The organism is Nocardia sp. NPDC001965 (assembly GCF_053594175.1).
The window spans coordinates 20,404-134,638 of record NZ_JBSFDZ010000009.1; the positions used below are offsets into that span (position 1 = coordinate 20,404).

Sequence of the window (114,235 nt, forward strand, 5' to 3'; positions counted from 1 at the left end):
CCCGGCGCGTCGCCCGCGCCCGCTCCCTCCGGTACGGGACAATTCCCATTTGGGACAGGAGTGAACAATGGTGCCCCGGAAGGTCCGGCGGCCGTCGCTCCCGCACCCGGTACAACCGAAACCGACTCGTTCTCCGTGAACTGATCGCCGAGAGGGATCGATGATGCCAGATCACGTGCCCGGCGCCACGGGAATGGGGGAATGTTGAAGTCCTACAAAAAACTCGATCGATGGTACGGTCCGCTGGAGCCCGAGGGGGCGCGCGACACGGACATATCGGCACCGGCGCCCGAATCCGGCGGCGAGGACGTGCCGGGGCCCGACGACGGCCCTGCCAGGTACCCCGACTACATCGCGGAGGCCGGAAGCGCTTCCGCGCGACCCCACCCCGCCCCCGCCGAACTGTCCGGCCGTCGCACCGAATTCACCGGCGGCTGGTCGGACTGGGTCGATGCGCCCGACGAGGACCGGGACGCGGATCTGGTGCGATTCCCCTGGACCGATTCCGATCCCGAACCGACCGAGCCCGCGCGGATCGGCCGGACTCCGGCCCGGCTCCGTGACGCCGGGCCCGACGATCGGATCGCCCGGCGTCGCCGTACCGCCGGTGTCCTGCTCGCCGCCGTGGTGCTGCTCGGTATCGCCACGGCCGTGGTCCTGTATCTCCTGGCGCCGGGTACGCCCGGGGCCGGGCCGGTGCCCGACGAAGGCGCGGGTCTGCGATTCACCGCGGGCAGCACCGGTGCCGACCCCGCCGCCGCGGCCTGTCCGGCGGAACAGACCGCGGAGGTGGTGCGCGGCGCGGGCCCGGGCGGTACGAACTCCGGACCCGAAGCCATCCTGCGGTTCCAATACGCCTACTACGTCCAGCGTTCCGGTGCCCAAGCCCGCGCGGCGGTCGCGCCCGATGCGCCGGTATCGGCCGCCGAGGTCATCCAGGCGGGTATCGACAGCGTCGCGCCCGGCACCTCGCACTGTGTACGCATCACGACCGTCGCCGACGGCCGGTACACGGTCGAGGTCACCGAGTTCCGGTCCGGTGGCGAACCTGCCACCTACAGCAGGCAAACGGTCACCACCGCGGTGGTCGACGGCCGCACCCTCATCACGGGTATTTCGGCCGGATAGAGGAGAGTGCAGCGATGGGAGAGGATTGGAGCCGCTGGCTCGACACCGCGCCGGATTCGGCGGCGGACGAGACCGACGGAGACCGGAAGGCACGGGTGGTGCGGTTGCCGGCCGGCGCTCGGACCCGTGCTGCCGGCGCGCCCCGGCCGATCCTGGTGGTGGGCGGTTGCGGAGGAGCCGGAACCACCACCACCGCGCTGGGACTGGCGGGCGAACTCGGCCTGTCCGGCGCCGCGACGGTCGCGGTGGACGCCACCCCGGCCGGGGGCGATCTCGCGCTACGCGGTGCCGACGAGCATCTGCACCCCATCAGCATGCAGCAGTGGCTGTACGGCCGCGGCGACGACGAACCGGCGCCCTTGAAGGAATGTATGTCCCGGGCGACCTCCGGTATCGGTCTGCTGTGGCGCGACGCCGCGCCGCTCCGCCGCCGCGCCAGCTATCTCACCGTCGCCCGAGCGGTGGACCAGGCCGGGTACACCGGTGTCTACGACGGTGGGAACCCGATCGCGAGTCGGCAGTTGCGGCCGTTGCTCGACGACGCGGACGTCGCACTGGTCCTGACCATCCCGGCCCGGGTGGACGCGGCCAATCGGTTGCGGGTGACCCTCGAATGGCTGGACGACGAATACGGGGACGCGTCCGAGCCGATGGGCGGCGGGATCGTGGGCGACACCACCATCGTGGTCTCCCATCAACAGCGCGGTGCCGATTCGCGCGTGGCCGACCATTTGCGGGAACACCTGTCCGGCTGGGTCCGCGATATCGTCGAAGTGCCCTACGACCCGCATCTGGCGCGCGGCGAACTGGTTCGCCATATCGAACTCGCCGACGAGACGCGGCAGACCTATGAGCATCTGCTCGCCGGGATGGCATCATGATGCGGTCCCTTCGCCTTCGCTCCGGGCTCCGCGGACTGCATGTGGTCGCTGTTCGCTCCGGGCTCCGCGGACTGCATGTGGTCGCTGTTCGCTCCGGGCTCCGCGGACCGCACGTAGCCGCTGTTCGCTCCGGGCTCCGTGGACCGTATGCGGCCGCGCCGGCTTCGGGCGTCGCGGGCGGGATGCGGCGTTTCGACTCCGGGCTCCGTGGATTACCTGCCACATCTCGGGGGGAGGCAAAATGTCTGTTGCTATGAATCTTCCTCGCCGACCCGACCATAACGCCGTTGCCGGAGTGGTACCGCCGCCGGAATCACGCCGTGCCGCGGTATGGGACCGTCCTGTTCCCGGCGCCGGCCGTGCGCCGCTGGTGTGGCTGCTGGGTGTCCACGGCGGCGCCGGCGCGAGCTCGCTCGCTCATGTACTTGCGCCCGCCGCGGATTCGGGCCGGCGCTGGCCCGGCGTCTTCGACCGTGAATCACCGTTCGTCGTACTGGTGGCGCGGGAGACCATCGCGGGGCTGACCCACGCACACGATCTACTGCGCCAGCACCATTCCGGATTCGCCGGGCCCAGCCAGGTTCTCGGACTGATCACCGTGGCCGCGCGCCCGGGCCGGATGGCCCCGGAGATCCGGCGGTACCGCGAAGTGGTCGCCTCGCTGGCCGGACAGGTGTGGCAGGTGCCGTGGTACGAGGAATGGACGCTGGTCGAACCGGAGAAATTACCGGTGTGGACGCCCGGGGTCGCGACCTCCGTGCAGCGTCGCCGCCGGATCGACCCACTCGACGAGGTCCCCCTGGATATCAGGGAACTCGGTTCGGAGATCGTCGCGGCCGCTCGGGCCGCGCTGGAAGAATCGGAGGCCGCCCCCACTCGGGGCCGATCGAGATTCGTAGAGGAGTGATGCCGTGATCGCCGCCGTCGAGCATGTACCCCATTTCGTGCTCCCCGCGCTCGCGCGGACCGAATGTTGCACCTCAGCTATCAAGAAAGGCACCCGATGAGCACCGTACTTCTCGCGGTTCACCAGGTCTACGACACCGTTGTTGTGGCCCAGGTGGGCAATCCGACCCCCGAGGCGCCGCCCGGGTCGGAGAAGATCCTGCAGCTGGTGCGGTACCTCACCTGGTTCGTACTGCTGTCCGGAATCTGCGGCATCATCTACGCGGGCGGCAAGTTCGCGTGGGAGAAATGGACCGGCGGGGGGCTGGAGTCCCCGAAGATGGTGGCCGGAGCGATGATCGGCGGCGTGGTCGCGACCAGCGCCGGCACCATCATGAACGCTGTCATCGGAACGTGAGGTTGTGATGGATCTGGTCGGGGCGGCCGGTGTTCTGGCGTACAAGCAGATGCCGGCCGAGGTGTTGGAACCGTTGATGCAGTTGCTGAACTGGTTGCTGTGGTTCGTGCTCATGGGATGTCTGGCGTGGATGATCGTCTCGGCCGGAAAACTGTGGCTGACCTTCAAGGGCGATCTGGCGATGAACGACGCCTCACACGGCGTGCTCATGAGTCTGCTCGGCGCGATCGTGGCCAGTGGCGCCTCCGGTATCGCCCTGGCTTTCCTGCCCGGATGATCCGGGGCGAGGCGAGGAGAACGACCTGCGCATGAATTCGACCGTGATTCCGGCTGTGCGCCGGACCGGCCGGCCGTCTGCCCGCTGGGCTGCCCGACTGCTGTCCGCGGCACTGCTGACCGGCGCCGCGGGCTGTGGTGGCGGGGAGGCCGCGGCACCGCCCGATCTGTCCGCGCCGCCGACGAATGTGCGCTGGCTGCCGTTCCAGGGCGTATCGTTACCTCGTACCGATCAGGGCCCGACAGCGGAAACCGACGGCGCCGCAACGGGTTTCGAGCACAGCCCGACCGGTGCCGGGGTTGCCGCGGTGGTGCACGCCGTGCGCCTGTCGATCGCCGATGACGGACAGTGGTCGAATATCGCTGCCCGGGAAGTGGTTCCGGGGCCGGCAAAGGACGAATGGGCGGTGAACCGAGTGCAGCTGTCCATCAGCGGTCCGGCGGATCCGGTCTACGCGCCGCGCGTGCTGGGGTACCGGATCACCGAGTACAGCGATCAGCGCGCGACGGTGGATGTGTACACCGAGTATTCGGACAGTTCGAAGGCGGTGAACCACACGACCGTGCAGTGGTTCGCGCAGGATTGGAGGTTACTGCTGCCGGATCCGCAATCGACGACGCGACCGATCGACCCTGTGACCGAATTACCCAGTGACACCGTGAATTTGGAGGCGCCGAAATGAGCGGGAAGGAGACCTACCAGCGTGACCGCGTCTCCTTCGGCGTCATCGCCTCCGCGGCAGTGCTGGCGCTGATCGTGGTGGTCGGCGTCGTCATGTGGACGGGCCGGGACGACGAGCCCGAATCGGGTCCGGTGGCGGCCCCGGCGACCACCGGCGAGGGATTCGCCGATCCGGAGGTGGATGTGTTCAACCGGCGCATCGATATCCCCAACAACCCGGCGGGGCAGGTCCTGCCGCAGGATCCGTCCCCGCAGCGCAAACCGACGGATCCCGACTGGCTCACCGCGGCACCGAAGGGCACCACCGAACCCCGGGGCTGGCAGCGGGTGTACGGAGCCTCGGTACCGTTCTCGACCTCCGACGGTCCGCTGCGGATCGAGGACGACCTGGCTGTGGGTTATTCGCATACCCCGCAGGGGGCCGCGCTGGCGGCGGCACAGATCACGTACCGCCTCAATGCCCGGCCGGCCGACCGCGACCTCTACGTCCGGCAGGTGCGGGTTTCGGCGCAGCAGATCGCGGCCTACGACCTGGCCCTGGAGGCCGATCGGCTGCCCGAACAGCAGCCCGAGTCGGTGACGCGGTACCTGGTCGCATCCGACGCGTTCAAGATCGATGATTACGCGGACGATATGGCGATCGTGCGGGTGGCGCTCCGTGCTCCGGCGCTCGACGCGAAGCCGGTGTGGGTGACGTTGCGGCTGATCATGGTGTGGGACGCGGGGGACTGGCGGCTCAAGCCGACCACCTCGCCGAATACACAGACCGAGTATGTCGAATCGCTCGAGGGGTGGACTCGATGGTGATTCCGATGTTGGGACGAAATGTGGAAGCTCAGGTAGTGCGCGCAGACAGTCCGTCCGAGCGCGGGGAGCGAACCCCCGCGGTCTCGCACCGGGTGTCGTTGGCCAGACGGCTCCTCACGATCCTCGCGGTGATCTTCACCGTGAGCATGGCGACGCCGGTGGTGGCCTACGGTCAGTCCTACGGGTTCGACGAGACCTGTAACCAGATACACGACGCCCTGGACGAACTCGGGATTCCGGGTATCTCGCTGGGTGACGCCGCCTCGGCGGTGTGCAAGGCCGGCAATGCCGCCTCGCATCCGGGTGAGGCCGCCACCGCGGTGAAGGACAAGGCCTGGGATTCGACCTTCGGCAAAGTGGTCGATTCGCTGATGAACGGTCTCGGTGAGGCCATAATCCTGGCCTTGACCTTCTGGATGAAGGTGCCCAACGAGGTGGCCAGCGATTCCGGTTCGCTGTTCACCAAGATCAACGACTACACGTATCAGATACAGATACTGCTGCTGATGGCCTCCATAATCATCACCGGACTCAGATTGGCCGAGGCCAGACGTGGTGGGGCCATGCAGGAAGCGGCGGAATCGTTCCGCATGTTCACCCGGGTGGTGTTCAGTTCGTGGATGCTGGGCGCGGTGATCGTGGCCGGAACCGTGGCCTCGGACCGATTCGCCGAATGGATCATCCAGGACTCCACCGACGGCAATGCCCGCAACATGGCCGAGCTCATGGTGAAAACCAGCAAGCTGCAGGCTTTCTCGCCCGGGCTGGTGCTCATCATCGCGATCGTCGGATTGCTCGGTGCGCTCGCGCAGATCGTGCTCGCCATCGTCCGGCAGGGACTGCTGGTGATCGCGGCCGGCGTTCTGCCGCTGGCGGCAGCGGCATCCGGTATGAGTATCGGAAAGCAGTCGTATCAGAAGCTCGTGGGCTGGATCATCGCCTTCATGCTCTGGAAACCGGTGGCGGCCATTGTGTACATGATCGCGTTCACCACCGCCGGGCATGTGGACGAGATGACACCGGCCGGTGGACTGCCCGAGGCCGAGGAAGCCCAGCGCATGCTGGTGGCGATTGTCCTGTTGTGCAGTGTCGCTTTCGTCCTGCCGGCGCTGATGCGCCTGGTCACCCCGGCGGTCGCCATCGTCGGTAGCGGCGGATCGGGTCTCACCGCGACCGGTGGAACCCTCATCGCGGCAGCCGGACTGGGTGCCATGGGCACCAAGGCGGTCGGCGCGAAGGGTGCCGCGGCACCCGGGCGCGCCGGTTATGTGGGCGGCGCGGCCGGTCCGCCGCCGCCCGGTGGCGGTCGCGGTGGTGGTGCACCCCGGCCCATGCCCCCGCCGCGCGGTGGCGGCGGTGGCGGCGCGCCGTCCGGCGGACAGGGACCTCGATCGAGCGGCGCCACGGGCGGTGTACCGTCCGGTGCGTCCCGTGTGGTCAACAGAATGGGCGCAACCCGCGCCGCGACCTCCGGGATGACCCGCGCGGACCAGGCCATGGGCGATGTTGCGGGTGACGGCTGGACCAACCGTTCCCCCGACCTCGGTAGGAGCACCATCCCGCGATGACCAGCACCGAAACCTACGAACGCCGCTCCTACGGCCTATGGCAGAAGCCCCGTAGCGCCGGTCTTTTCGGGCTGCGGTGGGAAGAGACCGTACTCGGGTTCGTCGTGGTGATCACCGCGCTGCTCACCGCCATGATCGGCGGTTTCCAGTGGGGCGCCGTCGTGGGCGGGGTCGGTGTGGTGATCATGGCGCCCCTGGTGATGCGACGCGGCGGGCGATCGGGCTACGAGACGGGATTGATGATGTTCCACTGGATGCGTTCGCGTAGCCGCGGTGAGCACGTGTACCGCGGTGGCCGGTTCTCCCGGGTGCCGGGTGGTTTCACCCGGCTGCCGGGATTGCTCGCTCCCTCCAAACTCTACGAGGGGATCGATGCCGGCGGTTACAGCTTCGGCATGATCCACCTTCCGCAGTTCGCGCAGTACACCGTGGTGCTGCGGGCGTGGCCCCAGGGCCACGAGGCGGTGGATCAACCGGTGATCGACCGCTGGGTGTCGGCGTGGGGTACCTTCCTGGCCTCGGTCGGCCAGACCAGCGATATCGTCGCCGTCGTCCCGGTGATCGATACCGTCCCGGAGACCGGGAACAGGCTGCTCACCGAGGTTTCCACGATCACCCGGCCCGAAGCGCCGGACCTGGCGCAGCAGGTGATGTACGAACTGGCCACCGAATTGCCGCAGGAACGGGTGCAATTGCTGCCCCGGGTAGCGATCACGTTCAAGGCCACCACGGCCGAGCGCCGGAAGAATCCGGCCGAGGAAGCGGTAGAAATCGGTCGCCGGCTCCCGGGGATCTGCGCGGCGCTGGCCGAAGCGGGGGTCCGCGCTCAGCCGATGTCGGCCGACGAGGTGATCTCGTTCATCCGGCGCAGCTACGACCCGGCCTCGCAGGCCGACCTCGAGGTGGCGGCCGGCGAACCCGAAGGCCACGGCCTGGACTGGGCCGACGCCGGTCCGGTATCGCACGACGAGAAATGGGACCACCTCGTGCACGACGGTGGCCGGTCGGTCACCTGGGAAATGGACACCGCGCCGGAGGGTGCGGTGGACGAGCGGGTGCTGCAGCGGCTGTTGGCGCCCAACCCGGAGGTCCCGCGTAAGCGGATCGCCATTGTGTACCGACCGCATTCGGCAGCCGACGCGGCCGAGATCGTCGACGACGATTTCAAGAACGCCTTGGTCGCCCAGCAGAGCGAACGCGGCGTCGTATCGGCGTCGGCCACGCTGCGGGTCGGCGCGACCCAGCAGGCCCGGGAGGAACAAGCGCGCGGCCACGGTGTCACCCGTTTCGGCGCGCTGGTCACCATCACCGAACCGCACCGTGGCGATCTGCCGCGGATCGAGGCGATCACCCGCGACCTGTCCACGCAGGCCCGGCTCAAGATCCGCCGCTGCTACCGCTACCAGGCGGCGGCCTTCGCGGCGTCGCTCGGCTGCGGGGTGATCCTGCCCGAGCACGCGACCATTCCCAAGGCATTGGCGGGGTGAACTACTGATGGCACGCGAGCACGAGCCCCCCGTACGGGAGCGCAACAGAACCCGGGTCGCCCCCGGCGATCGGGCGCATTCGGGCCGGGACGACGACCGGCGCGTCCGGGGCGACCGGGGTGACCGGGGCGACCGGGGTGACCGGGGCGACCGGGACGGGCACCGCACGTCCGGTGGTACCGAACGGGGCGATACCGAGCGCTCGCGTGCCGATGGCCGGTCCCGTCCCGCTCGGGCCGGGGATCCGAGTCGCCGGGACCGAACGCGCCGCGACCGGGTCGACACCACCGCCGACCGGGCGATGGGTACACCGGAATTCGACAAGGCTGCGCGCCGGGCGAAGGTGCGTGCCGAAAAGCGTCGGCAATCGGGTCCGCAGCTCCTGGACGCCGCCACCCGCTCCCGGTTGGAAGAAGTCAGCCGGGAAGGCGCCGGAATCCGCGCGGCCTGGGCCACCTTCCGGGTCCGTACCGACGATATCCGTCGCCGTAACTACGCCGCCCGCGCCGAACAGGAATACCAGGACGGATTCGACCGGCAGACCGCCCAGCTGACCGAACGTGGATTCGCCGGAGCCGGCGGCGGCCGGATGAACGTGGTGGGCCGGCCGGTCGAATATCGGGCCACCACCGCGCAGGTCGCGGGTCTGTGGCCGTGGTCGGTCGGCGCCGGCGCGCCGTTGATCGGTACCCCGCTCGGCTCTCATCTGCACACCGGCTCGCCGGTGTGCTTCGATCCGATGAACTGGTTCATGCGCGGTAGTTTCATCACCGCACCCAGTCTTTTCGTGCTGGGGCTCAACGGTTTCGGTAAATCGTCGCTGGTGCGCCGGATCGTGCTCGGCGGCGTGGCGCAGAACATCACCCCGCTGGTACTCGCCGACGTGAAACCCGATTACCGGCGTCTGGTGGAACTCGTCGGTGGTCAGGTGATCGACCTGGGTTACGGGCACGGCAAACTGAATCCGCTCGCCGGTGGGGTACTCGGCGATATCGTGCCGCGTCTGGAGGAACATCCGGAGTTGCAGCGTCAAGTGCTGCAGGATCTGCGGGCCCGCCAGGTCACGCTGATCGCCGGTCTGGTGGAACTGGTGCGCGGGGCCAGGGTGCGCGATTACGAGGAGACGCTGATCTCCACGGCGTTGCGCATCCTCTACCGACCGGGCAGCGGGTACACCCCGGATCAGCCGCCCATCATGGAGAACCTGCTGGAGGTCATCGTCGCCGGCGGTGAGGAGATGATGCTCGACGCCGGCGCCGACAGTCCCACCGAGTACCACGAGGCGATCCGGGGGCTGCGGCGTTCGCTGCGCGCCCTCACCCAGGGCCCGTTCGGCGCGGTGTTCAACGGGCAGACATCGGTGCCGATCGACACCGATTCGGTGGCAGTGTGCATCGATGTCTCGCATATCCCCAACGGGGACAAGAAACTCAAGGCCGCCGTCATGCTGGCCTGCTGGGCAGACGGTTTCGCCGCGGTCGAGGCAGCGCATACCCTCACCGACGCGGGAATGGCGCCGCAGCGGTACTTCCAGGTGGTGATGGACGAGCTGTGGCAGGTGCTGGGCCTGGGTGACTTCATGGTCGACCGGGTCGACGAACTGACCCGGCTGCAGCGCGGTATCGCGACCGCGCTGATCATGATCAGCCATACGATCAAGGATCTGCAGTCGCTGGGCTCGGAAGCCGCCATCGCCAAGGCTCTCGGTTTCCTGGAGCGGGCGCGTGCCAAGATCTTCGGCGCCCTACCCGCCGAGGAGATCAAACGGCTGGACAGTACGGTCCCGTTCACCGCGGCCGAAGAGGAGATGGTGACCAGCTGGTCGGCACCGCAGGCGCTGACCGGGGAGGCGCTCAGACCCGGCCAGGTACGACCTTCCCCGCCGGGTACCGGAAAGTTCCTGTTGAAGATCGGTGAGGACCGCCGGCCGGGTATTCCGTTCCATATGGAGTTCACTCCCGCCGAGAAACTCAGCGGGATCCACGACACCAACCAGCGCTTCGAGGAATTCACCTCCTACCCGGGCCGCTACGCCGCCGAGCAGGCCGCCGCCCCGGACAGTTCACACCCGGTAGGCGGGAGCGATTCATGATGCCGCATCGGTCCTATCGCCGGGTCTCGCCGGAGGTCCGGGCCGCTGCGGTGGAACAGGTCCAAGCTCTGACCGGCAAGTTGCGCAGCGAATCGGAGGCGTGCCGGTTGGTCGCCGAACAGATCGGTGTGCACACCAATTCGGTGCGCAACTGGGTGCGGGCCGCGGACGGACCGAGCCTGGAACGAATGGACGCGGCCGCGCTGCGTCGCAAGGTCACCCTGCTGCAGCAGCAACTGGCCGCCGCGGCCGAGGTGAACCGCGCCCTGGCCGACACTCTCAACGACACCCGGCGCGATACGTGACCCCCGCGGGAGCCAGGTGAACGCGAAATCGGTGCTGTGGACCTGCCTCGGCCTGGTGCTCGGCCTGATGACGGTCATCCTCGTCATCGTGATGCCGGCCGTGGACGACCCCTGCGAGGGCGGTTCGGTGCTGGATCCCGGCCAGACCACCCTGCCACCGCTCGGCGGCTATCCCCCCGGCGATCCGCGGGCCGCGGGGGAGAGTGCGATACCGGAAGGTTCCACGGCCAACCCCACCCTGACCGCGACGCCGTCGCTCGCGGCGGGTGCTGCTCCGCTGGGCCGCAGCTGGCCGATGGCTGCCGGGACGTATTCGGTCTCCGATGTGTTCGGGTCCCGGGGCGGCGGGCACAAGGGCGTCGATCTGGCCGCGCCCGACGGGACACCGATTTTCTCGGTGGCCGACGGAATCGTGGTGGCGGCCGGCCCGGCCTCGGGGTTCGGCAACTGGATCGTCGTCGACTCGATCGATACGGGCAACGGTCGCGCCTACTCCGCGGTGTACGGGCATATGTGGGACAGCGGGGTACTGGTGCGGGTCGGCGAAGTCGTCCGGGCCGGGCAGCATATCGGCGCCGTCGGCTCGGCCGGCGAATCCAGCGGCCCGCACCTGCATTTCGAGGTCGTGCCGGGTGGCCGCTTCACCGGCGGGCGGCAGATCGACCCGATGCCTTGGCTCGACGGTGCGCCGACGCCCGATCTGGGCGGTGCCCGCGCGTATTCGACCGATCCGGAATGTGTCCGCGGTTTCGGTACCCAGGGCGGAGCACTGGCCGGCGGGAAAGTGCCGCCGGAACTGGAGATGTGGTATCGCCGGGCAGGGTCGCTGTGTCCCGAGGTCACACCGTCGTTGCTGGCTGCCCAGGGCCGGCAGGAGTCCGGGTTCCGGCGTGGTCTCACCTCGCCCGCGGGCGCGCAGGGACTCGCGCAGTTCCTGCCCGGTACGGCCGCGAGTACCAATCCCGACGACGGTCAGCCCTATGTCATCGATGCCGACGGAAACGGGGTGGCCAGCGTATGGGACGACGGCGATGCGATCGTGGGACAGGGCAGATATATGTGCGCGATCGCGCACAAGATCAACGGCTGGATCGGTGAGGGCCGGGTCCAGGGCGATGTGGTCGCGCTGACCCTCGCGGCCTACAACGCGGGTGAGGGTGCGGTACTGGCATCGGGCGGGATGCCGAATCAGGTTGCCGCGCACTACTCCGAGACCCAGCCCTATGTCACCAACATCCTGGCCATGGAAGCGGAATACCGGGACCCCGGGGCGACCGGGCGGTTCACCCCCGACAGCGCGGGATCAGCCGGTGACCAGGTGGTCCAGGCCGCGCACGAATGGCTCGGAACCCCGTACGTATGGGGCGGTGGCGGGCCGCAGGGGCCCAGCAGCGGCGGGCTCGACGGCCCCGGCCTGACCTCGGCGGCGGTGTTCGCGGCCTCCTCCGGCGCCGTATCGCTGCCGCGCACCGCCGAGCAGCAGTGGGAGGCCGGGACCGAGGTACCGATCGCCCGGATCCAGCCGGGTGACCTGGTGTTCAGCGAATTCGGTCCGCGCGGACCCGCGCGGGTCGGGATCTACAGCGGGAACGGGCAGATGATCCACGCGGCGCCGGCGCTGACCGTGGACTCGCCCGGTGGCGTGGCCGAAACCGCGGTACCCGGTGACGCCCGGGTGAGGAGGGTGCTGTGAACACGCGCGGATCGGCGCCGTTTACGAGGTTCGGGCGGTTAGCCTGGAACGAGAAGACGAGTGCTGGTGCGGGACTGGTGGTGATGCTGATGCTGACCATCACGGTACTGAGCGGATGCGGTGGCAGCGGCGACGAGGTGAGTCCGGGTGGCACGGCGGCCACGTCGACCACACGACAGCTCGAAGCTGTGCCCGCCCCGGATCCGGTGACACCCGACGGGGTCGCGGTGGCGGCGCTGCGCGAGATCTATCGGTGGGAGCCCGGCACCGAGGTTCCGGGCGCCTCGCTGGTGCGGGCGCGGAAATGGCTGGGCCCCAGTCTGGTGCGGGTGCTGGATGCGTCGACGGCGACGGCCGGCGCCCCGGCCGTATCGCTGCAGTGGGGCGACTGGGCTGCCGCGGGCGCGCGGGTGGAGGCGTTCACCTTCGCTTCCGGGGATCGTCCGCCGGCGGGGCCCGATCCCGGCGTTCAGCAGTTCAAGATCGGAATCGAGCAGACCGTCGTCTACCCGGACGGCCGCGAGGAACCCCTGGCGCCGTCCACTGTCATCGCGACCGTCGTACGCACGCCCGAGGGCTGGCGTCTCGACGGCTACCGGTGACCCGGCAGGCATCATTCAGGAGGCAGGAATGGCGAAGAAGAAACCGCTGAAGGACCCGGCCGCGGTCGGGCCCGATCTGACCCTGATCGCGATCTACGTCGGCGGTGCCGTCCTCGGAACCATCTGGGTGGCACTGCATCTGGGCAATATGCTGTCGCTGCAGAAGCAGGACATGCCGATCAATCCGATCGATATCATCGCGGGAATGGTCAAAGGTGAGCTCCACTGGCCCACCGGTACCACGGTGATCCTGCTGCTCGTGCTGCTCGCACTGGCCCTTTTCGTACTGTACCGGCGGCGGTCGACCGCCAAACGCCTGGTGGGCCGGCTCGCCGTGGACGACAAGGCCGATGTGATGGGCAACGGCGGGGCCATCGCCGCGCTCACCGAGGCCGGTGTCCGGGAGAAGGCCCAGAACATGGGCGTCAAGCTCGGTTACAACGACGCCCCCGGGGTACCGATCGGGGTCGCGATCGCCGACGGCACGATGCTGTACGGCTCCTACGAGGACCTGCATCTCGATATCTGGGGGCCGCGGCAGGGCAAATCGACCTCGCGGGTCATCCCGGCGATCCTCACCGCCATCGGCCCGGTGCTGGCCACCTCGAACAAACGCGATGTGGTGGACGCGACCCGTGATGTGCGGGAGGCCAAGGGCAGTCGTACCTTCGTTTTCGATCCGCAGGGCGTGGCTGCCGAAGACCCCACCTGGTACTGGAATCCGCTGGCCTGGGTGGACGCGAACAGCGACGGGTGCGAGATGCGGGCCGCGCGGCTGGCCGGTCATTTCGCCGACAGCGACAGCGGTTCCGATTCCCGCAACGACGCGTTCTTCGATCCCGAGGCCGAAGATCTGCTGGCCGGTCTCTTCCTGGCGGCCGCGATAGCGCACAAGCCCATCACCCAGATCTGGGAGTGGGTGACCGAACCGCAGAACATCGAGCCCATCAACTTCCTACGCGAGGCAGGCCACGATTTCTCCGCGTCCGGTCTGGCTGCCCAGTACAACGCCGATCCACGGACCCGCAGCGGAATCTTCGGCACCGCCAAGAAGATGGTGCGCTGCCTGAAACTGCGCAACGTGCACAAATGGGTCACGCCGCACAACGCGGAAAAGCAGGAGCTGCCCCGGGTTCAGTTCGACGAATTGGAGTTCATCGAGCGGAACGGCACGCTCTACAGTCTGTCGCTGGAGGGCCGGGGTTCGGCGGCGCCGCTGGTGAGCGCGCTCACCGAGGCCGTGATCGATGTGGCCATGCGCAAGGCGTCGCGTTCGGCTTACGGGCGGTTGCCGATTCCGCTGCTGGCGGTGCTGGACGAGGCGGCGAATGTGGTCCGGTGGAAGGATCTGCCCAAGCAGTACAGCCATTTCGGCTCCCGGGGCATCGTCGTCATGACGGTGCTGCAGTCGTGGGCGCAGGGCGCCCGGTGCTGGGGCGACGACGGGATGAACGCACTGTGGTCGGCTGCCAATATCAAAGTACTGGGCAGCGGTGTCGACGATACGAACTTCCTGCGGGAGCGATCGGAGGCCATCGGCGAGCATTCCGCCATCTCGGCCTCGGTATCGGAATCCAAGGGCGGTAAGAGCTATTCGCGTTCGCTCGGATCCTCCAAGACCTTCACCGTGCAGGCGCTGGCGACGCTGCCGCGCGGTCGGGCCATCGTGTTCTCCTCCGGCGCCCCACCGGTGCTGGTGCGTACGGTGCCCTGGTGGGAGGGCGAATACTCGTCCGCGGTGAAGAAATCCATCGAACAGCACGATCCTCAGCGCAAAACTCTGGTCACCGATCTGATCGGGTCCCCGGCGCTGATCAAACAGCCACCTACAGAGCCGGACCACGGTCCGGCAGGAGCGCCTACGGTGCTGGACAAGAAACCGGCAGGCGCACCCACGGAACCGGATCACGGTCCGGGCGGAACACCCCCGGGCCCGGAGAACGGGCCGGGAGAGAGGCAGGAGGTTCGACCGCGGTGACCGAGACTTCCCGAGAGCAGCAGATACCTACCTACAAGAACGTGGTGGAGTTCGTCGAGAACTACCTCAGCGTCGTCTATCGCCGGCAGGTCAGCGATCTGAGCGATACCGTGTGGTGCCCGGAGTGGTGGAAGCATACGGAAGCGATCGCGCGGCTGGACGCCATGTGGCGGGCCTGGGAGCATCTCCGTCAGGACGGCGCCACCGGGATGAGCGTATGGTTCCTCGACCACGCCGATCAGCACATGGCGGTCCTGCTCGATCCGAAGGGCCCGTTCAAGTACTGCAGTGTGCGCAACGGGCACAAGGACATGCTCGTGCCCCTACCGCTGACGGCCCCGCCACAGGGGATGTTCAGCGATCCCGCCGAGAGCCCCGAACCGATCGAGGATCTCCGGTCGGCCGGAAGCGAAGTACGGGGCTGACACCTGCACCACGCCGAAAACGGAGAATGCCCGTCCATGCGGACGGGCATTCTCTTCGTTCGCGGCCGGACCCGGCGGCTAACGACTGCGTTCGAGTCCCCGGGCCAGCTGTTCCTGTTCCCGGGCGCGTTGCACCACGGGTGCCTGATCCGGCCTGGTACGTACCGCTTCGCTCGGTGGGGTCGCCTGCCCCACCTCGACCAGCATCCGGGCCGCCGCCAGTTCCGGTGCGACACCGATCTTCGCGAGGTGTGCGGCCAGGGCCGCCCGCCGCTCCACCGAGTCGTAACGCACCGCGTCGGCGGCGCTGCTCGCCTGGTCGGATTTCTCGGCGAACGAGCTGATCGAGAAGCGGTCCTTCTCCAGCTGGACGCCCCGATAACCGGGATTGTCCCGATGCGGTACCGAGCTACCCGGTGGCCCGACCTCCGCCACCGACCGTGAAATGGTCTGGGCCAGGGCGAGGTTGCGCGGATCCTTGGACTTGGCGTCCCGCGCCTCGCGGATCTGCAGCTCCCGGGCCTCTTTCGCGCGGGCCTCGGTCATCTTGACCCGCATCTCGGCCTCGCGCTGACCGCGTTCCCGGGCCTTGAGTGCGACCAATGTCGCGATCTGCAACATCGTTTTCATCATGGCCGCGGTTTCCCGGCCGATGTCGTCCAGTTCCTCGGACATGGCTGCTCCCCGATACTGCGGTGTGCACTATTGGATGTTGTGGTGCCCCGGCGTAGCGGGCCGAACCGGCGGATCGGAATCCGCCGGTTCGGCCCGCGAACCGCCCGGCGAAGGTTTGCCCGGCGCGACGCGAACACCGGAAGAACCCGCGAACGGCGCCCCGGCCCGGAACTGCGGCCGATGAGCACGACTTGGTCACGCGCACTCCCTTTTTCGAGATTACCCGAGAAATGGGGGCACAGTCTTCGCAACGTTGCGCCGACCAGCATATATCGCCGGAAACCGAGGTGAGCGGAACGCGCCGGACGGCCGGGTGCCGGGGGTCAGTCGATCCGGACGGAGTTCAGCGTCACCGGCTGGGTGGGTTTGCCGTCGCCGGGACCATTGGATTCGTCCTGGCCCGCGGCGGCGATCTTGTCCAGAGTCGCCAGCCCGCCCTCGTCCACGGTGCCGAAGATCGTGTAGTTCGGCGGCAGCATCGAATCGCCGTACACGATGAAGAACTGGCTGCCGTTGGTGCCGGCCCCGGCGTTGGCCATGGCCAGCACACCGCGCCCGTAGCTGATCGGCTGCTGGAGGGCGGGATCGTTCGGTGCGTACTGATCGGTGGGGTACTCGTTGTCGAATTCGTAGCCCGGACCACCGCTGCCGGTGCCGGTCGGATCACCGCACTGCAGCACCTTCAGACCTTCACCCTGGGTGAGCCGGTGGCAGTTGGTGCCGTCGAAATACCCCTGGCCGGCCAGGCTGGCGAAGCTGTTGACCGTGCACGGCGACTCCGCGTTGTTCAGGGTCAGCCCCATCGGGCCCTGATTGCTGTCGACGCTGATGCTCAGCGAGGAGTTGCCGTCACCGGTCTGGATACCCTCGGCCCGCGGTTTCTGCACCGGTTTCGACGCGGGCTGGGCGCTGTCGCGGTAGTTGCAGTTCACACTGGCCGGTTTGGCGGCGGCCGGGGGCGGTGGCGCGGCGCCCGGCGTACTGGACAGCGAGGCGTCCGGCGTCTGTGCGGCGCTGCTCTGCGCTGATGTATCGGTGTTGTCGCCGCCGCGGGTCAGAAAGTACACCCCGGTCACCGCGGCGATCACCACGACGACTCCGAGCGCCGATCCGGCGATGGTGAGTTGCTTACGCTTGCGCGCGCGTTCGGCCCGGTTGGCGAGCTGTCGTTCCAGCTTGCGTTTCGCCGCCGCTCGGCGTTGTTCGTTGCTGGGCACTACCACGTTCCTCCCGTGCGGCGGCCGGACCCGGCAGGCCCGGCCGGTCGCGGCTGGTCTGTTGCTTCCGGGACTAGAGTCTGCCATCTCCGGCGCCCGGCGCCCGGATATCGCCCGGACCGGCCGCCCCGGGGCGGGATGCGGTGTAACCGGTTGGACTCGACCGGGCCGGGTGGGGGAAACTGGTTCACCGTGACCAAGACCAGCAGCTTCTCCGCCCCGAAGGGGGTCCCGGATTACGTTCCGCCCGGTTCGGCCGAGTTCGTCGCGGTACGCGACGGCCTGCTCCGCGCCGCCCGACTCGCCGGGTACGGGCATATCGAGCTGCCGGTCTTCGAGGACACCGAACTGTTCGCGCGTGGTGTCGGCGAATCCACCGATGTGGTGAGCAAGGAGATGTTCACCTTCTCCGATCGCAGCGAACGCAGCGTCACCCTCCGCCCGGAGGGCACCGCCGGGGTGATGCGCGCGGTGATCGAACACGGGCTGGACCGCGGCCAGCTTCCGGTGAAGCTGAGCTACGCCGGACCCTTCTTCCGCTACGAGCGGCCGCAGAAGGGCCGGTATCGGCAGCTGCAGCAGGTCGGGGTGGAGGCCATCGGCGTGGACGATCCCGCCCTGGACGCCGAGGTCATCGCGGTCGCCGACGCGGGTTTCCGAAATCTGGGTCTGACCGGGTTCCGGCTGGAGATCACCTCGCTCGGCGACGAGACCTGCCGCCCGCAGTACCGCGAGCGGTTGCAGGAATTCCTCTTCGGGCTCGACCTGGACGCGGAGACCCGGCGCCGGGCCGAGATCAACCCGCTGCGGGTGCTCGACGACAAGCGGCCCGAGGTACGGGAGATGACCGCGGCGGCGCCGCTGATGATCGATCACCTGTCCGAATCCGCGAAGACCCACTTCGACCAGGTCCTCGCGCACCTCGACGCGCTCGGGGTGCCGTATGTGCTGAATCCGCGGATGGTGCGCGGTCTGGACTACTACACCAAGACGACCTTCGAGTTCGTACACGACGGACTGGGCGCGCAGTCCGGTATCGGCGGCGGCGGCCGGTACGACGGCCTCATGGCCGAACTCGGCGGTCAGGCCCTGTCCGGAATCGGGTTCGGCCTGGGGGTGGACCGGACGGTTCTGGCGCTCGCGGCCGAGGGGGTCACGGCGGGCGATCCGGCCCGCTGCGAGGTGTTCGGCGTACCGCTGGGTGAGGCCGCCAAACAGCGCATGGTGGTGCTGGCCGGTGAGCTGCGCGCGGCAGGTGTCCGGGTGGATCTGGTCTACGGCGACCGTGGGGTGAAGGGCGGTATGAAGGCCGCCGATCGGTCGGGCGCGCGGTACACGCTGATCCTGGGCGACCGCGATCTGGCGGAGGGGACCGTCGGACTGAAGGATATGCAGACCGGCGACCAGCGCCAGGTCCCGCTGGACGAGATCGTCGCCACGCTGACGGCCTAGTTGTGCCGGATCCCCCCGCCCACGCGGTGGGCGGGGATCGCCGTCGGGGGTCGTTCGCGATGCCCGCCTCGGCGAACCCCGGCGCCTGCGCGCCCGAGGTGGTAACAGGTCCGCCGGTCGGCAACGGGCCGGATTTCGCGGGAGCGGCCGAGCCGTCCGGTCCGGTCGCCCCGCGGAACACGCACCGGACCGGCGGGGCATAGTGACCGGCGGGGCATAGTACTGTCCGGTGCGACCCATTCTCCGGACCGAAGAGCGCCTGCCGTGACCGATGCACCCACGCCCGACGCCGGACAACGCATCGGGCTGGATCTGGTGGCGCCCGAGGTGTACGCGCCGGTCCTGCGGCGGCTGGCACTCGTCGCCCTCGCTCTCGCCCTCGCAATCGGTGCGGTCACCGGCGTGGTGTTCGGTCCGTTCCCGGGTCTGGTCGCCGTCCTGGTGGTGGCCCTACCGGCCGTGGGGTACGTCGCGGTGGCCCGGCGGCGCCGACTCTGGCTGTGCGGTTCCACGATCAGTGCCCAGACCTTGACGCGGACCCGGGCACTGGATGTTCCGGCGGTCACCGGGGTGGAACTTCTCGTATATCCCGGGCGGTTGAGCAGGCTGGTTCTCCGCCTCACCGCCGGACCGGACCGGCAGCTGGTCCCGCTCGCGATGTACACCGATGCCGGGAGCGGCCGGGAGTTGCATCTGCTGGGGCTGCGGCGGCTGGCCGACGCACTCGTGCGCAGCGAGCTCCCGGCGGCTCTCGCGGTCGCCGATCTGCTGGTACACCAACTTCGCGCCGAAGCGCGCGACGCGGCGCTTTCCGAACGTCCCCTCTACCGGGCGGTGACCCTGACCCGGGCCAAGGACTACGTCACACCGATAGTCCTGACCGACGCGGAGATCGCGACCCTGTACTGACCCGGGTTCCGGCGGCGGATTTACGTTCTCCGATCCGCCGTCCGGGTCAGCCCACGGTCCAGGTCTCCGGTCCGGTGAGCAGATTCTGCAGCGAATCGCCGGTCACCGGGAACCGTTCCCGCGCCGCGGCGGTCTGGGCACGGACACCGTCGTCGTAGGTGGGCCGATCCACCGCTCGGAAGACCCCGGTGACCACATGGTCGAGGTCCTGATCGGAGAGGCGGGAGAGCGCGTAGGCGTATTCCGGGTCGTCGGTATGCGCGTCGTGGACGATGATCTCGCCCTCGGGCACATTCGCCGCAGGAACGACCGCCAGCCCGAACCCGCGCCGTACCACCGCGAATTCGTTCTCGGCGCCGAACCGTAGCGGGGCGCCGTCGCGCAATCGGATGAGCCGGGATTCGCTGTCACCGCGGCGCAGCACATCGAAGGACCCGTCGTTGAAGATGGGGCAGTCCTGCAGTATCTCCACGAACGAGGTGCCCCGGTGTTCGGCGGCCGCACGCAGCACCTCGTTCAAACCGGTACGGTCGGAATCCAGCGCCCGCGCGGCGAAGGTGGCCTCGGCCCCGAGGGCCACCGACAAGGTGTTGAACGGGTGGTCCACCGAACCCATCGGCGTCGATTTGGTCACCTTGCCCGGTTCGGAGGTGGGGGAGTACTGGCCCTTGGTCAGCCCGTAGATCCGGTTGTTGAACAGCAGGATCGTCATATTGACGTTGCGGCGCAGGGCGTGGATCAGATGGTTGCCGCCGATGGAGAGGGCGTCGCCGTCGCCGGTGACCACCCACACCGACAGATCCGGCCGGGTCACCGCCAGGCCGGTGGCGATCGCCGGGGCGCGGCCGTGGATGGAATGGATACCGTAGGCGTCGAGGTAGTAGGGGAACCGGCTCGAACAGCCGATTCCGGAGACGAACATCAGATTCTCCCGGCGCAGGCCGAGATCGGCCAGGAAACCCCGCACGGTGGCGAGGATGACGTAATCACCGCAGCCGGGGCACCAGCGTACTTCCTGGTCCGAGGTGTAGTCCTTGGCCTTCTGCGGACCGTCCGCGGTCGGTACCCCGGACAGGCCGGAGACCGGGGTGATCCCCAGCTCGGTGCCGGTCAGCGATGTTTCGACGATGGTCATACTGCGCCCCCGTTCGTACGATACGTAGCCCGGGCCCGCGCGGCGCGGGCCTTGTCGCGTTCGAGGCCGGCCAGGGTGCCGTCCAGTGCCGCGTCGATGACATCGACGAGTTCCTGGGCGGAGAACGCCGTACCGGCGACCTTGGTCCACGGCTGGACATCCACCAGGTACTTCGCCCGCAACAGCATCGCCAGCTGGCCGCCGTTCATCTCCGGCGCGACCACGGTCGGATAGCGCCGCAGCACCTCACCCAGATCGGGCGGCAGCGGATTCAGATGCCGCAGATGCACCTGCGCCACCCGCCCGCCCCGGCGCCGGACCCGTCGGCAGGCCTCACCGATCGGACCGTAGGAACTACCCCAGCCGACCATCAGCACCTCGGCCGCGCCGCCGGGATCGTCCACCTCGGCGGACGGTACCGGGATTCCGTCGATCTTGGCCTGCCGCAACCGCACCATCAGATCGTGGTTGGCCGGATCATAGGAGATATCGCCGCTACCGTCGGCCTTCTCCAGACCACCGATCCGATGGGCGCGGCCCGCGGTGCCCGGCACCGCGAGCGAGCGCGCCAGCGTTTCCGGATCGCGGGCATACGGCCGGAAATCGTCCTCGTCGGCGGTATCGAAACCCGGGTCGATCGGTTCGAGTTCGTTCACCGCCGGGATGGACCACGGCTCGGATCCGTTGGCGATCGAACCGTCGGAGAGCAGCAGCACCGGCGTCCGGTAGGTGAGGGCGATCCGCGCGGCCTCGACCGCGACGGCGAAGCAGTCGGCGGGAGAACGCGGCGCCAGGACGGCCACCGGGGATTCGCCGTTGCGCCCGAAGAGCGCCTGCAACAGATCGGCCTGCTCGGTTTTGGTGGGTAGCCCGGTTGACGGGCCACCGCGTTGCACATCCACGATCACCAGCGGCAGTTCGGTCATCACGGCCAAACCGACCGTCTCGCTCTTCAACGCCAGACCGGGGCCCGAGGTGCTGGTGACCCCCAGCGCGCCGCCGAGGGACGCTCCCAGCGCCGCGCCGATCCCGGCGATCTCGTCCTCGGCCTGGAAGGTGGTCACCCCGAAATTCTTGTGTTTGCTGAGTTCGTGCAGGATATCGGAGGCCGGGGTGATCGGATAGGTACCCAGGAACAGCGGCAGACCCGCGAGTGAACCGGCGGTGATCAGGCCGTACGCCAGTGCCGTGTTACCGGTGATCTGCCGGTAGGTGCCGGCGGGGAGAACGGCCGGGGCGATGCGGTAGGTGGTGGCGAACGCCTCGGCGGTCTCGCCGTAGTTCCAACCGGCACGGAAGGCGAGGATATTGGCCTCGGCAATATCCGGTTTCGCGGCGAACTTCTCCCGCAGGAATTTCTCGGTGCCGCCGATGGGCCGCCCGTACATCCAGGACAGCAGCCCCAGCGCGAACATGTTCTTGGCGCGTTGCCCGTCCTTCTTGCCGACCCCGGTCGATTCGGTGGCGGCCAGCGTGAGCGAGGTCATCGGCACCTGATGCACCACGAAGTCGGCGAGGCTGTCGTCGGCCAGCGGATCGGCAGCGTAGCCGACCTTGGCGAGATTGCGCTTGGTGAATTCGTCGGTGTTGACGATGACGGTGCCCCCGCGCGGCAACTCGCCCAGATCGGCCTTCAACGCGGCCGGGTTCATCGCGACCAGGACATCCGGCCGATCGCCGGCGGTGAGAATATCGTGATCGGCGATCTGGATCTGGAACGACGAGACACCCGGCAGCGTCCCCTGTGGTGCCCGGATCTCGGCGGGGAAATCGGGCTGAGTGGCGAGATCGTTGCCGAAGGCCGCCGCCTCATGGGTGAACCGGTCGCCGGTGAGTTGCATACCGTCGCCGGAATCGCCCGCGAAGCGGATGACGACGCGATCCAATTCCGCTGTGCCGGAGCTTTTTCCGGCGTCCGCGGTCTCGGGGCGGCCGATGCTGTCGTGGTGCGAAACCATATGCGTGCTTCACTTCCTCGTCGAAATGAGCTGCCGGTCGCCAACCTACCCCGGTGCGGGGTCGCCGCGCCGGAAAAGCGCGGGCCGGGTCGGCGGCGGGAGCGGAACGAGGCGCGGGTGCGTCTGTGTGTCCGGTACCTACCAGCGTAGGCGTACCTCCGCGTTCGCTGCGGCCGTGCGCTCTTTGCGTACCTCCGCGTTCGCTGCGGCGGTGCGCGTCGTGCGGACGTCCGCGTTCGCTGCGGCGGTGCACGTTGTGTGCGCCCGCGGCTTCGCTGGGGCGCCCTTTTTGTTCGCTCGGCGGCTCGGCTTCGGGCAGTTCGAAGCGGCGAAGTGGGGGCGAAGTGGGGTCAGGCGAACAGCTCGAGCTGGGGAGGGGTTCGGGGTTCGGTGGCGGGTGGAGTCCGGGGCTCGTCCGCGCGTTCCGGGAGCAGGCCGTGCCGTTCCAGCAGTGGATCGATACGTTCGCGCAACCAGCCCGCGTACTCGGGGGCGACGACCGCGCCGCGCCGGTACAGCTGCCGGTACCGGCGCAGCAGCGCCGGATGATGTTCGGCCAGCCAGCCCAGGAACCATCCCCTCGTGCTCCCGCGCAGGTGCAGCGGCAGGGCGACCGCCGACACCGCGCCCGCCCCGGCCAGCTCACCGAAGAGTTCGTCGAGCTGGGTTCGGCCGTCGGTGAGGTACGGGATCACCGGCGCCACCATGATGTTCACCGCGAATCCGGCGTCACTGCAGGCACGTACCAGATCGAGCCGGGCACGCGGGGACGGTGTGCCGGGTTCCAGGCCGTGGTGCAGTTCGGGTTCCAGCAGGGCCAGCGATATTCCGATGTGCACCGGCACCTCACGCGCGGCGAGCGTGAGCAGTGGCAGGTCCCGGTGCAGCAGGGTGCCCTTGGTGAGAATGGAGAACGGCGTCCCGGAATCGGTGAGGGCGCCGATGATTCCGGGCATCAGCCGGTATCGGCCCTCGGCTCGCTGATAGGGATCGGTGTTGGTGCCCAGTGCCACTTTCTCCCGGTGCCAGGACCGGCGGGTGAGTTCTCGGCGCAGCACCGCGGCGATATTGGTCTTCACCACGATCTGGGTGTCGAAATCGGTTCCGGCGTCGAGATCCAGGTATTCGTGCGATCCGCGCGCGAAGCAGTACCGGCAGCCGTGCGAGCATCCGCGCATGGGATTGACCGTCCACCGGAACGGCAGGTTCGATTCGTCGGGGACCTTGTTCAGGGCACTCTTGCAGAGCACCTCGTGGAAAGTGATCCCGTCGAACTCGGGAGTCTGTACGGTGCGGGCGAACCCGGCCCGGTCGAGGCCGGGCAGCGCGCCGTCGTCGGCGTCCAGGGTTTGGTTCTGCCACCGCACCGGACCAGTCGAACACGCGTTCTAAGTGCTGTCAAGCAGTCGGCGTGAAATCGGGCAGGGGGGCGTGCGGATCGGCGAAGAACGCCACCAGATCTCGCACGGTGACGTCGATCGGGCGCGGCTGATACCCGAGTTCGCGCGTGGCCTTGCCGTGGTCCACCAGTGGCGCCGAGATCAGCGCGCCGAGCGCGGCCTTCGAGACGATATCGGTGCCGAGCCGCTTACCGATCGGTTCCATCACGGGAATGAGACCCGAGACGAGCTTCGGCGAGATGGAGAATCGCGGCCCCTTCTTCCCGCCGTGCCGAGCGGCAGTCCGGCAGAGCTCCAGCATGGAGATCATCTCGCCGCCGATCAGATAATTCTCCCCGGTCCGGCCGTGTTCCCCGGCCAGGAGCAGGCCGCGCGCGACATCGCGGACATCCACGAGGTCGAAGCCGCCGTCGATCATGGCCGGAATACGGCCGCGCGCCGCATCGCGCAGCGAGCGATTGATCCGGGACAGCGGGGTCCCGTGGTCCGCCGGACCGAAAACGCCGGTGGGATTGCAGATCACCGCGTCCAGGCCGGCTTCGACGACAGTGCGCAACTCGATCTCGCCCTGCCATTTGGAACGGTCGTAGACCGGCAGGCTCGCCTCGGTGGAGCGCAGGGTCGTCTCGTCGATACTGCCCCCGCAGCTGTACTGGTCGAAGGCGTGGATCGAGCTGGCGTGCACGAACCGGCGGGCGCCGACGGCGTGTGCGGCCTCGGCGACCACCCGGACTCCCTCGGTGTTCACCCGCCAGGCCAGGTCGTGTTTGTCGGCGAGGGTGATCACCGCGACCAGGTGGTAGACGATCTCGGCCCCGTCGAGGGCCGACCGCATGGATTCGGGGTCCAGCACGTCGGCGCTCACCCAGGTGATGTTCGCCGCGCCGGGCTGCCGCGGCGCCACCCGGTCGATGGCGACGATGTCGTCGCCGCGCTCGGCGAGCAGCGGGAGCAGATTCGTACCCAGGTAGCCGGCTGCGCCGGTCACTGCGACCTTCATGGAGACGAGAATATAGAACTCGTTCTAATTTGCAACATGTTCTAGTTTTGCCGCCTCGTTGTCTCTCGTGTGCGGCCGGTCGAGTGGGCTATATTCGGGCGGCAACCATTTGGTGCCGCAAGGGGTGTGCGTCGTTGCGGCATACAAGACGTTCCACGCGGTGGCCACGATGAAGTTCACGAAGAATGAGGGGGGAGCTCGATGAGTGATGTCTCGGTAGCAACCGAAGCCCTGCGCGCGTTCGGAATCACGAATTCCGGGATCGGAACCGAGATCGCGGCGGCGGGCAATATCGACGCCGTGGCCAATGTCGCCGCACTGACACCGGTTTTCGGTTTGATCGGTGCCGACTACCTGGCCATGTTCGCTGCCGCTCAGGTGCTGCAGGCACGCGATATCAACGATCTCTCGGACAAGTATCGAAAGCTGTCGGACGCGGCCTTCACTTCCGCGCTCGGCTACGACGTGACCGACGACGGCACGGCCGGTGTGCTCGGCGCTGCCGGAGGTGCGTTGTGAAGCCGCTCGACACCACGGCGTCGGCGGGCGTGATCGCGCCCGAACTCCACGCGGTGCCGACCGCACCCGCGCGCGTTCCGGAGACCGCGGCGCCGTCGGTGCAGCCGGACCCGGGCGCCGCCATCCAGGATGTACCGCTGGCCCAGCTCCCCGCGGGTGAGCAGCCGGTGGAAGCGCCGGAGTTCGTCCTGTCCCAGCGGATCTCCGATGACGGTCCCGCGGCGACGGGAATGCCCGGCGCGGGTCTGCCGGGACTGTCCGGGCTCAGCGGAGACGCGGCCGATGCGCAGGACATTCTGTCCGGTGTGGCCGACGAAGCATCCGATCAGGCGAACCAGTTGCTCGGCGCCGTCCATCAGGCCGCGGCGCCGGTGCTGGATACCGCCGAGGGTGTGCTCGGTCAGGCGTCGAACACCGCGGCCGGTGGCGCTGCCGCGGGTGGGGGTGCCCCTGCCGCGTCGGCGGCCGGCACTCCGGCGGCCGCCGCACCGGCGCTTCCCTCCGACCCGGTCGCGGCACTGCTCGGCGGCGCCGCCCTGCCCGCCCTGCCAGGTATCGATGTGTTGTTCCAGCCGATCCGCGATCTGCTGAGCAGTTTCGGTACCGGAGTCATCGGCGCCCTGGACCCCACCGCGATCCTGAGTCAGTCCTCGGCGATCATCGAGACCGCCATGAGCGTGGGCAAGAGCAGCCTGACCGCCATGGGGCAGGCCTGGGAGAGCGACGCCTCCCAGACCGCCCAGACCGCCGGGCAGGAGGCGAACAACTCCGGCTTGCAGACGAGTCAGCGCGGTATCGATATCGCCGCCCTCACCCAGGCCGCCGCATCGGTGGTCCAGCAGGGAAACGCGCAGCTCAGCACCATCGCCGGCTCGTTCATCGGCCAGGCCGTGGCGCTCGCCCCGGTGGTGATGACCCCGCCCGCGCAGACGGCGCTCATCGCCTCGGCCACCGAACATCTGGGTCAGGCCGTGATCGTCGCCAACGCCACCCGCGGTGATCTCGCCGGCAAGACCGCCGAACTGGGCGGCATGGTGCAGAACCTGGTGGGTGTCGACGGCCAGCAGGCCGCCGAGGCCGCCCAGAACGTCGCCCAGAGCGTCGGTGAGCCGCTCATGCAGCAGGCGCAGAGTATGGCCTCCGATACCTCGGATCTCGAATCGGTCCTGGGCTCTTCGACGGACGACCCGGCCGCCACCACCCTGGCCGGGCTCGACGTAGGCAGTCCGAGCACCACACCGGGCGGCCCCGGTCTCGGCACCGGCGGCCCCGGACCGTCCACAGCATCGCCGGGCTTGCCGGGGACACCCGGCTCGCCGTCGGTACCCGGTGCCCCCGGCGCCGCACAGCCGCCGCTGGCCAATCTGCTCCGCCCGGGCGCGCTGCCCGCCGGTATGCCCGCAGCCACCACGCCCGCGTCGAGTTCCTTCATGGGTGGGTCGCCGGCCGGTGCCGCCGGACAGCGCAACAACGACGAGGAACACTCCCGCACGGTCGATCCCTACCGCAGCGCCACCGGTAACGACGATCTCACGGGGCCGCTCGGGGAATCCGCGCCCGAGGTCATCGGTGCGGTGGACCCCGACGAGGACGCCGGCTACGACAACCAGTTCTGAGCCGCCGGCACCGGTGGGTCAGCGGAACCCCACCGGATTGCTCAAGTCGGCCGCAGAATAGGTGTCGCACGCCGATACCTCGCCGGTGCGATACCCGGTGAGGAACCATTTCTGCCGCTGTTCGGAGGCGCCGTGTGTCCACGCCTCCGGGTTCACCCGGCCGCGTGCGGCCTCCTGGATCCGGTCGTCGCCGACCGCGGAGGCGGCGGACAGCGCGTCCTGGATATCGATATCGGTCAGTGGTACCAGAAGTGGTGTATCCGAACCGGGCGCCGGGGTCTTGTCGGCATAGTGGGCCCAGAGGCCCCCGTAGCAATCCGCCTGGAGTTCGGTACGCACGGCACCGGATTCCGGGCCCCGGGGATCCTGCTGGGCCCGCCCGATATCGCCGAGCAGATTCTGGATATGGTGGCCGACCTCGTGCGCCACCACGTACTCCTGCGCCAGCGGCCCGCCGCTCGCGCCGAACCGGTCCACCAGGTCCTGGAAGAACCCGATATCGAAATAGGCGGTCCGATCGGTGGGGCAGTAGAAGGGCCCCACCTCGCTGCTCGCGTAGCCACAGCCGGTGGAGATACCGCCGGTGAACAAGCGGAGCCCGGGTGCTTCGTAGGCGGTACCGGTCTGTTCGGGCAGTTCCGTCGACCAGACCGAATCCAGGCTCTGCGCGGTGAGCACGACCCGGCAGTCCACATATCTGTTGGCGTCCGCGCCGGTGCGGCAGTGCTCGGGCGTCCCCGCTGTTTCGCCCGTGCGCTGTTCCAGATCCTCGGCTCCGGTGAACTGACCGAGTACCGAACCGGGGTCGCCGCCGAGCAGCAGGGCGAGCACCAGGACGATCAATCCTCCGGCGCCACCGCCCAGGGCGAGTTTGCCGCCCCGGCCGGGGCCGCCGCCCGACGAGGCACGGCCGGGGTCGATCTGTGCTCCCTCGTTGAAGGTCATGACTGATCCCGTCTGTGAACGTGTTCGCCGCAACATGCTCGGGTGCTCGCAATATATCCGTTTACGTCCGCTCGGCGCGGCGCACTACGATGGCAACCGCATCCGGAGGCCGTCCCGGTGTACTCCGACCGTCGAAAGGAATACCGTGCTGCGCACCCACTTGGCCGGTTCATTGCGAAGTGAACAGGCGGGTCAGACCGTTACCCTCTCCGGTTGGGTGGCCCGGCGGCGCGACCACGGTGGCGTGATCTTCATCGATCTGCGCGACGCTTCCGGTGTGGCGCAGGCGGTGTTCCGTGAAGGCCCGGCAGCCGAGCAGTCGCACCGGCTGCGGGCGGAATATTGTGTGCGGATCGTCGGCGTGGTCGAACAGCGGCCCGCGGGCAACGAGAACCCGGAACTGCCGACCGGTGCGATCGAGGTCGATGTCAAGGAACTCGAGGTGCTCAACGAGAGCGCCCCGCTGCCCTTCCAACTCGACGAACAACCCGGTGAGGAAGCCCGGCTCCGGTACCGCTACCTGGACCTGCGGCGCGAGGGCCCCGCGCATGCCATCCGGCTGCGGTCCAAGGTCAACGCCGCGGCGCGCTCGGTGCTCGCCCGGCACGAGTTCGTCGAGGTCGAGACCCCGACCCTGACCCGCTCGACCCCCGAGGGTGCCCGCGACTTCCTGGTACCGGCCCGGTTGCAGCCCGGTAGCTTCTACGCCCTGCCGCAGAGCCCGCAGCTGTTCAAGCAGCTGCTCATGGTGGGCGGAATCGAGCGATACTTCCAGATCGCGCGCTGCTATCGCGACGAGGACTTCCGCGCCGACCGCCAGCCCGAGTTCACCCAGCTCGACCTGGAGATGAGCTTCGTCCGCCAAGAGGATGTCATCCTGCTGGCCGAGGATGTTCTGGTGGCGCTGTGGGAGCTCATCGGGTATCGGATTCCGACACCGATCCCGCATATGACCTATGCCGAGGCGATGCGGCGGTTCGGCAGCGACAAACCCGATCTCCGCTTCGGGGTGGAGATCACCGAATGCACCGAGTACTTCGCGAACACACCGTTCCGGGTGTTCCAGGCGCCGTACGTGGGCGCGGTCGTGATGCCGGGCGGCGCGGGCCAGCCGCGGCGCCAACTCGATGCCTGGCAGGACTGGGCCAAACAGCGAGGTGCCAAGGGCCTGGCCTATGTGCTGGTCGGTGCGGACGGCACGCTCACCGGTCCGGTGGCCAAGAACCTCACCGAGGACGAGCGCGCGGGCCTGGCCGCACATGTCGGCGCCGTGCCGGGTGACTGCGTGTTCTTCGCCGCGGGCCCGGCCAAAGCGCAGCGCGCACTGCTGGGTGCGGCACGTTCGGAGATCGCGCACCGGGTCGGACTCATCGACGAGAACGCGTGGTCGTTCGTGTGGATCGTGGACGCCCCGCTGTTCGAACCGGCCGCCGACGCGACCGCCAGCGGCGATGTGGCGCTCGGGCATTCGGCATGGACGGCCGTGCACCACGCTTTCACCTCGCCGAAACCGGAATCGCTGGACAGCTTCGACACCGATCCCGGCGCCGCGCTCGCCTACGCCTACGACATCGTCTGCAACGGCAACGAGATCGGTGGCGGCAGTATCCGTATCCATCGCAAGGACGTGCAGGAACGCGTGTTCAAGGTGATGGGCATCAGCGAAGACGAGGCGCAGGAGAAGTTCGGCTTCCTGCTCGACGCGTTCGCCTTCGGTGCGCCGCCGCACGGCGGTATCGCCTTCGGCTGGGACCGGATCGTGGCACTGCTGGCCGGGCTCGACTCGATCCGGGAAGTGATCGCGTTCCCGAAGACCGGTGGCGGTGTCGACCCGCTCACCGACGCGCCGGCCCCGATCACCGCCCAGCAGCGCAAAGAAGCGGGTCTGGATGCGGTACCGCGGCCCGCGGGCAAGGCGCCGGAGAGCAACGGCGTGGCAGCCGCCCCGGCGGCGAGTGGCGGCTCCGCCTGACGGACGCGGTGGCTCGTGGGCCGCGCACGTCCGCGACCTGTAACCGGGAGTACGTCCGGTCCCGCTATACCGGCGAGACCGGACCCCCGGTGAGCGTGCGATACGCGTAGGTCACCGCGAGCACCGCCACCGGGCCGGCCATCAGCAGGCCGAACCCGCACGCCAGCAGGCCCAACGCCGTCACCACCATCACGGTCAGTACCAGGAGCACTACCCGGACCGGATCACGCAGCACCAGCAGAAAGCTGGATTTGATGGCCTCTACCGGGCTCTGTCCCTGTTCGATCGCGAAATGCAGCGAGAACATACAGCCGATCCCCACCGCGATGCCGGGTAGCAGGCACAGCGCCGACGCGAGGGTGGTGGCCAGAAAAGCCAGCAGCGCGGTCAGGAACGCGTTCGCCATGCTGCCCAGGTAGAAGTAGGAGCCGAAACCAGGACGGTAGCCGTCGGTCTCGTAGAGGGCGCCGCGGACCATGGCGGCCTGCAACAGCCACAATCCGGTCATCACCGCGGCGAAGACGACGAGCAGCCCGAGCATCGAGTTCGGTTCCACGACCCGGACGACCAGATAGAAGACCAGGTAGATGATCAGGCCGAGCGAGGTGACCGCGACCCACGGGCCGGGGTTGCGTTTGAACTTCTCCAAGCCGTAACTGAGCGCGTGCCCGATATCGAGATTGCCGGGAATGCCGGTGCCGTACGCCTGGTATCCGTAGACCTGCGCGTTCGGGTCCGGCCCCGTGCCGGGCGGGCCGTACACCGGTTGTCCGGGGGACACGCCGGTTTCCCCGGTGCCGTGCGGCGCGGCGGCCCCGTCACCGGGCGCGGCGGTCCCGGTCGGGTCGGGGTGGTGCGGCGCGGCGGAGGTCTCCACCACGGTCGGCTGCTGGGCTGCTCCCGGTTTGCCCGCCGGTGGCGGCACTCCGGGCAGCGGGGTGTCGCTGCTCACCGCGGCGCTACCGGATTCGGTCGCCGAGACCGGGCGTCGGGGATCGGGTACCGGGGGATGTCCCCCTGTGGCGGCCGGATCGCCGGGAGAGGCCGGGGCGGAACGCGGTGTGTCGGTCACGCTGGCATACCTTTCGACGCAGCTGGTTTCCGGTGTGGCGCACAGCAGTTCAGATCGAGAAAACCCGACCCGCACAGCGGTGTCAAGCAGGGCGGTCGCGCGGCGAGCGGCGGGCCGGGGGTGGCTGGGCGACCCAGCGGACACGCCGAACGACACGGAAAGGTTGTTCAACCGCTCGCTAGAAGTGACCGAATGCGAGTAACTTGAGATGCGATGACTGCACTACTGGCCGAACGAGCCACCGAAGTCGTATCCGCAGCACAGCAGTTGCTCACAAAGCGAATGGGTGCTCCGGTGAAGCTGAGCGATCCTACCGAACTCAGCGGTAGCGGACGGACGACCGTCCTACGCGTCCGGGTCGCCGAGAACGCCTTCTCCCTACCCCGCACCCTGATCATCAAGCAGGTGCGCGGGTCGGTCTCGGACCCGAAGAACGTCACCGTCACCCCGGGCGTCGCCAGTGTCGATTCGGCCTTCCTCCGGGAAGCGGTCTCCTATCAGTTCACCACCGCGCTCCGCCGCGGCGAACGCCCCGGCGCGTATCTGATCGCGCACTCCCTGCCCGACCGGTTGCTGGTCCTCAGTGATCTGGGCGAGAACACCAAGCTCACCGATGTGCTGCGCTCCGGTGTCGAACCGGCCACCCGCAATGCCATGATGGCGTTCGCGCAGGCGCTCGGCCGGATGCATGCCGCCACCGTGGGCCGCGAACCCGATTTCGTGGCGCTGCTGCGCCGAGTCGACGTCGTGCACCGGGTCGACGGGATCGCCCAGCAGGCCGAATCCGCCGTCGCGGAGATGCCGGCCCTGCTGCGACGCGAATTGGGAATGGAGGTTCCCGACGAGGTGAGCGAACAGGTCGCGCACGGCGCGCGTCTGTTCACCGGTGGCCGGTTCCGTGCCTTCAGCCCGTCGGACCTGTGCCCGGACAATGTGATCCTGAACGAAGAGGGTGCCCGCATCCTCGACTACGAATGGGGCGGATTTCGGGACGCCACTCTCGATATCGCCTATGCACTGGTCTCCTTCCCCGGATGCCTCTGCGATATCGAACTCTCCCGCGAACGTGCTCTGCAGATGGTGGAGGCCTGGCGCGCCGAAGTGGTCGGTGTCTGGCCGGCCCTCGCCGACGACGCATTGCTCGCGGACAAGATCCTCGAAGCCCGGCTGATCTGGGTATGGCTCAGCACCTACTGGTTCCTGCCCGCCGACCACGCGCGCATTGCCTCGGCCCGGGAACACGGTCTGTCGGTTCCGCGCTCGGACGCGCTGCTCAACCGCTGGGCGGGGCTGGCCGAAGACGCGCGCTGCCTGGGCAACGACGCTGTCGGTGACTTCGCCGAGGCGGTCTGCGCCGTCCTCGACGAACACTTCAGCTGAGGGGTGACGCGGCGGGCGCGCCGCGGGTAGCGCCGGACGGCCGGTGTGCGCGCCGGACGGGTGTCGGCGGTGGGCGGTACGGTCGCTGTCATGAGTGAGGGTCTGTTCGATATGCCCGGTGCGGGGGCGGGCGCACCGGATATCGCCTTCGCGGGCGGGGCCGCACGGAACGGCGGGGCCCACGCGCCACTGGCGGTACGGATGCGGCCCGCTTCGCTCGACGAGGTCGTCGGACAGCAGCATCTGCTCGGGCCCGGGTCGCCGCTGCGGCGGCTGGTCGAGGGGTCGGGTGCGGCGTCGGTACTGCTCTACGGTCCGCCGGGTACCGGGAAGACGACGCTCGCCTCGCTGATCTCGCAGGCCACCGGGCGGCGCTTCGAGGCGCTGTCCGCGCTGTCCGCGGGGGTCAAGGAGGTGCGCGCGGTCATCGATATCTCGCGGCGGCGGTTGACGGCGGGCGAGCAGACCGTGCTGTTCATCGACGAGGTGCACCGCTTCTCCAAGACGCAGCAGGACGCGTTGCTGGCCGCGGTCGAGAATCGCATTGTGCTGCTGGTCGGCGCGACCACGGAGAACCCGTCGTTCTCCGTGGTCGCGCCGCTGTTGTCCCGGTCGCTGGTTCTGCAGTTGCATTCGCTCGGTCCGGACGATATCCGGGCGGTCCTGGAGCGGGCCGTCGCCGATCCGCGTGGGTTGGACGGGCAGTACACGGTCACCGAGGAAGCGCTCGACCATATCGTCCGGATCGCCGGCGGTGACGCGCGGCGCGCGCTCACCGCGCTGGAGGCTTCGGCGGAATCCTCGCTGGACGGGATGGTGGGCTTGGACCTGGTGGCGGCCAGTATCGACAAGGCCGCCGTCCGTTACGACCGGGCCGGGGACCAGCACTACGACGTGATCAGTGCTTTCATCAAATCCATCCGCGGATCCGATGTCGACGCGGCACTGCACTACCTGGCGCGGATGCTGACCGCGGGGGAGGACCCGCGGTTCATCGCCCGCCGCCTGATGATCCATGCCAGCGAGGACGTCGGAATGGCCGATCCGACCGCCTTGCAGACCGCCACCGCCGCGGCGCAGGTGGTGCAGCTGGTCGGATTGCCGGAGGGCAGGCTGGCGCTGGCCCAGGCCACCATCCATCTGGCCACCGCGCCGAAGTCGGGCGCGGTGGTCGCGGCCATCGGTGCGGCCATGGCCGATGTATCCGCCGGCAAGGCGGGGACGGTGCCCGCGCATCTGCGGGACGGGCACTATTCGGGGGCGGAGCGGCTCGGCAACGCCCAGGGCTACCGCTACCCGCACGACGCCCCGGACGGGGTGCTCGCCCAGCAGTACCCCCCGGACGAACTCGTGGGGGTGGACTACTATCACCCCACCGACCACGGCCACGAACGGGCGGTCGGGCCCCGGGTGGGCGCATTGCGCAGGATCGTCCGCGGTCTGCGGCCCGGAAACCCGGCTCGGTGATAATTCGGGTGCAGGGCACCGGTAGGCTGGGTATTCGTGCAGACCCACGAGATCAGACGGCGGTTCCTGGACCATTTCGTAAGTGCCGGGCATACAGAGGTGTCCAGTGCATCGCTGATTCTCGACGACCCGAACCTGCTGTTCGTGAACGCGGGCATGGTGCAGTTCAAGCCGTATTTCCTCGGTCAGCAGACCCCGCCGTTCCCGCGCGCGACCAGCGTGCAGAAATGCGTGCGCACCGGTGATATCGAGGAAGTCGGCGTCACCACGCGGCACAATACGTTCTTCCAGATGGCGGGCAATTTCTCGTTCGGCGACTACTTCAAGGAAGGCGCCATCCGCTTCGCCTGGGAGCTGATCACCAACTCGCAGGAGGACGGCGGATACGGATTCGATCCGGAGCGGATCTGGGTCACCGCCTATCAGGACGATCCCGAGGCCGCCGAGATCTGGCGCCGGGTGGCCGGTATCCCGGAGGAGCGGATCCAGTTCCGCGACGGTAAGGACAACTACTGGGATATGGGGGTCCCCGGTCCCGGTGGGCCGTGTTCGGAGATCTACTACGACCGCGGCCCCGAATACGGTCGTGACGGCGGTCCCGTCGCCGACGAGGACCGGTACCTGGAGATCTGGAACCTGGTCTTCATGCAGGACATCCGTGGCGAGGACAGCCCGAAGCTGGGCTTTCCGCCGGTCGGTGTGCTGCCGAAGAAGAATATCGACACCGGGATGGGTGTCGAGCGCATCGCCCTGCTGCTCCAGGGCGTCGACAACGTCTACGAGACCGATCTGCTGCGTCCCATCATCGACAAGGCCGAGGAACTCACCGGCCGCTCCTACGGTGTCGAGCACGCCGACGATGTGCGTTTCCGGGTGATCGCCGACCACGCGCGCACCTCGGCCATGCTGATCGCCGACGGGGTCAATCCCGGTAACGACGGCCGCGGCTACGTGCTGCGCCGGTTGCTGCGGCGAATCGTGCGCTCGGCCCGGTTGCTGGGTGCCGAACAGCCGGTGATGAGCGAGTTCATGCGGGTGGTGAGCGATCTCATGGCTCCCTCCTACCCCGAGCTGGCCACCGACTACTCGCGTATAGAGACCGTCGCGGTCGGTGAGGAGACGGCCTTCCGTAAGACGCTGAGCACCGGGTCGAAGCTGTTCGACGAGACCGCCGAACAGGTCAAGGCCTCGACCGGTGGTACCGGCACCATCTCCGGTGCCGACGCCTTCACGCTGCACGACACCTACGGGTTCCCGATCGATCTCACCCTGGAGATGGCCGCGGAGGCCGGGTTGTCGGTGGACGAGGACGGGTTCCGCACGCTGATGGCCGAACAGCGCCGGCGGGCCAAGGAGGATGCGCACGCGCGCAAACACGCGCACGCCGATCTTTCCGTCTACAAGGAACTGGTCGATCGCGGCGATACCGAGTTCACCGGCTTCGACGAGCTGACCTCCGAGGCGCATGTCCTGGCGCTGATCTCCGACGGGGTCCGGGTGCCGACGGCACCGGCGGGCACCCATATCGAGGTGATCCTGGATCGCAGCCCGCTCTACGCGGAATCCGGTGGACAGATCGCCGACCGCGGCACCATCACCGCGGCGGGCACCAAACTCGTCGTCAACGATGTACAGAAGATCGCGAAGAAGCTGTGGGTGCACCGCTGCACCGTCGAGCAGGGGCAGATCACCGAGGGTGATGTGGTGCTGGCCCAGGTCGATCCGGCCTGGCGGCGCGGCGCCACGCAGGGGCATTCCGGTACCCATATGGTGCACGCGGCGCTGCGGCAGGTGTTGGGCCCGAACGCGGTCCAGGCCGGTTCGCTGAACAAACCGGGCTACCTGCGTTTCGACTTCAACTGGCAGGGTCAGCTCACCGAGCAGCAGAAGGCCGATATCGAAGCGGTGTCCAACGACGGTGTGGGCGCGGACTTCCCGGTGAACACCTTCGTCACCGATCTGCCCAAGGCCAAGGAGATGGGCGCCCTGGCGCTGTTCGGGGAGAACTACGGCGACCGGGTTCGCGTGGTCGAGATGGGCGGCCCGTTCTCCATGGAGCTCTGCGGTGGCACCCATGTGGGGCACTCCTCGCAGATCGGCCCCATCACCCTGCTCGGCGAGTCGTCGGTGGGTTCGGGCGTGCGGCGGGTGGAGGCGTTCGTCGGCCTGGACTCCTACCGGCACCTGGCCAAGGAGCGGGCGCTGCTCGCCGGGGTCGCCTCGATGCTGAAGGTGCCGTCCGACGAGGTGCCGGGCCGGGTCGAGCAGTTGGTGGACCGGCTGCGGGTCGCCGAGAAGGAACTCGAGCGGACCAAGATCGCCGCTGTGCTGTCGTCGGCCGGCGCTTTCGCCGATACCGCCGAGCGGCTGGGTGAGGTGCTGCTCGTCGCTGCCGCCGCGCCCGAGGGCGTCTCGGCCGGTGATCTGCGCACTCTGGCCACCGATATCCGCGGGCGTCTCGGCACCACTCCCGCCATTGTGGTGTTGCTCGGAAATAACGAGGGCAAAGTACCCTTCGTGGTGACTGTGAACAAGCCCGCCCAGGCGCTGGGCTTCGCCGCCGGTGATCTGGTGGGTGTCTTCGGACCGCGGATCGCGGGCCGCGGTGGTGGTAAGCCGGAGATGGCCCAGGGTGCGGGCTCGGATCCGTCGGGAATCGAGGCGGGCCTGGCGGCAGTGCGCGAGCACATCGGCACATCCGCCGGCTGATGGCGGTGGGCGCGCAGGACGACCCTCCCGTCGACCGCCCCGATCCGCTCTCGGATCCGGGGCGGGGCCGTCGGCTGGGAATCGACGTGGGCAGCGTCCGGATCGGGGTCGCGGCCAGTGATCCCGACGGGATACTGGCGACACCTGTGGAAACTGTGCCGCGCGACACCGGTGTCCGCCGGGCCGGGCGGCGCCCGGCCGGGGCCGTACGTGATACCCGCCCCGGACCCGGCACCGGCGCCGATATCGCGCGAATCGTGGCAATCGCCCATGAGTACGAGGCAGTGGAGATCATCGTCGGTCTGCCGCGCACTCTGCGGGGCGAGAAAGGGAGCTCGGCGCGGATGGCAACGGAGTTCGCCGGAAGGTTGCGCGACTCGCTGCCCGAAGTGCCGATCCGGCTTTCCGACGAACGTTTGACTACGGTGTCTGCTGCACGCTCTCTGCGGGACAGCGGTGTTCGAGCGCGTGGACAGCGGCAGGTGATCGACCAGGCGGCTGCTGTGTCGATCCTGCAGAGCTGGTTGGACGAACGGAGTTCTGTGATGAGGTCGGCCGAGGACGCGGCACGTACCGCGTTGTCCGGAGACGATGAATGACGGATCGATGGGCGCAGGCGGAGGCGCGATTCCGGCAGCGCGAGGTCGAAGAGCGGCGGTACCGCCGTGACGACAAGGCCTGGGAACGATCCCGCCGGGCATCCGCCACGCCGGTCACCGACGAGCCGGACCGGTACGACGACGAGCCCGAGGACGGCTGGGATCCTTTCGAGGACGACGACACCGCCGTCATCCCCCGCTATGTCGATGACGACGAATACGACGACGATTTCGACGACGAGCCCGAGCCCGAACCCGAGCCGCGGCCCCGATCCCGCCGCCGCACCGGTACGCGGACCGCGCCGGCCCGTGGTGGCCGGGCTGCGGCCCGGAAAGCCGCTCGCAAACAGGAGGGTGGCCGGCGTCGGCTGATCTGGGCCGCCGCCGCGGTGTTGCTCGTGCTGGTCGTCGGCGCTGGAGTGTACAAGCTGGTCAACCGCTACACCCCGGCCGAGGATTTCGCCGGTCCGGCCGGCGCGCCGGTAGTGGTCCAGGTGAAGTCGGGCGATACCGCGAGCGAGGTCGCCGAGACGATGGCGGATGCGGGAATCGTCGCCAGTTCCGCCGCCTTCTACGAAGCTGCCGTGCAGAACGAGGGGATGAGTGCGCTCCAGCCCGGTTTCTACGCGATCCCGGTGCACAGTCCGGCTGCCGACGCGGTCGCCGCGCTGGTGGCGCCCGGATCGCGGGTCGGCAATGTGGTCGTCTCCGAGGGGCGGCAACTGCACGATCAACACGATGTGAACACCGGCGCACGTAAGGAGGGGATCTACACCAAGATCGCCGCCGCGAGTTGTGTGGGCGCCGAACCCGAACGCCGTTGCGTCACCTACGAACAACTGGAGCAGGCCGGGGCGACCACCGATCTGGCCGCGCTCGGCGTCCCCGAATGGGCGGTGGAATCGGTTCGCACGGTGCCCGATCGTGCCCGCCAGCTCGAGGGACTGATCGCGGCCGGCAGTTGGGATTTCGACCCGAGCGGATCCGCGCTGGACATCCTGCACCAGCTGGTCAGCGAGAGTGCCCGCAGCTACGAGGCCACCGGCCTGCTGGAATCGGGGCGGGTCAACGGGCTCAGTCCGTACGAAACGCTGATCGGCGCCTCCCTGGTGGAACGTGAAGCGCTGCCCCAGGATATGAGCAAGGTCGCCCGGGTGATCGTGAACCGGCTGGGGATCGATCAGCCGCTGCAATTCGACTCCACGGTCAACTACGCCCTCGACAAGACCGAGGTCGCGACCACCGATGCCGATCGCAACCAGACCACAGCATGGAACACCTACGCGATGCCCGGGCTGCCCGCGACTCCGATCTCCTCGCCGTCGATCGCGGCCCTGGAGGCGATGGAGGAACCCGCGCCCGGTACCTGGCTGTACTTCGTGACGGTCGACAAACAGGGCACAACCCTGTTCACCGAGAGCTATTCCGAGCATTTGCAGAACATCGAATTGGCGCTGGAGAGCGGAATCCTGGACAGTGGGCGCTGATCCGGCGGGGCCGCGCCGCGCCGCCGTGCTCGGCAGCCCCATCACCCATTCGAAGTCACCGCAGCTGCATCTGGCGGCCTATCGCGCGCTCGGGTTGGACTGGAACTACGAGCGAATCGAGTGCACCGCCGCGGAACTGCCCGGACTGGTGGACGGGCTCGGCCCGGAATGGGCCGGGCTGTCGGTGACCATGCCGGGTAAGGAGGCCGCACTCGCGTACGCGCAGAGCCGTACCGAACGCGCCGTACTCGTCGGTTCGGCCAACACTCTGGTCCGCACGGCGGCCGGCTGGCATGCCGACTGCACCGATGTGGACGGGGTGCTGGGCGCGTTGCGCGGCGGTGGCGTCAGGCAATTGACCGAAGCAGTGGTGCTCGGTGCGGGCGGCACCGCGCGACCCGCCCTGCTGGCCCTGACCGAACTCGGTGCGCAGGCGGTCACAATCGTCGCCCGTGATGCGGGCCGGGCGGCGAATGCGCGGGAACTCGCCGAGCAGCTCGGTGTGCGGGCCCGGGTGATCGGATTCGACGCGCTGGAACTGTCCGCGGTCTGTGGCAGCGCGGGCGCCGTGGTCAGCACCGTCCCGTATCCGGCGGCCGCGGCGGTCGCCGCGTCGGTGGCCGCCGCGCCCGTGGTACTCGACGCGCTGTACAACCCGTGGCCCACACCACTGGCCGAAGCGGTAGCGGCCGCCGGGCACACGGTGATCGGCGGTCTGCAGATGTTGCTCGAACAGGCCTACGGTCAGGTCGAACAGTTCACCGGTCGGCCCGCGCCCCGGGAGGCGATGGCCGCTGCGCTCGCCGACTCGGGGTGAACGGGTGCCCGGATCCCGGTGAATATCTGTAACGGGTTCTAGTTCGGTGCGCGGGGAGCTATGGTGATCGGCATGACTGCGTGGTTGTTGCGGGCACTGGCGCTCGGTGGACTGGCCGTCGCGCTACGGGTACTCCTGGGGTTCGCGATGGGATACATCCCGACGTACGGAGTGTGGTTGCGGCTGCTGTGCCTGGTGGTACTGATCGGTGCGGCGGTGGCCTGGGGCCTGCGCGACGGCCGGGCCGACCGTCACGAGCATCCGAATCCCGAGCACGGTGCGGATCTGACGATCCACTGGCTGCAGACCGCGGTGGTCGCCGGTATCGGCTGCGGCCTGGTGTCCTGGCTGCTGGATTTCCTGCCCGAGTTCGATCTCGGCGACGGCGGGCTGCTGTTCGAGGCCACGGCCGCGTCGGCGTTCATCGTGCTGCTGATATTCGTTCCCGGGCTCATCGGGGTGGCTGTCGGCCGGTGGCTGGGCACCCGCGACAACGAGCGTGTCGCCGGTGGTGTTCCGCCCGCCCTGGGTTCACCGGCCTGACTGCCCGCCGTATCCGGCAGGTGGCCGGAATCGAAGTAGAACGGCCGGAAACCCTGCCGCACAACAGTTTCGAGGGCCACGATCCCGGCGATCGCGGCCCTCGAACTGTCACATCACGACGGGTCCTGCCGTTTCACAGCAGGATCGCGCCGCTTCCGCTCGATCCGGCGCCCGCGACCGCCGAGTACGCGGCGGCCAGCAGGGCCGGGTCGGGGCCCTCCAACCGGCCCGGTTTGCCGAGTCCGTCGAGCACGACGAAACGCAGTACACCCGACCGGGTCTTCTTATCGGTCTGCATACTCTCCAGCAACTGCGGCAGCGCGTCGGGATCGTAGGTGGTGGGCAGGCCGACGCTTTCCAGAATGCTGCGATGCCGGTCGGCGGTGGCATCGTCGAGCCGGCCGGCCAGCCGGCCCAGTTCGGCCGCGAAGACCAGACCCACCGATACCGCCGCGCCGTGCCGCCAGCGGTAGCGCTCCCGGCGTTCGATCGCATGGCCCAGCGTATGGCCGTAGTTGAGGATCTCGCGCAGCGCGGACTCCTTGAGATCGGCCGCGACCACCTCCGCCTTGACCGCCACCGCCCGGCGGATCAGCTCCGGCAACACCTCGCCGGTCGGATCCAGGGCGGCCTGCGGGTCGCGTTCGACGAGGTCGAGGATCGCCGGGTCGGCGATGAAACCGGCCTTGATGATCTCCGCCATCCCCGCGACGATCTCGTTGCGCGGCACGGTCTCCAGGGTCACCAGATCGACCAGTACGGCGGTGGGTTCGTGGAAACAGCCGACGAGGTTCTTACCGGCCTCGGTGTTGATCCCGGTCTTACCGCCGACCGCGGCATCCACCATGGCCAACAATGTGGTGGGGACGTGCACGATCTTCACGCCGCGCATCCAGGTCGCGGCGACGAAACCGGCGAGGTCGGTGGCCGCCCCACCACCGAGGCTGACCACTACGTCGTTGCGGGTCAGCCCGATCCGGCCGAGCACCTCCCAGCAGAAACCGGCGACCGCCAGCTCCTTGCCCGCTTCGGCATCCGGGATCTCGATACGGTGCGCGTCGAGGCCCGCCTCGGCCAGCGCGGTGCGTACGACCTCGGCGGTCTCGACCAGCGAAGGCTGATGGAACAGGGCGACGGTCCGTACCCCGCCCGAACCGGTGACCACCTCGACCAGGTCTCCGAGCAAACCGCGGCCGATGATCACCGGATAGGGCTGGGCGGTGCGGACCTCGATACGCGTCGGTTCTGTCACGTGTGCTGCTCCGATCCTGTTTGTGGCTGCTCGGCCTGGTCTCGTTGCTGTCGGCGGGCCCGGGCCCGCCTGGCGCGCGCCCGCCGGGACCGGCCGGGGGTACGCAGGCCGTTCTCGGTGGACTGGGCGGCGGGGGGCTGGGTACCGCAGTCCCCTGTTCCGGTGGGGTTCGGTTCGCCGGCGCCCTCACCTCCGGGTGTGCCGGTGGGCGTCGCGCGTTGTGCCGCGGCCCGGCGGGCGCGGGCCCGGGCCCGCCGTCGGGCCCGGGATCTGCTGGTGCGTTGACCGGTCGTGCCCTGGGGGCCCTCGGCGTCCGGGGTATCGGTGGTGGTCCGGACCGATTCGAGCGACAGTTTGCCGAGAATCGAGCGGACCACGCGGCCGGGGCTGCGACCGTCGGTACGCACGCGCACCGAGGTCACTTCACGGTAGAGGGGCCGCCGGGTGCGCATGAGTTCGCGGTATTTGGCGCCCGGGTCGGCACCGCCCAGCAGCGGCCGGTTGGTGCTCGCCCCCGTACGGCGCAAGCCCTCGGCGATGCTGATCTCCAGATACACCACGGTCTGGTCGCGCAGCCGGGCGCGCGTACGTTCGGAGAGCACGGCGCCGCCACCGAGGGAGACGACACCATCGCGGGTATCGAGTGCCGCTCCGACCACATCTTCCTCGATCCGGCGGAATTCGGCTTCCCCGTCGGTGGCGAAGATCTCCGGGATACTGCGACCGGCGGCCTCCTCGATACCGGCATCGGTGTCGTAGAGCTCGACGCCCAGTTCCCGGGCGAGCTTGCGGCCGATCGTGGTTTTACCCGCCCCCGGCGGGCCGATCAGCACCACCAGTGGGCCGTGCGGATCGGTCTGGTCGGTCATTACGCCGGGTCGGCGACGGTATCGCCCGGGTTCAGATGCGGCCGCCCGCTGATCCGTTTCACGTAGCCGTCGAGATTGCCCACGGTCTCGCCGAGCGAATCGCCGCCGAACTTCTCCAGCGCGGCCTGTGCCACGACCAGTGCGACCATCGATTCGGCGACTACCCCGGCGGCCGGGACGGCGCACACATCGGAGCGCTGGTGGATCGCGACGGCTTCCTCGCCGGTGGACATATCGACCGTGGCCAGGGCACGCGGAACGGTGGAGATGGGTTTCATCGCCGCCCGCACCCGGAGCGCCTCCCCGTTGGTCATCCCGCCTTCGAGACCGCCGGCGCGGTTGGTGGACCGCAGCACACCGTCGCTGCCGGGGCGCATCTCGTCGTGGGCCTGGCTGCCGCGCCGCCGCGCGGTCTCGAAGCCGTCGCCGACCTCGACGCCCTTGATGGCCTGGATCCCCATGAGTGCCGCCGCGAGCCGGGAATCCAGCCGGTTCTCTCCGCTGGTGAACGAGCCCAGCCCGATCGGGAGACCGGTGACGACCACCTCGACCACACCGCCCAGAGTGTCGCCGTCCTTCTTCGCCGCCTCGATCTCGGCGATCATGGCCGCCTCCGCGTCGGCGTCGAACGCCCGGACCGGGCTGTTGTCGATCGCCGCCAGATCGCCCCCGCCGGGCACCACTCCGGTGGTGTTCGCGGCCGTACCGATGGACACCACGTGGGAGACGACCTCCACTCCGAGTGCCTGGCGCAGGAAGGCGCGCGCCACGGTGCCGGCCGCTACCCGGGCCGCGGTCTCGCGGGCGCTGGCACGCTCGAGCACCGGGCGGGCATCGTCGAAACCGTATTTGAGCATGCCCGAGTAGTCGGCGTGACCGGGACGGGGGCGGGTGAGCGGGGCATTGCGGGCCAGATCGGCCAGTTCGTTCTCGTCCACCGGATCGGCGGACATCACGGTGGTCCACTTGGGCCATTCGGAATTCGCGATCTCGATGGCGACGGGTCCACCCATGGTGCGGCCGTGGCGGACACCGCCGACCACGGTGACCTTGTCGGCCTCGAACTTCATCCGGGCGCCGCGACCGTAGCCCAGCCGTCGGCGCGCCAGCTGTGCGGAGATCTCCTCCGAGGTCACCTCGACACCGGCGACCATCCCCTCGAGGATGGCGACGAGAGCGGGTCCGTGGGATTCTCCAGCAGTTATCCAGCGCAGCACGCCGACTATCTTCCCATGTCGGCGCGACGGCCGGGGGAGGCGGTCGGCGGTGCTCATCGGCCCGGGACGCGCCCTGCTCCCGGGATTGCCACGGGGTCACCACGGCATGAGCCCCAGAAGTGTCGCGGCACACATCGACGGACCGTGTGCGATCGCCGGCTGGGGATGTTCCCGAGCGGGTGCTCGGGGGCCGGCCGTATACCGGGCGTGGCCGTATATCCGGCGGCCGGCGCCGTGCCCGAGGAGTGTGCCCGCCCCGGCGGCAGCCGTCAGCACCGGTGCCACGAGCGCCGAACACGCCCAGGCCTGACCGCCACCCAGGCCGGCGGCCGCACCCAACCCGACCGCCAGCTTCACATCGCCGGCGCCCAATGCCGCCGGGCGTATCAGGTGGATCAGGAGATACGGCGCCGTGAGCAGCGCCGCGCCCCGGCCGGCGGCGAGGAAGTTCTCGGCCAGTGCGGCGTACCCGAGGACGGTGACGGCTCCGGAAACTGTCAGCGAGTCGGGTAGCCGCCGGGAACGGATATCGCTGATACTCAGCGCCGCGCACCAGGCGGCGAGGGCGAGGTAACCGATGATCGTCACGTCTCCACGATCGCGAGTGGCCGGTCGGTGCGGGGGCGTAGCAGGCGATATGTGGACAACCCGGCGTACCGCGCCGAATGTGAATACCTGCTGCTCCGGATCTCCGGCGGTGCCCGCCGGTCGGACAGTCCGTGTGCCGGGGCCGGGTCGGCGGTACTTTTGTCCCATGTCTGCTGATGCCGGCCGTGGCCCGCTGGTCCGGCCCGATTTCGCTGCCCGGCGCGGTGCGCTGCGCAATCTGCTGGTGGAGAACGAGATCGACGGCCTACTGGTCACCGATCTGGTAAATATCCGCTATCTCACCGGATTCACCGGCTCCAACGCCGCGTTGCTGGTGCATTCGTGGGATACCGCCGGCGCCGAGGACCGCACCGTGATCGCGACCGACGGCCGCTACGACACCCAGGTCGCCGAGCAGGTGCCCGATCTGCGGGCCGAGATCGCGCGGGCGGTCGCCCGCCGGGTGGTGGAACTGGCCGGGGAGTGGCAGTTCGGCAGGCTGGGTTACGAGAGCCATATCGTCACCGTCGACCAGCACCGGGCGCTGCTCGAACTCGGCTCGGGCCTGGAGTTCGTGGCCACACCGGGGCTGGTCGAGCAGTTGCGCATGGTCAAGGACGAGTACGAGGTCGATCGGTTGCGCAGTGCGTGCGCGGTCGGGGACGGGGCGCTGGCCGCGCTGCTGGAGACCGGAGCGCTGCGGCCGGGCCGCACCGAGCGCGAAGTGGCACGGGATCTGGAATGGGCCATGTTCGAGCGCGGCGCCGCCGGGGTCGCGTTCGAGACCATCGTCGCCGCCGGAGCGAATTCGGCCGTTCCGCATCATCGGCCCACCGAGGCCCTGCTGGCCGCCGGTGATTTCGTCAAGATCGACTTCGGTGCCGTGGTGGACGGCTACCACTCGGATATGACCCGGACCTTCGTTCTGGGTGCGCCCGCCCAGTGGCAGCGTGAGGTGTACGACCTGGTGTACGCCGCGCAGCGGGCCGGTCGTGAAGCATTGCGGCCCGGGGTGCCCTGTGCCGATGTGGACGCCGCCGCCCGCGAGGTCATCGCCGCCGCCGGTCACGGCCCGCTGTTCGTGCACGGTCTGGGGCACGGGGTGGGGCTGCGCATCCACGAAGCGCCCGGAATCGCCAAAACGGGCACGGGTACACTCCTGTCTGGCGTGGCGGTGACCGTCGAACCAGGTGTGTACTTTCCCGGCCGCGGCGGGGTCCGGATCGAGGACACGCTCGTGGTGCGCGAAGGGGGCCCGGAACTGCTCACCAACACCAGCAAAGACCTGATCGTCGTCGGATGACGACGGTCGCCCGAGAACCGAGGAGACCCGAACACCGTGGCGGACACCAGCGACTTCAAGAACGGCCTCGTGCTGAAGATCGACGGTAATCTCCAGCAGATCGTCGAGTTCCAGCACGTGAAGCCGGGTAAGGGTCCCGCGTTCGTGCGGACGAAGCTGAAGAACGTGCTGTCGGGCAAGATCGTCGACAAGACCTTCAACGCCGGCGTGAAGGTGGAGACCGCGACCGTCGACCGCCGGGATATGACCTACCTCTACCACGACGGATCCGATTACGTCTTCATGGACGGCGAGACCTTCGACCAGATCGCCATCGCCGAGAGCGTCATCGGGGAGCAGGCCCGGTTCCTGCTGGAGAACATGACGGTGCAGGTCGCCACCCACGAGGGTGCGCCGCTGTATGTGGAACTGCCGGTCACCGCCGAGCTCGTGGTCACCCACACCGATATCGGCCTGCAGGGCGACCGCTCCACCGGCGGCACCAAGCCCGCCACCGTCGAGACAGGTGCCGAGGTCCAGGTCCCGCTGTTCATCAACACCGGCGACAAACTCCGCATCGATACTCGCGACGGCGGCTACCTGGGCCGCGTCAACTCCTGACGTGGCGGACCAGCCCGCGGACAAGAAATCCGCCTACAAGAAGCTCGGCGCTCGCCACAAGGCGCGCCGCCGGGCGGTGGACCTGCTCTTCGAAGCCGAGGCCCGCGATATCGATCCCGCCGATCTGGCCGACGAGCGGATCGAGCTCGCCGCCCGCGACCAGGCCGTGGCCCCGGTGCACGCCTATACCCGCACCTTGGTGGACGGGATCGCCGAGGAACTCGACCGGGTCGACGGAACCATCGAGTCCTATCTGCAGGATTGGACCCTGCCCCGGCTGCCCGCGGTGGATCGCGCCATTCTGCGGGTCGCAGTATGGGAGCTGTTGTACGCCGCCGATGTCCCGCCGATCGTCGCGGTGGACGAGGCGGTGGAGCTGGCCAAGGAACTGTCCACCGACGATTCCCCGGGATTCGTGAACGGGGTGCTCGGGCAGGTCGTCCAGGTGGCTCCGCAGATCCGCGCGGCCGCGGCGGCCGCCGGCCGGTCGGCCGATCCGGAACCGGAGGCCTGAGGTGCGCAAGTATCTGGTGCTGGCCGTCCGCACCCCGGCCTACGACCCGGCCGTCGCCGAACCGCATCGCCGCTTTCTCGCCGACTTGCGCGCGCGGGACATGCTGCAGGAATCCGGTCCGTTCACCGACGGTAGCGGTGGTGCCTATCTGGTGCTGGCCGATTCGCTGGCGACCGCCGAGGCGGTGGTGTACAGCGATCCGCTGCACACGACCGGTTCCTCGGCGATCACGATCCACGAGTGGGAGATCACCGGCTGAGCCGGTCTCGTATCTCCGGGTCGGCGGCTGTCCGCATTCGGCGAATGAGAGGACGATAGGCTATCTATCGCAATGTCCCCTGATATCGAGGAGCGCGGACGATGACCGAAAACGCGGGCGTCGCCCTGCCTGCCGGCGGGTGCACCGCCGCGGAAGCCTGGGAGATCTTCGACCGGTTACCGGCCGCGCGGGTGGACGAGGTGACCACCGGGCGCTGGCGTGGTGAGGAACTGCCCACCGGCCATCCGATGGACGGTTCGCTCTCCGAATCCGGCTGGTACGGCAAACAGTTCGACGCACCGGATCAGGTGCATCCGCTGCTGTTCACCGATGAACACGGCACGGTTTTCGCCGTGGATCCCCGCCGGGTCCCGCTGTCGCTGGCCGGCCGGATTCCGGCGCGCTGGCTGCGACCGGTCCGCAGTAATCTGCGCGCCCTCGCCCCGCTGCTGCGCACCCGAAAGGCGACGGCACGGCTGCGCGATATCGAATACCGGGGCGTGGTGAGCGCTGCCATGGTCTACGACCATCTGCCGATCATCGATCATTTCCGTCGCCTCGACGACGACACCCTGCTCGGCGTCATGGATATGCGCGGGCTGGCCGAGCCGTATTTCTTCGTGCTGAAGCGCTGATCACCCCGCGGTGCCGTCCGGTCGCAGGATTATCCGGCCGAGTGGCCGCCGGGATTCCACCAGCCGATGCGCCTCGGCGGCCCGGTCGAGTGGCAGGATCGTCTCCACCGGCGGCGCCAGTGTCGGCACCCGGTCGAGGATCGCGCCCTGGGCCCGGCCGACCCGTTCGTGCCAGGCGGGGCCGGAGCATCCGGTCAGCGTGAGTCCGCGGGGGAGCAGGTCGGCCGCGGTGACCCGGGCCGGTTCGCCGGAGAGCCAGCCGTAGCTGAGCATCCGGCCCGATCCCGGGGTCAGCGTGTCGAGCAGTGCGAGCGCCGAGGTTCCGCCGAGTGAATCGAAGACGATATCGATCGCCGGGCCGGTGCGCAGTTCGCCGGGCCATTGTTCGCTGCGGTGGTCGAGCACCTCGTCGGCACCCAGTTCTTTTGCGTGCCGGGCCTTGTCGGGGCCGCCCGCGGTGGCGATCACCCGGGCCGCCCCGAATTCCCGGGCCAGCTGGACCAGGTAGCTGCCGACTCCGGTGGCACCGGCTTCGACCAGGACCGTTTCGGTACCGGTCAGCGCGGCGGTTTCCAACAGGGCCAGCGCCACCGATCCGCTCATCATCACCGCCGCCGCGTCCGCGGTGGAGACGTCCGCCGGTATGAGTGTCGTCGAATCGGCCTTCGCGCAGACCAGATCGGCATACGAACCGGTGCCCCCGGTGGCGCCGACGACCCGGCGGCCGACGTAGGCCGGGTCGACATCGGTGCCCACGGCGATCACCACACCGGCGGCTTGGAAGCCGAAGATCACCGGTGGCTGTGCCGCCAGGGGGAAAGCGCCGGAGCGCAGCTGGGTTTCGGGGTATAGGACGGGCACCGCCTCGGCGCTGATCAGTACTTCGTCCGGCCCCGGGCTGGGTGCGGGGGTCTCCCGGGGTACCAGTACCTCGGGTCCGCCGGTGCCCGTTATTACGATTGCCTGCATCGGTACTCCATAAGTTGACTGTTGGTCCATTTGCTTGTTCAAGATATGGACCGGCGGTCAAGTTGTCAACGAAAGTGGTGTGATGGTTCCGAAAGAACGTGCGGACGCCGCCCGCAACCGGCGCGCCATTCTGGACGCGACCGCCGCACTGCTCGCCGAACACGGTGCCGGGGCCGTCACCATGGACCGGGTCGCGGCGGCGGCCGGAGTGGGTAAGGGGACGATCTTCCACCGCTTCGGCAACCGTGCCGGTCTGCTGCACGAAATGGTGGCCGAGAGCGCGGTCACGCTGATGGCGGAGGTGACCGACGGCCCGCCGCCGCTCGGTCCCGGTGCGCCCGCCGGTGACCGGCTGATCGCCTTCTTCGGTGCGATGACCGTGCTGGTGATCGACAATCTGGCGCTGATGGAGGTCTACCGATCGGTCCCGCCGCATCCGCGCACTGAGGAGTTCCACCTCTTCTGGCGTGACCACATCACCGCACTGCTGCGGGAAGCGCGCCCCGATCTGGACGCGGAGGCTGTCGGCCGGCTGCTGCTGGACGGCCTGGCCGGTCAGACCGTGCCGGATATGGTCCGCGCGGGGGAGACCGAACGGCTGCTGGCGGCCGTCGAACAGCAGGTGCGTTCGGTGCTGCGCGCGCCGTAGTCGACTTCAGCGCACATTGCGCGGCCGGAACTGGATGCTGATACGCGGTCCCGTCGCCCGGCGGGTTTTCGGAACCGCGTGCTCCCAGGTGCGCTGGCACGACCCGCCCATGACCAACAGATCCCCGTGACCCGGATGGAAGCGCAGGCTCGGCCCGCCCGTCCGGGGCCGCAGCAGCAGCGGGCGGGGTGCGCCCAGGGTGAGGATGGCGACCATGGTGTCGCGAACGGCTCCGTCGCCGATGGTGTCGCCGTGCCAGGCCACGCTGTCGCGGCCGTCGCGGTAGTAGCAGAAGCCGGCGGTGCGGAACGGTTCGCCCAGTTCCGGGCCGTAGTACTCACTGAGGGCTGCGCGTGCCTCGGCGAGGGTGGGGTCGGGGAGTGGATCGGCTTCACCGTAGAAGCAGAGCAGTCGCGGCACATCGACGATCCGGTCGTACATCGGCCGCCGTTCGGCCTGCCACGGCACGGTTGCGGCCAGCCGGTCGAAGAGATCGTCGGCGCCGCGCAGCCAGCCCGGACGCAGGTCGACCCAGGCACCGTATTCGAGGTGCGTGCGGCCGATGCCGGTCAGCGGGGCGAGTTCCGCTTCACCGAATCCGTCGAACAGCGATCCCTGCAGTTCCATGGCGTCAGCCTACCCGTATTCGAACGTATGTTCCCATCGGGTGTCGATGGTCGCGGTGGCGGCCGCTCAGGAGAAGAGTTCGGCTCTGCCGTAGACGAGCGCGTAGCCGATCAGTGCGAGACCCAGCACGGCGAAGAGGGTTCGCACGGTGACAGGACCGAAGCGGGCCAGACCGTGTACCACGCGCCGGTAGATCCGCTGTGCCCGCGCTGTACGCCGCAGCGCGAGCGCCAGCACCAGCAGCGGCGGAAGCAGCGCCAGCGCACAGTAGGCGATCACGATGATCGGCCAGCCCGCCGGGGGTGGCCGATATGAGGACAGCATGGCCAACGCGGTCAGGTAGGGGACGGCGGTCGGAGCTTGGGCGAAACCGATCGCCATTCCGGCCAGTGCGAGCATCGCCGGCCGCCGACGCAGCGTGATCGTCCACTCCGGTGGAGTGGCCGTGCCCGTCGTGCGCACGCAGGCCAGGCCGAGGAGTATCACGCCCGCCGCGAGTTCGCCCCAGAAGCGCAGGGCGGGGGTCAGCCGGAAGTCCAGTAGATCGGTCAGCCGGTTCAGCCCCAGCACCGTGGCCAGGCCGAAGGACGCAGTGAGGAAGAAGACCCCGCCGAGGAAGGCCAGCCCGCCCGGTAGCGGGGATACTCGCGCGAGCCGGCTGTCGATGATGACCGCGGTCGTGACTCCTATCAGCAGGACGTCCAGCGAGTCGAGGAAAGCCAGCCCTGTCATCGCCAGCAGCAGAGTCATCATGTCCCGACCGAACATACGGCACCGTTCCTGTCGCGCGGCCGGTCCGGCTCCGGTGGTAGTGGAGGCCGCGTCCGGTCGCCGGGTCGTGCGTGGAACCGGTGGCACTCCACCTGCCGGGGCCGGTGATGGTGCCCGGCGCCGGGGGTGATGTCACAGCGTTCCGGCTCGCACGACGACCGGCCAGCTGACCGCCCGGACGGTCGCCGGATCGCCCCACAGCGCGGACAGATCTGCCGCGAACGAGTGCAGGACTTCGGTCGCGCCGGCCTGCTCGGCGCGACGGACCGCCGACCAGGTGGCGATATAGCCCAGCAGTTCGGTCAGGTTCCAGTCCTTCCGGATATGCATCGGCGGCGCCGGATATTCCTCGAACGGGAAGTCGATATCGGCGTATCCGGTATCGACGAGATTGCGTTCCGGCGGCCAGTAAGGCCCGATTTCGTCGCGGTAGAACTGGTCGAACCGTTGTCCGGCCGCGGATTCGAGCTGCATCACGCCATAACTGATCAATGCGATCACCGCGCCGTCGGTCCCGATCCGGCGGGCCTCGGCGTAGAAGGCCGCCCGGTCGAACCAGTGCGCGGCCTGGGCGGCGGTGATCAGCGTCGCGCTGTGATCGGGTAGCGGTATCTTCTCGGCCGGGGCCCGCAGGTAGCGAACTCCCTCCCGGGGGAGCGCGTGTGCGAGTTGATCGGCGCTCGGATCGAGCCCGATCGTGGTGTCGAAATACGCGGCGAGCCGAGTGGTCAGCTGCCCGCTACCGCAACCCACATCGACGGCGAGATCGGTGGACGGGGCCAGTGCCGCCAGGAACATCGCCAGCCGGGCCGGGTATTCGGGACGGAACCGCGCGTACTCCTGTCCGCCGCGATCGAACCAGTTGTCCACGGCTGCAGATATACCGGCCGACGGTATATCCGGCGCGTCGGTGGGTCGGGTCGCGTCCCGGATCCTGGTCGCGAAATCCTTGCCTCCCAATGCGGTCGCGGTATCGGCGAGAGTGCGCCGGATCGGATGTCCGACCTCGCGTTCCAGTTCCGCTATCGCGGCGAAGGTGGCTGTCCAGTGCGGTTCGAGCCGGCCTACGAGTGCGCTACCCGCCGGGGTCAGGCGTAGGCCGGTCTTGCGACCGTCCGCGAGTCGCTCACGCGCGATCAGGCCGTCGGCCTCCATCTGCCGGACGGCCTGACTGATCGCGCCCTGGGTGACATGGGTCAGTGCCGTGATATCGGTGACCGTCGCGGCTCCCGAGCTCATCGCCCGTAGCACCGGCGTGTACCGCGGCCGGTACGACATCTCCAGGGATTCGTACACCGCGCCCGCGCCGCGGTCGACCAGCTCGCTCACATAGCGGAGGAGTTCGCCGAGTCCGGGTTCCGGTCGGAGGTTCATGAGCGCAATTTACATTAGTGCTAATGGAGATTGCCGGCGTGAGTGCGGGACGGCCGGTGTCATGGTTGGTCGGTGGCCGGAATCGCGCGTTCCACGGCCACCCGGACCAGCTCGTCGGCCTGTTCCTGGGTGAAGACGCCGGGCAGGGTGAGCCGTTCGAGGGTGAGCCAGTTCAGTGCGAGGAACAGCAGGATGACGGTGTTCTCGTCACCCGGCATCCCGTGGTCCAGATGGTTGCGGATGTTGAAGTCCAGGTCTGCGCGGACTCGTTCGGTGAGCAGGGCTTGCAGTTCGGGGCGCCGGGTGGCTTCCAGTCGGAGTTCGAGGAGCGCGAGGTAGCCGGTGTGGAAGCGGGTGACACGGCCGACGACCTCGGTCATCAGTTCGGTGACGGTCTCCCTGGTGCGTGATCCGTGCAGTTTCGCCATGGCCGATTCGTCCGGGATGAGTCGTTCGTAATAGCGATGGCCCACCTGTACGAGGAGGTCGTCGCGGTTGGCGAAGTAGTTCGAGGCGGTTCCGGCGGGCACCGCTGCCTCCTTGTCCACGGCGCGGAAGGTCAGTCCGCGGGCCCCGTCGCGGGCCAGGACCTCGATCGATGCATCCAGCAATGCCTGTCGGCGTTCGGGGTTCGTGCGGACCACTTGACACCACTCCATCTGTAGTACTACGGTTCAAACCACTTCGTGCAGAGTACTACATATGGGGCGGTAAGGATGCGAAGGTTCACCTTTCCGTTTCGCCGGAGGGCTGTGTCCGCCGGATTCACGAAAGGCATATCGGTATGCGAAAGCAGCACGGCACTTACCCGATCCGCAACCATCAGCGGCGATTCGTCGCGCGCCCGGTGCCGCCGCACACGGCTGCCGGTACCGAGCGCGCATGGTCCGGCCGTGGCAGGCGCGGAGCCCGGTAGCGCCCACCGGAAAGGGACCGGTGCCGCCCCCGGCCCGAGCGCGGCACCGTCGTGATGGCAGGACGGTGCCGGGATGAACCAGTTTGCGACAGAGAGGGAAAGAGCTCGGATATGCGTGATGTGAAGATCTGGAGTGAAGAGTCCGGCGTCGGGACGGACGCGCCGATCCTGTTGATCATGGGTTCCATGTCGCAGGGCATCCTGTGGCCCGACGAGTTCGTCGACCGTCTCGTGGCCGGTGGTCGCCGGGTGATCCGGTACGACCACCGTGACACGGGGCTGTCGGACACGGTGGACTTCGCCGCCGATCCCTACACCTGGGCCGATATCAAAAACGACGTCTACCGCGTGATGGATGCCCACGGCCTGGACAGCGCGCATCTGGTCTGTCATTCGGCGGGTGGGCTGCTCGGCCAGTTCATCGCGGTCGAGCGGCCGGAGCGGGTGCGGACACTGACCTCGATCGGGTCCTCGCCGCTCGGCGGTGGCGAAGGTCAGGTCCTCATGCGGGCGTTGCTGGGGCAGCCGCAACCCGAGGGGAGTCTGCCCGAGCCGTCGCCGGAGTTCGTGGGCTTCTATCGAGCCCTTCTGGCTGCCGCGCCGCCGGTGGACCGGACCGGCCGGATCGAGGGCATGGTCGCCGAGCAGCGGGTATTGCACGGCACCGGCCTGCCGTTCGACGAGGGTGCGGCTCGTCGGCTGCAGGAGCGGATCCACGACCGGGCGGGCGATCTGGCGGCGGTGGCGAACCACCGGCTGGCGGCGGCGGCCGATCCGGACTTCGAGCCGGTGGGTGAGTTGCACCGGGTGCAGGCGCCCACGCTGGTCGTCGAGGGCAGCCACGAGCCGGTCAAACCCGGCCATTCGGCGATCATCGCCGAGCGGATTCCAGGGGCGCGACTGATGGTCGTGGCCGGTATGGGTCATACACTCCCGCCGGAGGTACACGGGGAACTGGCCGATGCCGTCCTTGCGCATACCGCCGGGTGAGCGGTGCCGGGAGTATGGACGGTTGAAGTCGTCGCCGCGGCGGTATCCGCGCTGTGCGCGACGACTTCCGTACCGACCGGATCGGCAGTGCCCTGCGCGGCGCGAACCCCACGGTGCTGCGCCGGCCGGATGCCGGGTTCGCGGTGATCGGCGATGTCCAGTTCCTGCCGGGCTATTCGGTACTGCTCGCGGACGATCCCGGCGTGCGGCGTCTGTCCGATCTGCCCCGACAGCGTCGGACGGCATTCCTGGCCGATATGGATCGGCTGGGTGAGGCCGTCGAACGGGCCTGCGTGCGAATGGATCCGGCGTTCCGACGCGTGAACCTGGAGATCCTCGGCAACACCGACGATTTCCTGCACGCGCATATCTGGCCCCGGTTCGATCGGGAGCCGGATGGTCTGGTGCGCGGGCCGGTCTGGTTGTACCCGCGGGACAGATGGACCGATCCGCTGTACCGGCTCGGTCCGCGTCATGATCCGGTTCGCAACGGCATCGGCGCCGAACTGGATCGTCTCGGTGCCGGGCGCCCGGGTGGAGGTCCGCCCTGACATCGGGGAGACCGCCGTGGCCGGGCGGCTCGGGTTCCGGATCATTCGAACCGGCAGCGCTGCAACAGTTCGCGTGCGATCTCGACGGCGGCGCGATGGCATTCGTCGTCGGACAGCGGGAGGTCGCCCATCATCGCGGTACTCCAGCTGATCGCCAGTAGTGCCTGCCGGGCATGGAAGACGTCGAGCGGGTCGCGTGCCGGTTCGGTCATCAGGTCCGCGATCAGGCGGAACTGGTAGCGCAAGCTCACCCCGAAACCGAGTTCCCGGAAGGCCGGCTGGTTCTCGTGCATGAACCGCACCATGTCGCGGCCGGTGCTGTGCAGGAGTTCGCCGTAGCGGTCGAGGATCTCCGCCGCGCGGGCGCGGCCCGGCGGTGTGGTCTCGGCCCAGGCGACGAGGTCGTCGACACCGCTGCGGACATCGTCGGAGAGGCTGGCGACGATATCTTCCTTGGTCCGGAAGTGGTAGTACAGGGCGGCTTTGGTGACTTCGAGCCGGTCGGCGATCTGACGTAGTGAAGTCTTGTCGTAGCCCTGTTCGGCGAACAGTTCCATCGCCACCGCTCGGATGCGGTCGCGGGTATCGCTGCGCCGGGTGCCCACAATGGCTCCTTCTGATTGACGGTTCGCAGGGGAGAGCCTAACGTCTGCGATGGAACCGGTTACTAGCCGGTCGACAAGCAAGTTTTCGGGGAGGTGTCACCGATGACCGAACCCACTGCTCAGGTGCCGACCGCGGGTGTGGCGATGACCGCGATCGGGGTCGCGCTCGTCCGGGTGCGGGAAAGCCGACGGCCGGACCGGCTCTACGACGATCCGCTGGCCGCGGCGTTCGTCGCCGCGGCCCGGCCGGCCTTCGACCCGGACCGCTGGTCGCGCCTGGAAGCCCTGGCCGATCAGTTCTATGAAGGGCGATCTCTCGCGGTCAAGGTCGTGGACGAGAGTTTCGTGGCGGCGGTGGCGGCCGGATGCGGGCAGATCGTCCTGCTCGGTGCCGGGCTGGACACCCGGGCCTTCCGGCTCGGGCTACCGCCCGGCACAGTCTTCTTCGAGGTGGATCTGCCCGAACTGTTCGAATTCAAGGAGCCGGTGCTGACCGCGAACGGTGCGCGGGCGGACTGTGCGCGGCGGGTGGTCGCGGCCGACCTTCGCGGCGACTGGGCGCAGGAGCTGGTGGGCCGGGGGTTCGATCCCGGAATTCCCACGCTGTGGGCGGACGAGGGAGTGCTCGATTATCTTCCCAGGGCAGACGCGCACGCGGTGATCGCGGCGGTGACGGAACTGTCGGCTCCGGGCAGCCGATTCGGGATCGGCCGGTTCCGGGTCGACGCCGCGGCACCGCGCTATCGGGAGTTGCGTGAACTGGTGTCCGGGGACACCGACGCCGCGCGCCCGGTGAACGGACTCGGTCCGGACGCGGAATCGTGGTTCGCCGAACACGGTTGGCGAACCAGCTTCCGCCCCTGGAACGACCTCGTCGCTCCCTACGGGCGGCCCGGTATGGGGAATGACCCGGGTACGGGCACGGTGCTGGCCGTCCGCGAACGACCGATCACCCCGTGACCGCGCCGACAGGTCCGGAGATACAGGTGGTCCGTGGCGGCGCTCACATCCGAACCCTGGTCCTCACCTGGTGAAAAGGCCCTTTCGGCGGCTGATAGGCTGCTCGGCGTAAGACATCCTTTAACGGACCGTCCAGTGAGGCGGGGAAGGAGGTCGGTATGGCCGTGCCCGAAGAACGGACGCCCGGCGCTGCCGAGGCAACGCCACAGCCCGAGCGGCACACGCCGGAATGGGTGGCGACAGGCCGCGAATTGCTCTCCGCCTCCGATGTCGGCCGCACCGTCGCGCGGATCGCGCACCAGATCATCGAACGCACCGCTCTCGATTCGGGCGATCCCGAAACGCCCCGGGTGGTTCTGATCGGGATCCCGACCCGCGGCACCACCCTCGCGCATCGGCTCACCGACAAGATCGAGGAGTTCTCCGGGGTCCGGCCCGCGCTCGGTTCGCTCGACATCACGCTCTACCGCGACGATCTGCGCAGCAAACCGCACCGCCCGCTGGAGCGCACCTCGGTGCCGGAGGGCGGGGTGGAGGACGCGCTGGTGGTACTGGTCGACGACGTACTCTTCTCCGGCCGCACCGTGCGCTCCGCTCTCGACGCGCTGCGGGATCTGGGCCGCCCGCGTGCCGTCCAGCTCGCGGTGCTCGTCGACCGAGGCCACCGCGAACTTCCGATCCGCGCCGATTTCGTCGGTAAGAATGTGCCCACCGCGCGTGCCGAGGACGTTTCGGTGCTGCTCACCGAACACGACGGCCGCGACGGTGTTTTCCTGCATCAGGGGGAGGGACAGTGAGACATCTGCTGACCGTGACCGATCTGGATCACGAGACCGCCACCGGACTGCTCGACGAGGCCGAACGCTTCGAACAGGCACTCCTCGGTCGCGAGGTACACAAACTGCCCACCCTGCGCGGCCGCACCGTGATGACGGTGTTCTTCGAGAACTCCACCCGTACCCGGGTCTCCTTCGAGGTCGCGGGTAAATGGATGAGCGCCGATGTGATCAATGTGAGCGCGAGCAGTTCCTCGGTGGCCAAGGGGGAGTCGCTGCGCGATACCGCGCTCACGTTGCACGCCGCCGGCGCCGACGCGCTCATCGTGCGCCATCCCGCTTCCGGTGCGGCCCACCAGATCACCCGCTGGTTCGAGGACTGGTCGCGACAGTCGGGCAGTGCGGTACCCGCCGTGATCAACGCCGGTGACGGTACCCATCAGCATCCCACCCAAGCCTTGCTGGACGCGCTGACCCTCCGGCAGCGGCTCGGCGATATCGCCGGGAAACGGGTCGTGATCGTCGGGGACATCCTGCACAGCCGGGTGGCCCGGTCCAATGCCTTCCTCCTGTCCACACTCGGCGCGGAGGTGGTGCTGGTGGCGCCGCGCACGCTGCTGCCGGTGGGTGTCGAGGACTGGCCGGTACGGGTCTCGGTGGATCTGGATTCCGAACTACCCGGTGCCGACGCGGTGCTCATGCTGCGGGTCCAGGCGGAGCGGATGAACGGTGGATTCTTCCCGTCGGCCCGCGAGTACTCGATCCGCTACGGCCTCTCGGAGCGGCGGGTGGCGCTGCTCGACGAACACGCGGTGGTACTGCACCCGGGTCCGATGCTGCGGGGTATGGAGATCGCGTCTTCGGTGGCCGACTCGCCTCGCGCCGCCGTATTGCAACAGGTGACGAACGGAGTCCATATGCGGATGGCGGTGCTGTTCCGCCTACTGGTCGGAGTACAGGAGGCCGCGGCGTGAGCGAGTCGGCAGCGGAGCGTAACCACGGAGGGCCCTCGCGCACGCCCGGAGAGCACAGCGTGAGCGGGTCGGGCCCGGAGTCGGCGCTGCTGCTGATCACCGGAGTGCGTCCCTACGGGGAAGGCGATCCGGTGGATGTGCTGATCGCCGATGGCGTGATCCGGCAGATCGGGACCGGCCTGGCGGCCGGCGACGCCGAAATCGTCGACGGCACCGGGCAGGTGCTGCTGCCCGGATTCGTGGATCTGCACACCCATCTGCGTGAACCCGGTCGCGAGGACACCGAGACCATCGAATCCGGTTCCGCCGCGGCCGCGCTCGGCGGTTACACCGCGGTGTTCGCCATGGCCAACACCGCGCCGGTCGCCGATACCCATGTGGTCACCGATCATGTGTGGCGGCGCGGCCAGGAAGTCGGTCTGGTCGATGTGTACCCGGTGGGTGCGGTGACCGTGGGACTGGCCGGTGCGCAACTGGCCGAGATGGGCACCATGGCCACCGGCGCCGGCGCGGTCCGCATGTTCTCCGACGACGGTCACTGCGTGTACGACCCGCTGATCATGCGCCGTGCGCTGGAGTACGCCTGCTCGCTCGGTGTGCTCATCGCGCAGCATGCCGAGGAGCCCCGGCTGACCTCCGGTGCGGTGGCGCACGAAGGCCCGACCGCGGCCCGGCTGGGTCTGGCGGGCTGGCCGCGGGCCGCGGAGGAATCCATCGTGGCCCGTGACGCGCTGCTCGCCCGGGACGCGGGCGCACGGGTCCATATCTGCCACGCTTCCACAGCCGGCACTGTGGAATTGGTGAAATGGGCGAAAGCGCAAGGTATTTCGATCACGGCCGAGGTCACACCGCATCATCTGCTGCTGACCGACGCCCGCCTCGAAACCTATGACGCGGTGAACAAGGTGAATCCGCCGCTACGCGAGAGCTCCGATACCGAGGCGCTGCGGCAGGCGCTGGCCGAGGGCGTCGTGGACTGTGTCGCCACCGATCACGCGCCCCACGCCGAACAGGACAAATGCTGTGAATTCGCGGCGGCCCGGCCCGGGATGCTGGGTCTGGAGACGGCGCTGTCCATCGTGGTGGAAACCATGGTGCGGCCCGGGCTGCTGGACTGGCGCGGCGTGGCGCGGGTGATGAGCGAACGGCCCGCCGAGATCGTCGGGCTCGACGAGCACGGCCGCCCGATCGCCGTGGGCGAACCGGCCAACCTGGTGTTGGTCGATCCGGACGCCACCTGGACGGTAGAGGGCGGCGAGCTCGCGAGTATCGCGAGCAATACCCCCTACCAGGCGATGACACTGCCGGGGCGGGTCACCACCACCCTGCTGCGCGGCCGGATCACCGCCCGCGCCGGGGTGGCGGCCGCCCCCGCCGGTCGACGAGTGGGAGAGCGCTGATGGAACGAGCACTGTGGGTGATCGGCTGCGTCGTACTGTGGGCGCTGTTCGTCTACCTGATGTACCGGGGCTGGCGTAATCGTGCGGCCCGGCAGGCCGATCGCGTCGGCGATCTGCCTCCGGTACCGGCGGAGACCGGGGCGCGGGTACTGGATCCGACCACCGGCCTCTACCTCGGCAGCACCATCGCGCCGAGCTGGCAGGATCGGATCGCAGTCGGTGATCTGGGTTTCCGCGCGACCGCGGAGCTCACCCGCTTCGAAAAGGGAATTCTGCTGGAACGGCAGGGCGCGTCCGCGATCTGGATCCCGGCGGAGTCCATCTCCGCGATCCGCACCGAACGCGGACACGCGGGCAAGGTCATGAGCGAGGGCGGAGTACTGGTGATCCGCTGGACGCTGCCGACCGGAACCGAGATCGACACCGGGTTCCGCGGCGATGACAAAACGGTGTATCCGGCCTGGGCGCGGGCAACGACGGGAGACGACGAGAAATGACCAAAACAACGACCGCAGCCCTGGTTCTGGAAGACGGACGGGTGTTCCGCGGTACCGCGTACGGAGCGGTGGGCCAGACCCTGGGCGAAGCGGTGTTCTGCACCGCCATGACCGGATATCAGGAGACGCTCACCGATCCCAGTTACCACCGGCAGATCGTGGTGGCGACCGCCCCACAGATCGGCAATACCGGCTGGAACGACGAAGACGACGAATCGCAGCGGATCTGGGTCGCCGGGTACGCGGTCCGCGATCCCGCGCGCCGCGCCTCGAACTGGCGGGCCACCGGCACCCTGCCAGGGCAGCTGGAACAGCAGAACATCGTCGGGATCGCCGGTATCGACACCCGGGCGGTCGTCCGGCATCTGCGCAGCCGCGGCTCGATGAAGGCCGGGATCTTCTCCGGTCCGGCGCTCGCCGCGACCGAGGAACTGCTCGGCCGGGTGACCGGCCAGCAGCCCATGCTGGGCGCCGATCTCGCCGGTGAGGTGAGCACCGAGCAGGTGTACACGATCGAACCCGCGGGGACCCCGCGATTCACGGTCGTCGCCGTCGATCTCGGAATCAAATCCAATACTCCGCGGATGTTCGCCGAACGCGGGATGCGGGTGCACGTGGTGCCCTCGTCGGCGAGCCTGGACCAGATCCTGGAACTGAAGCCCGACGGCGCCTTCCTGTCCAACGGCCCGGGCGACCCGGCCACCGCCGACGGTGCCGTGGCGCTGACGCAGGGTCTGCTCGACAAAGGCCTCCCGCTGTTCGGTATCTGCTTCGGCAACCAGATCCTGGGCCGGGCCCTCGGCCGCGGAACGTACAAGATGAAATTCGGGCACCGGGGAATCAATATCCCGGTCGTCGAACACGACACGGGCCGTATCTCCATCACCGCGCAGAACCACGGGTTCGCGCTGGAGGGCGAGCGCGGCGAGCAGTTCGACACCCCGTTCGGCAAAGCCGAAGTCAGCCATGTCTGCGCCAACGACGGCGTCGTGGAGGGGGTGCGCCTGATCGACGGCCGCGCCTTCTCCGTGCAATACCACCCGGAAGCGGCCGCCGGTCCCCATGACGCCGCGTACTTGTTCGACCGGTTCGCCGGTCTTATGAAGGGAGCCTGATGCCACGCCGTACCGACCTCGAACATATTCTGGTCATCGGTTCGGGCCCGATCGTCATCGGTCAGGCGTGCGAGTTCGACTACTCGGGCACTCAGGCCTGCCGTGTACTGCGGTCGGAGGGTCTGCGGGTCTCGCTGGTCAACTCGAATCCGGCGACCATCATGACCGACCCGGAATTCGCCGATTCCACCTACGTGGAGCCGATCACCCCGGAGTTCGTCGAAAAGGTCATCGAGAAGGAGCGCCCCGACGCCCTGCTGGCCACGCTCGGCGGGCAGACCGCGCTCAACACCGCCGTCGCGCTGCACGAGCGCGGCGTACTGGAGAAGTACGGGGTCGAGCTGATCGGCGCCGATTTCGAGGCCATCCAACGCGGTGAGGACCGGCAGAAGTTCAAGGACATCGTGGCGAAGGTCGGTGGCGAGAGCGCCCGCTCCCGCGTCTGTCACACGATGGACGAAGTCCGCGACACCGTGCGCGAACTGGGTTTCCCGGTCGTGGTGCGGCCCTCGTTCACCATGGGCGGGCTCGGCTCCGGAATGGCCTACGACGATACGGATCTGGACCGGATCGCCGGTGGCGGTCTGGCCGCCTCACCCACCGCGAACGTCCTGATCGAGGAATCCATCCTGGGCTGGAAGGAATACGAGCTCGAGCTGATGCGCGACGGCCGCGACAATGTCGTGATCGTCTGCTCGATCGAGAACGTGGACCCGATGGGCGTGCACACCGGCGACTCCATGACCGTCGCGCCCGCACTCACCCTCACCGACCGCGAATACCAGAAGATGCGCGATCTCGGTATCGCCATCCTGCGCGAGGTCGGGGTCGACACCGGCGGCTGCAATATCCAGTTCGCGGTGGACCCCGCCGACGGCCGGCTCATCGTGATCGAAATGAACCCGCGCGTCTCGCGTTCCTCGGCACTGGCGTCCAAGGCCACCGGTTTCCCGATCGCCAAGATCGCGGCCAAACTGGCCATCGGCTACACGCTCGACGAGATCGTCAACGACATCACCAAGGAAACTCCCGCCTGCTTCGAACCCACCCTCGACTATGTGGTGGTGAAGGCGCCGCGGTTCGCGTTCGAGAAGTTCCCGGGCGCCGATCCCACGCTGACCACCACCATGAAATCGGTGGGCGAGGCCATGTCGCTGGGGCGTAATTTCGCCGAAGCCCTCGGCAAGGTACTGCGGTCGCTGGAAACCAAGGCCGCCGGCTTCTGGACCGCGGCGGACGGGAAATGGGCGCCGGCCTCCACTGATCAGGCCGATATCGATGCCGCGATCGCCGAGATCCTCACGGATCTGCGTACCCCCACCGAGGGACGTATCTACCAGGTGGAGCGGGCCCTGCGGTTCGGCGCGAGTATCGAAGACGTCGCCCAGGCATCCGGGATCGACCCGTGGTTCGTCGCCGAGGTGGCCGGGCTGGTGGAACTGCGCGCCGAACTGCTGGAAACCCCCGTTCTGGACGAATCGCTGCTGCGCCGGGCCAAGTACTACGGGCTCTCCGATCGCCAGATCGCCGCGCTGCGGCCGGAACTGGCCGGGGAGAGCGGTGTGCGGGCCCTGCGGCATCGGCTCGGCGTGCGGCCGGTGTTCAAAACCGTCGATACCTGCGCGGCCGAGTTCGAGGCCAAGACCCCGTACCACTACTCGGCCTACGAACTCGACCCCGCGGCCGAATCCGAGGTCGCGCCCCAGCCCGATCGCGACAAGGTGATCATCCTCGGCTCCGGGCCCAACCGCATCGGCCAGGGCATCGAGTTCGACTACTCGTGTGTGCACGCCGCGCAGACGCTGTCGGCCGCCGGCTACGAGACGGTCATGGTCAACTGCAACCCGGAGACGGTGTCCACCGACTACGACACCGCCGACCGCCTCTACTTCGAACCCCTCACCTTCGAGGACGTGCTCGAGGTCTACCACGCCGAATCCGAATCCGGCACGGTCGCCGGAGTGATCGTGCAACTCGGCGGCCAGACCCCGCTGGGGCTGGCGGAACGGCTCACCGCCGCCGGTGTCCCGGTGGTCGGTACCAGCGCCGCCGCCATCGACCTCGCCGAAGACCGTGGCGAATTCGGTGACGTGCTGGTCGCCGCCGGGCTGCCCGCCCCCAAGTACGGCACCGCCACCACTTTCGAACATGCCCGCAAGATCGCGGCCGATATCGGTTACCCGGTGCTGGTGCGCCCGTCCTATGTGCTCGGCGGCCGCGGCATGGAGATCGTCTACGACGAACAATCCCTCGAGGGCTACATCTCCCGCGCCACCGAACTCAGCCCCGAACATCCGGTACTGGTGGACCGGTTCCTGGAAGACGCCATCGAAATCGATGTCGACGCGCTCTGCGACGGCGACGAGGTGTTCCTCGGCGGTGTCATGGAACATATCGAGGAAGCCGGTATCCACTCCGGCGACTCGGCCTGCGCGCTGCCGCCGATCACCCTGGGCCGCAGCGATATCGAGGCGGTACGCCGCTCCACCATCGCCCTGGCCAAGGGGATCGGTGTCAAGGGCCTGCTGAACGTGCAGTACGCGCTCAAGGACGATGTCCTCTACGTCCTCGAGGCCAACCCGCGCGCCAGCCGCACCGTGCCGTTCGTCTCCAAGGCCACCGCCGTACCACTGGCCAAGGCGGCGGCCCGGATCATGCTCGGCACCACCATCGCCGAACTGCGGGCCGAGGGCATGCTCCCCGAGGGAGACGGCGGGCACGTTCCGCTGGACGCGCCGGTGGCAGTCAAGGAAGCGGTACTGCAGTTCCATCGTTTCCGCAGCCCCGACGGCAGTCAGGTGGACTCGCTCCTCTCACCGGAGATGAAATCGACCGGCGAGGTCATGGGAATCGACGCCGACTTCGGTACCGCGTTCGCCAAGAGCCAATCCGCGGCTTACGGGTCGCTGCCCACCGAGGGCACGGTGTTCGTCTCCATCGCCAACCGTGACAAGCGCGCCATGGTGTTCCCGGTGAAACGCCTGCACGACCTCGGTTTCCGCATCCTGGCCACGGCCGGAACCGCGGAAATGCTGCGCCGCAACGGAATCCCCTGCGAGCAGGTGCGCAAACATTCCGACCCGGTCTCCCCGTCCGGTGGCAGCACACCCCCCGAACCGTCCATCGTGGACCAGATCCGCGACGGCGAAGTCGATATGGTCTTCAACACCCCCTACGGCAATGCGGGACCGCGCGTGGACGGCTACGAGATTCGCAGCGCGGCGGTCGGGCAGAACATTCCCTGCATCACGACGGTCCAGGGCGCCGCGGCAGCCGTACAGGGCATCGAAGCCAGTATCAACGGCGGTCTCGGCGTGCGTTCCCTGCAGGAACTGCACTCGGCGCTGCGCGGCTGAGGGCGCCCGATATGACGACCACCTTCGGCGAGCGGCTGGCCGCAGCCAAGAGCACCCATGGGCCGATCTGTGTAGGGATCGACCCACACCCCGCCCTGCTCGACGCCTGGGGCCTGTCCGCCGACGCGGACGGGCTCGAGGCGTTCGCCGAAACATGCGTCGAAGCCTTCGACGGCACGGTGGCGGTGGTCAAACCGCAGGTCGCCTTCTTCGAGGCCTACGGGTCGGCGGGGATCGCGGTACTCGAACGCACCGTCGAGGTCCTGCGTGCCTCGGGCACGCTGGTCCTGGCCGATGCCAAACGCGGCGATATCGGTTCCACCATGGACGCCTACGCCCGCACCTGGCTGGGTGACGGCCCCCTGGCCGCGGACGCGGTCACCGTCTCGCCCTACCTGGGCTTCGGCGCCCTCCGCCCCGCCCTGGAACTGGCCCACACCAACCAGCGCGGCGTCTTCGTCCTGGCCGCCACGTCCAACCCGGAAGCCGCCCAGATCCAGCAGGCGACGCTCGGCGGGCGCACCATCGCACAGAGCATCGTCGACGACGCGGCCCAACTCAACCCCGCGGGACGCCCGGGCTCGGTAGGTGTGGTGGTCGGCGCCACACTCTCCGAGACACCGGACCTCACCATGCTCAACGGCCCGATCCTGCTGCCCGGCGTCGGAGCACAAGGCGGTACTGCGGACAAGGTCCGAGGCCTGCTCCCGGAACCGCTGTGGCGGGCGGCGGTACCGAACGTCTCCCGCGACGTGCTGCGAGCCGGGCCCTCGGTCACGGCCCTGCGCGACCGGCTGGCGGAGTTCCAGGAGGAGTTCGTTTTTCTTCGCTGACCTGTGTTTTTGGCGCCGCCTGCGGCGGCGCGGGGGTTGAGGCCCCCTGAGTCTCGCCGTTCAGGCCTCGAGACTCGCGCCTTCGGCGCATGCGACGTGCGGTCGGCCGTCCGGGGAATGCGGCCGTCGAGCACCTCCGGCCAAGGGTGAGACAGGCCTCGACCCTTCGAGGTGTCTTGTAGAACTCGACGCAGGCGGGTTGCGTCGGCGATCGATGTTCTGGTCGGCATGCGGACCCACGGGCACGACGGGTCGCAGGGGGCTTCCTGTCCGGGGCGGTCGCACAACACCGGACCGGGGGCGCGTGTTGTCTGTGTGGCCCGGTCCTCGCCCGTACCTGTCGGCGTTCGACGGGGGGCCTCGGGGGCCTCGACTCGCGGCGCCGCAAAACAAACACAGCACCTTCGCGACTGGGCGTGCATCTCCACTTCGCGGCCCGGCGAGTGCCGGGGTTCTCGGTTGCCCGGGTGTGTGCCTCGGAGTCCTACCGGGCTTCGTGGGCGTCCTTCGGTTCCTACCGGCTGCTCGGGTGCGTGCCGGTGTTGTTCTGCTATGTGGGCGAATCCCAGGTGCGCCCCGGCGGCTGGGTGCTGCCCGCAGACTTCTCGGTCGCTCCGTTTGCGCGTGCCACGTTGCCGCGACTGTCCGACCGACACCGACTGCCCTTTCCGCCCTCCTCGTCCGATGACATATCCCGTCCGAGTCTCCGGGAACCGGCCCGCCCCTCCGGCGGCCACCGGCTCGACAGTCCGCCGACCCGAAGTCGTCCTCCGATCTCGGACCAGTCGCCGACCCCGGCCTGTACGCTGTAAATATTCGGACGATACGGTCGCTTCTGTGGCGTCGTCGGGCCTCACGGGGAACCCGGATTCGGTCCGCCTGCCCCCTCCCCGCGCCTTCAGCGGGTGCTCGGGCGAAAATTTCCCAGAAAATTCCTGGTAGGGCGGCTGGGAGGTAGCCAGCGGGTTGTGGAGGAGTGTGGTTATCGCGCCGCAACTCGGTCGCGAGCTCGAAAACCCGCTGATGGCAGGGTGTTTCGTGAACCGGGGAGTGGGACCTGCGGTTACGGCAAGCAAGGATGCGGGTGGTTCGGCACAAGGGTGACAGGGGGTCCGATTCATGCCCTGACCTGGGGGGTGGGTTCGCAATCCGGGGGCGTCGTGGGTACGGTCGCTGAGACTGCCGGGTAGTTCGGCAGGTTTTGATGCAGGAATGATGAGACGGAGGAACCGTGGCCCTTCCCCAGCTGACTGATGAGCAGCGCGCCGCTGCTCTGGAGAAGGCGGCTGCCGCTCGCCGTGAGCGGGCAGAGCTCAAGGATCGCCTCAAGCGCGGCGGCACCGATCTGAAAGAGGTCCTCGGCCAGGCCGAGACCAATGAGATCATCGGCAAGATGAAGGTGCGTGCCCTGCTGGAAGCCCTGCCGAAGGTCGGCAAGGTCAAGGCCGAGGAGATCATGAACGAGCTCGAGATCGCGCCGACCCGACGGCTGCGTGGTCTCGGTGACCGGCAGCGCAAAGCGCTGCTCGCCAAATTCGATCTCGGCGCCTGACAACCTCGGTGATCGAGAACATGACGAAGGGTCGGCTGGTTGTACTGGTCGGCCCCTCGGCCGTGGGCAAGTCCACCGTGGTGCGATGTGTCCGCGAACGGCTGCCGGAACTGGTTTTCAGCGTCTCGGCGACGACACGGGACCCGCGTCCCGGTGAAGTCGACGGTCGCGACTACCGGTTCGTCAGCCGGGCCGAGTTCGACGCGATGATCGAAGCCGGGGATCTGCTCGAGTGGGCGGATATCCACGGCGGGCTGCAGCGGTCGGGTACGCCGGCTGCGCCGGTGCGCGCCGCGTTGTCGGAGGGGCTCCCGGTGCTCATCGAGGTCGACCTCGAAGGAGCACGGTCGATCCGGCAGGCGATGCCGGAGGCCGTGCTGGTATTTCTCGCGCCGCCCAGCTGGGACGAGCTGGTGGACCGGCTGCGCAGTCGCGGTACCGAATCGCCGGAGGTCATCGAACGCCGGCTGGAGACCGCACGGGTGGAATTGGCCGCACGTGACGAGTTCGACACCGTGATCGTGAACGACACCGTGACCAGCGCCTGTGCGCAGTTGGTATCGTTGTTCGTCAGCACGAATTCCAATTCGTAGCCCGCTGCGCGGCCCGAGAGTCGTCGCGCAGCCGAGCCCAGACCCCGCAGGAGCTTCCTCAGTGAGCAGTTCGGACACCGTTACGCCCGCCTACGACACCCCGATCGGCCTCACCAACCCGCCGATCGACGAGCTGCTCGACCGCACCTCGTCCAAGTACAGCCTGGTGATCTACGCGGCCAAACGCGCCCGTCAGATCAACGACTACTACAACCAGCTGGGCGACGGCATCCTCGAATACGTCGGCCCGCTGGTGGAGCCGCTGCCGCAGGAGAAGCCGCTGTCGGTGGCGATGCGCGAGATCCACAGCGATCTGCTCGAGCACACCGAAGGCGAATGACCCGCTAGCCGGGTGGACGGCCGATAGGGCAGGAGGCGCGCTATGGCGCGGGTAGTTGTCGGGGTGGGCGGCGGAATCGCCGCGTACAAGGCGTGCGCTCTGGTGCGGCGGTTCACCGAGACCGGCCATACCGTCCGGGTGATTCCCACCGACGCGGCACTGCAGTTCGTGGGCAAGGCGACCTTCGAGGCGCTGTCCGGCCATCCGGTGCACACCGGAGTCTTCTCCGATGTGCCGGAGGTGCCGCACGTGCGGCTGGGTCAGGAAGCGGAGCTCGTCGTCATCGCGCCCGCCACCGCGGACCTCATGGCGCGGGCGGCGCACGGCCGCGCCGACGATCTACTCACCGCGACCCTGCTCACGGCCCGATGTCCCGTGTTGTTCGCGCCCGCCATGCACACCGAGATGTGGGAGCACGCGGCGACCGTCGCGAATGTGGCGGCGCTGCGCGCGCACGGCGCGACCGTGATGGAGCCCGCGTCGGGCCGGCTCACCGGCACCGATACCGGTCCGGGGCGGCTGCCCGAACCCGAGGAGATCTTCGGTCTCGCGTCGCTGCTGCTCGAACGCACCGACGCGGTTCCGCGCGATCTGGTGGGCAGACGTGTCGTGATCACCGCGGGTGGCACCCGCGAGCCGCTGGATCCGGTCCGGTTCCTCGGTAACCGCAGTTCCGGGAAACAGGGGTACGCGCTCGCCCGAGTCGCCGCTCAGCGCGGTGCGCAGGTCACGCTCATCGCCGGGAACACCATCGAGATGGCGCCGCCCGCCGCGGTGGAGCTGGTCCACATCACCACCGCCGAGCAGTTGAAAACTGCGGTGGACAAGCACGCGGTCGGTGCGGACGCCGTCATCATGGCCGCCGCGGTGGCCGATTTCCGGCCCGCCTCGGTAGCCGCCGCCAAGATCAAGAAGGGTAAGGACGAACCCGACACCATCGCCCTGGCCAAGAACGAGGACATCCTCGCCGGTCTGGTCCAGGAGCGCCGGGAGGGTCGGCTGCCCGGAACGGCCATCGTCGGATTCGCCGCCGAAACCGGCGACGCGGACGGCGACGTGATCACTCACGCGCGGGCCAAACTGGCCCGTAAGGGCTGTGATCTGCTGGTGGTGAACGCGGTGGGTGACGGTAAGGCGTTCGAGGTCGACACCAACGACGGCTGGCTGCTGCGCGCGGACGGCAGTGAACAGGCGCTCGACCACGGATCCAAAGCGCTGCTGGCCAGTCGCGTCCTGGACGCGCTGGGGCCCCTGCTGAGTCGAGGCGCCGGGCTGTGCCCGCCGACCGTCGTATCCCGGTAGTCCTGCACTGCTTGCCGGAGTTCCGGAACGAGCGGTCCCCGCGCGGGGCGCGAACGCGATACTATCCAGCTCGCTCGGGGGTGGTGTGCCGCTGCGCGGGCACGCCCCGACCGGAAACTTGTACGGTCGGGTGTCCGAAACCCCGATCCGGCCGCCCGTTCTAATAGTCTGAGAGTCCAGGGTCGCGATCGCAGCCGCGCGCTACGGTCCCTCCCGGACACGAGTAACCGTTGAGGAAGAGGGAAACTGTGCGCACGTCCGGTAGCCGGCTATTCACCAGTGAGTCCGTGACCGAGGGTCATCCGGACAAGATCTGTGACGCCATCAGCGATTCCATCCTCGACTCACTGCTCGCCCAGGACCCCCGCAGCCGGGTCGCCGTGGAAACCATGGTGACCACCGGGCAGGTGCACGTCGCGGGTGAGGTCACCACCGAGGCCTATGCGGATATCCCGCATATCGTCCGGGAGAAGATCCTCGAGATCGGATACGACTCCTCGGCAAAGGGATTCGACGGCAACTCCTGCGGAGTCAATATCGCGATCGGTGCGCAGTCGCCCGATATCGCGCAGGGTGTAGACACCTCGCACGAAGCAAGGGTCGGCGGCTCCGACGACGAGATCGAACAGCAGGGCGCCGGCGATCAGGGCCTGATGTTCGGTTACGCCAATACCGACACCCCCGAACTGATGCCGCTGCCGATCGCGCTGGCCCATCGCCTGTCGCGCAAACTCACCGAGGTCCGCAAGACCGGTGTGCTGCCCTATCTGCGCCCCGACGGTAAAACCCAGGTCACCATCGAATACGAGGGTGACAAGGCGGTCCGGCTGGACACCGTGGTTCTGTCGACCCAGCATGCGGCCGATATCGATCTGGACAATCTGCTGGCCCCCGATATCCGGGAGAAGGTCGTCGACGCGGTCCTGGCCGAGATCGCGATCCCCGATCTGGATATCTCCGATATCCGGCTGCTGGTGAACCCGACCGGCAAGTTCGTGCTCGGCGGTCCGATGGGCGATGCCGGTCTGACCGGTCGCAAGATCATCGTCGACACCTACGGCGGCATGGCCCGCCACGGCGGCGGCGCCTTCTCCGGTAAAGACCCCTCGAAGGTCGACCGTTCGGCCGCCTACGCCATGCGCTGGGTCGCCAAGAACGTGGTCGCCGCCGGTCTGGCCGACCGGGTCGAGGTGCAGGTGGCCTACGCGATCGGTAAATCGGCGCCGGTCGGCCTGTTCGTGGAGACCTTCGGCACCGAGAAGGCCGATCCGGCCAAGATCTCGGCCGCCATCACCGAGGTGTTCGACCTGCGGCCGGGCGCGATCATTCGCGATCTGGATCTGCTGCGGCCGATCTACGCCCCGACCGCCGCGTACGGGCATTTCGGCCGCACCGATATCGATCTGCCCTGGGAGCGCACCGACCGCGCGGACAAACTGCGCGCCGCCGCCGGACTGTAAGTTCCACGTCCCGCGTGGATCGACCACCGGCCGACACCCCCGCCGACCCCGGGTCCGCGGGGGTGTCGGCCGAGTCGGGGTCGCCACGCCGCCGGACCGCCCGCGTGCAGAAGTCCGCATCGGCGGAGCCGGAGGCGATCGAGCACCCGGTGGCCCGGGTGCTCCCGCTGCTCACCCCGGCGCATCTGGACCGCGATTTCGACTACCTGGTGCCACCGGAGCTCGACGAGATCGCCCGGCCGGGCGTCCGGGTTCGCGTCCGGTTCGCCGGACGCCTGGTGGACGGCTACCTGCTGTCCCGGCACGCACAATCCGATCATCCGGGCAAACTCGTGCGGCTGGAACGGGTGGTATCGGCCGAGCGGGTCCTCACTCCGGAGATTCTGCGGCTGGCCACGACCGTGGCATCCCGGTGTGCCGGAACTCGTGCCGATGTGCTGCGGCTGGCCGTTCCACCCCGGCATGCCCGGGTGGAGAACGGAGGCCCGGCGAAGAAGAGCGCCGGACCGGAGCGGGACAGCACGCCCGTTTCCCCGGATGATCAGCCGGTTTCGGAACCATCCGGGCCGCTCGGCGAATCCGGGCACCACGACGACCGGGCAGCGATGCCCACTGTCGCCGGGCCCGCGCTGCCCGCCGGCTCGGCAGGGCCGCCCGCCTGCGCTGTCCGCTCGAGCGCGGATACGCCGGGGCGAACGGAATTCGACGTGGATCGCTCGGTGGGCTCGGGGGCCGGGGATACCCGGGACGGTGCCGGCACCGAGAACGATCCGGTCGAGCCGGGTACCGGCGAGATGGATACCGGACCGGCAGCCGGTGATCGTGCCGGTTCACGGCGGGCAGCCGCGGCCGTCGAAATTCCGCCGATTCCGGTGCCTGGGCGAGGGGCGGAAGGTCCGTCGGCGGACGAGCATGCGGGGCAGCGCGGCGAACCGGAGCATCCGGGGCTACCCGGCGCTGTCGATGCGTCGGCCTGGCGCCGGTACCGGCACGGAGACGCTTTCCTCACCGCGCTCGCGAATCACCGGGGTCCGCGGGCGGCCTGGCAGGCGCTGCCGGGTGAGGACTGGGCCCGGCGCCTGGCCGAGCTCGCCGCGGTGGTGGCGGCGAGTGGTCGCAGTGCCGTACTGATGGTCCCCGACCAACGCGATCTGGACCGGGTACTGCGCGAATGTGTTCAGTTGGTGGGTGATTCGGCCGTCGGCCTTTCGGCCGGACTCGGTCCGGCGGCGCGATACCGGCGCTGGCTGGCGGTCCTCCGCGGTACCGCACGAGTGGTGGTGGGCACCCGCAGCGCGGTGTTCGCGCCCGCGGTGGATCTCGGGCTCATCGCGATCTGGGACGACGGCGACGATACCTACGCCGAACCCCGCGCCCCGTATCCGCATGCGCGTGAAGTCGCCATGCTCCGGGCCCACGAGACCGGTGCGGCCTTCGTGGCAGCCGGATTCGCCCGGACCGCCGAGACCCAGGCGGTGGTGGAATCCGGTTGGGCGCACGATCTCCTCGCCGATCGGGCGACCCTGCGGGCGGCCGCTCCGCGGATCAGTGCCCCCGGCGATACCGATGCCGCGCTGGAGCGCGACCCGATGGCGCGGGCGATCCGCGTCCCTGCCGCGGCTTTCGCTGCCGCCCGGCAGGCGCTCGCGGCCGGAGCGGCCGTGCTGGTACAAGTGCCCCGGCGCGGTTACGTACCGGCCCTGGCCTGCACGAAATGTCGTACGCCCGCGCGTTGCCGGCGATGCGTGGGTCCGTTGTCGTTGCCGGATCATCCGGGCACCGATACCGGGGCCGCGCACAGCCCGGTCTGCCGCTGGTGCGGTCGTACCGAGGCAGCGTTCCGCTGTCCGGTCTGCGGCGGGCGGGCGCTGCGCGCCGTGGTGATCGGTGCCACGCGGACCGCCGAGGAACTGGGCAGGGCCTTTCCCGGCGTGCCGATCCGCGGGTCCAGCGGTGCGGGCCTGCTGGATACGGTGCCGCCGGGTCCCCAGGTGGTGGTGGCCACCGTCGGGGCCGAACCGCTGCTCGCCGGCGGCTACGGGGTGGGTCTGTTGCTGGACGGCTGGGCGCTGCTCGGTCGCGCGGATCTACGCGCTGCCGAAGACACGCTGCGGCGCTGGCTGAGCGCCGCGGCTCTGGTGCGCCCGGACGGTCAGGTGCTGGTGATGGCCGATCCCGCGGTGCCGACCGTACAGGCACTGCTGCGCTGGGATCCGGCGGGCCACGCGGCCGCCGAACTGGCGCAGCGGGCCGAGGTCGGGTTTCCCCCGGCGGTGCGGATGGCGGCGGTCGACGGTACCCCCGACGGGATCTCCGCCCTGCTCGCCGCCGCCGAACTCCCCGCTGAGGTGGAGGTACTGGGCCCGGTGCCGCTACCGCCCGGTGCCCGGCCGCCGTCGGGAGCCCGTAGTGGCGGCGACGATCCGGGCCCGGAGGTCGAACGGATACTGTTGCGCGCGCCCCGGAACCGTGGCGTGGAACTGGCGCGGGCGCTCTCCACAGCGCAGTCCGTGCGAAGCAGTCAGCGGGCGGATTCGCCGCCTCGCGTGCAGATAGATCCGCTGAATATCGGCTGATCCACGGAGGCGGTGATCTGCCGGAACAGCACCCTGGATGCGCCCGCGCTCCATCCCGCAGATTCGACGTGCCCGGCCGGTCTCCGCGGTCCACCGAGGATGTCGCATCGGTTCAAGAGGCATCGCCCGTCACCCACGGGGCGTCGTCGTTGCCGGCGGCGAGCAACAGTGGCCAGAATCCGGTCCGGTCGTGCTCGGTCAGCAACCGCCGCCAGAGGTGGTGGTCGGCCGGGCCGTCACTGAGCCGGAACGCCGGCATTCCGGCGCCCCGGGCCGATACCACCGACCGGCCGGGAGGAAGGGCGGCGGGTAGCGTCCGGCTCGTTCCGTCCCCATCGGGCAGTAACGGGTGCAGGTCCCAGGGCCAGTGAACAGGGCGGGGGAAACCCTGCCATCGGTGTGTACCTCGGCCATCGATCGTGTCTCGGGCGCTGGTAGGCCCTGTGCCGATCGCGACCGGCGACCCGCGGGCAGACGATATCCGGGGCGCGCGGGCGTCACGAGATCAGCGCACTCTTTGCCGGTGTGGCAACCGGTGCTCACTATTCGGCCGGTCGCCACCGAGAACTGTCGCGTCCCGGAATTGTTCGAGCCGGACCTTGCATTGGATAGATTGTCGATATATCGTCGATGCTATACAAACCGATCGAGTAGCTCAGGAGGCTGCAATGGAGAACATCGAGAACACAGAATTTCGAATGGGTCGCGGGCATCGTGGCCGCGGACCCCGACCGGGCGGATTCGGCCCCGGCGGGCCGCAGTTCCGGCGCGGGGGCCCGCCCGGATTCGGTCCCGGATTCGGCGGCGACTTCGGACCCGGATTCGGCCCTGGTTTCGGGCCCGGCTTCGGGCCGGGATTCGGCCGTGGCCGGGGGCGCGGTGGCCGTGGCCGGCGCGGTGACGTACGAGCGGCGATCCTGTTGCTGCTCACCGATCGCCCCATGCACGGTTACGAGCTGATCCAGCAGATCCGGGAACGCAGCGACGACCTCTGGCGCCCCAGCCCGGGATCGATCTACCCGGCGCTGTCCCAGCTGGAGGACGAAGGCCTCATCACCATCGACAAGGTCGCCGGCCGCAAAACCGCGCAACTGACCGAGACAGGCACCGCCCATGTCGCCGAACACCGTGCGGAACTCGGCGATCCATGGGCAGATGTCAAGCAGGGAGTCGGCGAGCACACCAATGACCTGCGTGCCGTGATCCCTCCGCTGATGGGCGCGGTAGCGCAGGTGGCCGCCGCAGGCACCCCGGAGCAGGCGGCCAAAGCGGCCGAGGTGCTCACCGATGCGCGGAAAGCGTTGTACCGCATCCTCGCCGGAGATGAGGAAACCGGAAAGTAACGGGGTGATCAAGACCTCGGGCACCGGTTTTCCGGGAAGCCCGCAAGGTAGAAGATTAGGTAGTGGAACAGTATCGATGGTCGACGGGGCGGGGCGGTGCACGACGCGGCAGGTTCATCCTGCGGGCGGTGACCGTGGCCGTCGCACTGGCTGGGTCGGTGTTGCTCGCGAGCGTCGAGAGCACCGCCCAGCCGCCGGGCTACCTGCCCCCAGAGGTCCCCACGGACCCCGGTCCACCGCAGGCCGACCACTTGGGCGCGGTGCTCTATATGAAATCCCATCCGAACGCGGTCCCGCGCGGTGCCAACGATTTCGGATGTGTCCCGGACGCCGCTCATCCGCAACCGGTGATCCTGGCGCACGGCACCGACGCGAGCGCCTACACGGACTGGTCGGTCATCGGACCGCAGCTCGTGGACCAGGGATTCTGCGTATTCGCGCTGAACTACGGCGGTAAACCCGGCGCCGGGACCTACGGCACCGAGGACATCGCCCTCAGCGGCTACCAGATCGCTCAGTTCGTTGACGACGTCCGCACCGCAACCGGCGCCCAGAAGGTCGATCTCGTCGGATTCTCCCAGGGCGCCAATGTGACCCGCTATTACATCGACAAGCTCGGCGGCGCGCCGAAAGTCGACCACTGGGTCGGTCTCGCCTCACCCACCTACGGCGGCGTCATGTACGGGCTGATACCGCTGGCCCAGCAGATCCCGGGCGCACTGGACCTGGCCGCACAGGCGACCTCGGTCGCGGCGGTCCAGCAGGCACAAGGGTCACCCTTCATGCGGGAACTCAACGCGGGCGGCGATACCGTGCCCGGCGTTCGGTACACCACGGTCGGCAGCCGGGTCGACGAAGTGATCCAGCCCTTCGGAAATATCGCCCTGCGCGGACCGGGAGCCGAGAACATCGTCCTGCAGGACCGCTGCCCGGTCGACCTCACCGGGCACTTCCACATGGTCTACGACCCGTACGTCTATCAACTGCTGCTCCAGATCCTCGACCCCGGACACGCACCCGAACCGGTCTGCGTACCCGTCCCACTCGGCACCGGAATCCCACAGGTGATCATCGGCGGCAATATCTGAGGGGGAGGGAACTCGTCGGCTTGCACGGCAGTCGACGCCGAGTCCTGGGGAGGGCTGTGTTCCCGGGCCGGCGGCTGTCACATGGCTACGTTCTCGCCGCCCCTTCGTGTGCTCCGGTGCCGGGTTGTGGAGCCGGTGCGGGTGAGGCTTTGAACGCGGCCGCGGCGGCCTACCTAGAATGAGAACTTTCCGCCTGTCACCTGTCTTCGGGAGCTACCGTGACCGTCCAGTCCGTCCGCCTCTTCGGCGATCCCATCCTGCGAGCCCGCGCGGCGGAGGTCACCGAGTTCGGGCCCGAAGTGCGGCAGCTGGTGACCGATCTGACCGACACCATGTACGACGACGGCGGGGTCGGGATGGCGGCTCCGCAGATAGGTGTCGGCCTGCGGGTCTTCGTCTACGACACGCGCGACGCCCGCGGGCATCTGATCAACCCGAGCTGGACGGCGCTGGACGAGGAAGAACAGGTCGGCCCCGAGGGCTGCCTGTCGATTCCGGGGGTGAATCACGACACGCGCCGAGCGCTGCGGGTGCGGGCCACCGGCGTGGATGTGGACGGTCGTCCGGTCGAATTCGAGGCCGAGGGACTGCTGGCGCGGTGCGTGCAACACGAAACCGATCATCTGGACGGCACGCTGTTCATCGACCGGCTCGATCCACCCGACCGGAAGCAGGCCATGCGCACCATCCGCGAATCCGATTGGTTCATCGCCGGGTTGACGGTCCGGCCCAGCCGCGCGCTCGCCGAGCGGGACCACTGATGCGGATCGTCTTCGCCGGCACCCCGGAACCGGCGGTCCCGTCGCTGCGCCGGTTGCTCGATTCCCGGCACGAGGTGGTCGCGGTGGTGACCCGCCCCGACGCCGTCGCGGGGCGCGGCCGCAAGCTGAAGCGCTCACCGGTCGGTCAGCTCGCCGACGAACACGGCATCCCGGTCCTCACGCCCGGAAAACCTCGCGAGCCGGAATTCGTCGAAGCGCTCACCGAGCTGGCGCCCGACTGCTGCCCGGTGGTGGCCTACGGTGCGCTGCTGCCTCCCGAAGTCCTCGAGATCCCGAAGCACGGCTGGATCAACCTGCATTTCTCGCTGCTACCCGCCTGGCGCGGGGCGGCTCCGGTCCAGGCCGCGATCGCCGCCGGTGACGAGATCACCGGCGCGTCGACCTTCCTGATCGAAACCGGCCTGGATACCGGGCCCGTCTACGGAGTGGTGACCGAGCGGATCGCAGTCACCGATACCGCCGCGGATCTGCTGGGCCGGCTGGCGGACAGCGGCGCGGCACTGCTGGAACAGACGCTCGACGGTATCGAGGACGCGACTCTGCAGGCGGTTCCGCAACCGGCGGACGGCGTCTCCTACGCGCCGAAGATCACCGTCGAGGCGGCACAGGTGCGCTGGGATCAGCCCGCGCTGGCCGTGGGCCGCGCGATCCGGGCGGTCACCCCGTTCCCCGGGGCCTGGACAGTTGTGGCCGGTACCCGGCTGAAACTCGGGCCGGTGGAACTGGTCGAGGAGGCGATACCGGAACGGCAGATCGAGATCCGCAAGACCGGTGTCTTCATCGGGACCGCGACGACGGCGGTGCGGCTGGACCAGGTGCAACCGCCGGGTAAACGGATGATGTCCGCACTCGATTGGGCACGTGGTGCCCGCCTGGAGCCCGGCGCGGTGGTCGAATGACCGGCTCGGGTGGCGACCGGCCACGGGGATTCCGCCGTCATGCCGGACCGCGGAGTCCGGAAACCGGGACCTCGCGCGACGCGGCCCGGGAGAGTGCGCAGAGCCCGCGGCAGGGCGGGCATCCCGGGGATTCCCGGAGCGACCGTACCGGTGGTCCTCGCCGGGACGATCGACCGGCCGCACCGCGGCGGACCGACCGTTCTCCCGGCGGACGCCGGGACGGCTCCGACGAGGTAGGCGGGGCACGGCAGCGACGGGACCGGCCCGATGCGGACGCCACCGCCGACGAGACCCGGCAGCGGAACCGGCGATCCGGTTCCGGTCCCGCTGCGGGTGGCGCGCGCCGTCCGGGGCGGGATGCCGCTGAGACCGCCCGGGGTCGTCGTACCGACGGCCCGGGCGACCGTGGCGACCGTGGCGACCGTGGCGACCGTGGCGACCGTGGCGACCGTGGCGACCGTGGCGACCGTGGCGGGCGGCGCTCGAGTGGAGACAGCCGGGACGCCCGGCGCGGTGAGCGGCGGGGTCCGGCGCCGGCCGCGAAGAGCCGGGGCGGCGGAAAGCGGGCGGACGGAGCCGGTGCGGGCCGGGACCGGCCCGGACGTGGCGGCGGTTCCGTGCGGACCGGCCGGGCAGTACCCACACCGGCAGATCCGGCGCGCACCGTCGCGCTGGAGACCCTGCGTGCGGTACGGGACCGGGATGCATACGCCAATCTGGTTCTGCCCGGGCTGCTGCGCGAGTATCGGGTGGAAGGGCGCGACGCCGCCCTGGCCACCGAGCTCGGTTACGGAGCGTGCCGAGCCCTGGGTGTGCTCGACGCGGTGATCGCCGATTGCGCCGGGCGTGCGATCGAGGAGATCGACGGTTCGCTGCTGGATATTCTGCGGCTCGGTACCTATCAATTGCTGCGTACCCGGGTCGAACCGCACGCCGCCGTGCACACTTCGGTGGAATTCGCCCGCGCCGAATCAGGTCCGGGCCGTGCCGGATTCGTCAATGCGGTCCTGCGCCGGGTCACCGAGCGGAGTCCGGAAGAATGGATCGCCCGGCTCGCCCCCGGCGATCCGGTCGACCGGCTCGCTTTCGAACACGCCCACCCGGTGTGGATCGCCCGAGCGTTCGCCGACGCGCTGGGCGCCGACGCGGGTGAACTGGCCGATCTGCTCGCCGCCGACGATGCTCGCCCGCTGGTGCATCTGGTGGCCCGGCCCGGGGATATCACGGCGGAGGAACTCGCCTTGGTCACCGGCGGCGAGGAAGGCCGATGGTCGCCGTACGCGGTGTATCTGGAGGGCGGCGATCCCGGCGCGCTGGAGCCGGTGCGCGAGGGAATGGCGGCGGTCCAGGACGAGGGCAGCCAGCTCGTGGCCCTCGCCCTCACCCGGGCGGCCCTGCACGGCGAGGACGGCGGCCGCTGGCTGGACCTGTGCGCGGGTCCCGGCGGTAAGACCGCACTGCTCGGTGCGCTGGCCGGTATAGACGGCTATCGGGTGGACGCGGTGGAACCGGCACGGCACCGGGCCGAGCTCGTCCGCACCGCCACCAAGGGCTTGCCGGTGGAAGTGCATATCGTCGACGGCCGCGACAGCGGGCTGACGCCCGGCTACGACCGCATCCTGGTCGACGCGCCCTGTACCGGCCTCGGCGCGCTGCGCCGCCGTCCGGAAGCCCGCTGGCGACGCACGCCCGGAGATATCGCCGACCTGGTCACCCTGCAGCGCGAACTGCTGACTGCGGCGTGGGATCTGCTCCGGCCGGGCGGTGTGCTGGTGTACTCGACTTGTTCACCGCATCTGCCGGAAACCGTTGCCGTGGTAGCGGATACGGTTCGCCGCACCGGTGCGGAGCAACTGGATGCCCGACCACTTCTCCCCGGGGTCACCGGGCTCGGTGCGGGGCCGGCGGTCCAGTTGTGGCCGCATCGGCACGGCACCGACGCCATGTTCGCCGCCGCGCTGCGCAAGCCGGTGTAGTCCCCGGCGCGGGTAGCGGCGGATTTCCTGGTCCGCCGCGCCCGCGCCCGGCACACTTGATCCATGGGTATCACCTGGGCGAACGTGGTACGACTGGCCACCGAACTGCCGGAGGTCGCCGAATCGACCTCCTACCGCACCCCCGCGCTCAAAGCCGCGGGCAAGAGTTTCGCACGGTTGCGCACCGAGGCCGACGGTGGTCTGGCGCTGCGCTGCGAGATGGCGGAGAAGGAAGCCCTCCTGACTTGCGGCGACGCCGCCTTCTACACCACCCCGCACTACGACGGTTATCCCTACATCCTCGTCGACCTGGACCGCGTCGACCCCGGCCAGCTCCGGGAACTGCTGGATGCGGCCTGGTGGCTGGTGGCCCCGGCGAGATTGCGCAGGGCCCGGGAGCGCACCGGCGACGAGTGAGGGAGACGGGCGTGCCCGGCTACACGGCGTGGACTTTCACCCAGGTGCTGTTCACCGCGGCATTACCCGAGATGCGGTCCACTTGTTCCGGATCGTGCAGCAGATTGACGTTCGCGCCGGGTTTCCCCGCCGCGACGGTCCAGCCGACCCCCGGCTCGCCGTGACCCCAGCCGTGCGGGATGGCGACCGTACCCGGCCGGATATCGTCGCTGATCTCGACCGGGACCACGATGGAACCGATGGGTGAGCTCACCGTGACCCGGCCACCGTCGGACAGTCCGCGAGCGGTCGCGTCCTGCGGGTGCATGAGTGCGGTGCAGCGGTCGCGGCCCTTCACCATCGACGGCACATTGTGCAGCCAGGAATTGTTGCTGCGCAGATGGCGCCGCCCGATGAGCCGCAGATCGAAACCGCGGTCGCGGTCCGCGCCGCCCGCGCGTGCCTCGTCGAGCAGGCGGCGCGCCTCGGTGACGAACTGTCGCGGTGCCAGGTGGACGCGGCGGTCGGCAGTGGCGATGAGCGAGTGCAGGCGCGGTCGCAGCGGTCCCAGGTCGATTCCGCCGCGCGCCGCCCGGACCTTCTTCAGCGTGACGCCCGCCCGTCCGCGCCGCAGTACGCCGTGCGGGCCGACCGCCATGCCGAGCGCGGCCGCCCGCAGTGGACTGAAGCGGGCGAACACCGCGTTCAGCGCCCGCCCGGTGACGGTGCGCACCGGAAGCGGCAGGATCTCGGTGGTCAACCGGGCCATGATCTCCCAGTCTTCGAGGCCGTCGCGCTCCGGTTCGATCGCGCGAGTGTTGAACCGGATGTTGTTGTGCACGCTGAACATGGTGAGCAGGATGTCGAGGTCTTCGCGTTCCAGCGGCGAGAGCGGCGGCAGGATGATATCGGCGTGGCGGGTGGTCTCGGTGATGTACATATCCACTGCCACATAGAAATCCAGTGCGGCCAGGGCTTTGTCGAGTTGTCCGCGCTGGGGTGTGGACAGGACCGGATTGCCCGCATAAGTGATCATCGCGCGGATCCGGTCCGGGCCCTCGTCGAGGATCTCCGAGGCCAGTGCCGCGACCGGCAGTTCGAACCGGAACGATTTGTACTTTCCGGAGCGGTCGGTCCAGGCGCCGTAGTTCGGCGACACCCGGCGGGCCAGCGGCAGCAGGTCCACGGCCGGAGTGGCGTACATCTGGCCGCCCGGCCGGTCGAGATTGCCGGTGATCGCGTTGATGGTGTTGACCAGCCAGTGGGTGACGGTGCCGGTGAGGGTCTGGCACACCCCGATCCGGGCGTACATCACCGCGGATTTCGCGGCGGCGTGCTCGCGGGCCAGGCGGCGGATCGTCTCGGCGTCCACTCCGGCATGGGGGGCGGCGTCCTCGGGAGTGAAACCGGTGACCAGATCACGCAATTCGTCCAGACCGGCGCACTGGGTGCGGATCGCGGTCCGGTCGCACAGGTCCTCGGTGATCAATACGTGCAGGACGGCCAGCAGCAGATACGGGTCGCCGCCGGGCAGGACGGATACGTGTTCGTCGGCCAGGCGGGCGGTCTCGGTGCGGCGCGGGTCGATCACGACGACCTTGCCGCCGCGGGCGCGCACGTCCTTGATCCGGTCGCGGGCGCCGGGCATGGTGGTGACCGATCCGTTGGACACCGCGGGGTTGGCGCCGATGATCACCATCCGGTCGGTGCGATCGATATCGGCGATGGGCATCAGGAAATTCGACCCGTACATCTGCCAGGCCACGAATTCCTGGGGAAACTGGTCGATCGAGGACGCTGTGTAGAAGTTGCGGGTCATCAGCGCCATCCGTAGTGCGAAGGCGTACATGATCGCCGAATTGTGCGCGGCCGGGTTACCCAGGTACATACCGACCGAATGTGGTCCGTGATCGCGGCGGACCTGCCGGAGCCGGGTGCCGATCTCCTGAAACGCCTCGTCCCAGCCGATGGGCTCGAATTTCTCGCCCACCCGGCGTACCGGCGTGCGCAGCCGGTCCGGATCGTCGTGCAGACCGGCCATGGCGGTGGCCTTGGGGCAGATGTAGCCCTTGGACAGCACATCGTCGGGATTTCCCTCGATCTTGGCGACTTTCGTGTCCTCGACGGTCACCAGGATGCCGCAGTGGGCCTCGCACAGGGTGCATTGCCGGGCGATGGTTTCAGCGGTCATAACTCACATCACCTTCTGCCGCGTCGCCGTCGACGCGCGATCCGCAGGAGCGCCGGATTACGGGCTGATCCGGCTGATCGGTTGCTCGGTGAGAAAGCGGGCCTCGGACCGTGGCCGATTGAGATGAATACCCACTCACACTCTCAGAGATGAGGGTAGACCGATCGGCGAAGTGGGCACAACAACCGCGCGTACTACTCCCGCGAGGATTGGTCGCGCAGTCGTGCCAGCGTCTTGGCGAGAATGCGCGAGACATGCATCTGCGAGATCCCCATCTGCTGCGCGATCTGGGTCTGGGTCATCGATTCGAAGAACCGCATGGTCAGAATGCGGCGCTCGCGCTCGGGCAGCCCGGCCAGCAGCGGCCGGATCGCCACGTATTCCTCGACCCGGTCGAACTGCGCTTCTTCCTCGCCGAGTGTGTCCAGCAGCGACGCGTCGGTATCGCGGCCCACCGAGGCCGCGTCGATCGAGGTCGGCTGATAGGCGTTACCGGCGATCACAGCCTGAGTCACCTCGTCCGGATCGACGTCCAGTTCGGCGGCGATCTCCTTGGCCGTCGGCGAACGGCCCAGTGATTGCGACAGCGAATCCACGGCGGCACCGATCCGCAGGTGGGTCTCCTTCACCCGGCGCGGCACCCGCATCGCCCAGGTGTTGTCGCGGAAATACCGGCGGACCTCACCCATGATCGTGGGGACCGCGAACGACAGGAAGTTCGAGCCCCGCGAAATATCGAAACGGTCCACGGCGTGCACCAGACCGACCCGGGCGACCTGGGTGAGATCGTCGAACGGTTCGCCGCGCCCGCTGAATTTGCGGGCGATATGGTCGGCCAGCGGGATGCACCGGGCGATCAGTTCGTTGCGCAGCGACGCCTGCTCCGCCGAATCCGGCTGGGCCGCGGCCAAGCGGACGAACAGATCCGCGACATCGTCGTACCCGCCCGCCGACGACGAATTCTCCAGTTCGGCCCGGGTTTCGGTATCGGCCTCGGCATCCGCCTCGGCGGAATCGGCCTCGGTGCTGCCGGATTCGTTCGCCGGACCTTTGCCGTGCTCGTCCTCCGAAGATTCGAGCGGTTTCTCTTGCTCGGTCACTACGCTTTCCCCCGGACCCGACGGAACTCGACCGCTGTCGGATATCCGGAAACCTGCTGATCGAAGGGGTCCTGCCGGGCATCGACCGCATCGGTCAGCGTGCGCAGCACATGCCAGCCGAAGCTTCGCGCATCGGGCAGCCCCTCCCGCCCCGCCACCCCGGCGACCAGCACCCGCAGCTCGGTGTCACCGATGCTGAAAACACACTGCAGGCTCGTATCCGGGGCAGCCAGGCCGATCAGCGTCGAGCAGGCCTCGTCCACCGCCAACCGGATATCCGCGACTTCGTCGAGGGTGAAATCGCTGAGCAGGACCAGAGTCTCGGCGAGACCGCGCACGATCGGCAACTGATTCACCGATGCCGCCACCCGAATCTCCACCGGGGCACCGTGGAGCCCTTGTTCCGCCGAAGTATTGATCACGCAGCCGAGTCTATGGGCGAACCCCCGCAATGAGGGGAGCGGGTCACACCCGCAGCCCGAACCCGGCCGCGACACCCGGTCGCCGGCCGTCGCGACCCCGCAGCGAACACCACCTTTCCGTGGCCGGAACCACCCGCCGGAACCGTCCGATCCCGAGAAAGCGAGGCGACCGATCGCAAGCGGCGGAAGGGCTCGCTCATCCAGAGGCACATCACCGTCCGACACCGCCGATTTCGTGCACGCCGCACTCCTGGGCGAGTTTCCGATCCACCACCCCTCCTACTCCACATCGACCACATCCGTGGTCGGGGCCCGCCCCGGCTCCGGGGCGACGGAGCGAAGGAGCGCAGCGGCTGAGCGCCGGAGTGAAGAACAGGGTTGATGAGGGCACCGCCCCGCCCTGCCGAAGACCGGGCCAGGAACACGGTCGAGGCCCGCCCCGCTTCCAGCGACGGAGCGGGTGCGTGAAGCGGAGGAGCGAGCAGTGCGGAAGGTGGGCGTCCAGGGCCAGTTCACCGTCCGAACCCGGCGAAGTCGTGCCCGCCCCAGCCCGAGACGATTTCCCGATCCACCACCCCTCCTAACTCCGATGGTCTGCATCCGTGGTCGGGGCCCGCCCCGGTTCCGGAGCGACGGAGCGGGGGAGCGAAGCGGAGGAGCGCAGGAGTGAAGAACCGGGGTTACGAGGGCCCCGACACCCCCGCCGAAGGCGGGGCAATGAACACAGCCCTACACTCCGCGTGTGACTGCGTCCGAGCCCACGTTCACCCGTCCCACAGTTCCGATGATCGCCCCGTCGATTCTGTCCGCGGATTTCGCCCGGCTGGCCGATGAGGCCGATGCGGTGTCGACCGCCGATTGGTTGCACGTCGATGTGATGGACGCACATTTCGTCCCGAATCTGACCCTGGGCCTACCCGTGGTGGAGAGCCTGCTGAAGGCTACCGATATTCCGCTGGACTGCCATCTGATGATCGAGAATCCGGGCCGGTGGGCGCCGCCGTACGCGGAGGCGGGCGCCTACAACGTGACCTTTCACGCCGAGGCGACCGAGGATCCCGTGGCCGTGGCCCGTGATATCCGGGCCGCCGGGGCCAAGGCGGGATTGTCGGTGAAACCGAATACCCCGATCGAGCCGTATCTGGAGATCCTGCGCGATTTCGACACCCTGCTGGTGATGAGTGTCGAACCCGGTTTCGGTGGGCAGTCGTTCATCCCGGCAGTGCTGGAGAAGGCCAGGATCGTCCGGCGTCTGGTCGATGCGGGGGAGTTGCGGTTGGTGGTGGAGATCGACGGCGGGATCAATGCCGACACCATCGAGCAGGCGGCGGCGGCGGGGATCGATTGTTTCGTGGCGGGTTCGGCGGTCTACAACACCGAGGATCCCGGCGCGACCGTGGAGAAGTTGCGTCGGCAGGCCGAATCCAGCTGGTCGGCGCATCACGTCGCGCATTGATGTTCCGCGTTGCCGCCGATGGTCGTGACCGGCGGCGGCCGGGTCAGCGGCGACCGCGGGCGCTTTCCCGGGCGGTGTCGACCACTGTGTGCTGTGGCGGCCGGGTGCCCAGCGCGTCCGGTCCGGCGACCCACAGGCGGTATCCGCTGGCCTCGTCGGCGGCCGAGGGCAACACGATCTGGCTGCCGGTACCGGCGACCGTGGTGTAGAGCCGGAAGAGTTCGGCGGCCGCGGTGGCGGTGAATTCGTCGAGCCGGGTGGGGCCGGTGAGGAAGGTCCAGCGCCCGGCGCGGGGGTGGGCGAACACCGGTCCGGCGATTCCGGCCGCTCGTAGTCGGGCCAGTACTTGTTCGCCGAGTTCTGTCGGCATGGTGACGGCGCCGTAGGTGGCGCCCACATGCAGCAGGATGCGTTTCGAGGCCGGATCGACCACCGCGGGCAGCAGATCCTTTTCCCGGTACCGCCGGCAGTGTCGTTCCAGGGCGGCTTCGGTGAAAGTGGTCATAGCGGTTCGGCTTCCTCGAGTGGTGGCGTGCCTGGCTGGGGCATCGACCGCTGGCGCGGAGGTCGGACGGATCCGCGTGCGGGGATCCGATGCCCGGACAACACTGTCGCTGGGCCGAGAGACGCTGGATCTCCGCGCCGGGGCCGGTCGTGTCCGGCCGGGCGGCTTTCCGGTTGGATCCAGTTGTCGTGATGAAGGCTTGTGGCGCACGGTGTTCCGCGGCGGTGGCCGTCCTCGTACGAGTGGTGTGCCCGGCCGCTCCGCGGGGTGGTCGAGGCGGGTGAACCGGTCACCTCACAATATTGCGTCAGCCGTTGTGAGCGTGCAAATCGAGAAACATTTCGGGTTTCGATGCGGTCTCGTTCGGGCAAAGCGGCAGTGGATGAGTTCGGTCCGGACCGGATAGTGGCCCGTCGGAAGTGGTATCGATGATCGCGGGAGAAATGTGACGGTGATCTCCGAACTGTAAAATTTCCGGTTTTCACCTGTCGGCTGGACGGCTTGTGGATCGGAGTGTCCGGTGGGTGGCCGACGTCATGGCCGGGCCCCGGACCCGGCCACTAGTCTGGTCGTGGACGGCGAACTGGGAATACTCGATGGCACTCCCGCCGTTCCGTATGCGGAACACCGACGCGAAAACGGGAGAAGGCATGTTCACGGGCATCGTCGAGGAACTGGGCGAAATCGTCGCCCGCGAGCAACTGACCGACGCGGCGCGGTTGACCATCCGCGGGAAGCTGGTCACCTCCGATGCCGGGCACGGCGATTCGATCGCGGTCAACGGCGTCTGTCTCACCGTGGTCGACGTTCTCGACGAGGCGTTCACCGTCGATGTGATGGGGGAAACGCTGCGACGTTCGAGTATCGGCGGGCTCGCACCCGGTTCCCGGGTCAATCTGGAGCGCGCGGCCGCGGTGAACAGCCGTCTCGGTGGCCATATCGTGCAGGGGCATGTGGACGGTACCGGCACCATCCTGGCCCGGACGCCGGCGGACAACTGGGAAGTGGTCCGGGTATCGCTTCCCGACGCGATCGCCAAGTATGTGGTGGAGAAGGGGTCCATCACCGTGAACGGCATCTCGCTGACCGTCTCCGCGCTCGGCCGGACCGATACCGCGGCTGCCGACGGCACCCGGGACTGGTTCGAGGTCTCGCTGATCCCGACCACGCTGAGCCTCACCGATCTGGGCGCATCCGCCCCCGGGACGGTCGTGAATCTCGAGGTCGATGTGATCGCCAAGTACGTCGAACGCCTCCAGCAGCGCGGCTGACGACTCCGGCCGCACCCGGACCGGCCGAACAGACCCAGTAGTGTGATCGGGACCTATCGAGATGGAGCATTGCAGACGTGACCAGGTTCGACAGCATCGAGCGCGCGGTCGCCGATATCGCGGCCGGGAAACCGGTCGTCGTGGTCGACGACGAGGACCGGGAGAACGAGGGCGACCTCATCTTCGCCGCGGAGAAGGCCACCCCGGAACTCGTGGCGTTCATGATCCGCTACACCTCGGGCTACATCTGTGTACCGCTCACCGGTGACGACTGCGATCGGCTGGGCCTGCCCCCGATGTACGCGGTGAACCAGGACAAGCACGGCACCGCCTACACCGTGTCGGTCGATGCGAAAGAAGGCGTGACCACCGGTATCTCCGGTGCCGACCGAGCCACTACCATCCGCCTGCTGGCCGACGGCGACGCCAAACCGAACGATCTCACCCGGCCCGGCCATGTGGTGCCGCTGCGCGCCAAGGACGGCGGGGTGCTGCGTCGGCCCGGCCATACCGAGGCCGCCGTGGATCTGGCACGGATGGCCGGTTTGCGACCGGCCGGGGTGATCTGCGAGATCGTCAGCCAGAAGGAAGACGGGCATATGGCCCGCACCGACGAACTGCGGGTTTTCGCCGACGAACACGAACTGGCGCTGATCTCGATCGCCGAGATGATCGCCTGGCGGCGTAAGCACGAGAAGCATGTCGTGCGGGTCGCGCAGGCGCGGATCCCCACCGTGCACGGTGAGTTCACCGCCGTCGGTTACCAGAGCATCTACGACGACGTCGAACATGTCGCGCTGGTCCGCGGGGATGTCGGCGACGGCGAGGACGTCCTGGTCCGGGTGCATTCGGAATGCCTGACCGGTGATGTCTTCGGTTCGCTGCGCTGTGACTGCGGGCCGCAGCTGGATGCCGCGTTGGAGATGGTGGCCGCGGAAGGCCGGGGCGTGGTGCTGTACATGCGCGGGCACGAGGGCCGCGGTATCGGCCTGATGCACAAACTCCAGGCCTATCAGCTGCAGGATTCCGGGCACGACACCGTGGACGCCAATATCGAGCTCGGGCTGCCGGCCGATGCCCGCGACTACGGGACCGGCGCGCAGATCCTGGTGGACCTCGGTCTGCGGTCCATGCGGCTGCTGACCAACAATCCGGCCAAACGGGTCGGGCTCGACGGTTACGGGCTGCGCATCACCGAGCGGGTGCCCATGCCGGTGCGGGCCAATGCCGAAAACCTGCGCTACCTGCGTACCAAACGCGACCGGATGGGCCACGATCTGGTGGGTCTGGACGACCTGGATCTCGGGGAGACAGCGCAGTGACGACAGCCGGATCGAAAGGCAGGAACCGATGAGCGGCACCGGAGTACCGAGCTTCGCGCTCGCGGACGCCAAGGATCTGCGGCTGGCGATCGTCGCATCGCGCTGGCATACCGAGATCTGCGACACGCTGGTCGCCAATGCCGAACGCGTCGCTGCCGAGGCCGGGGTGCACCACACCACGGTGGCGCGGTGTGCCGGAGCCATGGAGTTGCCGGTCCTGGCGCAGGAGCTCGCTCGCACCCACGACGCCGTGGTCGCGCTCGGCGTGGTGATCCGGGGCGACACCCCCCATTTCGACTATGTCTGCGATTCGGTGACCGCCGGCCTGACCCGCGTATCGCTGGACGAGAGCACCCCGGTCGCCAACGGCGTGCTCACCACCAACAACGAACATCAAGCCCTCGACCGGGCCGGACTGCCGGATTCGGCGGAGAACAAGGGTGAACAGGCGGCCGCGGCCGCATTGGACGCCGCCCTCACGCTCCGCGCGCTCCGCACGGCGGGCTGAGTCGTGCCCGTGGACCGGATCCGGCGCCGGAGCGAGACCTCCGGCGCGGAACCGCACGCCGTCTGGGAACTGGACGTGCGCCCGCGTCGGTCGCGGCGCACGGCGGTGATCGTCGCGGCCGTCCTGCTGGTGGCGTTCGTGCTGTTCGGGATCTTTCTGCGGTCGGACTACACCGGAGTGAACTTCCGGGTGGTGGACCAGTTCGCGATGGCGGCGATCGGGTTCTTCGGCGCGGCGGCCGTCCTGCTGCTCACCCGGCCTCGTGTGCGAGCCGGCCGCAACGGTGTGGTGATCCGGAATGTGCTCGGGGACAACGAGTTCGAGTGGAAACATATCCGCGGTGTGTCGTTCCCCGACCGTAAGGCGTGGGCTCGGCTGGAACTGGTGAACGACGACTACGTACCGATGCTGGCGGTGCGATCCAACGACGGCGACCATGCCGCGGCGGCCCTGGACCGGCTCCGTGAACTCGGCGCGAAGTACACCTCGTCCGACCGGTAGCCGGGCGCGCGGACCGATTTCGGAGTCGGAGTGTGCACACCGACCTGGCCGCGGGTGGTCAGCCCGCGGCCGGTGACGGATCGACGCGGATGATCGGTGGTAGCTGGTAACTTCCGTCGAAGACGGCGTCGAGCGGTTCGTAGATACGCAGGAGCGGCCGGAACGTACCCGCCGGGGCGGGTAGCCAGTTTGCGCGCTGGTCCGGATCGCTGGGTTCGTCGTATCCCAGCACCACGGTGAGCGAACCGTCCGGGGCGATATGCAACCCGGGGGTGCGATCTCCGAGCGAGTAGCGGTCGATCGGGTTGGCCACCAGATAGAAATCCGGCGTGTCGTACATGGTCACCGACCAGAACGCAGCGCACGGTGGCGGCTCGGGGAAACACAGCTCGTAGCGGTGGGTGCCGTCGAGCGGACGGCCTTCGCTGTCGGTGTAGACCATCGCGTAGGCGGCCTCGTAGCCGTGGTTGCCCCACAGCCCGGCGCGGGCGGCACCGGCGCGGAGCAGGTAGCGGTCCGGATCGTCGGGCATCTTCCAGTGCGGATCGTCGCGTGCGCCGATCTGGAAGAAATCCAGGTTGTAATCGAAGATGTGATAGGTCAGATTCCAGCCGTTCTGCCGGGGTGTGCTGCTGTGGGTCAGCGCCGATTCGAGTCGCTGCTTCCCGGCCGCGAGGCCGTCCCGCAGTACGGCGGCCCGGTCCGGGGCGAGATCGGCGTAGGGAGTCTCGGTGTCCAGCAGTCCCAGCGGCTCGAAACGTCGCTGGTAGTGACGGTCGCGCTCGGCAGGCGGGTAGGCACGCATCCGGACACGTAGCTGTTCGAGAAAGGCGAGGTCTTCCGGCACTCCCGGCGCAGATCGTGGCAGGCCCGATCCCGGGGCCGTGGGCGTCAGTCGCAGCTTTTGCTGGAGCGCGCGCACCGCCGCGAGGTCGGCATCCCCGGCCACGGCCCACCGGCCGACGATGGTAGCGACCGTGGTGGGAGATTCGATCACGGCGACACCTTCCGGCGGCATACCGTCCCAGTCCGGCGGGACCAGCAGGTAGGACCCCGCGCGGGTGCCGGTGGACCGGTGGCCGACATAGGCGAAGTTTTCTGTCCAGGCGTCGACGAACTGCATCACGTAGTAGCGACCTGCCGCATCCGGGATATCGAGGCGGACCGGGCCGCCGCCCATATCGATGTTCGCGATCGAGTAGACGGTGTCGTTGTTGATGGAGACGAAAGTGTCCTTCGGTCCCGCCAGGGCGGTGGCGTGGCTGAACTCGTTCCACGGTGCCGGAGGCAGGTTGCCCATTCCCGCACCGATGAACCGCTCGACCTGCTGGAGAGCGAAGACGAGTGGGAACCCGTAGACGAACGCGTCGGCGACCAGCGCGGTCAGTTCGGCTCGGGAGAGCCCGGCGGTATCGGTACTCGGCATTGCCTCAGCCGATCACGCGAACATCGCCCACCGGATCACCCGCTCCGGGTGATCCGGCGGCGGCCGGTCAGCGGGTGTCGCCGAGGACCTCGCCCTCACGCCGTGGATCGGCACCGCCGACCCAGCCGGCGTCACCGTCGCGGCCGAGCACACTGAGTCCGCTGGTCTGGGGGGCCACCGATACCTGATGACCGCGTTCCCGCAACCTGGTGACCAGGGGATCGTGGCGGCCGTCGTCGCTCGCGTCGATCGCCGGGTGTTCGCCGCCGATATTGGTGACAGGCGTATTCGCGGCGCCGAAATTCACCGCGGAGACCGCCTGCTGCGGATCCAGGCCCCAGTCCAGCATGCCGACAAGGGTTTTCACCACGAACTGGATGATGACCGAACCGCCGGGCGAGCCGACGACATGGGTGAGCGCGCCTCGTCCGGAACCGTCCCCGCCGTCGAACACCAGGGTCGGGCTCATGGAACTCCGCGGACGTTTACCCGGTTCGATCCGATTGGCGACCGGTTTGCCGTCGGTGCCGAGCGGGTCGGTCGCGAAGTCGGTGAGCTGGTTGTTCAGCAGGAATCCGTCGACCATGTGGAAGGAACCGAAGGCCGACTCCACCGTGGTGGTCATGGCGGCGGCATTGCCGTAGGAGTCGACCACGGAGATATGGCTGGTGCCGTGTTCGGGCTGCTGGGGTCCGATTCCCACCGGTGCGGGGCCGAATTCACCGGGCTTCGCGGTGCCCATGCTCTGGTGCGGGTCGATGAGCTCGGCGCGTTTGTCCAGGTATTCCGGATTCACCAGGGTGTCCGGTGAATTACCGGGCAGTGGAACGTAATCCGGGTCGGCCACGTATTTGTCGCGGTCTGCGTAGGCGAGCCGTTCGGCTTCGGCGATGAGATGAACCGCCGCGGCCTGCGGTACGCCACCGTTACGGTCCACCCGCTCCGGCGGCATCGCGGGCAGATCGAAGTTCGCCAGAAGGCCGAGCGTGGCGGCGACCGTGATACCACCGGAGGACGGTCCCGGCATACCGCAGATCTCGTGCGCGCGGTACGCGGTGCACAGCGGGGTGCGTTTCACGGCTCGGTAGGAGTCGAGGTCCGCGGCTTCCAGGAGGCTCGGGGTGCGCCCGCCGGCCGGCGAACCGGCGGCGGTGACGATGTCCTGTGCGATCGGACCGGTATAGAACCCGTCCGCGCCCTCGGTGGCCACGGTGTTCAGGGTTTTCGACAGGGCCGGATTGGTGAGGACGGCGCCGGCTGCCTTGGGCGAGCCGTCCGGGTTCAGGAAATACTCGGCGGCGGCCGGGTCGCGAGCCAGTTCGGCCGCGGAGTCCGCGATCTGGCCGGCCAGGCGCGGACTGATCTCGAAACCCTGATCCGCCATGGCGACGGCGGGGTCGAACAGCTCCCGCCACGGGACGTGGCCGTGCTCGGAATGGGCGAGCTCAAGCATCCGGACCACTCCCGGCACCCCGATCGAACGTCCGCTGGCCCGGGTATCCGGTTTCGGTTCGGTGCGGTCGGTATCGCTGATCCAGCGCAGATAGTTCTCGGTGGCCTGGGCGGGCGCGGTCTCCCGGCCGTCATAGGCGTCCAGGGTCTCGTGCTCGGCGTCGTAGTAGAGCAGGAATGCGCCGCCCCCGAGGCCCGAGGCCTGCGGTTCGGTGAGACCCAGCACCGTCTGCGCGGTGATCAACGCGTCCGCCGCGGTACCGCCGGCCCGCAGCACCTCACAGGCGGCGCGGGTCGCGTGGGAGTTCGCGGTGGACACGGCGTAACCACTGGTGCGGACTGCGGTCATCTCACTGCGGTAGCCGGACGCGATCTCCGGGTTCGTCGCGAGATCCCGGGAGGTCGGGGCGGCCGAACCAGCCGCCGGTGCGGCGGTCACCGGGGTGCCGTTCGGTACCGGCGTACACGGGCCCGCGGCCCCGGTGTCGTCGGAACATCCGCTGAGCGAGCCTGCCAGGAGCAGCGCCGTCACTGTCAGCGCGTACCGAATCCGTTGTATCGGGCGCATATTCGAACTCTAGCGGTCGGCGGCCCCGGCGGCGGGTGAACTCGCCCCGGTCGGGGGAAGCGACGCCGGACCTGCCGATACTCCGGGTGCGCGCCGCAGTGTGCCGCGTCGCGGCAGGAGGATCCCGGCCGGGCGATCCATCGCACCGCCACCGCAGCCCGCATGCGCGGAAACCCGCACACCGCGCGACCCGTCCCCCGGCGGACCGATACCCCGGCGGATCGCCACCGGAGCACGCCGACCGGCGGCGGAGTGTGTCCGAGGCCGCTACTACGCTGGATACGTGGCAGATCCCGCGACGTACCGGCCGCAGCCCGGCTCCATTCCGCTCGAACCCGGTGTCTACAAGTTCCGGGACTCCTACGGCCGGGTCATCTATGTCGGCAAGGCGAAAAGCCTGCGTAATCGGCTCAACTCGTATTTCGCCGATATCACCGCCCTGCATCCGCGGACCCGTCAGATGGTCACCACCGCCGCGAGCGTCGAATGGACGGTGGTGTCCACCGAGGTGGAAGCGCTACAGCTCGAATACAACTGGATCAAGGAATTCGATCCGCGGTTCAACGTCCGCTACCGCGACGACAAGTCCTATCCGGTGTTGGCGGTCACCCTGAACGAGGAGTACCCGCGGCTTTTCGTCTACCGGGGCGCCCGGAAGAAGGGGGTCCGGTACTTCGGCCCCTACGCCCACGCCTGGGCGATCCGGGAGACCCTGGATCTGCTGCTCCGGGTCTTTCCCGCCCGTACCTGCTCGGCCGGGGTCTTCAAACGGCACAACCAGATGGGCCGGCCGTGCCTGCTCGGCTATATCGACAAGTGTTCGGCTCCGTGTGTGGGTCGGGTCTCCGCCGCGGAACATCGGCGGATCGTCGAGGATTTCTGTGATTTCCTGGCCGGTCGCACCGACCGGATGGTCAAGGATCTGGAACGGCGGATGCAGGCCGCCGCCGAGGACCTCGACTTCGAGAACGCGGCGCGACTCCGCGACGATGTGCAGGCCCTGCGCCGGGCGCTGGAGAAACAGGCGGTCGTCCTGGGCGACGGCACCGATGCCGATGTGATCGCCTTCGCCGGCGACGACCTCGAGGTCGCCGTGCAGATCTTCCATGTCCGGGACGGCCGGGTACGCGGTCAGCGCGGCTGGGTGGTGGACAAATCCGGTGACGCCGCCGATACCCCCGAACACGGTGGTGAGCTGGCCGCGTTGGTGGAGCAGTTCCTCACCCAGTTCTACGGGGAGCAGGCGGCGGTGGCCGAGCAGACCGCGGGGGAGCAGGCGGCGGCCGTGGTGCCGCGGGAGGTGCTGGTGCCCGAACTCCCGGCCGATGTCGACGAGGTGCAGCGCTGGTTGTCGACGCTGCGCGGTGCGTCGGTGCGGGTGCGGGTCCCGCAGCGCGGCGACAAGAAGGCCCTCGCCGAAACCGTGGCCCGTAATGCCAAGGAAGCGCTGGCCCAGCACAAACTCCGCCGCGCCGGTGACCTGACCTCGCGTTCGGTGGCGCTGCAGGACATCCAGGACGCGCTGGACCTGGATACCGCGCCCCTGCGGATCGAATGCGTGGACATCAGCCATGTGCAGGGCACCGATGTGGTGGCCTCCCTGGTGGTCTTCGAGGACGGGCTGCCCAAGAAATCCGACTACCGCCACTACGCCATCCGGGAGGCCGCGGGGGAGGGGCGCTCCGACGATGTCGCCAGTATCGCGGAGGTGACCAGACGCCGGTTCGCCCGGCTGCGCCGGGAGCGCGACGCCACCGAGCAGGCGGACCTCGCGGGGGCGGTCCCGGTCGCGGATTTCGCCACGTCCGCGGCAGACGACGGTGCCGCTTCCGGGGACACGGACGCCGAAGCCGAGATCGTGACCCGGCCCGGAATCGACCCGAAGACCGGGCGGCCGCGCAAATTCGCCTATCCCCCCAACCTCTACGTCGTCGACGGTGGCGCGCCGCAGGTGGCTGCCGCGGCCGAAGTGCTCGAGGAGTTCGGTATCACCGATATCGCGGTGGTCGGCCTGGCGAAACGCCTGGAAGAGGTCTGGGTTCCCGGCGAACCCGACCCGGTGGTGCTGCCGCGTACCAGCGAGGCGCTCTACCTGCTGCAGCGGGTACGTGACGAAGCACACCGCTTCGCCATCACCTTCCATCGCAGCAAACGGTCCCGCCGGATGACCGCGTCCGCGCTGGATGCGGTACGCGGCCTCGGTGAGACCCGGCGAACCGCGCTGGTCACTCATTTCGGCTCGGTCGCGCGGCTCAAGGAGGCCACCGTCGAGGAGATCATCGAGGTTCCCGGTATCGGGCGCGCCACGGCGGAAGCGGTACTGGCCGCGCTGCACGAGCGATAGCGCCCGGCGCGGCGCCCGCCGCAACTGCGCGGCGACCGGCGCCGGTCACGTACGTTTGTTCCTGCGTCCCGCGGTAGCAGATCGGGCGCGACCCTACAGCAAGGTGACCGAAACGCATTCCCGAACAAGATCCGGGTGGTACATGACTCGCGTCGAATCGAACAACAGTACGAAGGTGGTGCCGGGTACCGAATCCGGCCCGGGCACCCCGGTCGAAGTCGTGATGGTGACCGGCCTGTCCGGTGCGGGGCGGGGGACGGCCGCGCGGGTACTCGAGGATCTGGGCTGGTATGTCACCGACAACCTGCCGCCGGAACTGATCGGCCGCATGGTGGAGCTGGGTTCCTCCGCCGATCCGCCCATCCGGCGGCTGGCGATCGTGATGGATGTGCGCAGCCGTTTCTTCACCGGCGACCTGCCCGCGGTCATCGAACAGCTGCGGACCCGTGGCGTCCCCACCCGGATCCTCTTCCTGGAGGCCTCCGACGATGTGCTGATCCGCCGCTTCGGTTTCGCCCGGCGCCGCCACCCGCTGCAGAACGACAGTGCCGACGGGACACTGTCGGCGGGAATCGCCGCCGAACGGGTCCGGCTCGCCGGCGTGAAGGCCGCCGCCGACGTGGTCATCGACACCACCGAACTGTCCATCCACCAACTGCACCGGAAATTGGAGGAGGTCTACGGCGGCGGCACGCCAGCGGCACTGCAGTTGACCGTTCAATCCTTCGGCTTCAAGTACGGTGTCCCGCTGGACGCGGACATGGTGCTGGATGTGCGTTTCCTGCCCAACCCGCACTGGGTACCTGAACTCCGTCAGCACAGCGGTCAGGAAACGGTGGTCAGCGACTATGTGCTGTCGCGTCCGGGTGCCGACGACTATCTGCGGACCTGTGATCACCTGATCGAGCTGACCACCCAGGGTTATCGCCAAGAGGGGAAGCGTTACATGACGGTCGCAGTGGGCTGCACCGGCGGCAGGCATCGCAGCGTCGCGATCGCCGAGGCCCTCGGCAAGATCACCGGCAGCCGGATCGACGAGGGCGCGGACGGGCCGGTGGACGCGGTACGGGTACTGCACCGGGATCTGGGGCGCGAATGACGACCTCGGAGCCCGGTTCCGCCGACCCATCCGATCCCGCGGTCGTCGCACTCGGCGGCGGGCACGGGCTGTACGCGACCCTGTCCGCGGTCCGGCGGATCACCCGCCGGATCAGTGCGGTGGTGACGGTCGCCGACGACGGCGGCTCCTCCGGGCGGCTGCGCGCCGAATTGGGTGTACCACCGCCCGGTGATCTGCGGATGGCGCTCGCGGCGCTGGCCGCCGACGCCGACGGGGTGCTCACCCGCACCGTGCAGCACCGGTTCGGGGGGACCGGCGCCCTGGCCGGCCATTCCGTGGGCAATCTGCTGCTCGCGGGACTCACCGAGGTGCTCGGCGACCCGGTCGCCGCGCTCGATCAGGTGGGCGCGCTGCTCGGTATCAGCGGGCGGGTACTGCCCATGTCGAATATCCCGCTGGATATCGAGGCCGATGTCGCCGGGCTGGAAGCCGATCCGCGGGTGAGCCGCTGTATCCGCGGCCAGGTCGCGGTCGCCACCACACCGGGAAAGGTGCGGCGGGTGCGGTTGCTGCCCGCCGACCCGCCGTCCTGCGCCGAAGCCACCGCCGCCATCGAACGAGCGGACGCGGTGATCCTCGGGCCCGGCTCCTGGTTCACCAGCGTCATACCGCATCTGCTGGTACCGGGGTTGCGTGACGCGCTCGTGCGCACCCGGGCGCGTAAGGTGCTGATCCTGAACCTCGCCGCGCAGCCGGGTGAGACCGCGGGGTTCTCCGCCGAACGGCATCTGCATGTATTGTCCCAGCACGCACCGGATTTCGCGGTCGACGAGGTTCTGGTCGACTCCGGGTGCGTGCCGGAAGGGCGGGAGCGTGAGCATGTGGCCAGAGCTGCCGGTCAATTACGGGCGCGAGTAGTCTTTTCCGATGTCGCCGACGCGGGAACCGACCGGCACGACTCCGGAAAGCTCGCCGCCGCACTGGATCAACTGATCCGCGAACCACGGCCACAACTGCCGGGGCTTCGAGTCGAGGGACGGCACACGGTTCAGGATGTGCGGTCCGGGTTGGGTGGAAAGGAGCACGTCTCGTGGCGATGACAGCCGAAGTGAAAGACGAGCTGAGCCGGCTCGCCGTTACACAGGTGAGTGCGCGCAAAGCCGAACTGTCCGCCCTGCTGCGTTTCGCCGGCGGCCTCCATATCGTCGGTGGGCGGGTGATAGTCGAAGCCGAAGTCGATATGGGGTCCATTGCCCGGCGGCTACGGCGGGAGATCTTCGAACTCTACGGATACGGGTCGGATGTGCATGTGCTCAGTGCCGGTGGCCTGCGCAAATCCTCCCGGTACGTGGTCCGTGTCGCGAAGGAGGGCGAAGCCCTGGCGCGGCAGACCGGGCTGCTGGATGTACGCGGACGTCCCGTGCGGGGACTACCGGCACAGGTGGTCGGTGGCAGTGTCGCCGACGCGGAAGCCGCCTGGCGCGGTGCCTTCCTGGCTCACGGATCGCTCACCGAACCCGGCCGCTCCTCGGCCCTGGAGGTGAGTTGCCCCGGACCCGAAGCCGCCCTGGCGCTGGTCGGTGCCGCCCGGCGGCTAGGGATCTCGGCCAAAGCCCGCGAGGTGCGCGGCACCGACCGGGTCGTGGTCCGCGACGGTGAGGCGATCGGCGCCCTGCTCACCCGGATGGGCGCCCAGGACACCCGGCTCACCTGGGAAGAACGGCGGATGCGGCGGGAAGTGCGCGCCACCGCCAACCGGCTCGCCAATTTCGACGACGCCAACCTGCGTCGCTCGGCGCGTGCCGCGGTCGCGGCGGCGGCACGGGTGGAACGGGCCCTGGAACTGCTCGGCGAGGACGTACCGGACCATCTGGCCGCGGCGGGGAAGCTGCGGGTCGAGCACCGGCAGGCCTCTCTCGAAGAACTCGGCCAGCTGGCCGATCCGCCGATGACCAAGGACGCGGTGGCGGGCCGGATCCGGCGCCTGCTGTCGATGGCCGACCGGCGGGCGAAAGAACTGGGGGTTCCGGATACGGAATCGGCGGTCACGGCGGAGCTTCTCGACGACGCCTGAGGACTCCGCTCCGCCGCACCGGGCGTCCGTCGGTCATCCGTCCGGCCGGTGCGGCGGAGGTGCGCTCCGCGGCACCGGCCGCAACTCTCGCGGTCGTCGGCCTCAACGCAGCATGCACCAGGTCCGGGGCCCGTTGTCCGGAATCTCCACCTCGGCGCCGACCCGGAACCCGAGACGTTCGTAGAAACGGACGTTGGCCTCGGTGGACGTCTCCAGGAAAGCGGGGATACCGTCACGTTCCGCGGCGGCCAGGCCGGGTTCGATCACCGCGCGGCCCAGCCCGCGTCCGCGGCGGGCGGGGTCGACCCCGACGGCACCCAGGAACCACACGGGCCCGGTCGGTCGGTGGGGTGCCAGGGCCGCTTCCGCCGCACTGTGCGCGGCGGCGCGGTCGCCGGCCAGTTCGGCGAAGCGTGGAGCGAGTTCGGTGAACACCGCCGCCGCATCGGTGGCCGGGGTGGTCCACACCGCGACCGCGTCGCCGTCGTCGGCTACCCAGACGCTGCCGTGCGGGAGCCCGATCCGGGTGAGGAAAAGTTCTTGGAAGGCGGCCAGGCGGAGCTCGTGATCGTCGGCGGCGAGGGTGTGCCGGGTCCACGGATAGTCGGCGAAGGCCCGGGTGAGTGTCCTGGTGGCGCGTGGCGTATCGGCGGCGGTGGCGAAGCGGACGTGCGGGGTCGTGGGAGTGGGTTCTTTCGGCATCTCCGCCATTCTCCCGTGGCCCGCGTGGAGCTGCCGGAGTGTTCCGGCCGGGTGCTCCGATACCCGGTGCTCACCAACGCCAGGTGCCTGTCGGAGAGGTGACCGCGAGGCATTAGGGTGAACAGGGCATCGGAACGATCCGCTTGACAGCTGAGGAGCGATAACGTGACTGTCCGGGTAGGTATCAACGGCTTCGGTCGTATCGGACGCAACTTCTTCCGGGCGGTGGAGGCGCAGAAGGCGCTCGGCACCACCGATATCGAGATCGTGGCGGTCAACGACCTCACCGACAACGCGACCCTCGCCACCCTGCTGAAGTACGACTCGATCCTGGGCCGGTTGCCCCAGGATGTGTCGCTCGACGGTGAGGACACCATCGTGGTGGGCGATCAGCGCATCAAAGCGCTGGCCATCAAGGAGGGCCCGGCGGCGCTGCCGTGGGGCGACCTGGGTGTGGACGTGGTGGTCGAGTCCACCGGTATCTTCACCGACGCCACCAAGGCCAAGGGGCACCTCGCCGCCGGCGCCAAGAAGGTCATCATCTCGGCCCCGGCCAAGGGCGAGGACATCACCATCGTGATGGGTGTCAACGACGACAAGTACGACGGCAGCCAGAACATCATCTCCAACGCCTCCTGCACCACGAACTGCCTGGGCCCGCTGGCCAAGGTGCTGCATGACGAGTTCGGCATCGTCAAGGGCCTGATGACCACCATTCACGCCTACACGCAGGACCAGAACCTGCAGGACGGCCCGCACAAGGATCTGCGTCGGGCCCGCGCCGCCGCGGTCAACATCGTCCCCACCAGCACCGGTGCGGCCAAGGCCATCGGCCTGGTGCTTCCGGACCTGAACGGCAAGCTGGACGGTTACTCCCTGCGGGTGCCGATCCCCACCGGCTCGATCACCGACCTGACCGCCGATCTCGCCAAGAAGGCGAGCGTCGACGAGATCAACGCGGCGTTCGAGGCCGCTGCCGAGGGACCGCTGAAGGGCATCCTGAAGTACAGCGTCGACCCGATCGTGTCCAGCGATATCGTCACCGACCCGCACTCGTCGATCTTCGACGCGCCGCTCACCAAGGTGATCGACGACCAGGTGAAGGTCTACTCCTGGTACGACAACGAGTGGGGCTACTCCAACCGTCTCGCCGACCTCATCGGCCTCGTCGGCAAATCCCTCTGAGGAACGGCGTGACTGTCAAAACTCTGGAAGATCTCCTCGCCGAGGGTGTCGAGGGGCGCGGTGTGCTGGTGCGCTCCGACCTCAACGTACCGCTGGACAACGGGCAGATCACCGATCCGGGCCGGATCGCAGCATCGGTGCCGACCATCCGGGCGCTGGTGGAAGCCGGTGCGAAAGTGGTCGTCACCGCGCATCTCGGTCGTCCGAAGGGTGCCCCGGACCCGGCCCTGTCGCTGGCTCCGGTGGCGACCCGGCTCGCCGCCGAACTGGGCCGCAATGTGCAGCTGGCCGGTGATGTGGTGGGTCAGGACGCGCTGGCGCGGTCCGAGGGCCTGACCGACGGGGATGTGCTGCTGCTGGAGAACATCCGTTTCGATCCGCGCGAGACCAGCAAGGACGACGCCGAGCGCGCGAAACTGGCTGCCGCACTGGTGGAGTTGGTCGGCGACGACGGTGCGTTCGTTTCCGACGGGTTCGGCGTGGTGCATCGCAAGCAGGCGTCGGTGTACGACGTGGCGAAACTGCTGCCGCACTACGCGGGCACGCTCGTCGCGGCGGAGGCCGAGGTGCTGGCCAAGCTCACCGAATCCACCGACCGCCCGTATGCGGTGGTGCTCGGCGGGTCCAAGGTATCGGACAAACTGGCGGTGATCGAGGCGCTGGCGCCCAAGGTCGACACCCTGGTCATCGGTGGCGGGATGTGCTTCACCTTCCTGGCTGCCGAAGGTCTCTCGGTCGGCTCCTCGCTGCTGCAGGAGGAGATGATCGATACCTGCAAGGGTCTGCTGGATCGCTACGCCGACGTCATTCATCTGCCGCGCGATATCGTGGTCGCCGATTCCTTCTCCGCCGACGCGGAGTCGAAGGTCGTTCCGGCGCACGAGATCCCGGACGGGTGGCTGGGCCTGGACATCGGCCCCGAATCGGTGGAGCGTTTCGCGGCGCTGCTCACCGAGGCGCGCACTGTGTTCTGGAACGGCCCGATGGGTGTGTTCGAATTCGAGAAGTTCGCGGCCGGGACCCGCGGGGTGGCCGAGGCCATCGCGACGGCCACCGGTAAGGGCGCGTTCACCGTGGTCGGTGGCGGCGATTCCGCCGCGGCCGTGCGGGCGCTGGGTATCCCGGAGGGCGATTTCTCGCATATCTCCACCGGTGGCGGCGCGTCGCTGGAATACCTGGAGGGCAAGACGCTGCCCGGTATCAGCGTGCTCGGGGAAGCGGAGGGCGCGTAGATGGCCCGGAAACCGCTGATCGCGGGCAACTGGAAGATGAACCTCAACCACCTCGAGGCCATCGCCCTGGTGCAGAAGATCGCATTCGCGCTGCCCGACAAGTACTTCGACAAGGTCGATGTCACGGTGATCCCGCCGTTCGTCGATATTCGCAGCGTGCAGACGCTGGTCGAGGGCGACAAGCTCCGCATCACCTACGGTGCGCAGGACGTCTCGGTGCACGAATCGGGCGCCTACACCGGTGAGATCGGCGCGGCGATGCTGGCGAAGCTGGGTTGCGCGTTCGCGGTGGTCGGGCATTCCGAGCGCCGTCAGTACCACAACGAGGACGACGCCACGGTGCTGGCGAAGGCCAAGCAGGCGCTGAAGCACGGCATCACGCCGATCGTCTGCATCGGTGAGGGCCTGAATGTGCGCGACGCGGGCACCCATGTCGAGTACAACCTCGAGCAGCTGCGAGGTTCGCTGAAGGGTCTGTCGGCCGAGGAGATCGCGAAGGTGGTGATCGCCTACGAACCTGTCTGGGCGATCGGTACCGGTAAGGTCGCGACTCCCGCCGACGCGCAGGAAGTATGCGGTGCGATCCGCGGCGAACTGGTGCAGCTGGCCGGGGAACAGGTCGCCGAGACCGTCCGGGTCCTCTACGGCGGTTCGGTGAACGCGAAGAACGTCGGCGAGCTGACCCGGCAGACCGATATCGACGGGGCCCTGGTGGGCGGGGCGTCGCTCAAGGGCGACGAATTCGCCACGCTGTCCGCCATCGCGGCGGGCGGGCCACTGCCCTGATCGATCGAATCCCGATGCGGCCCGCCGGTTTCCGACCGGCGGGCCGCATTGTTTTCGAATCGGATCGGTGAAGCCGGAACCGGCCGGGATTGCGAAAGGCCGGACGGAAATACCGGTATCGGCGGTACGGTTCATCCGGTGCCGGGACGAACCCGGTGCGGTGGGTGGAGCCCGGCCACATCTCCGAACCTGCTTCCGCCGTAAGGTTTCCGAGGCCGGCGGTGGATCGCGTTCGAGTAGTGCTCAGGACTGTCCGTGGTGTATCGCTGCCGGTTGCGGGGCGTCGGTTCGGGCGGTCGGCCGAACCCCTGCCGGACTCCGGCGTGATCGATCCGGCGGTGATCCCGCTGTGCGGTGGAGTCGGTGATTCGACGATGAGATCTGCGGCCGTACCCGTCGCGTGCGACCGCCGGGGTGGCCGGGGATGAGGGGTGCGGTCGGGGATTTGCCGGACGAGTGGCTCCGGCGGATGCGGGACGCCATGGTCGAACTGCTCGGCCGACGGACCGCACCCCACCTGTCCGGCACGCTGGGCGACCTGGCGGACGAGGTTCGCACGGCACACAGAAGCGTGGGTGGCGCTGAGGAGCGCGGCCGGCGGCTCGTCGAACAGAGCCGGGGAACGGTCGATGGGACCGGCAACGCGAACCGAGTGCCGGCTGCCCCGTCGGATTCTCGTCGTACCGTCGGCGGTTCCGTTCCCGTACCCGCGCAGCGCCGCTATCCGGTGGACGACTACATCGCGATGTGGGAGCGCCGGCACGGCCGGGAGATGACCGACGCCGAACGGAAAGTGCTGGGCCAGGGGTGTATCGGCATCGTGAAGGTTCGTCTCGGGCTGTTGGAAGTCGAGGCGGGGCCGCCCGCGAACCTGGCGTTCGCTGATCCGGTTTCGCACGGTGCGATCCACTCGGTGGAGAGAATTCTGGTGCCCGGAGAGATCGCGAACGTGCGAGTGAAGCGCTGGCGGCAACGGCTCGACGAGGCGGAGGCTCTCGTGGCGGAACGGGGGACGGGCTGGTCCCACAAGAACAAGGACGGCACCACGACACCTGCCCCCGAGTATGTCGAGCGGATCCAGAAGTATCTGGACAGAGCGCGCGCAGGCACGGCACGTATGGTCCGATATCGCCAACAGCGATATCGGGGATGTCATGGCTGCTCGGCGCGAGGTGAGGATCGAGAGCAACCAGCGCGCCTTCGACAGAGTGTCGAACTATGCGGAGAAATTCGAAGCGATCATTGCCACCGGCCCGAAGGATATCGGCGAATTCATGCGCCTGGTGAAAACGGACCCCGATCTGGCTCTGCTACGGGATGTGGATCGGCATCTGCCTTCCGCCGATCCCGCCGAGTGGAAGGTGGAAATATACTCGAAGCACTTCTGGTCCGGTCAGGAAACAATACGGGACAGCAAAGGGAACCCGGTGGTGAAAGACGGGGTAACCGGTGTCCGGGCCTTGCAGACACCCGATTCCGCTCTGTTCGAACCGGACCCGGCGACCGGTCAGGTCGATATGTCGGGAGACTACAACCGCGGCAAGCCCGGATACGGAAACTTCGATTACGCACTGTACGACGCCTCGACCGGTAGCTGGTGGAATGCCAATCACGGAGACTGGAGAATGTATCCGGAATCGAGTGGCTCTGCCATCCCGATGGCGGTGCAGCAGAACTCGCCGGAGAAGTTCTTCTCCGGCCGCCCGGATTTCGACAGCTACGTGATCTGTCTCGGTTTCGCCAGGGCAGTTCAGTGAGCGGAGGCTGCGGGCGGAAGCCGGTACTTCGTTCGGCGGACCACGGCCGGGGTCCTGGTTAGGATGTGCGCATGGACCTCGCCGACTACGTCGACGACACTGCGATTCTGTTCGGTATCGCCGAGAACGCCGCTCACGGAGCCGTCCTCCGATGCGGTGGCGATGCTCATGTGTATATCGACGGTCTATCCGAATGGTCCGAAAGCGACCAGTACGCAGCCTTCGAGGTGACCGGAACTCTCGTCGAGGAAGGCCGGGACGCCGATCTGCGGACGGCGGAGGGCGGCGTCCTGCACGGCATCGGCAGGCGATATGTGATGAAAAATGCTACCTGGGAGCGTATTTCGTAGCGGTTCGGGTGTGCGGCACTCGTCTGCGGGTGCATCGCGTCGGCCGGAACTCCACCGGGCCCGGCGCGCTCACCGACGTCCGGAACGCTATTCGGCGCGCAGGATCAGACCGTCGCCGTCGGGGGTGCGCAGGGTGAGGGTGTCGCCGTCGACGGTGGCCCGGGCCGTGTCCTGCAGAACGGCCAGTACCGCGTGTTCGACCTCCATGATCTCGGGTGCGCACATCAAACGCGTCGTCGCCGCGCCGAACGCGATCTCGGCGCCCGCCGGGGCGTCGGTCACGACGGCGCGCCCGGTGAGCCGGTTGCAGCCGGCGAAACCGGTGAGCGAATCGTCGGCGCCGATGGTCAAGTTGGGCCGTACCCGGTCGACGGTCTGCGAGGAGATCTGGGCGTCCGGGGTGAGCAGGCCGGTCACCACCCATTCGGTGCCGCGGATCGGACGGTCCGGTTGCAGCACCTTCTTGTCGGTGAGCACGACGGTGCTGCCCTTCCCGGTCAGCGTCAGCCGATCGTGATCGAGCTGCCAGCCGGGGTCCGCGCGCAGCAGGTCGCCGACCCAGCCGTCGGAGTCGGCCCGGTCGCCCGGGCAGCCGATCAGCGTGCTCGCGAGCTCGGAAACATGCAGGACGTGGTCGCGCAGATCCACCGCACCGCTGTGGGTGTTGCATCCGGCCGCCGCCGAGATCCGGTCGTCGGCGAAGGTGAGGGTGAGCGGACCGCCGCCGGGGATGGGTGTGCCGGTGACCTCGGTGGATATATAGGTGTGGCCCATCGGGGTGGGTTCGGGTGCGGTCGGCGTCGGCTCGTTGTCCGAGCACGCCGTCGCGGCGAGTAGTAGCAGCGACAGGGCCGCACCGATTCGGAGCGCTGGTCCCGGCATGACGCCGATGCTACCCGGCACGCGGCCCTGCTCCCGGGCGCCGAACCCGCCCGTTGCTCGAATCTTGCTGATTACAACGCTTCCTACCTGCGCCGTTGTCCTCATATCCTCGCTCGGCGATCGACGCGGGAGCGAGGGAACACGATGTCACTACTGGAAACGGGGCCTGCCGAGGTCCGCCCGGACGATCGCGCCACACCGCCCGCGGACGGGCTCGGGGCCGCCGACACCGGGAAAGCGGTGGCGGCGAGCCTGATCGGTACCACCGTCGAGTGGTACGACTTCTTCCTCTATGCCACTGCGGCGAGCCTGGTGTTCGACAAGCTCTTCTTCCCGAACAACAGCGCGTTCGTCGGGACCATGCTGTCGTTCGCGACCTTCGCCGTCGGTTTCGTGATGCGGCCGATCGGCGGCCTCGTCTTCGGTCATATCGGCGACCGGATCGGGCGGAAACGAACACTGGCACTGACGATGGCGATCATGGGTGGTTCCACCGCTTTGATGGGGGTGCTGCCCACCGCCGCCGCGATCGGTGTCGCCGCGCCGATCCTGCTCCTGCTGCTGCGGATGCTGCAGGGTTTCGCGCTCGGTGGTGAATGGGCCGGCGCGGTACTACTGGCTGTCGAGCACAGTCCGCGCAAGAAGGTGGGACTGTTCGGTAGCTACCCGCAGGTCGGCCTGGCACTCGGGCTGGCCCTGGGCACCGGTGTGTTCGCGCTGCTCCGGACCACGCTGAGCGAGACGGCGTTCCTGGACTACGGCTGGCGCATCGCCTTCGGCGCGAGCCTGGTGCTGGTGCTGATCGGTTTGGTGGTGCGGCTCAAGATCGACGAGACGCCGGCGTTCCGCGAGGTCGACCGGCTCAACCGGATATCGAAAGTGCCCGTGGTCGAGTTGTTCGGTAACGCTCGTGCCCGGCGCAATACTGCCCTCGGTCTGCTCTCGCGCTGGGGTGAGGGCGCGGCGTTCAACACCTGGGGTGTTTTCGCGATCACCTTCGCGACCGGGCAGCTCGGTTTCGAACAGGTCCCGGTACTGGTGGCGGTCACCGTCGCCGCTCTGGTGATGGCGGCGCTCATTCCGGTCTCGGGGCTGCTCGCCGACCGGTTCGGTCCACGCCGGATCTACATCGCCGGGATCGCGGCCTACGGAGCGCTGGTGTATCCGGTGTTCGCGTTGTTCGAGACCGGCAACATCGTGGTGTTCACTGCGGCGATCATCGCGGTGTTCGGTGTGGCGCACGCGCTGTTCTACGGAGCTCAGGGCACGTTGTACGCGGGGTTGTTCCCGGCCGAGGTGCGCTACACCGGGTTGTCGTTCGTCTATCAGTTCTCCGGAATCTACGCATCGGGCCTGACGCCGATGATCGTCACGGCCCTGATCGCGCTGGGCGGTTCGACACCGTGGGTGGCCTGCGGATATCTGGTGGCGACTGCGGTGGTGAGCGTGATCGCCACGCTGTTCATCAGCGAAGACGACCGGCTGACCGCCTGATCGTGGAGTATCCGGGAGCACCGGCGTGCGGCATATCGGCCCGCGGCCCTGCCCGCGCCGAGGAGCCGCGCCGCATCGGGTTCGCCGCCCGTCGCGGACCGGCCGCGGGTTCCTTCACCGCGCGGACGAGTCAGAGCACGACGCTATGCTGTCCCGAGTGACCTCAGCCGCATCGAAACCTGTTTCCACTTGGGCGCCGTTGCGATTGCGGGTCTACCGCGCCCTGTGGATCGCGCAGCTGGTGTCCAATCTGGGCACCTGGATGCAGATGGTGGGGGCGCAGTGGGTGCTGGTCGACGAACCCAATGCGGCCGCACTCGTCTCCTTCGTCCAGACGGCGACGACGCTGCCGGTGATGATCCTGGCCATCCCGTCCGGGGTCCTGGCCGATCTGCTGGACCGCCGGCGTCTGTTACTGGGCGCCCAGTCCGCGATGGCGGTACTGGCGATCACCCTGGCGGTATCCACCGCCGCCGGTCACACCACCCCTTCGGTACTGCTCACCCTGCTGTTCCTGCTGGGATGCGGTCAGGCGGTGGTGGGACCCGCCTGGCAGGCCATCCAGCCCGAACTGGTACCGCGTGATCAGATTCCCTCGGCCGCCGCGCTCGGCAGTATGAACATGAACATCGGCCGGGCGGTGGGCCCGGCCATCGCCGGTGTGCTGGTGGCCCTGTCGGGTCCGGCACTGGTGTTCGCGCTGAACGCCGTCTCGTTCGCCGCCATCGTCGCGGCCCTGCTTTTCTGGCGGCGCCCACGGGTGACCAGGGATCTGCCGAGTGAACGCCCGCTCGCGGCCCTGCAGGCGGGGACCCGTTTCATCAGATCCGCGCCCGCGATCCGGCGGGTCCTGCTGCGTACGGCGCTGTTCGTGGCGCCCGCCAGCGCGCTGTGGGCGTTGCTGCCCGTGATCGCCCGCAACCAGCTCGGGCTCGGTTCCTCCGGATACGGTGTCATGCTGGGCGCGCTCGGCGTGGGCGCGGTGCTCGGCGCGCTGGGACTGGCCCGGGTACGGGCGCTGCTCACTCCCACCCAGCAGGTCGCGGTCGCCGCGGTCGTATTCGGGATCGCCTGCTGTGGCACCGCGCTGCTGCGGGCGGAGGCGCTGGTGCTGCTGTTACTCGTTTTCGCGGGTGCCTCGTGGCTGCTCACCCTGTCCACCATGAACGCGACCATGCAGTTGCTGCTGCCCGGCTGGGTGCGGGCCCGTGGACTTTCGGTGTATCTGCTGGTGTTCATGGCCGGGCAGGCGATCGGGTCGGTGGTGTGGGGTCTGGTCGCGGGCGCCTACGGTCCGGTCACGGCCCTGCTGGTGGCGGGTGCGGGCCTCGGTGTGTGCGCGCTCAGCACCATCTGGCTGCCGCTGCGTCAGTTCGCGCCCGGCTTCGATCTGACACCGCACGCGTACTGGCCGGAACCGCAGCTCGCGGTGGAACCCGACCCCGACGACGGCCCGGTGCTGGTCCTGAAGGACTACGACGTACCCCCGGACAAGGTGGAGGAGTTCCTCGCGGCGATGAGTTTCGTCGGTCGGTCCCGGCAGCGGACCGGGGCAATGGAATGGCGGGTCTACCGCGATGTGGGCAGTACCGACCGCTATGTGGAGGCGTTCGTGGTGCGTTCCTGGTCCGAGCATATGCAGCAGCACAAGGTGCGGCTCACCGCCCAGGACCTGATGCGGGAACGGGCGGTCTCGGAATTCGCGCACGACGAGACACTCACGCACCTGGTGTCGGTGGAACCGCAGGCCTAGGTCGTGCCGGACGGCGAATGGGATTCGACCGGGACCACCCTCTAGACTGTGCGGCATGCGGATGTTCCTGGATATCCTCCTGATCGTCACCAGCCTGCTGCTGGTGCTGCTGGTGCTGCTGCACCGGGCCAAGGGCGGAGGTCTGTCCAGCCTGTTCGGTGGTGGGATGCAGTCGAGTCTGTCCGGGTCGACCGTCGCCGAGAAGAACCTCAACCGCATCACCATCTTCACCGGCATGGTCTGGTTCATCGCGATCCTGGGGATCGGGCTGGAGATCAAGTTCGCCTGACCGCCGGTCAGTCGTGGCGGGGGATCCGCCCGTCCACATCGGTGAAACCGTAGTCGCCGGCCAGATCGGCGACCTTCCATGCTTGCCCGGACCGTTTCCGGCGTTCGGTGTCGGTCGCGAGGGCGACCACCGCGCGACCCGCGAACCGGGGGCTCTCCGCCTGATTCAGGTCGAAACTGCCCTCACCGGGCAGTGTCACCACCCGGTTGCCGTCCGCGTCGGCCGGCACCATCTGCAGTAGCTCGGTGTCGACGATGCCCGGCCAGATCGACACCACGGTGACGTCGGTATCGGCCAGATCGTGCGCGAAGTCCGCGGTCATCCGGTCCAGCGCGGTTTTGGCGATCCCGTACACCGCGTTGTGCATATACCGCTGCGAGCCGGGGGAGGACACGTTGACGATGAGTCCGCCACCTTTCGACAGCAGCGGCGCGGCGTAAACCGCGGCCGCGTAGTGCGAACGGACTCCCACCTGGAAAGTCTCGTCCCACGCCTTCGGCGGTACCTCCCAGAACTTGCGGCCGAGCCAGCGGGCCGCGGCGGGGGAGTTGTAGACATTGTTCACGAGGATGTCGAGGCGGTCGTGGTCGGCGCGGATCCGTTCGAAGACCGCGGCGGTGGCATCGTCGTCGCGGTGGTCGCAGACGACCGGTACGCCGGTTCCGCCGAGTTCGTCGATCCGCGCGGCTGTTTCGCCGACGGTGCCCGGGAGCGCGCCCGGTGCGTCCGACCGTCCGGTGACGTAGACGGTGGCCCCGGCGGCACCCAACTCGAGTGCGATACCTTTGCCGATTCCGCGACTCGCGCCGGTGACGACCGCGATCCGGTTTTTCAGGGGGTTCGGTGTTCCGCTCACAGTCCCGGGACGTTACCGTGAAACTGTAACGCGTTCTAGTATTCGGGAGGTGCGGTGGAGCCGACACACCGGTTCGTCGACACCGGCGGCGTGCGGATGCACGTAGCCGAACAGGGCCGGGGCCACCCGGTGATCTTCTGCCACGGATTCCCGCACACCTGGTACGTCTGGCATCGCCAGCTCGCCGCGGCCGGAGCGGCCGGGTATCGGGCGATGGCTCCGGATCTGCGCGGCGCCGGCCGGACCGCGGCGCCGGAGGCGATCGACGACTACACCAACGAAGCCGTGGTGGGCGATCTGCTCGCACTCCTCGACGATATCGACGCCGACCGAGCGGTTTTCGTGGGTGTCGATTTCGGTGCGGCCCTGCTGTGGGAACTCGCGCTGCGCGCGCCCGACCGGGTGCGCGGGCTGGTCGTGCTGAACAACCCCTTCGCGCCGCGCGCCCCGAAACCACCCGGGTACTACTGGGGGAAGATGGCCGAACGGCATTTCCTGCATCTGCAGTACTTCCAGGAACCGGGCGTGGCCGACGCGCACCTGGCCGAGCGGCCGCGGGAATTCCTCTCCCGCGTCTACTACGCGCTGAGCGGGGAGTACCACTACCTCGACGTATGGAAGAACCCACCGGGCACCCGGTACATCGATGCGCTCCCGGTGGCGCCGGAACTACCGTGGAAATGGCTCACGGAGGCCGAGTTCGACACCCTGGCCACCGATTTCGAGCGCACCGGTTTCACCGGCGGCCTGAACTGGTACCGGGCGATCGACCGCAACTGGGAGCTGACGGCCGACTACGCCGCGGCGGTGCCCGTGGTGCCGGTGTATTTCGTGTACGGCGAGAACGATCCGGATATGGAAGGTTTCAGCGGCCGTGATCCCCTGGATACGATGCGCGGCCTGCTACCGGATCTGCGTGCCGTACAGCGTATCCCGAATGCCGGTCACCTGGTACAGCTGGAGGCGACCGAGGCCGTGAACGATTTCCTGCTGGGCGCGCTCGGCGACCTCACCGCCGGGTAGAGGCTGCTGGGTAATGGCGACCCTGCGAGGGGCATCCCGGACGGAGCGCGGATTCGCCGACGGTGGTGTCCGCTGCTGGGCCGGTCGACCGGGTTGTGTGCCGACGACCTGGGACGCTGTGCCGAGGGGACGCTGATAGTGCGGTGGTGCGATCGACAGTGCCGGGAGCTGGCCGGTACCCCGCGTAATCCCCTACTGTGAAAAAGTGGTGTTCTACAAGACGATGTGGGTCGGCGGGTTCTCGCAGAGTTGTGCTGCGGCCCGCCTGTTCATCCGCCACCCGCTGGCATTCTGACCGGTCATCGATGAAGCGCAACGGCACTGACTGTGGGTGATGACCGGTGAGGTGGGAGGGGGACGAACTCTACCGGCGAATGCGTGACAACCTGGTCGATCTGTTGGGCAAGCGTTCGATCGGGGAGTCGCGCATTACTCAACAGCACGCCGATCAGGCGGTGGTGGGCGCATCCACAGGTGAACGCGCCAGTGAGCGAGCAGAACAGCTGATAGCCGCTTCGGCGCGGGACTTCTCCGGTGATGCCCCCGAACTGACCCTGCGCCGCGCGGATGCCGAAGGAACCTCGCGGGCGTGGGATTGGCTCGACGAACAGTTGCCGGACTGGCCCGCTGGGCGAAGGGACGATATCGGGTTGACCCTGAGCGATACGGCTGCCTATTCGGCTCGCTCGACCGGTGGGAACCCCCGCGTCGTACTGGAGACCGCAGGTGAACGGGGCGACCGGACGGTACGGGTCCGGATTTTCGACCGTGGCGACAGCGCTCCGCCCGATGATGTCCTCGACGATCCGGTGTTCGGGCGGCTCGAGCACCGGCTGTCGACGGACGACCCGGCCGGATGGACGAGAGAGATCTCGTTCAGCGCCCGGGAGACACCTGCGCTCCCGCAGTGGCTCGGAGATGCGCTGCAGTCGGCACGTCACGTGAGGTTGAACGCGGGTGACGATCTGGCCATCGGAGTGCGGTCCAAATTCTTGCCGAGATTGGAGGAGGCGCTGGGGCCGCTGTCCGCGAGTGGCTCTCCGGTTGATGTGGCCAAGGACGATATCGATGCTGGATTGCGGCATGCGGCACGCATCAACCACGCGCGATTGCATGCCGGCTCCACCGATCTCGAGCTCTCTTTCGTGCAGCTGCGCTCCGGAGAGGAACGCGTCGAGTTGAGTGTCTATCCTTTTTGGGACCAAGACTTTCGTGATGGACTGCGCCAACTGGATGTGCAGGACGACGGGTCGACGGTGATCTCGGTGACGGACTTTGCGAATGCGGTGCTCGCACGTGCCGGCAAAGGGGGCGAGACGCCGGCCACCGGTTGATCTGGAACTGTGTTGAGGCGGCCCACAGTTCTGTTTCGCGGCACCAGGGGCGGCAGATCACCGATCTACACCGAGCATTTCGCGCAACCGGGCGGTGAACGCGGCCGGATGGGTGGAAAGGCTGTGCCCGCCCGGGAATTCGGCGATCTCGTCGCCCAGCAGGTCTGCCAGGGCCCGGGCGCAGTCGTAGTTCCAGATCTGCCGGGATCGGCGACCGGCGGCGGGAACGATACGGATACGGCTTGCGCCGAGGGCGGCGATGTGCTCGGCGTTCAGGCTCGACGACCGGATCTCGGGTAGATCCCTGGAGAGGAAGAAGTTCAGGTCCGCTAGGTCTTCGGGGCCGCGCGGCGCCGATGGGACGATATCCGCTTCCGTATCGGAGAAATCGGCGTGGACGAGTTCGGCGAGCTTCCGGAGCGCGGGGAGTGCGCCCTCGGCACGGTAGGTCGCGTCGAGGCCGGCGAGATCGCGGTCGGCGCGGGCGCGCGCCGGAGCCGGTAGCAGGCCGATCGTGGCCGGGTCGTGGGCGACGAGTGTGCCCACCTGCTCCGGATGATCGCCGGCCAGAGTGAGTGCGATGAGCGCGCCATAGCTGGAGCCGAATATTCGGGCGGGCTCGTCGGTGAGAGTGGCCAGCAGTCGATGGATGTCGTCGGCGTGGGTGGCCACGGTCACCGATGCGGCCGGATCGTCGAGTGTGCTGCCCGACAGGCCGCGCCGATCGGGGACGACGACGGTGTAGTCGGTGGCGAGACGTTCGGCGAGATCGGCACCACGGGCGGCATTGCCGTCACCACCCTGCAGCAGCAGGAGCAGTGGGCCGGAGCCGCGGATCTCGTAGTACAGGGTGGCGCCGGGGACGGGGAGGCGGCCGGTTCGGAGTTCGCTCATGCCGGATACGATAATCCATCTTTTTAGATACATCAAGAAAGATGTATTTGGGGTGATACGTCTCCGGTAGCGTGCCGGGGGTGAACGGAGTCGAACTTTTCCTGCTGGGGCGCACTCTGATGAAGATCGGTGAGGAGGCGATGCCGACCGAAGGGCTACCCGAGTACACGACCAGCGTGCGGGCCGTTCTGATCGTGGCCAGCGATATCGTCGAGAACCCCGGCAGCTCGGTGGGGGAGATCGCGTCGCGTACGGGTCTGCCGCAGAGTCAGGTCTCCGGATGTGTCGCACGGCTGCGGGAAGCGGGCGCGGTGGTGAGCGAACCGGACCCGGCCGATCGGCGTCGCGTTCTCGTCCGGCAGGCGCCGCGGGCGTCCGATCGCGTCGAGATCGTCCGGTCCACCACGGTCGATTCCGCCCTGGCCGCGGCGCTCGACACCGACGATCCCGATGATGTCGCCGGAGTCGTCGCGGCCCTGGAGGCCCTGGCGCGGCGGCTCTCTCCCGGGACTCTGTCCCGGCTGCGCCCCGCCACCGGCCGCTCCCGGTCCCCGGTGTCCGACTGATCGCGCGGCGTGAAATCGCGATCCGGGGATCGAGGCCGCGTGGCGGCCTCATCGCGTCGTGTACGCGCCGCCGTTGAGGTGGATCGTCTGCCCGGTGAGGTGGCGGGCGTGCGGCGAAGCCAGGAATTCGATCAGACCGGCCACATCGTCCGGGGTGCCGGCCCGGTTGTTGTGGGTGGCCCCGATCAGCTGGGCGCGCCGCTGCTCGGTCATCGTCCCCTGGAAGAATTCGGTGTCCTCGATATAGCCGGGCGCGACCGTGTTCACGGTGATACCCGTCGGCGCCAGCTGGGCCGACAGGCCCGCCGACCACGCCTCCAGTGCCGCCTTCGCGGCGCCGTAGGCGGAGGCTGCGTATTCCGCGCCGATCGAGCCGATATTGATCACCGACCCGCCCGTTCGGAACCGGTCGCGCAGTGCCGTGGTGGTCAGGACCGCGCTGAGCAGGTTCGCGGTGAGGTTCGCCTGCCACCGTTCGGCCAGTTTCTCCAAGGAGGGCGCGTCGGGTTCGCCGGCGGTGAGGTCGGTATTGCCGCCGGCCGCGTTCACCAGAACATCGACCTCGGGCCCCAGCAGTTCGGCGAAACGCTCGACCGCTGCCGGAACCCCGGCATCACAGACGATCCCGCGGACGCCCAATTCCTCGGCCGCCTGCTGGACTCGCTCGGTGGATCGGCCGGTGATCACTACCGAGTCACCCGATTCGGCGAATCGCCGGGCTACTCGGTGACCGATTCCGGCGGTCCCGCCGGTGACGACGACTGTCCGGCTCATCCCGCTCTCCTCTCGGTATATTTAGCACTGAACATATAGCGAAGGAGAGCTTCCGGCAATGACGCGCGAAGCACAGGATTCGATACCGTCCCCCGCGCAGATCGCCGCGGCCTGGCAGCGTGAGCTGCCGGATGCGCGGATCGAATCCATCGAGGTGTTCACCCCGCTGTGGCGGGTGGCCAAACTCCTCACCGAGGAACGCGGACGCACCCTGCGTCGGCTGGGCGTGGACGAGGCGACCTTGGATCTGCTCAGTACGCTGCGGCGATCCGGGCCGCCCTATCGCCTCACCACCCGGCAGATCGCGGCGCGCAGCCTGGTCACCGCCGGAGCGATATCGCAGCGGTTGAGTCGCGCCGAAGCGGCCGGGCTGATCACCCGGTCACCGGCCCCGGCGATCCGGCGCGGGGTGATGGTCAGCCTGACGCCCGAAGGCCACCGGCTCACCGAAGCGGTGGTGCGCGCTGTGCTGGCGCACGAGACCGCGCTCACCGACCGTCTGTCCGCCGAGCACCGTCGCGGCCTCACCACCGGGCTCGCGGAGCTCGGGGCGATACTCTCCCCAGGGAAACCGAAACTGTCCGTGAGCCGTGAGCCGTGAGCCGTGAGCCGTGAGCCGTGAGCCGTGAGCCGGTCGTCCGTAACCTGGCTCGCATGACCATCCGTGGCGTTCTCTTCGATTTCTCGGGCACGCTCTTCCGCTTCGAACCGGTGCTCGACGGACTGGTCGATCGGTCCGGTGAACCGCTCGCCGGCGGGCATCAGGCCGAGGTCATGCGGCGGATGACTGCCCCGGTCGGGCGCCCCGACGGGCTTCCCGACCGGCTGCGCGACGACTGGGACCGGCGGGATCTCGACCCGCCGCTGCATCGCGCGCTGTATACGGCCGTGCTGGAGGGCTCCGGCGTCGGCAATCCCGGCTACCTCTACGAGCAGCTGGTATCGGCCCGGGCGTGGACTCCGTACCCCGATACTGTGGCCGCGCTGAAGACAGTGGCGGATCTCGAGTTGCCGGTCGCCGTCCTCAGCAATATCGCCTGGGATATCCGGGCGGTGTTCGAACGGACCGGCACCGCGGATCACATCCGCGAATTCGTGCTCTCGTATCGGGAAGGGGCGGTGAAACCCGATCCGCGGTTGTTCGTTCTCGCC

Annotated in this window: 106 protein-coding genes and 1 pseudogene (1 of these 107 cut by a window edge); 77 read left to right on the forward strand and 30 right to left on the reverse strand. The window is 68.5% G+C overall.

The features are described from left to right. Window positions 1–201 precede the first annotated feature (201 nt). From ACWCPQ_RS15380 to ACWCPQ_RS15450, 15 genes are all read left to right on the forward strand, one after another. Window positions 202–1,128, forward strand: coding sequence for a hypothetical protein (locus ACWCPQ_RS15380; RefSeq protein ID WP_449898947.1), 927 nt, complete (start codon window positions 202–204; stop codon window positions 1,126–1,128). Between the two features lie 14 nt (window positions 1,129–1,142). Next, window positions 1,143–2,009 carry a MinD/ParA family ATP-binding protein gene (locus ACWCPQ_RS15385; RefSeq protein WP_449898948.1) on the forward strand — a complete coding sequence of 289 codons (867 nt, stop codon included), beginning with the start codon at window positions 1,143–1,145 and terminating at the stop codon, window positions 2,007–2,009. Between the two features lie 241 nt (window positions 2,010–2,250). Then, window positions 2,251–2,916 (forward strand): hypothetical protein, encoded by a 666-nt coding sequence (locus ACWCPQ_RS15390; protein ID WP_449898951.1) that lies wholly within the window; start codon window positions 2,251–2,253, stop codon window positions 2,914–2,916. Between the two features lie 96 nt (window positions 2,917–3,012). After that, window positions 3,013–3,312 (forward strand): hypothetical protein, encoded by a 300-nt coding sequence (locus ACWCPQ_RS15395; protein WP_030521532.1) that lies wholly within the window; start codon window positions 3,013–3,015, stop codon window positions 3,310–3,312. A gap of 7 nt (window positions 3,313–3,319) precedes the next feature. Further along, window positions 3,320–3,589 (forward strand): hypothetical protein, encoded by a 270-nt coding sequence (locus ACWCPQ_RS15400; protein WP_030521531.1) that lies wholly within the window; start codon window positions 3,320–3,322, stop codon window positions 3,587–3,589. 31 nt (window positions 3,590–3,620) lie between these two features. Further along, on the forward strand, window positions 3,621–4,271 hold the full coding sequence (locus ACWCPQ_RS15405) for a hypothetical protein (protein ID WP_449898953.1): 651 nt from the start codon (window positions 3,621–3,623) through the stop codon (window positions 4,269–4,271). Continuing rightward, window positions 4,268–5,077: a hypothetical protein gene (locus tag ACWCPQ_RS15410; RefSeq protein ID WP_449898954.1), complete on the forward strand. Its 810-nt coding sequence runs from the start codon at window positions 4,268–4,270 to the stop codon at window positions 5,075–5,077. The genes ACWCPQ_RS15405 and ACWCPQ_RS15410 overlap by 4 nt, the downstream gene beginning before the upstream one ends. A gap of 92 nt (window positions 5,078–5,169) precedes the next feature. Continuing rightward, on the forward strand, window positions 5,170–6,645 hold the full coding sequence (locus ACWCPQ_RS15415) for a hypothetical protein (protein ID WP_449899354.1): 1,476 nt from the start codon (window positions 5,170–5,172) through the stop codon (window positions 6,643–6,645). Beyond that, window positions 6,642–8,132 (forward strand): SCO6880 family protein, encoded by a 1,491-nt coding sequence (locus ACWCPQ_RS15420; protein WP_449898956.1) that lies wholly within the window; start codon window positions 6,642–6,644, stop codon window positions 8,130–8,132. The genes ACWCPQ_RS15415 and ACWCPQ_RS15420 overlap by 4 nt, the downstream gene beginning before the upstream one ends. Before the next feature lie 7 nt (window positions 8,133–8,139). Beyond that, window positions 8,140–10,224, forward strand: coding sequence for a hypothetical protein (locus ACWCPQ_RS15425; RefSeq protein ID WP_449898957.1), 2,085 nt, complete (start codon window positions 8,140–8,142; stop codon window positions 10,222–10,224). Next, the gene (locus ACWCPQ_RS15430) at window positions 10,221–10,529 is read left to right on the forward strand and encodes a transposase (RefSeq protein ID WP_449898959.1); all 309 of its coding nucleotides are present in this window, start codon (window positions 10,221–10,223) and stop codon (window positions 10,527–10,529) included. The genes ACWCPQ_RS15425 and ACWCPQ_RS15430 overlap by 4 nt, the downstream gene beginning before the upstream one ends. Before the next feature lie 16 nt (window positions 10,530–10,545). Continuing rightward, on the forward strand, window positions 10,546–12,222 hold the full coding sequence (locus ACWCPQ_RS15435) for a peptidoglycan DD-metalloendopeptidase family protein (protein ID WP_449898960.1): 1,677 nt from the start codon (window positions 10,546–10,548) through the stop codon (window positions 12,220–12,222). 89 nt (window positions 12,223–12,311) lie between these two features. After that, window positions 12,312–12,824, forward strand: a complete 513-nt coding sequence (locus ACWCPQ_RS15440) for a hypothetical protein (protein ID WP_449898962.1) — start codon at window positions 12,312–12,314, stop codon at window positions 12,822–12,824. 28 nt (window positions 12,825–12,852) lie between these two features. Then, window positions 12,853–14,802 (forward strand): type IV secretory system conjugative DNA transfer family protein, encoded by a 1,950-nt coding sequence (locus tag ACWCPQ_RS15445; RefSeq protein ID WP_449898964.1) that lies wholly within the window; start codon window positions 12,853–12,855, stop codon window positions 14,800–14,802. Next, the gene (locus tag ACWCPQ_RS15450) at window positions 14,799–15,227 is read left to right on the forward strand and encodes a DUF4913 domain-containing protein (RefSeq protein ID WP_449898967.1); all 429 of its coding nucleotides are present in this window, start codon (window positions 14,799–14,801) and stop codon (window positions 15,225–15,227) included. Before ACWCPQ_RS15445 ends, ACWCPQ_RS15450 begins: the two co-directional genes overlap by 4 nt. A gap of 78 nt (window positions 15,228–15,305) precedes the next feature. Here ACWCPQ_RS15450 and ACWCPQ_RS15455 read toward each other — a convergent pair whose 3' ends face one another. After that, a complete protein-coding gene (locus ACWCPQ_RS15455; RefSeq protein WP_449898970.1) occupies window positions 15,306–15,902 on the reverse strand; it encodes a hypothetical protein in 597 nt (198 codons plus the stop codon). A gap of 323 nt (window positions 15,903–16,225) precedes the next feature. Then, window positions 16,226–17,119, reverse strand: a complete 894-nt coding sequence (locus tag ACWCPQ_RS15460; RefSeq protein WP_449898973.1) for a peptidylprolyl isomerase — start codon at window positions 17,117–17,119, stop codon at window positions 16,226–16,228. A 192-nt stretch (window positions 17,120–17,311) separates the two neighbouring features. Between ACWCPQ_RS15460 and hisS the strand changes: the two genes are divergently transcribed. Further along, entirely contained in the window at window positions 17,312–18,571 is a 1,260-nt protein-coding gene (gene hisS, locus ACWCPQ_RS15465) for a histidine--tRNA ligase (RefSeq protein WP_449898975.1), read from the forward strand. A 264-nt stretch (window positions 18,572–18,835) separates the two neighbouring features. Beyond that, window positions 18,836–19,480, forward strand: a complete 645-nt coding sequence (locus ACWCPQ_RS15470; RefSeq protein ID WP_449898978.1) for a hypothetical protein — start codon at window positions 18,836–18,838, stop codon at window positions 19,478–19,480. Window positions 19,481–19,526: 46 nt separating this feature from the next. Here the strand turns inward: ACWCPQ_RS15470 and ACWCPQ_RS15475 are convergent, their stop codons facing one another. The 4 genes from ACWCPQ_RS15475 to ACWCPQ_RS15490 form a co-directional block, all read right to left on the reverse strand. Beyond that, window positions 19,527–20,615, reverse strand: coding sequence for a 2-oxoacid:ferredoxin oxidoreductase subunit beta (locus tag ACWCPQ_RS15475; RefSeq protein WP_449898980.1), 1,089 nt, complete (start codon window positions 20,613–20,615; stop codon window positions 19,527–19,529). After that, a complete protein-coding gene (locus ACWCPQ_RS15480) occupies window positions 20,612–22,573 on the reverse strand; it encodes a 2-oxoacid:acceptor oxidoreductase subunit alpha (RefSeq protein ID WP_449898983.1) in 1,962 nt (653 codons plus the stop codon). Before ACWCPQ_RS15480 ends, ACWCPQ_RS15475 begins: the two co-directional genes overlap by 4 nt. A 350-nt stretch (window positions 22,574–22,923) precedes the next feature. Further along, the gene (locus ACWCPQ_RS15485; RefSeq protein WP_449898984.1) at window positions 22,924–23,940 is read right to left on the reverse strand and encodes an Rv2578c family radical SAM protein; all 1,017 of its coding nucleotides are present in this window, start codon (window positions 23,938–23,940) and stop codon (window positions 22,924–22,926) included. A gap of 31 nt (window positions 23,941–23,971) precedes the next feature. Then, window positions 23,972–24,973, reverse strand: a complete 1,002-nt coding sequence (locus ACWCPQ_RS15490; RefSeq protein WP_449898985.1) for an NAD-dependent epimerase/dehydratase family protein — start codon at window positions 24,971–24,973, stop codon at window positions 23,972–23,974. Between the two features lie 201 nt (window positions 24,974–25,174). On the opposite strand from ACWCPQ_RS15490, the gene ACWCPQ_RS15495 reads away from it, so the two are divergent. Further along, window positions 25,175–25,492, forward strand: a complete 318-nt coding sequence (locus ACWCPQ_RS15495) for a type VII secretion target (RefSeq protein ID WP_449898987.1) — start codon at window positions 25,175–25,177, stop codon at window positions 25,490–25,492. Further along, window positions 25,489–27,108 carry a hypothetical protein gene (locus tag ACWCPQ_RS15500; RefSeq protein WP_449898989.1) on the forward strand — a complete coding sequence of 540 codons (1,620 nt, stop codon included), beginning with the start codon at window positions 25,489–25,491 and terminating at the stop codon, window positions 27,106–27,108. Before ACWCPQ_RS15495 ends, ACWCPQ_RS15500 begins: the two co-directional genes overlap by 4 nt. Before the next feature lie 18 nt (window positions 27,109–27,126). Here ACWCPQ_RS15500 and ypfJ read toward each other — a convergent pair whose 3' ends face one another. Continuing rightward, on the reverse strand, window positions 27,127–28,053 hold the full coding sequence (ypfJ, locus tag ACWCPQ_RS15505) for a KPN_02809 family neutral zinc metallopeptidase (RefSeq protein ID WP_449898992.1): 927 nt from the start codon (window positions 28,051–28,053) through the stop codon (window positions 27,127–27,129). Window positions 28,054–28,198: 145 nt separating this feature from the next. On the opposite strand from ypfJ, the gene aspS reads away from it, so the two are divergent. Further along, on the forward strand, window positions 28,199–30,025 hold the full coding sequence (gene aspS, locus ACWCPQ_RS15510) for an aspartate--tRNA ligase (protein WP_449898994.1): 1,827 nt from the start codon (window positions 28,199–28,201) through the stop codon (window positions 30,023–30,025). Window positions 30,026–30,089: 64 nt separating this feature from the next. Here aspS and ACWCPQ_RS15515 read toward each other — a convergent pair whose 3' ends face one another. Further along, window positions 30,090–31,097 (reverse strand): hypothetical protein, encoded by a 1,008-nt coding sequence (locus ACWCPQ_RS15515; RefSeq protein WP_449898996.1) that lies wholly within the window; start codon window positions 31,095–31,097, stop codon window positions 30,090–30,092. A 213-nt stretch (window positions 31,098–31,310) separates the two neighbouring features. Here ACWCPQ_RS15515 and ACWCPQ_RS15520 point away from each other — a divergent pair, with 213 nt between their 5' ends. The 7 genes from ACWCPQ_RS15520 to ACWCPQ_RS15550 all read left to right on the forward strand — a co-directional run bounded on the left by ACWCPQ_RS15520 (window position 31,311) and on the right by ACWCPQ_RS15550 (window position 40,099). Beyond that, entirely contained in the window at window positions 31,311–32,477 is a 1,167-nt protein-coding gene (locus ACWCPQ_RS15520) for a phosphotransferase family protein (RefSeq protein ID WP_449898999.1), read from the forward strand. A gap of 90 nt (window positions 32,478–32,567) precedes the next feature. Continuing rightward, complete coding sequence (locus ACWCPQ_RS15525; protein WP_449899001.1) at window positions 32,568–33,944, forward strand: replication-associated recombination protein A; 1,377 nt, start codon at window positions 32,568–32,570, stop codon at window positions 33,942–33,944. A gap of 36 nt (window positions 33,945–33,980) precedes the next feature. Next, window positions 33,981–36,653, forward strand: a complete 2,673-nt coding sequence (gene alaS / locus ACWCPQ_RS15530; RefSeq protein WP_449899003.1) for an alanine--tRNA ligase — start codon at window positions 33,981–33,983, stop codon at window positions 36,651–36,653. Then, window positions 36,653–37,252 carry a Holliday junction resolvase RuvX gene (ruvX, locus tag ACWCPQ_RS15535; protein WP_449899006.1) on the forward strand — a complete coding sequence of 200 codons (600 nt, stop codon included), beginning with the start codon at window positions 36,653–36,655 and terminating at the stop codon, window positions 37,250–37,252. Before alaS ends, ruvX begins: the two co-directional genes overlap by 1 nt. Then, window positions 37,249–38,739, forward strand: coding sequence for an endolytic transglycosylase MltG (locus tag ACWCPQ_RS15540; RefSeq protein WP_449899008.1), 1,491 nt, complete (start codon window positions 37,249–37,251; stop codon window positions 38,737–38,739). Before ruvX ends, ACWCPQ_RS15540 begins: the two co-directional genes overlap by 4 nt. Beyond that, complete coding sequence (locus ACWCPQ_RS15545) at window positions 38,729–39,556, forward strand: shikimate dehydrogenase (protein ID WP_449899009.1); 828 nt, start codon at window positions 38,729–38,731, stop codon at window positions 39,554–39,556. Before ACWCPQ_RS15540 ends, ACWCPQ_RS15545 begins: the two co-directional genes overlap by 11 nt. 72 nt (window positions 39,557–39,628) lie before the next feature. After that, a complete protein-coding gene (locus tag ACWCPQ_RS15550) occupies window positions 39,629–40,099 on the forward strand; it encodes a B-4DMT family transporter (protein ID WP_449899012.1) in 471 nt (156 codons plus the stop codon). A gap of 133 nt (window positions 40,100–40,232) precedes the next feature. On the opposite strand, the gene aroB is transcribed toward ACWCPQ_RS15550, so the two are convergent. From aroB to ACWCPQ_RS15570, 4 genes and pseudogenes are all read right to left on the reverse strand, one after another. Next, window positions 40,233–41,351: a 3-dehydroquinate synthase gene (aroB, locus tag ACWCPQ_RS15555; protein ID WP_449899014.1), complete on the reverse strand. Its 1,119-nt coding sequence runs from the start codon at window positions 41,349–41,351 to the stop codon at window positions 40,233–40,235. A 185-nt stretch (window positions 41,352–41,536) separates the two neighbouring features. After that, window positions 41,537–42,220: pseudogene (locus ACWCPQ_RS15560) on the reverse strand (shikimate kinase); the annotation flags it as partial. Beyond that, window positions 42,220–43,437, reverse strand: coding sequence for a chorismate synthase (gene aroC, locus ACWCPQ_RS15565; protein ID WP_449899016.1), 1,218 nt, complete (start codon window positions 43,435–43,437; stop codon window positions 42,220–42,222). The gene aroC and the pseudogene ACWCPQ_RS15560, both read right to left, overlap by 1 nt. A 96-nt stretch (window positions 43,438–43,533) precedes the next feature. After that, window positions 43,534–44,025: an A24 family peptidase gene (locus tag ACWCPQ_RS15570; protein ID WP_449899019.1), complete on the reverse strand. Its 492-nt coding sequence runs from the start codon at window positions 44,023–44,025 to the stop codon at window positions 43,534–43,536. A 166-nt stretch (window positions 44,026–44,191) separates the two neighbouring features. Between ACWCPQ_RS15570 and ACWCPQ_RS15575 the strand changes: the two genes are divergently transcribed. From ACWCPQ_RS15575 to ACWCPQ_RS15595, 5 genes are all read left to right on the forward strand, one after another. Next, window positions 44,192–45,328, forward strand: a complete 1,137-nt coding sequence (locus ACWCPQ_RS15575; protein ID WP_449899022.1) for a M24 family metallopeptidase — start codon at window positions 44,192–44,194, stop codon at window positions 45,326–45,328. Window positions 45,329–45,364: 36 nt separating this feature from the next. Then, window positions 45,365–45,928, forward strand: coding sequence for an elongation factor P (gene efp, locus ACWCPQ_RS15580; RefSeq protein ID WP_449899024.1), 564 nt, complete (start codon window positions 45,365–45,367; stop codon window positions 45,926–45,928). Between the two features lies 1 nt (window position 45,929). Further along, window positions 45,930–46,442 carry a transcription antitermination factor NusB gene (gene nusB, locus ACWCPQ_RS15585; RefSeq protein WP_449899027.1) on the forward strand — a complete coding sequence of 171 codons (513 nt, stop codon included), beginning with the start codon at window positions 45,930–45,932 and terminating at the stop codon, window positions 46,440–46,442. 1 nt (window position 46,443) lies between these two features. After that, window positions 46,444–46,701: a YciI family protein gene (locus tag ACWCPQ_RS15590; protein WP_449899029.1), complete on the forward strand. Its 258-nt coding sequence runs from the start codon at window positions 46,444–46,446 to the stop codon at window positions 46,699–46,701. Between the two features lie 101 nt (window positions 46,702–46,802). Further along, the gene (locus ACWCPQ_RS15595) at window positions 46,803–47,336 is read left to right on the forward strand and encodes a DUF4334 domain-containing protein (RefSeq protein WP_449899032.1); all 534 of its coding nucleotides are present in this window, start codon (window positions 46,803–46,805) and stop codon (window positions 47,334–47,336) included. Here ACWCPQ_RS15595 and ACWCPQ_RS15600 read toward each other — a convergent pair whose 3' ends face one another. Beyond that, entirely contained in the window at window positions 47,337–48,305 is a 969-nt protein-coding gene (locus ACWCPQ_RS15600) for a quinone oxidoreductase family protein (RefSeq protein ID WP_449899034.1), read from the reverse strand. A gap of 82 nt (window positions 48,306–48,387) precedes the next feature. Here ACWCPQ_RS15600 and ACWCPQ_RS15605 point away from each other — a divergent pair, with 82 nt between their 5' ends. Continuing rightward, window positions 48,388–48,954, forward strand: coding sequence for a helix-turn-helix domain-containing protein (locus ACWCPQ_RS15605; RefSeq protein ID WP_449899037.1), 567 nt, complete (start codon window positions 48,388–48,390; stop codon window positions 48,952–48,954). 6 nt (window positions 48,955–48,960) lie between these two features. On the opposite strand, the gene ACWCPQ_RS15610 is transcribed toward ACWCPQ_RS15605, so the two are convergent. From ACWCPQ_RS15610 to ACWCPQ_RS15625, 4 genes are all read right to left on the reverse strand, one after another. Next, complete coding sequence (locus ACWCPQ_RS15610) at window positions 48,961–49,581, reverse strand: alpha-ketoglutarate-dependent dioxygenase AlkB (protein ID WP_449899039.1); 621 nt, start codon at window positions 49,579–49,581, stop codon at window positions 48,961–48,963. 66 nt (window positions 49,582–49,647) lie between these two features. Then, a complete protein-coding gene (locus ACWCPQ_RS15615) occupies window positions 49,648–50,334 on the reverse strand; it encodes a GAP family protein (protein ID WP_449899042.1) in 687 nt (228 codons plus the stop codon). Window positions 50,335–50,484: 150 nt separating this feature from the next. Next, window positions 50,485–51,726: a methyltransferase domain-containing protein gene (locus ACWCPQ_RS15620; protein ID WP_449899045.1), complete on the reverse strand. Its 1,242-nt coding sequence runs from the start codon at window positions 51,724–51,726 to the stop codon at window positions 50,485–50,487. A 59-nt stretch (window positions 51,727–51,785) separates the two neighbouring features. Next, entirely contained in the window at window positions 51,786–52,370 is a 585-nt protein-coding gene (locus tag ACWCPQ_RS15625) for a TetR/AcrR family transcriptional regulator (protein ID WP_449899047.1), read from the reverse strand. A 383-nt stretch (window positions 52,371–52,753) separates the two neighbouring features. On the opposite strand from ACWCPQ_RS15625, the gene ACWCPQ_RS15630 reads away from it, so the two are divergent. Together ACWCPQ_RS15630 and ACWCPQ_RS15635 are read left to right on the forward strand one after the other, a co-directional pair. Next, window positions 52,754–53,632: an alpha/beta fold hydrolase gene (locus ACWCPQ_RS15630; RefSeq protein ID WP_449899050.1), complete on the forward strand. Its 879-nt coding sequence runs from the start codon at window positions 52,754–52,756 to the stop codon at window positions 53,630–53,632. Between the two features lie 53 nt (window positions 53,633–53,685). Beyond that, window positions 53,686–54,183: a diadenosine tetraphosphate hydrolase gene (locus ACWCPQ_RS15635; protein WP_449899053.1), complete on the forward strand. Its 498-nt coding sequence runs from the start codon at window positions 53,686–53,688 to the stop codon at window positions 54,181–54,183. Between the two features lie 41 nt (window positions 54,184–54,224). Here ACWCPQ_RS15635 and ACWCPQ_RS15640 read toward each other — a convergent pair whose 3' ends face one another. Beyond that, window positions 54,225–54,788 carry a TetR/AcrR family transcriptional regulator gene (locus tag ACWCPQ_RS15640; protein WP_449899056.1) on the reverse strand — a complete coding sequence of 188 codons (564 nt, stop codon included), beginning with the start codon at window positions 54,786–54,788 and terminating at the stop codon, window positions 54,225–54,227. Window positions 54,789–54,890: 102 nt separating this feature from the next. Here ACWCPQ_RS15640 and ACWCPQ_RS15645 point away from each other — a divergent pair, with 102 nt between their 5' ends. The 14 genes from ACWCPQ_RS15645 (at window position 54,891) to ACWCPQ_RS15710 (ending at window position 72,522) form a co-directional block, all read left to right on the forward strand. Beyond that, a complete protein-coding gene (locus tag ACWCPQ_RS15645; protein WP_449899058.1) occupies window positions 54,891–55,748 on the forward strand; it encodes an SAM-dependent methyltransferase in 858 nt (285 codons plus the stop codon). A gap of 158 nt (window positions 55,749–55,906) precedes the next feature. Continuing rightward, a complete protein-coding gene (gene pyrR, locus ACWCPQ_RS15650) occupies window positions 55,907–56,545 on the forward strand; it encodes a bifunctional pyr operon transcriptional regulator/uracil phosphoribosyltransferase PyrR (protein ID WP_449899061.1) in 639 nt (212 codons plus the stop codon). Further along, entirely contained in the window at window positions 56,542–57,498 is a 957-nt protein-coding gene (locus tag ACWCPQ_RS15655) for an aspartate carbamoyltransferase catalytic subunit (RefSeq protein WP_449899064.1), read from the forward strand. The genes pyrR and ACWCPQ_RS15655 overlap by 4 nt, the downstream gene beginning before the upstream one ends. Before the next feature lie 59 nt (window positions 57,499–57,557). Then, window positions 57,558–58,898 (forward strand): dihydroorotase, encoded by a 1,341-nt coding sequence (locus ACWCPQ_RS15660; protein WP_449899067.1) that lies wholly within the window; start codon window positions 57,558–57,560, stop codon window positions 58,896–58,898. Beyond that, on the forward strand, window positions 58,898–59,395 hold the full coding sequence (locus ACWCPQ_RS15665) for a PH-like domain-containing protein (protein ID WP_449899070.1): 498 nt from the start codon (window positions 58,898–58,900) through the stop codon (window positions 59,393–59,395). The genes ACWCPQ_RS15660 and ACWCPQ_RS15665 overlap by 1 nt, the downstream gene beginning before the upstream one ends. Then, on the forward strand, window positions 59,392–60,510 hold the full coding sequence (gene carA, locus ACWCPQ_RS15670; RefSeq protein ID WP_449899073.1) for a glutamine-hydrolyzing carbamoyl-phosphate synthase small subunit: 1,119 nt from the start codon (window positions 59,392–59,394) through the stop codon (window positions 60,508–60,510). The genes ACWCPQ_RS15665 and carA overlap by 4 nt, the downstream gene beginning before the upstream one ends. Next, window positions 60,510–63,866, forward strand: coding sequence for a carbamoyl-phosphate synthase large subunit (gene carB / locus ACWCPQ_RS15675; protein WP_449899076.1), 3,357 nt, complete (start codon window positions 60,510–60,512; stop codon window positions 63,864–63,866). Before carA ends, carB begins: the two co-directional genes overlap by 1 nt. Before the next feature lie 11 nt (window positions 63,867–63,877). Continuing rightward, the gene (gene pyrF, locus ACWCPQ_RS15680; protein ID WP_449899079.1) at window positions 63,878–64,699 is read left to right on the forward strand and encodes an orotidine-5'-phosphate decarboxylase; all 822 of its coding nucleotides are present in this window, start codon (window positions 63,878–63,880) and stop codon (window positions 64,697–64,699) included. A 1,231-nt stretch (window positions 64,700–65,930) separates the two neighbouring features. Beyond that, entirely contained in the window at window positions 65,931–66,251 is a 321-nt protein-coding gene (gene mihF, locus ACWCPQ_RS15685; protein ID WP_039825551.1) for an integration host factor, actinobacterial type, read from the forward strand. A gap of 20 nt (window positions 66,252–66,271) precedes the next feature. Further along, window positions 66,272–66,844, forward strand: coding sequence for a guanylate kinase (gene gmk / locus ACWCPQ_RS15690; protein ID WP_449899082.1), 573 nt, complete (start codon window positions 66,272–66,274; stop codon window positions 66,842–66,844). Between the two features lie 61 nt (window positions 66,845–66,905). Beyond that, window positions 66,906–67,184, forward strand: coding sequence for a DNA-directed RNA polymerase subunit omega (gene rpoZ / locus ACWCPQ_RS15695; RefSeq protein WP_062995869.1), 279 nt, complete (start codon window positions 66,906–66,908; stop codon window positions 67,182–67,184). Between the two features lie 42 nt (window positions 67,185–67,226). Continuing rightward, the gene (gene coaBC / locus ACWCPQ_RS15700; protein WP_449899087.1) at window positions 67,227–68,486 is read left to right on the forward strand and encodes a bifunctional phosphopantothenoylcysteine decarboxylase/phosphopantothenate--cysteine ligase CoaBC; all 1,260 of its coding nucleotides are present in this window, start codon (window positions 67,227–67,229) and stop codon (window positions 68,484–68,486) included. Between the two features lie 248 nt (window positions 68,487–68,734). Beyond that, entirely contained in the window at window positions 68,735–69,946 is a 1,212-nt protein-coding gene (metK, locus tag ACWCPQ_RS15705; protein ID WP_449899090.1) for a methionine adenosyltransferase, read from the forward strand. Between the two features lie 104 nt (window positions 69,947–70,050). Further along, window positions 70,051–72,522, forward strand: coding sequence for a primosomal protein N' (locus ACWCPQ_RS15710; RefSeq protein ID WP_449899093.1), 2,472 nt, complete (start codon window positions 70,051–70,053; stop codon window positions 72,520–72,522). A 112-nt stretch (window positions 72,523–72,634) separates the two neighbouring features. Here the strand turns inward: ACWCPQ_RS15710 and ACWCPQ_RS15715 are convergent, their stop codons facing one another. Next, the gene (locus tag ACWCPQ_RS15715) at window positions 72,635–72,781 is read right to left on the reverse strand and encodes a hypothetical protein (RefSeq protein WP_449899096.1); all 147 of its coding nucleotides are present in this window, start codon (window positions 72,779–72,781) and stop codon (window positions 72,635–72,637) included. Window positions 72,782–73,190: 409 nt separating this feature from the next. On the opposite strand from ACWCPQ_RS15715, the gene ACWCPQ_RS15720 reads away from it, so the two are divergent. The 6 genes from ACWCPQ_RS15720 (at window position 73,191) to ACWCPQ_RS15745 (ending at window position 79,027) form a co-directional block, all read left to right on the forward strand. After that, a complete protein-coding gene (locus tag ACWCPQ_RS15720; protein WP_449899099.1) occupies window positions 73,191–73,865 on the forward strand; it encodes a PadR family transcriptional regulator in 675 nt (224 codons plus the stop codon). A gap of 134 nt (window positions 73,866–73,999) precedes the next feature. Further along, window positions 74,000–74,953 carry an esterase/lipase family protein gene (locus ACWCPQ_RS15725; protein WP_449899357.1) on the forward strand — a complete coding sequence of 318 codons (954 nt, stop codon included), beginning with the start codon at window positions 74,000–74,002 and terminating at the stop codon, window positions 74,951–74,953. Between the two features lie 218 nt (window positions 74,954–75,171). Further along, on the forward strand, window positions 75,172–75,714 hold the full coding sequence (gene def, locus ACWCPQ_RS15730; protein ID WP_449899102.1) for a peptide deformylase: 543 nt from the start codon (window positions 75,172–75,174) through the stop codon (window positions 75,712–75,714). Next, complete coding sequence (gene fmt / locus ACWCPQ_RS15735; RefSeq protein WP_449899104.1) at window positions 75,714–76,634, forward strand: methionyl-tRNA formyltransferase; 921 nt, start codon at window positions 75,714–75,716, stop codon at window positions 76,632–76,634. Before def ends, fmt begins: the two co-directional genes overlap by 1 nt. Window positions 76,635–77,251: 617 nt before the next feature. After that, window positions 77,252–78,610 carry an RsmB/NOP family class I SAM-dependent RNA methyltransferase gene (locus ACWCPQ_RS15740; RefSeq protein ID WP_449899106.1) on the forward strand — a complete coding sequence of 453 codons (1,359 nt, stop codon included), beginning with the start codon at window positions 77,252–77,254 and terminating at the stop codon, window positions 78,608–78,610. A 63-nt stretch (window positions 78,611–78,673) separates the two neighbouring features. After that, window positions 78,674–79,027 (forward strand): MmcQ/YjbR family DNA-binding protein, encoded by a 354-nt coding sequence (locus tag ACWCPQ_RS15745; protein ID WP_449899109.1) that lies wholly within the window; start codon window positions 78,674–78,676, stop codon window positions 79,025–79,027. Window positions 79,028–79,046: 19 nt separating this feature from the next. Here the strand turns inward: ACWCPQ_RS15745 and ACWCPQ_RS15750 are convergent, their stop codons facing one another. From ACWCPQ_RS15750 to ACWCPQ_RS15760, 3 genes are all read right to left on the reverse strand, one after another. Next, on the reverse strand, window positions 79,047–81,197 hold the full coding sequence (locus ACWCPQ_RS15750; RefSeq protein ID WP_449899110.1) for a molybdopterin oxidoreductase family protein: 2,151 nt from the start codon (window positions 81,195–81,197) through the stop codon (window positions 79,047–79,049). A gap of 194 nt (window positions 81,198–81,391) precedes the next feature. Further along, window positions 81,392–82,165 (reverse strand): SigB/SigF/SigG family RNA polymerase sigma factor, encoded by a 774-nt coding sequence (locus ACWCPQ_RS15755; protein ID WP_449899359.1) that lies wholly within the window; start codon window positions 82,163–82,165, stop codon window positions 81,392–81,394. A 131-nt stretch (window positions 82,166–82,296) separates the two neighbouring features. Further along, the gene (locus ACWCPQ_RS15760) at window positions 82,297–82,719 is read right to left on the reverse strand and encodes an ATP-binding protein (protein ID WP_449899111.1); all 423 of its coding nucleotides are present in this window, start codon (window positions 82,717–82,719) and stop codon (window positions 82,297–82,299) included. Between the two features lie 784 nt (window positions 82,720–83,503). Here ACWCPQ_RS15760 and rpe point away from each other — a divergent pair. Further along, a complete protein-coding gene (gene rpe, locus ACWCPQ_RS15765) occupies window positions 83,504–84,175 on the forward strand; it encodes a ribulose-phosphate 3-epimerase (RefSeq protein ID WP_449899362.1) in 672 nt (223 codons plus the stop codon). Between the two features lie 43 nt (window positions 84,176–84,218). Here the strand turns inward: rpe and ACWCPQ_RS15770 are convergent, their stop codons facing one another. Then, window positions 84,219–84,680, reverse strand: coding sequence for a hypothetical protein (locus ACWCPQ_RS15770; protein WP_449899113.1), 462 nt, complete (start codon window positions 84,678–84,680; stop codon window positions 84,219–84,221). A 650-nt stretch (window positions 84,681–85,330) separates the two neighbouring features. Between ACWCPQ_RS15770 and ACWCPQ_RS15775 the strand changes: the two genes are divergently transcribed. From ACWCPQ_RS15775 to ACWCPQ_RS15790, 4 genes are all read left to right on the forward strand, one after another. After that, window positions 85,331–85,951 (forward strand): riboflavin synthase, encoded by a 621-nt coding sequence (locus ACWCPQ_RS15775; protein ID WP_449899116.1) that lies wholly within the window; start codon window positions 85,331–85,333, stop codon window positions 85,949–85,951. A 77-nt stretch (window positions 85,952–86,028) separates the two neighbouring features. Beyond that, window positions 86,029–87,273, forward strand: a complete 1,245-nt coding sequence (locus ACWCPQ_RS15780; protein WP_449899118.1) for a bifunctional 3,4-dihydroxy-2-butanone-4-phosphate synthase/GTP cyclohydrolase II — start codon at window positions 86,029–86,031, stop codon at window positions 87,271–87,273. Between the two features lie 28 nt (window positions 87,274–87,301). Further along, window positions 87,302–87,781, forward strand: coding sequence for a 6,7-dimethyl-8-ribityllumazine synthase (gene ribH, locus ACWCPQ_RS15785; RefSeq protein ID WP_449899120.1), 480 nt, complete (start codon window positions 87,302–87,304; stop codon window positions 87,779–87,781). Between the two features lie 9 nt (window positions 87,782–87,790). Next, the gene (locus tag ACWCPQ_RS15790; protein ID WP_449899122.1) at window positions 87,791–88,282 is read left to right on the forward strand and encodes a PH domain-containing protein; all 492 of its coding nucleotides are present in this window, start codon (window positions 87,791–87,793) and stop codon (window positions 88,280–88,282) included. A 58-nt stretch (window positions 88,283–88,340) separates the two neighbouring features. On the opposite strand, the gene ACWCPQ_RS15795 is transcribed toward ACWCPQ_RS15790, so the two are convergent. Continuing rightward, complete coding sequence (locus ACWCPQ_RS15795) at window positions 88,341–89,708, reverse strand: DUF1254 domain-containing protein (RefSeq protein WP_449899124.1); 1,368 nt, start codon at window positions 89,706–89,708, stop codon at window positions 88,341–88,343. A gap of 67 nt (window positions 89,709–89,775) precedes the next feature. Beyond that, a complete protein-coding gene (locus ACWCPQ_RS15800; protein WP_449899126.1) occupies window positions 89,776–91,728 on the reverse strand; it encodes a gamma-glutamyltransferase family protein in 1,953 nt (650 codons plus the stop codon). A 283-nt stretch (window positions 91,729–92,011) separates the two neighbouring features. Between ACWCPQ_RS15800 and uvrC the strand changes: the two genes are divergently transcribed. The 4 genes from uvrC (at window position 92,012) to whiA (ending at window position 97,206) form a co-directional block, all read left to right on the forward strand. Continuing rightward, window positions 92,012–94,072, forward strand: coding sequence for an excinuclease ABC subunit UvrC (gene uvrC / locus ACWCPQ_RS15805; protein ID WP_449899127.1), 2,061 nt, complete (start codon window positions 92,012–92,014; stop codon window positions 94,070–94,072). A 223-nt stretch (window positions 94,073–94,295) separates the two neighbouring features. Beyond that, a complete protein-coding gene (rapZ, locus tag ACWCPQ_RS15810; RefSeq protein ID WP_449899364.1) occupies window positions 94,296–95,171 on the forward strand; it encodes an RNase adapter RapZ in 876 nt (291 codons plus the stop codon). Then, window positions 95,168–96,232 (forward strand): gluconeogenesis factor YvcK family protein, encoded by a 1,065-nt coding sequence (locus ACWCPQ_RS15815; RefSeq protein WP_449899129.1) that lies wholly within the window; start codon window positions 95,168–95,170, stop codon window positions 96,230–96,232. The genes rapZ and ACWCPQ_RS15815 overlap by 4 nt, the downstream gene beginning before the upstream one ends. Beyond that, window positions 96,229–97,206 (forward strand): DNA-binding protein WhiA, encoded by a 978-nt coding sequence (whiA, locus tag ACWCPQ_RS15820; RefSeq protein ID WP_174372421.1) that lies wholly within the window; start codon window positions 96,229–96,231, stop codon window positions 97,204–97,206. Before ACWCPQ_RS15815 ends, whiA begins: the two co-directional genes overlap by 4 nt. Before the next feature lie 102 nt (window positions 97,207–97,308). Here the strand turns inward: whiA and ACWCPQ_RS15825 are convergent, their stop codons facing one another. Next, window positions 97,309–97,908, reverse strand: coding sequence for a GNAT family N-acetyltransferase (locus ACWCPQ_RS15825; protein WP_449899132.1), 600 nt, complete (start codon window positions 97,906–97,908; stop codon window positions 97,309–97,311). A 165-nt stretch (window positions 97,909–98,073) separates the two neighbouring features. On the opposite strand from ACWCPQ_RS15825, the gene gap reads away from it, so the two are divergent. The 5 genes from gap to ACWCPQ_RS15850 all read left to right on the forward strand — a co-directional run bounded on the left by gap (window position 98,074) and on the right by ACWCPQ_RS15850 (window position 103,218). Further along, window positions 98,074–99,093: a type I glyceraldehyde-3-phosphate dehydrogenase gene (gene gap, locus ACWCPQ_RS15830; RefSeq protein WP_355247415.1), complete on the forward strand. Its 1,020-nt coding sequence runs from the start codon at window positions 98,074–98,076 to the stop codon at window positions 99,091–99,093. Between the two features lie 8 nt (window positions 99,094–99,101). Beyond that, window positions 99,102–100,325 (forward strand): phosphoglycerate kinase, encoded by a 1,224-nt coding sequence (locus ACWCPQ_RS15835; protein ID WP_449899135.1) that lies wholly within the window; start codon window positions 99,102–99,104, stop codon window positions 100,323–100,325. Further along, window positions 100,326–101,111: a triose-phosphate isomerase gene (tpiA, locus tag ACWCPQ_RS15840; RefSeq protein ID WP_449899138.1), complete on the forward strand. Its 786-nt coding sequence runs from the start codon at window positions 100,326–100,328 to the stop codon at window positions 101,109–101,111. A gap of 1,154 nt (window positions 101,112–102,265) precedes the next feature. Beyond that, window positions 102,266–102,868: a hypothetical protein gene (locus ACWCPQ_RS15845; protein WP_449899140.1), complete on the forward strand. Its 603-nt coding sequence runs from the start codon at window positions 102,266–102,268 to the stop codon at window positions 102,866–102,868. 71 nt (window positions 102,869–102,939) lie between these two features. Then, window positions 102,940–103,218: a hypothetical protein gene (locus tag ACWCPQ_RS15850; protein WP_449899142.1), complete on the forward strand. Its 279-nt coding sequence runs from the start codon at window positions 102,940–102,942 to the stop codon at window positions 103,216–103,218. Window positions 103,219–103,305: 87 nt separating this feature from the next. On the opposite strand, the gene ACWCPQ_RS15855 is transcribed toward ACWCPQ_RS15850, so the two are convergent. Then, window positions 103,306–104,100: an META domain-containing protein gene (locus ACWCPQ_RS15855; RefSeq protein WP_449899144.1), complete on the reverse strand. Its 795-nt coding sequence runs from the start codon at window positions 104,098–104,100 to the stop codon at window positions 103,306–103,308. A 144-nt stretch (window positions 104,101–104,244) separates the two neighbouring features. On the opposite strand from ACWCPQ_RS15855, the gene ACWCPQ_RS15860 reads away from it, so the two are divergent. From ACWCPQ_RS15860 to secG, 3 genes are all read left to right on the forward strand, one after another. Continuing rightward, complete coding sequence (locus tag ACWCPQ_RS15860) at window positions 104,245–105,594, forward strand: MFS transporter (protein ID WP_449899146.1); 1,350 nt, start codon at window positions 104,245–104,247, stop codon at window positions 105,592–105,594. Window positions 105,595–105,739: 145 nt separating this feature from the next. Beyond that, entirely contained in the window at window positions 105,740–107,347 is a 1,608-nt protein-coding gene (locus ACWCPQ_RS15865) for an MFS transporter (RefSeq protein WP_449899149.1), read from the forward strand. Window positions 107,348–107,402: 55 nt separating this feature from the next. Continuing rightward, complete coding sequence (gene secG / locus ACWCPQ_RS15870) at window positions 107,403–107,636, forward strand: preprotein translocase subunit SecG (protein WP_030521441.1); 234 nt, start codon at window positions 107,403–107,405, stop codon at window positions 107,634–107,636. Window positions 107,637–107,643: 7 nt separating this feature from the next. Here the strand turns inward: secG and ACWCPQ_RS15875 are convergent, their stop codons facing one another. Further along, a complete protein-coding gene (locus ACWCPQ_RS15875) occupies window positions 107,644–108,492 on the reverse strand; it encodes an SDR family NAD(P)-dependent oxidoreductase (protein ID WP_449899152.1) in 849 nt (282 codons plus the stop codon). A gap of 96 nt (window positions 108,493–108,588) precedes the next feature. On the opposite strand from ACWCPQ_RS15875, the gene ACWCPQ_RS15880 reads away from it, so the two are divergent. Together ACWCPQ_RS15880 and ACWCPQ_RS15885 are read left to right on the forward strand one after the other, a co-directional pair. Next, the gene (locus ACWCPQ_RS15880) at window positions 108,589–109,515 is read left to right on the forward strand and encodes an alpha/beta fold hydrolase (RefSeq protein ID WP_449899367.1); all 927 of its coding nucleotides are present in this window, start codon (window positions 108,589–108,591) and stop codon (window positions 109,513–109,515) included. A gap of 374 nt (window positions 109,516–109,889) precedes the next feature. After that, entirely contained in the window at window positions 109,890–110,849 is a 960-nt protein-coding gene (locus tag ACWCPQ_RS15885) for a hypothetical protein (protein ID WP_449899154.1), read from the forward strand. A 57-nt stretch (window positions 110,850–110,906) separates the two neighbouring features. Here ACWCPQ_RS15885 and ACWCPQ_RS15890 read toward each other — a convergent pair whose 3' ends face one another. Continuing rightward, window positions 110,907–111,743, reverse strand: a complete 837-nt coding sequence (locus ACWCPQ_RS15890) for an alpha/beta fold hydrolase (protein WP_449899156.1) — start codon at window positions 111,741–111,743, stop codon at window positions 110,907–110,909. Between the two features lie 80 nt (window positions 111,744–111,823). Between ACWCPQ_RS15890 and ACWCPQ_RS15895 the strand changes: the two genes are divergently transcribed. After that, window positions 111,824–112,309 carry a MarR family winged helix-turn-helix transcriptional regulator gene (locus ACWCPQ_RS15895; RefSeq protein ID WP_449899158.1) on the forward strand — a complete coding sequence of 162 codons (486 nt, stop codon included), beginning with the start codon at window positions 111,824–111,826 and terminating at the stop codon, window positions 112,307–112,309. A 48-nt stretch (window positions 112,310–112,357) separates the two neighbouring features. Here ACWCPQ_RS15895 and ACWCPQ_RS15900 read toward each other — a convergent pair whose 3' ends face one another. Beyond that, on the reverse strand, window positions 112,358–113,083 hold the full coding sequence (locus ACWCPQ_RS15900; RefSeq protein WP_449899159.1) for an SDR family NAD(P)-dependent oxidoreductase: 726 nt from the start codon (window positions 113,081–113,083) through the stop codon (window positions 112,358–112,360). A gap of 58 nt (window positions 113,084–113,141) precedes the next feature. On the opposite strand from ACWCPQ_RS15900, the gene ACWCPQ_RS15905 reads away from it, so the two are divergent. Both ACWCPQ_RS15905 and ACWCPQ_RS15910 read left to right on the forward strand, forming a co-directional pair. Beyond that, window positions 113,142–113,684, forward strand: coding sequence for a MarR family winged helix-turn-helix transcriptional regulator (locus ACWCPQ_RS15905; protein WP_449899161.1), 543 nt, complete (start codon window positions 113,142–113,144; stop codon window positions 113,682–113,684). 53 nt (window positions 113,685–113,737) lie between these two features. After that, window positions 113,738–114,235, forward strand: partial view of an HAD family hydrolase gene (locus ACWCPQ_RS15910; RefSeq protein ID WP_449899164.1) — the 5' portion only. 171 nt of this gene lie beyond the right edge of the window; 498 of the gene's 669 nt are visible here — the first part of the coding sequence; it begins with the start codon at window positions 113,738–113,740; the stop codon falls past the right edge of the window.

Excerpts from the sequence above, each read along its gene's own strand:
- ypfJ (WP_449898992.1), bottom strand. The coding sequence starts at position 28,053 with ATGACCTTCAACGAGGGAGCACAGATCGACCCCGGCCGTGCCTCGTCG.
- ACWCPQ_RS15720 (WP_449899099.1), top strand. The coding sequence starts at position 73,191 with ATGGAGAACATCGAGAACACAGAATTTCGAATGGGTCGCGGGCATCGT.
- ACWCPQ_RS15750 (WP_449899110.1), bottom strand. The coding sequence starts at position 81,197 with ATGACCGCTGAAACCATCGCCCGGCAATGCACCCTGTGCGAGGCCCAC.
- carA (WP_449899073.1), top strand. The coding sequence starts at position 59,392 with ATGACCAAAACAACGACCGCAGCCCTGGTTCTGGAAGACGGACGGGTG.
- ACWCPQ_RS15455 (WP_449898970.1), bottom strand. The coding sequence starts at position 15,902 with ATGTCCGAGGAACTGGACGACATCGGCCGGGAAACCGCGGCCATGATG.
- ACWCPQ_RS15665 (WP_449899070.1), top strand. The coding sequence starts at position 58,898 with ATGGAACGAGCACTGTGGGTGATCGGCTGCGTCGTACTGTGGGCGCTG.
- ACWCPQ_RS15425 (WP_449898957.1), top strand. The coding sequence starts at position 8,140 with ATGGCACGCGAGCACGAGCCCCCCGTACGGGAGCGCAACAGAACCCGG.
- ACWCPQ_RS15445 (WP_449898964.1), top strand. The coding sequence starts at position 12,853 with ATGGCGAAGAAGAAACCGCTGAAGGACCCGGCCGCGGTCGGGCCCGAT.
- ACWCPQ_RS15860 (WP_449899146.1), top strand. The coding sequence starts at position 104,245 with ATGTCACTACTGGAAACGGGGCCTGCCGAGGTCCGCCCGGACGATCGC.
- ACWCPQ_RS15395 (WP_030521532.1), top strand. The coding sequence starts at position 3,013 with ATGAGCACCGTACTTCTCGCGGTTCACCAGGTCTACGACACCGTTGTT.
- ACWCPQ_RS15890 (WP_449899156.1), bottom strand. The coding sequence starts at position 111,743 with ATGAGCGAACTCCGAACCGGCCGCCTCCCCGTCCCCGGCGCCACCCTG.
- ACWCPQ_RS15825 (WP_449899132.1), bottom strand. The coding sequence starts at position 97,908 with ATGCCGAAAGAACCCACTCCCACGACCCCGCACGTCCGCTTCGCCACC.
- ACWCPQ_RS15400 (WP_030521531.1), top strand. The coding sequence starts at position 3,320 with ATGGATCTGGTCGGGGCGGCCGGTGTTCTGGCGTACAAGCAGATGCCG.
- ACWCPQ_RS15885 (WP_449899154.1), top strand. The coding sequence starts at position 109,890 with ATGCGTGACAACCTGGTCGATCTGTTGGGCAAGCGTTCGATCGGGGAG.
- ACWCPQ_RS15440 (WP_449898962.1), top strand. The coding sequence starts at position 12,312 with ATGCTGACCATCACGGTACTGAGCGGATGCGGTGGCAGCGGCGACGAG.
- secG (WP_030521441.1), top strand. The coding sequence starts at position 107,403 with ATGCGGATGTTCCTGGATATCCTCCTGATCGTCACCAGCCTGCTGCTG.
- ACWCPQ_RS15480 (WP_449898983.1), bottom strand. The coding sequence starts at position 22,573 with ATGGTTTCGCACCACGACAGCATCGGCCGCCCCGAGACCGCGGACGCC.
- ACWCPQ_RS15420 (WP_449898956.1), top strand. The coding sequence starts at position 6,642 with ATGACCAGCACCGAAACCTACGAACGCCGCTCCTACGGCCTATGGCAG.
- ACWCPQ_RS15865 (WP_449899149.1), top strand. The coding sequence starts at position 105,740 with ATGCTGTCCCGAGTGACCTCAGCCGCATCGAAACCTGTTTCCACTTGG.
- ACWCPQ_RS15575 (WP_449899022.1), top strand. The coding sequence starts at position 44,192 with ATGTCTGCTGATGCCGGCCGTGGCCCGCTGGTCCGGCCCGATTTCGCT.
- ACWCPQ_RS15880 (WP_449899367.1), top strand. The coding sequence starts at position 108,589 with ATGCACGTAGCCGAACAGGGCCGGGGCCACCCGGTGATCTTCTGCCAC.
- pyrR (WP_449899061.1), top strand. The coding sequence starts at position 55,907 with ATGGCCGTGCCCGAAGAACGGACGCCCGGCGCTGCCGAGGCAACGCCA.
- ACWCPQ_RS15770 (WP_449899113.1), bottom strand. The coding sequence starts at position 84,680 with ATGACCACTTTCACCGAAGCCGCCCTGGAACGACACTGCCGGCGGTAC.
- coaBC (WP_449899087.1), top strand. The coding sequence starts at position 67,227 with ATGGCGCGGGTAGTTGTCGGGGTGGGCGGCGGAATCGCCGCGTACAAG.
- ACWCPQ_RS15850 (WP_449899142.1), top strand. The coding sequence starts at position 102,940 with ATGGACCTCGCCGACTACGTCGACGACACTGCGATTCTGTTCGGTATC.
- ACWCPQ_RS15745 (WP_449899109.1), top strand. The coding sequence starts at position 78,674 with ATGGGTATCACCTGGGCGAACGTGGTACGACTGGCCACCGAACTGCCG.
- ACWCPQ_RS15855 (WP_449899144.1), bottom strand. The coding sequence starts at position 104,100 with ATGCCGGGACCAGCGCTCCGAATCGGTGCGGCCCTGTCGCTGCTACTA.
- ACWCPQ_RS15520 (WP_449898999.1), top strand. The coding sequence starts at position 31,311 with ATGACTGCACTACTGGCCGAACGAGCCACCGAAGTCGTATCCGCAGCA.
- ACWCPQ_RS15540 (WP_449899008.1), top strand. The coding sequence starts at position 37,249 with ATGACGGATCGATGGGCGCAGGCGGAGGCGCGATTCCGGCAGCGCGAG.
- ACWCPQ_RS15380 (WP_449898947.1), top strand. The coding sequence starts at position 202 with ATGTTGAAGTCCTACAAAAAACTCGATCGATGGTACGGTCCGCTGGAG.
- ACWCPQ_RS15645 (WP_449899058.1), top strand. The coding sequence starts at position 54,891 with ATGACCGAACCCACTGCTCAGGTGCCGACCGCGGGTGTGGCGATGACC.
- whiA (WP_174372421.1), top strand. The coding sequence starts at position 96,229 with ATGACAGCCGAAGTGAAAGACGAGCTGAGCCGGCTCGCCGTTACACAG.
- ACWCPQ_RS15430 (WP_449898959.1), top strand. The coding sequence starts at position 10,221 with ATGATGCCGCATCGGTCCTATCGCCGGGTCTCGCCGGAGGTCCGGGCC.
- fmt (WP_449899104.1), top strand. The coding sequence starts at position 75,714 with ATGCGGATCGTCTTCGCCGGCACCCCGGAACCGGCGGTCCCGTCGCTG.
- ACWCPQ_RS15475 (WP_449898980.1), bottom strand. The coding sequence starts at position 20,615 with ATGACCATCGTCGAAACATCGCTGACCGGCACCGAGCTGGGGATCACC.
- ACWCPQ_RS15615 (WP_449899042.1), bottom strand. The coding sequence starts at position 50,334 with ATGATGACTCTGCTGCTGGCGATGACAGGGCTGGCTTTCCTCGACTCG.
- ACWCPQ_RS15495 (WP_449898987.1), top strand. The coding sequence starts at position 25,175 with ATGAGTGATGTCTCGGTAGCAACCGAAGCCCTGCGCGCGTTCGGAATC.
- ACWCPQ_RS15490 (WP_449898985.1), bottom strand. The coding sequence starts at position 24,973 with ATGAAGGTCGCAGTGACCGGCGCAGCCGGCTACCTGGGTACGAATCTG.
- pyrF (WP_449899079.1), top strand. The coding sequence starts at position 63,878 with ATGACGACCACCTTCGGCGAGCGGCTGGCCGCAGCCAAGAGCACCCAT.
- tpiA (WP_449899138.1), top strand. The coding sequence starts at position 100,326 with ATGGCCCGGAAACCGCTGATCGCGGGCAACTGGAAGATGAACCTCAAC.
- rpe (WP_449899362.1), top strand. The coding sequence starts at position 83,504 with ATGATCGCCCCGTCGATTCTGTCCGCGGATTTCGCCCGGCTGGCCGAT.
- ACWCPQ_RS15715 (WP_449899096.1), bottom strand. The coding sequence starts at position 72,781 with ATGCCGGCGTTCCGGCTCAGTGACGGCCCGGCCGACCACCACCTCTGG.
- ACWCPQ_RS15550 (WP_449899012.1), top strand. The coding sequence starts at position 39,629 with ATGACTGCGTGGTTGTTGCGGGCACTGGCGCTCGGTGGACTGGCCGTC.
- ACWCPQ_RS15905 (WP_449899161.1), top strand. The coding sequence starts at position 113,142 with ATGACGCGCGAAGCACAGGATTCGATACCGTCCCCCGCGCAGATCGCC.
- ACWCPQ_RS15845 (WP_449899140.1), top strand. The coding sequence starts at position 102,266 with ATGGCTGCTCGGCGCGAGGTGAGGATCGAGAGCAACCAGCGCGCCTTC.
- ACWCPQ_RS15600 (WP_449899034.1), bottom strand. The coding sequence starts at position 48,305 with ATGCAGGCAATCGTAATAACGGGCACCGGCGGACCCGAGGTACTGGTA.
- ACWCPQ_RS15525 (WP_449899001.1), top strand. The coding sequence starts at position 32,568 with ATGAGTGAGGGTCTGTTCGATATGCCCGGTGCGGGGGCGGGCGCACCG.
- ACWCPQ_RS15610 (WP_449899039.1), bottom strand. The coding sequence starts at position 49,581 with ATGGAACTGCAGGGATCGCTGTTCGACGGATTCGGTGAAGCGGAACTC.
- ACWCPQ_RS15795 (WP_449899124.1), bottom strand. The coding sequence starts at position 89,708 with ATGCCGAGTACCGATACCGCCGGGCTCTCCCGAGCCGAACTGACCGCG.
- ACWCPQ_RS15410 (WP_449898954.1), top strand. The coding sequence starts at position 4,268 with ATGAGCGGGAAGGAGACCTACCAGCGTGACCGCGTCTCCTTCGGCGTC.
- ribH (WP_449899120.1), top strand. The coding sequence starts at position 87,302 with ATGAGCGGCACCGGAGTACCGAGCTTCGCGCTCGCGGACGCCAAGGAT.
- ACWCPQ_RS15620 (WP_449899045.1), bottom strand. The coding sequence starts at position 51,726 with ATGAACCTCCGACCGGAACCCGGACTCGGCGAACTCCTCCGCTATGTG.
- ACWCPQ_RS15605 (WP_449899037.1), top strand. The coding sequence starts at position 48,388 with ATGGTTCCGAAAGAACGTGCGGACGCCGCCCGCAACCGGCGCGCCATT.
- ACWCPQ_RS15390 (WP_449898951.1), top strand. The coding sequence starts at position 2,251 with ATGTCTGTTGCTATGAATCTTCCTCGCCGACCCGACCATAACGCCGTT.
- ACWCPQ_RS15900 (WP_449899159.1), bottom strand. The coding sequence starts at position 113,083 with ATGAGCCGGACAGTCGTCGTCACCGGCGGGACCGCCGGAATCGGTCAC.
- rapZ (WP_449899364.1), top strand. The coding sequence starts at position 94,296 with ATGGTGACCGGCCTGTCCGGTGCGGGGCGGGGGACGGCCGCGCGGGTA.
- ACWCPQ_RS15385 (WP_449898948.1), top strand. The coding sequence starts at position 1,143 with ATGGGAGAGGATTGGAGCCGCTGGCTCGACACCGCGCCGGATTCGGCG.
- ACWCPQ_RS15595 (WP_449899032.1), top strand. The coding sequence starts at position 46,803 with ATGACCGAAAACGCGGGCGTCGCCCTGCCTGCCGGCGGGTGCACCGCC.
- ACWCPQ_RS15405 (WP_449898953.1), top strand. The coding sequence starts at position 3,621 with ATGAATTCGACCGTGATTCCGGCTGTGCGCCGGACCGGCCGGCCGTCT.
- gmk (WP_449899082.1), top strand. The coding sequence starts at position 66,272 with ATGACGAAGGGTCGGCTGGTTGTACTGGTCGGCCCCTCGGCCGTGGGC.
- carB (WP_449899076.1), top strand. The coding sequence starts at position 60,510 with ATGCCACGCCGTACCGACCTCGAACATATTCTGGTCATCGGTTCGGGC.
- ACWCPQ_RS15775 (WP_449899116.1), top strand. The coding sequence starts at position 85,331 with ATGTTCACGGGCATCGTCGAGGAACTGGGCGAAATCGTCGCCCGCGAG.
- ruvX (WP_449899006.1), top strand. The coding sequence starts at position 36,653 with ATGGCGGTGGGCGCGCAGGACGACCCTCCCGTCGACCGCCCCGATCCG.
- ACWCPQ_RS15815 (WP_449899129.1), top strand. The coding sequence starts at position 95,168 with ATGACGACCTCGGAGCCCGGTTCCGCCGACCCATCCGATCCCGCGGTC.
- ACWCPQ_RS15630 (WP_449899050.1), top strand. The coding sequence starts at position 52,754 with ATGCGTGATGTGAAGATCTGGAGTGAAGAGTCCGGCGTCGGGACGGAC.
- ACWCPQ_RS15800 (WP_449899126.1), bottom strand. The coding sequence starts at position 91,728 with ATGCGCCCGATACAACGGATTCGGTACGCGCTGACAGTGACGGCGCTG.